Source organism: Halorubrum sp. FL23 (assembly GCF_052439115.2).
GTDB classification, from domain to species: Archaea; Halobacteriota; Halobacteria; order Halobacteriales; family Haloferacaceae; genus Halorubrum; species Halorubrum persicum.
Genome location: NZ_JBQVRO020000010.1, coordinates 57389 through 163217, shown reverse-complemented (window position 1 = coordinate 163217; position 105829 = coordinate 57389). Strand labels below are relative to the sequence as shown.

Sequence of the window (105829 nt, the reverse complement as noted above, 5' to 3'; positions counted from 1 at the left end):
GGCTAGAGAGCCGTTACCGTTAGAAAATTGAATATCATAAATCCGATGTTGCCGCTGTCTTGCGTTCAACACGGCATTTCGTGTCGTTCGTAACTTAACCCAGGCCCGCGGAAGATCACGGTTTCGGAGGATGTTTTCGGTGACATCGCGTTCCGGGAATCACGTGACTTCGAACACGCAGTGGGCCCGACAAAGTTCGCGATCACCAGGTACGGCGTCGCACTCACGGGGATGACACGGGCGGCGTGGGGACCCCTGTGTCCAGCGAAGAGTTGGCCCTCTCGGAGGCACTAACAGTGGTGTCGTCTGCAGGACGCACGAGGCCGCCACCGAGGTCGTAGTGGACGAGACAGAGAACGAGGTCAGCGAGCCACGACGCCCGCGGGCGGCAGTCGGAATCCGTGAACGCGACGACGCCGACGAAAAAGGCCCCGATGAAGAGAGACAGGTTGTTCACCACGTGCTTGCCATTGACCCCGGTCCTCTCGTTCTGCTTTCACAGCAATCCGTTCTCTATACCGGAACGTTTATTCAGGACATACACGATCGATCGATATGGATGCGAAAAATCCCGTGCGGACCACCGAGAAGACCCTAACGCTGATCGAGGAGCTGATGACCAAGGAGCCCTGCGGCGTGAGCGAACTGGCGAACGATCTCGAGATGGGAAAGAGCGCGGTTCATAACCACTTGAACACGCTGCGAACGCACGGCTACGTCCTGAAGGAGGGAGATGTCTACCGCCTCGGGCTGAAGTTCCTCGAAGTCGGGGGACACAGCCGGAAGTCGATGGAAATCTACCAGATTGCAGAGCCCGAGGTGAAGTCGCTCGCGGCCGAGACCGGCGAACTCGCGAACCTCCTCGTCGAAGAGCAAGGAATGGGCGTCTATCTGATGCGAGCCAAAGGCGACGAAGCCGTCGATCTGGACACGCACGCAGGGCTTCGAACGAGCTTACACACGACGGCGCTCGGGAAGGCGATCCTCGCAAACCTTTCCGAGGAACGCGTTGAGACGATACTCGACAGACACGGACTCGAACGGAAGACGTCGCGGACCGTCGGCACCCGCGAGGAGTTGTTCGACGTACTGGCGGAGATCCGCGAGCGGGGCTACGCGGTCGACGACGGCGAACGTCTCGAAGGACTCCGATGTGTCGCCTCAGCAATTACTTCTTCCAGCGGCGAGGTCCTCGGCGCGATCAGCGTCTCTGCACCCGCCAACCGCGTCAGCGATGAGGCCCTTCACGGTGCCCTCCCAGAACGCGTTCTCAGCGCGGCGAACGTGATCGAGTTGAACATCAACTACTGACGCGTTCTGAGAGTCGGAACGACGTTTCGACGCGGCTGTGGCGGCGTCGGATCGACGTGTACAGCTGGTTTATTGGTATTCTCGTCTATCAATTACGTTCGTAGTAGTGTAATGTTATAACAGCGCCCCGCCAACAAGGTGTTCCAAAATAGGGAACGAATATCCGCAGCGAGAGTCAGACGGCCACAACACCTCGGTCGCCCAACCCGTAGTGAGCGTTCGTGCTTCAGTAGCCGTCGTATACCGTCTTCTCGATGGTGTAGAACCGGAGGCCGGCGTCGCCCTGCTCGCGCCACGTCTCCGAGGAGGAGCGCTTGAAGCCGCCGAAAGGAACGTGAAGTTCGAGCCCGGTCGTCTTCTCGTTGACCTTCACCACGCCGGCGTCGATCGCATCGACGAAGCGATTCGCCTCCCCGTGGTCGTCGGTGACCACGCTCGCCGAGAGGCCGTACTCCACGTCGTTGGCGACCGCGATCCCCTCCTCGAAGTCGCTGACCTCGATGACGCCGACGACGGGCCCGAACACCTCTTCTTGGGCGATCCGCATGTCGGGCTCCACCTCGGTGAACACCGTCGGCTCGACGAAGTGACCGGTCTCGACCGCGTCGCCGTCTGGGACGCCGCCGCCCGCTGCGAGCGTCGCGCCCTCGTTCGAGGCGACATCGATGTAGTCGAGAGTGGACGACAGCTCCGCCTCGCTGACCTGCGGACCCATCTCGTGGTCGTGCCCTGGACCGACGTCGATCGACTCTGCGCGCTTGACCAACTCCGCGACGAACTCGTCGTGGACGGCCTCGTGGACCACGGCCCGCGAGCATGCGGTACACGATTGGCCAGTCGTGCCAAATCCGCCGGACGCGACGATGTCGGCTGCCTCGGCGGGGTCCGCCGACGACGTGACAAGGGTGGGGTTCTTCCCACCCATCTCGGTCTGGACGCGCTTGCCTTCGCCGGTGGCCTGCTCGTACACCATCTCGCCGACCTCACTGCTGCCGGTGAAGGAGACCAGGTCCGTCCCCTCACTCGTGATGAACTCGTCACCGACGGTGCTTCCCGGCCCGGTGACGACGTTGAGGACGCCGTCGGGGAGCCCCGCCTCATCGAGCGCCCGCGCGACCTCGATCACGACGCCTGGTGCGAGCGAAGCCGGCTTGAGGACTACCGTGTTTCCCGAAACGAGAGCCGGCGCGAGCTTCCAGGCGGGGATCGCGATCGGGTAATTCCATGGTGTGACGAGCGCTGCGACGCCGACCGGCTCCCGGCGAGTGTAGAGGTTCGTGTCGCGGCCGCTGGACGCCTTCCGGGTCCCCGCGAGGTCCGACGCCTTCCCGGCGAAGTAGTGGAAGATATCGATCGTACGCTGGACCTCGCCGGCCGCTTCTGGGCGGGCCTTCCCCTCCTCGGCCACGAGGATATCCGTGAGTTCCTCTTTCCGTCCGTCGAGTATCGTTCCCGCCTCCCGCAGGATCCGACCACGCTCCGGACCGGGAGTGTCCCGCCATGCCGCCTCGGCCGTGGCGGCGGCATCGACAGCCGCCGCGGCGTCCCGCTTGTCGGACCGCGGATACGTCGCGACGACCTCGTCCGGGTTCGCCGGGTTCCGGACCTCGATTGTCTCTCCCGTCTCCGAGCCTCGCCATTCGCCGTCCACGTAGTTCGTTGTGGGCTTCGACATCGATTCGCACTTCGACGGTCGCACACTCATGTCTTTTGGTCATCGGTCTGGGCTCGACCGCGACGTGATCCGTCGAGGGTACGCTAAGTTCCCATAGGCTTTTGTAGCGGGTCACCGGACATTTGGCCGTCATGGTCGATCACGCGAAGCTTCGCGACCCGAACGCGGAGTATACGATGCGGGACCTGTCGAGCAAGACGATGGATCTCACGAAGCCACGGGGCGGCGTCCGCGACGCGGAGATCACGGACGTCCAGACCACGATGGTCGACGGGAACTATCCGTGGATACTCGTACGCGTCTACACCGACGCGGGCGTCGTGGGCACCGGCGAGGCCTACTGGGGCGGCGGCGACACGGCGATAATCGAGCGGATGAAACCCTTCCTCGTTGGCGAGAACCCGCTCGACATCGACCGCCTCTACGAACACCTCATTCAGAAGATGTCTGGAGAGGGGTCGATCTCGGGGAAGGTGGTTTCGGCCATCTCGGGGATCGAGATCGCGCTCCACGACGCTGCCGGGAAGCTCCTTGACGTTCCAGCTTACCAGCTCGTCGGCGGAAAATATCGCGATGACGTCCGGATCTACTGCGATCTCCATACGGAGAACGAAGCAGACCCGGAGGCCTGTGCCGCCGAGGGCATCCGCGTCGTCGAAGAACTTGGCTACGACGCGATCAAGTTCGACCTCGACGTGCCCTCCGGCCACGAGAAAGACCGGGCGAACCGACATCTCCGCGAGCCCGAGATCGACCACAAAGTTGAGATCGTCGAGGCGGTCACGCAAGCTGTCGGCGACCGGGCCGACGTCGCCTTCGACTGCCACTGGTCGTACGCGGCCGGCAGCGCGAAGCGGCTCGCAGCGGCGGTCGAGGAGTACGACGTATGGTGGCTCGAAGACCCTGTCCCGCCGGAGAACCACGACGTCCAGCGACGGGTCACGGAGTCGACGACGACCCCCATCGCGGTCGGCGAGAACGTTTATCGGACGGCCGGCCAGCGGACCCTTCTCGAACCGGGGGCAGTCGACATTATCGCCCCGGACCTTCCACGGGTCGGCGGCATGCGCGAGACCCGCAAAATCGCCGACCTTGCGGACCTGTTCTACATTCCCGTGGCGATGCATAACGTCTCCTCGCCGATCGGGACAATGGCGTCCGCGCAGGTGGCCGCGGCCATTCCGAACTCCCTGGCCGTCGAGTACCACAGCTACGAGCTCGGCTGGTGGGAAGACCTCGTCGAGGAGGACGACCTGATCCGGAACGGACGGATGGAGATCCCCGAGAAGCCTGGGCTCGGACTCACGCTGAACCTCGACGCCGTCGAGGAGCATATGGTCAGCGGAGAGGAGTTGTTCGACGAGGCGTAAGTCGAAGTCAAGCGCGGAGATCTCCGAGGTCCGCCCATAGTTTTATTTTCTGACGGGGCGAGCGGGATAGCATGGACGTAGGAGTCCTAACAGTCGTACTCGGTGACGAACCGCTCGACGAAGCGCTCGAATATCTCTCCGGACTCGGCGTCGGTACGGTCGAACTCGGCTGCGGCGGATTCGTTGGGGATGACCACCTCGACCGGAAGGCGTATCTCGACGACGAGGCGGCACAGCGCGAGCTGCTGGAGCTGGTCGACGACCACGATCTCTCGATCAGCGCGCTCTCGACACACAACAACCCGCTCCATCCCGACGACGAGCGGGCCAAGCGCGCGACGACGGAGATCCGAGAAACGATCCGGCTCGCCGATCAGTTGGGCGTGGACACCGTCAACACCTTCTCCGGGCTGCCGGCGGGGGGACCAAGTGGAGAGGTCCCCAACTGGGTCACGGCCCCGTGGCCGCCCGAGCACGCCGAGGCGCTGGAATACCAGTGGGAAGAGGTCGCAATACCGACGTGGACCGCGCTGGCGGAGCACGCCGCCGAGCACGGCATCGACATCGGCATCGAGATGCACCCGAACATGCTCGTGTACGAGCCAACCGGCATGATGCGTCTTCGAGAGGCGACGAACAAGCATGTCGGCGCGAACTTCGACCCTTCACACCTCTACTGGCAGGGGATCGATGTCGCCGAGGCGATACGCTTCCTCGGTGAGCAGGACGCCATCCATCACGTCCACGCAAAGGACACGAAGGTGTACGAGTCGAACGCTCGCGTCAAGGGTGTCCTCGACACTGAACCGTATACGGCCGAGCCGGACCGCTCGTGGCTGTTCCGCTCGATCGGGTACGGCCACGGCGAGGCCCATTGGAAGGACATCGTCTCCACGCTCCGGATGGTCGGCTACGAAGGAGCGCTCTCGATCGAACACGAGGACTCGCTCACGTCGGGTCGAGAAGGGCTGGAAAAGGCCGTGGACGTGCTCTCGCGGGCTGTCTTCGAGACGCAGCCGGGCGACACCTACTGGGCCTGAACCATGAGCCTGACCGTTGGATTTCTCGGATACCGGTTCATGGGAAAGGCACACGCGAACGCGCTCGCGCGGCTCCCGATGTTCTTCCCCGACGCGCCGGATGTCGAGCGTGACGTCTTGATCGGGCGCGACGAAGAGGCGCTCTCGACGGCGATCGACCAGCTTGGATTCGATCGATACGCGACCGATTGGCGGGACACCGTCGACGACGTCGACGTGTTCTACAACCTTGGTCCGAACAATCTCCACCCGGATCCGTCGATCGCGGCGCTCAATGCGGGTACCCACGTGTTCTGTGAGAAGCCGCTCGCCCACGACCTCGACGCGGCCAAGCGGATGGCGAGCGCAGCCCGCGAGAGCGACATGTCCACCGCCACGGCGTTCAACTACCGCTTCGTCCCGGCGATCCAGTACGCCAGAGAGCTCGTCGAGAGCGGTGCGATCGGCGAAGTGTACCACGTTCGCGCACGGTACCTTCAGGACTGGCTGGTCGACCCGCAGGCCCCGTGGAGCTGGCGGAACTCGGCGGACATCGCGGGTTCGGGCGCGCTTGGTGACCTGGGCGCGCACTCGATCGACCTCGCGCAGTTCCTCCTCGGGTCACGGGTCGAGCGCGTCTCGGGGCACCTGCGGACGTTCGTCAATGACCGACCCGTTCCCGGAGCGGACGACAGCGATGCCCTCTCCGCAGCCGGGTCCGACAGCCGGGAGACCCGGCCGGTCACGGTTGACGACGCGTACTCCGCCCAGGCAGCGTTCGCGAACGGGGCCATGGGCGTCTTCGAGGCCTCGCGGTTCGCCACGGGACACAAGAACGGGAACACGATCGAGCTCAACGGGTCGGAGGGGGCGATCCGGTTCGATCTGGAGCGGCTCAACGAGCTGGAGGTCCTTCGAGGAGACGGTCGAGGCTTCGAGACGATCCACGTCACGGACGACGCGGATCCGTATGTGGATCGATGGTGGCCGGCGGGTCACAACATCGGCTGGGAGCACGCGCTCGTCCACGAGAACTACGAGTTCCTCTCCGCAATCGGGAACGGAGAGCCGTACGAGCCCGACTTCGAGACCGGGCTCGCCGTCCAGCGGGTCCTGGATGCGATCGAGCGGTCAGACGAGCGTGGCGAGTGGGTTGACGTGCGGACCTGATCCGGCCGCGGACGGGATTGTCCGAAATGGCCGGCAGGCGACTGGCCCTTAGACGGCTTCGACCGCGACGTCACCGCCGCGCTCAGCCGCGGCGTAGATGGCCTTCATCGTCCGCATGTCGACGAGCGCGTGGTCGCCGTCGGGGTAGGGGTCGGTCCCGGTCAACAGGCAGTATGCGAAGTAGTCGAACTCCTCGGTCATCTGGTTGACCCGATCGAAGTCGTAGTCCACGGACTGCGAGCCGATCGACAGGCGAAATCTCCGCTCCTGTCGGTTGTAGAACGCCGGATCAAGCGCGACCTCGCCCTCGGTTCCCGTCACGCGGAGGAAGCTCGACTGAGCGGCCGACTGGCTGGCGGTACACGCTGCGAGCGTTCCGTCATCGAAGTCGACGCCGAAACTGACGTGTTCGTCGCCGACCGCATCGAACGGTTCAGACTCGACAGTCGCCCGGGCCCGGACCTGGACTGGATCGGCGTCAAGGACGAATCGGGCGGTGTTCAGCGGATACAAGCCGATGTCCATGACCGTCGCGCCGCCCGACAGCTCGGGGTCGAGTCGCCACTGGTTCGGGTCGGGAACGACCTCGTCGAGGAGCCGTTGTGACATGTGCCCGTGGACCAGGACAGGATCGCCGATCGCGCCCGCATCGACGAGCTCTCTGGCCCGACGCACAGCCGGTTCGGTCTGCATCCGGTAGGCAACCATCAGGGGAACGGCTACGTCGTCGCACGCAGCGACGAGCCGTTCGGCGCGCTCGACCGATGCTTCGAGGGGCTTCTCACAGAGGACCGCCTTCCCGAGGTCGGCGGCCGTCTCGACGTACGGGAGGTGAGCCCCGTTCGGCGTGACGACGTACACGGCGTCATAGGCGTCCTCCGCGACCCCGTCGTGGAACTCCTCGTAAGTGATCCCGTGTTCGATCGAGTCCGCGAGGTCAGTCGCTGCTGCGACCTTTTGCGCGGAGCCGCTGACGACGGTAGTTGTCTCACAGAAGTCGGACGCCTCGACAGCGGGGATGGCCTGCTCGCGCGTCCACCAACCCATCCCGACCATCGCGAACCTAACCGTCCCGTTCGTCTCCCCTGACTGCCAGTCGCGGCGGGTGAACCCGTCGAGCGAGGGGACGACGTCGTCGGTCATACCGAGACCACGCCGTTCGAGAGCGTTCCGATCTCCTCAATGGTGATGTCGATCTGGTCACCCTCACGCAGGTCGAACGGCTCTTCGGGGACGAGCGAGGTGCCGGTCAGAAGCACCGACAGCTCCGGGACGGCGTTGTGTCGAGTGAAGTACGAGACGAGTTCCTCACAGGATCGGACCATCTGGTTCGTGTTCGTTGCGTCCTCGTACACGACTTCCCCGTCGCGCTCGATGGTCATCTCCATTTCGAGGTCGCGAGGGTCGTCCACGTGATCCTGCGTGACAACGCACGGACCGAGCGAACAGCTCCGGTCATACACCTTCGCCTGCGGCAGGTACAGCGGGTTATCGCCCTCGATCGATCGGCTGCTCACATCGTTGCCGATCGTGAAACCGACGATCTCGCCGCGGTATAGGACAATCCCCAGTTCCGGCTCGGGGACGTTCCACGCTGAATCCCCCCTGATCCCGACGGCCTCTCGATGACCGACCGTCCGCGACGGCGTGGACTTAAAGAATAGCTCCGGGCGTTCCGCGTCGTAGACATCAAGGTAGATGTCCGGCATCGAGCTTTCCTCCTCCCGAGCCTGTTCGCTGATCTCGTAGGTCACGCCAGCCGCCCAGACCTCTGAGGCGTTCACCGGAACCGTCGCATGTTCGTCCACCGTCGACCGTTCAATGGTCTCGGCCTCATCGAGCAGGCTGGTGGCGATCTGATCGATCGAATCTCCGTCAACACTCGCCACTCTCGCCACGTCCCCAAACGATCGGAGATCCGAATTAGCGCTCGTGAGATCGTACGTTTCGGATCGTCGAGTTACCGCTATACGTCTGTTTCCCGATAGGTTTAGCTGACTGTATCGCATCCGTCTACATCTCACTGTGGCCTGATATAAAAGTACGGCTCAAGAAGCCCGTCACGTTAACTTAGTGAATGAGGCGTTCGACTTCAGAGTTCTGAGACCAAAATCAAACGTCTCAGCGAACGTATCGTGTGTATCGGGTTGTCGTTTGTGGAGCGAGATCGTACGCTGCGCCGGGTGATTGAAAAGGGAATTCGCGGTCACTTATGCGGCATGTCGATCCGTGAGATAAGTAACTGTCTCGAAATATTTTGGAGCGGACGGAGACACGTCGCTATTCACAACTGGACTCAGAAAGTCGACCTCGACTGTCCCCGAGGATCAACTCGCGGTTGGCGAAAAGATGCTCTGCCTTTACCGTCAGAAATTCTGGCTGTACGGTGCGGTTGATCCATATATCAACGAGATCCTCCATATGGGCTTCTATCCAACCGTAAATAAGCAGGCAACGGGATGATTCATCATCAAACTTCATCGATGCTATCAGCTCGATAATGTCAAAATCATAGCCAATGACGCAGACTCTGTCGGACCAGTTCTTGCTGAAGATGGGTATCGATTGCGAGTGATTCGATCTGCAATGTCGCACTTGAGACAGCTCAAAACTAGCTCGAAGCGCCCGCAGTCTGCCATAATTCACGCCAAAGGTAACGCGATCGAAGCTTGGTATAATCTCAACACCCCTGACTGGCGACAGCACACACGTTCCGTTTCACCATCGGCCTGAATTGCTCGGTTCGGGTTCACATGTATTAACATCCTCCCCGCGCTGAAGCGCGAGGCTTTCTCCTTGATTCTCCGTAAACCAGCCGCGTATTCACATATAGTAATTAATCTTCGCTGTCAAGGCTCTATTCCCCAACAAATTACAACAATATATATACATATATAATAAAAACCGGTGTCAGAGTATGATGTGCGCATTATTAATAGTTAACATCACGAAAAATTTTCATTATGAGAATTTTCGCATGAGAACTCGTTTACTATTGACACTATCGAAAGTTGGCCTCCACTCAGACCACCAATTCGATCTCGTCGACGGCGTCGAATAGGTGGTCGGCGAACTCCCGTTCAAACCGCGTGATGCTGTTCTGATACTTCGGCCCGCCGACACTCACTCCGCCAATGATCTCCCCGCCTTCGTCATGGACCGGTGCCCCGATCGCGACAAGTCCGGGAGCGAACTCCTCATCGACGACGGCGTAGCCCTGCGATTCGTACGTTTCGAGCACGTCGAACAGATGATCGCGGTCCGTAATCGTCTCCTGCGACTCCCGTGGGAGACCCCAGTGATCCAGTATAGATTCGACCTCGTCCCGATCGAGTTCGGCGAGGATAGCCTTCCCCGCTGCGGTATTGTGAAGGTGATACTCGGAACGGTAACGGGCACTTTTCTCACTCGCATTATCGTCGCCTGATGAACCGTAGCAGGTGAGCAGTCGCCCGTGTTCGAGGATGGTGAAGTTCGCCTCTTGCTCTGTCGCGCGCGCCAAGCGATCAATAGCCGTTTCGATACCCTCGCCCGTTGGATACCGGTGTCTCGCTCGTTCACCCAAGAGGGCCACTCGAAAGCTGACTTTGTAGATTCCATCTTCCTTGACGAGATAGCGGCTCTCCAAGAGGGTATTGAGGTGACTGCAGATCGAGCTCTTCGAACTGTCGACCATCTTGTCCAATTCACTGAGAGTGAGCCCATCGTGTTCGAGGATGAGCCGCAGTATTTCCAGTGAAGCCTCGGTCGTTTTGAGCCGTCGCCCAGTCACGTTACCGATCATATTCGGCTTATAATCATGATCAATAATAACTGTTGTCATAATGTAAATGAACGATCTCCACAGAGCTATTCTCTCGGCCGACCTCTCCCAATCAGATCGCTCTCGATCGCTTCACCCATCCGATCCGCGTAATCGCTTCCGCACCGAGCTCGCCGAGGAGGCTCGCCGCCTCGAGATCGTGTTCCTCGAAGGCGTTGACAACAACGTCACCGGCGCTGAGAACCCCGTGGCTCCCGATCGGGACGTACAGCCCTGAGCGCAGGGCTCCTCGGCTGTGGTCGTCGCCGGTGTGTTCGTGGTCCTTATCGATGACGGGTGTTCCGGTCCGGTAGGTCTCCGCCGCCGGCGTGTCCTCTGTGACTGCGTAGCTCGGACGGTCGCCCGCACGCTCTAAACACTCTTCAGTCGCTTCGACGACCCGCAGGGTGTTTCGGTTCTCATCGACCAACCGCACGGTCGTGTTCACGAGCCCGAGGACGTTTTTCGCGGCGTCGGCGAGCAGCTCCGCGACCTCGTCCTTCGAACTGGCGTTCCTGAGATCCTGACTCGTCCGCCGAAGTATCTCGATGCGCTGTTCTTGGCGTTTCAGATCAGTCACGTCGCGGACGACCCCTTGCAGCAGAACGGTTCGGCCGTCTTCGACGACGGGTGCACAGCGGAGCCGCACCGTGCGCTTCGTCGTCCGTTTGCTGGCGTGTTCGACGTCAACCGAAAATGATTCGCCGCGCTCGACCGCTTCAGAGAGATGTTCGAGTACCTTCTGCTGATCCGCATCTTCGTACTGTTCGATTAGGTCTGGGACCGTCGGTGCCGAGTCGGTCCCGTGTATCTGCTTTGCTTCTTTGCTCCACCAGAGCTTCTCGTCATCGACGTTGTACGTCCAGACGCCGACCTCAGCGAGCTGTTGTAGTGTTGGGAGCCCCTCTGCCGCCTCTTTCTCGAACGCGGGCGGAACGGCGCTCGACACCTCGATTTGGTTCCAGTCTGGAGATTGAGCCATGGATAACGCTATGTAGCAAAGACACAATAATAAATCCTCAGGCAAGACCCACCGAGATAGGCGATCATTGCAACCCGAATGTTCATTATGGTCTACGGCGTCATTCGGCACGCCATGAGACAACAAAGCATGCATCGCGCGATGCCAGTGACACGGCCCAGTGCGGAATCGACGACCAGACATCAACACGACCGATCGACTTTCGGGGAGAGCCCCGCTCGACGCGGCCGGTCCACAGTGGGGCGACAATGAGCGTATACATTGTCGGCACTCTCGACACGAAAGGCGAAGAGATCGGATTCGCTCGTGACATTATCCAGGCGGAGGGCATCGATGTCACCCTCGTCGATGTCGGTGTGATGGGCGATCCCGAGATCGATCCGGACGTCGGCGCCGCCGAGGTGGCGGCAGCGGCCGATACGGATCTCGAGACCCTTCGCGAGGCTGGCGACCGTGGGAAGGCGGTCGAAGCTATGGGTGACGGTGCCGCCGCCATCGTAACGCGTGCTCACGAGGAAGGGCGTCTCGACGGCGTCCTCGGATTGGGAGGATCCGGAAACACGTCGATGGCAACCGCCGCAATGCGCGCACTTCCGGTCGGTGTGCCGAAGTTGATGGTCTCGACGGTGGCTTCGGGGGACACGGAGCCGTACGTCGGGTACGCCGACATCGCGATGATGTACTCCGTCGCCGACATTGAGGGTCTCAACCAGCTCTCGCGAACGGTCATCGCGAACGCGGCGCTCGCCATGGTCGGCATGGTCGATCGGGACCCCGACGTGGAGACGGCGGGGAAGCCGACCATCGGCCTCACGATGTTCGGCGTGACAACCCCATGTGTCCAGACGGCCCGCGAATGGCTCGAAGATCAGGGGTACGAGACCATCGTGTTCCACGCGACCGGGACCGGTGGACGTGCGATGGAGGCGTTGATCGAGGAGGGCGTCATCGACGGTGTCCTTGATGTCACGACAACGGAATGGGCGGACGAGCTCGTAGGTGGGGTTCTCTCTGCCGGCCCCGAACGGCTCGACGCGGCTGGTGAGGCGGGCATCCCGCAGGTGGTATCGACAGGTGCACTCGACATGGTCAACTTCGGTCCGAAATCCTCCGTCCCTGATGAGTTCGGTGACCGACTGTTTCATGTTCACAATCCGCAGGTGACGCTGATGCGGACCACCCCGGAGGAGAACGCCGAACTCGGGCGGATCATCGCAGAGAAGCTTAACGCAGCGACCGGCCCTACTACGCTTGCGCTTCCGCTTGCGGGCGTCTCGATGCTAGATACCCCCGGAGAACCGTTCCACGATCCGGAGGCCGATGCGGCATTGTTTGACGCGCTCCGCGAGCACGTCAACGAGAACGTTGAGGTAATGGAGATTGACGTGGGCATCAACGACGACGAGTTCGCGATTGCGCTCGCGAAACAGATGGACCGGTACATGGAAGAATCTACCGGGACGTGAGCGACACATTCGCTCTGGTACCACGGTGACGTGATATTCATTACTCTCATCGATCCACGGGCTGGTGTTTTCCGGAAGTTCGTGGTTCACACGGAGAATCGATTCGGTTGACGCCGTCCGTGACCGAAATTACCCAAAGATTTAATTATCTCTTCTTACCATGTCTCTACGACCGTTGCGAAAATCCATGACGAAAAAGCAAATGCAAACTGACAGCTCGAGGAGACAGTATTTGAAAGCTATCGGCGCGACCGGCCTTGCAGCCGGTATCGCCGGTTGTTCAGGGGGCGGTGACGGTGGTGACGGTGGCGACGGCAGTGACGGTGGCGACGGCGGTGACGGTGGCGACGGCTACGAGGCAATCGGAAACTTCCCGCCCGAGGGAGACACCGTGGCGATCGGATTCAACGGGCCGACCTCCGGTGCGCTGGGTCCGGACGGGCAGGATCAGGAGCGAGGGTACGATCTCGCGATCGATCACCTCAACAACGGCGGCGGGCTCGTCGATTTCTGGGATCGCCTGAGCGGCGACGGCATCATGGGCCACCAGGTCGAGCCCACGAAGGCCGACACGGCCGGCAGCGCCGACACCGCACAGGACAACATCGAACGGATGATCCAGCAGGATAACATCCAGTTCTGGACGGGCGGCATGTCGAGTACGGTGACGATGGCCATGCAGAATGTCGCTCAACGCGAGAAGGTTCCGTTCATGGGTGGCAACTCGACGTCGGCCGGGATCTCCGGAGAGAACTGCTCCCGGTACTACTTCCACCCGACGTTCCACGCGGAGATCATCGGGATGGCGATGGGCGAGGCGGCACCCTCGGTGTTGGGTGAGGACCGATCGCTGTTCCACATCTTCATGGACTACTCGTACGGGCAGTCGAACCGAGACGCCGCCCGAAAGTATCTCACCGAGCAGGGTCCGTGGGAGCACGCCGGCGAGGCCGCCATTGCGGAAGGGGAGTCCGACCACAGCTCGCAGATCCAAGCGCTCGAAGAGTCTGGCGCCGACACGCTGTACTTCTCCAGCTTCGGCAGCTTCGCCGCCAGCGGGCTCGCGCAGCTGCGCGACGCCGGTTTGACCGACGAGATCGACGTGATCATCCCGCACGTCAGCGCCTTCACTCTCGATCCGCTCGGGGCCGACGCGGAGGGCGTCCTCGGTATGGAGCCGTGGAATCCCGCCGCCGACAACGAGGCGAGCCAGGTGTTCGTCGAGGCGTACCAAGACGAGTACGGCGAGACGCCCAACCAAAGCTCGCTGCACACCTACGAATCGATGATGGTCTACGCCGCCGCCGTCGAGGAGGCGGGGACGTTCCACCCGCCGACGGTGGTCCGCACGCTCGAGGAGTTCGAGTGGAGCCTCGCGTGGGGTGATTCGGTCTTCCGCGAGGCTGACCATCAGGTCGAACGGCCGTGGTACCTCGTGCAGGGGGTCGGCGATGACCGCGCCGAAGAGCTCGGTATCCGCACTGAGGTCGTCGAGACGACCGATCCGTTGATCTACGGAACGGACTCGTTCCCGGCGACTGAATGCGCGATGGACGAGAACGAATACGGTGACGAGTAACTGCCACCGCGACGATTTTTGACTGAACAGTCTCATCGCCTGTTCCGTCTTCCAATTTTCGGCGATCCGTCGCGTCGGCGACCCTGAGGACCCACGTCAGAGCGCCGCAGTATCACGTGAAAAGTCACCGGATCACAAGATTAACGTACCGCAGAAATGATTGCTAGTCGTGCAAACCATGAGACGACTAATTCCGTCTGGTCCGAGGTGGCTGGGATGACTCTCGACGCGGCCGTCGGGTTCGTATTCATCGCACTGAGCGTTGCATCGCTGTATCTGCTGGTCGCCATCGGCCTGTCAATCGTGTTCGGGTCGCTTAAATATGTGAACATGGCCCACGGTGTTCTCTATCTCGGCGGCGCATACATCGGTCTCCTCATCGCGTCCAACGAGCAGTTTGGGGGTCTCCTCTCGGATTTTGGGGCGATCGGTCTCGGGTGGGGATTCGTGCCGGCGTTGATTCTGACGCCGGCCGTCATCTTCGTCCTGGGCGTGGCCATGGAACGACTGCTCGCGAAGCCGTTCTACGATCGCGATCTGCTTGAACAGCTGTTGGTCACGTTCGGCGTCTTGATAGCCGCCCAAGAGATATTTGCCATCGTCTTCGGTCGGACCGGAACGATCTATCCCCGCCCCGAGTGGCTCATGGGCGCGATTTCCTTCCCGCTGATCGGAACGCCGCCGGGGATGAGCGCCGCGTCGACGATACGGGTGCTCGTCGTGACGCTCACGCTGGTGCTCATCGGAGTCATCTTCGCGTTCTTCAAGTACACCGACTACGGCCTCGCGGTACGGGCCGGGACCGAGGACTCGGAGATGGCCGAAATGCTCGGCATTCGCGTCGGTCGACCCTTCCTGCTGATCTTCGCGATCGGTGCCGCGTACGCGGGGCTCGCCGGCGTTCTCGGGGGGTCACTCTTCAACGTTACCTCCGGAATCGGGATGGAGATTCTCATCCCATCACTGGTAATCGTGATCATGGGCGGCGTCGGGAGCCTCCGTGGAACGGTCATCGGCTCTCTCCTCGCTGGTTTCGTGTTCGCGTTGGCAACAGTGGTGGCACCGAGCATGACCCAAGCCAGCATTTATTTATTGGCTATCGTCGTGTTGACGATCAGACCGAGCGGTATCTTCCCCTCTGCGAAGATAGGACAATGAGTACTGATAACTTACAAACCGACGTCGAGGACGAATCGTCTCTGATCAGCGTGGACGCCTGGGACCGGATCAAACACACCGAGCGGTTCATCTTCATGGTCTCGGTCGCGTTCGTCCTCACGTTCTCCTACCTGTTCAGTCGAGCACCCGTCGTTTCGGACGTGACACAGGGGTACCACGGGCTCACAATAACCATCCTCATCTGGTCCATCTTCGCGCTCGGATTCAACCTCCTGTTGGGACAGACCGGCCTCCTCTCGTTCGGACACGCGATGTTCTTCGGGACCGCGAGCTACGCGACCGCGCTGTTCTCGATTCACGTGTTCAACGAGCCGCTGCTGATCGTCGTCGTCGGAGTGCTGTCCGCGCTCGCCCTCGGAGTGGTCGCGGCGGTTATCCTGCTCCGTCTCCACACGGTGTACTTCGCCATCGTGGCGCTGGCGATCGGCCAGTTCCTGTACTTCCTCGCGAGCAATCCCCTCGAAGGAATCACACAGGGGATAAACGGACTGGAGGTTGAGAGGACGCCTCTCCTCGGGATGGTCGACCTCGAACACGAGTACGGCGGTATCCTCGGTGAACTCGTCGTGAACAACCTGTACCTCTTCGTCGGCGCCTTCTTCGTCGGCGCCGTCGTGTTCATCACCCGGGTTCGCAAATCGCCCTACGGACTGATCTTCAAGGCCATCCGCGAGAACGAGACCCGCGCGTCTTTCGTCGGCCTCGACGTCTGGCGCTACAAGTTCGCCGCGTTCCTCCTCTCGGCGGGGATCACCGGTCTCGCGGGCGCGCTGCTGGCTGTCAATACCCAGTTTGCGGGCGTCGAGCGGCTCTACTGGTCGATCAGTGGTGACGTGGTCGTGATGGCGGTTCTCGGCGGCCTCGGTACGCTGGCCGGACCGGTTATCGGCACGTTCGTGTGGTTCTACTTCAAGGGAATCGTCAACGGGTATCCCATGCTCGGGAACTACTGGCTGCTCATGTTGGCGGTCTCGTTCACCGCCGTCGTGTGGGTCTATCCCGACGGCATCTGGGGAATGATCACCGATTTCACCGCGGAGCTCCGCGAGCCAAGGAATCTGGCCGAGAAGGTGAAAGGCCGGCTGACTGGCGGCTCAGCCGCCGAAGGGTCCGACGGGGGTGAGCGGTAATGGCGCTCCTCGAAACGAACGACTTGACGAAAGAATTCGGTGGCCTCACGGCCCTCAACGGCGTCGAAATCGCCGTCCAAGAGGGCGAACTAGTGTCACTTATCGGCCCCAACGGCGCCGGGAAGTCGACACTCATCAACACGATCACGGGACGGCTCACGCCGACCCGGGGGACGGTGACGTACGCCGGAAATGACCTCGTCGGCATGGAGCCCTTCGAGATCGCCCAGCTCGGCGTGGGCCGGACGTTCCAGACGGCGTCGATCCTTCCTGAGCTCTCCGTCCGCGAGAACGTTCAGGTTGCGGCGTTCGCTGCCGAGCACGGCTCCTTCCGGATTAACTTCCTCAGTCGCCGAGACTCCTTCGACGAGGTCCAGGAGCTGACGGACGACATCCTCGCCACCATCGGACTCGGTGAGAAGGCAGGAATGGAGGCCGCGTCGCTCCCTTACGGCGACAAGCGACGACTGGAGGTCGCCATCGGGCTTGCGACCGACCCGGACCTGCTTTTCATGGACGAGCCGACGGCGGGAATGTCGCCGACGGAGACCGAGATGACCGTCGATCTCATCGAGAATCTCCTATCGGAGTGGGGAATGACGATCTTCCTCGTCGAACACGATATGGACATCGTCTTCGATATCTCCGACCGAATCTTCACGCTCCACCAGGGCGAGTTAATCGCGAAGGGGACTCCCGACGAGATCAGGGACCACCCGGCGGTTCGCGAGGCCTACCTCGGAGGTGAGGGAGAATGACGCTCCTCGAACTCGACGGCGTCCACGCCCACTACGGTCCGAGCCACATCCTCAGGGGGGTCTCGATGTCCATCGACGAGGGTGAGGTCGTAACCCTCCTCGGACGGAACGGTGCCGGAAAGACGACGACGGTCCGCAGCATCGCTGGCACAGAGCCGCCGGAGATCCGTTCGGGATCGGTCCGGTTCGACGGCTCCGACATCACCGATTGGCCGGCCGACGACATCGCGATGGGCGGTATCGGCGTCGTTCCCGAAGGCCGGCGGCTGTTCACCGAACTGACCGTCGAGGAGAACCTCGAACTGTCGACCATCACGCGGAGCTGGTGGAACACCGTCCGCCGACGCGGGCTCGGTGGCGGAGAAAGCACCATGGAGATCGGTGAACTCTACGACCTATTCCCCCGTCTTGAGGAGCGCAAGGCCCAGCAGGCCGGGACGCTCTCGGGCGGCGAACAGCAGATGCTATCGATCGCGCGTACCCTTCGGCTGCCGGATCTGGATCTCCTCCTGTTGGACGAGCCCACCGAGGGGCTGGCCCCCCAGATCGTCACCGCCGTCGGCGACTCCATCGAGGAGATCGCAGATCAGGGGCTGACAGTGCTGCTCATCGAACAGAACGTCCACGAAGCGCTTCGCATCGCGGACCGAGGATATGTTCTCGATCAGGGAGACATCGTGTACCAGGGAACCACCGAGGAGCTGGAGAACGAGGACCTCGACGAGTACCTCGTCGTCTGAGCCACGGTCCAGATCCCCCATTTCGTACTCGATCGATCGGACACGTTCGCTGGTCGGCCTCGTGCCGGTAGTATTATTCCGCCGAAGCCATTACCACGGCTAGATGACGTACCGAAATCGGCGACAGTTCCTCGCTGCGCTCTCAGCGTCTGCTGTCACCGCCACCGCGGGCTGTCAGCGATCGCTGGGTTCCGCCTCACAGAGTCACCCGGTCTCGGAACCGATTTCCTCGTGGCCGACGTTTCGGGGAGAACAGCACAACACCGGCTACACGGGGGCCAATTCGGGGCTCGGCACGGAACCGACGGTCGCGTGGACGTACGAGGCGGAGGGACCGTTTTGGGGGAGTCCAGCGGTCGCGGACGGCACAGTGTTCATCGGCAGCGCCGACAACGCGCTGTACGCTGTTGACGCCGGGTCGGGCGAGGCGGTGTGGACGTTCTCGTCCGACCACCGGATCGAGGCGACGCCCGCGTACGACGATGGGACGGTGTACGTCGGGTCGTACGACAAACACCTGTATGCCGTCGACGCCGAGACGGGTGAGGAGCGCTGGTCCCGCTCGTTCAACGGCCTGATCCGAGGGAGTCCGACGCCGTGGAACGGCTCGATCCTTGTCGGCATCGGCTGTCACAACCTCGCGTGTGCGTGGTACGCGAACGACGCGGACGTGCCGGAGAACGGGTGGGTCTACTCGCTCGACGCAGAGTCGGGAGAGACGGAGTGGCGGGTCGAGATCGGCACGGAGGTCGTGAGCACGCCGGCCCTCACCGACGAAACGATGTACGTCGGCGCCTCCGATGGCGTGATGTACGCGCTGGACCCGAACACGGGGGACGAGCGGTGGACCTACGAGACCCGAGACATGATCTGGTCGAGTCCGGCCGTCGCGTACGGAACGGTGTACTTCGCCGACTGGAACGGGAATGTCCACGCGGTCGACGCGGAGACGGGTGAAGAGATGTGGTTCGCCGACACGGCTGGCCGGTACATCTCCGGTTCCGTCGCCGTCAGCGAGGACGCCGTGTACGTCGGAAACACTCCGTACAACTCGCTCGATGACCCGACCACGAACTACGGGAAGGTATTCCGGTTCGACCGGCAGACCGGCGAAGAGGTGTGGGACTACGAGACCTCCTCGCTCGAGGTCGGGAGTAGTCCGGTCGTCACGTCGGATCGACTCTACGTCGGCAGCCACCGACAGACGGAGGGCGGCAGTAGCACCGCGGGGATGCACGCGTTCACGCTGGATGGCGATCAAGAGTGGTTCCTGGAGATCGGCGGCCGAGGCGTGGGATCCAGTCCGGCGCTCGTCGACGGAACGCTCTACTTCGGGGGGACTGATTCAACGCTGTACGCCGTCGAGTGAAACTTCCGGCATGTTGGCGGTCACTTGCTCGAAATTTGTGGTCTGACGACCTCGCGGCGGCTCGGACCGCCATAGCGGATCTTGACGGCATCGAGACGATCATCACTGATACCGAGAAGTCGGCGTACAACCTCGACCATCCGAACGCGGGGGGCTGGTTCTGGTCGCGCCTTCTAACATCTGGTTCCAGTATTACTGGTGGTGCGACAGGGACAACATCCCGTACTACGCGACGGATATGGACATCCATGCCAAACCGAGATATGGCCCGTGCAAGCTGTTCTTCGGCGAAATAGGGCTGGCGTCGCTCAATCCGACGATGGTTGGCGGCTCGCACGTTGGGTGAATACCGGCGCATTCGGCTGCTACTGGCTTGGCTGGCCCGCCGACCCCAGCCACGACTTGGAACAGGTGACTGCCGAAGCCCGAGATGTTGTCCCCACGATCGCCGATCTCCTCGGTATCACCGGCATCTCACTGCGCTTCGACGGCTCATCGCTGCCGTAACAGCGAGGAATAGTAGACCGAGGCCACCTCGTGTGGTCCGTCCGACAGCGGTTCAATCGATGCGGGAAGCAAGTCATCCCCTGCCGATCCCGGACCGTACATCTGGCTCGCGCTCAGAAGTCGATCGACTTGAACTTGCGAGCCTGGTTCTCGATCGCGTCTTCGGTTGCGAGGCGTTCGATGCTCGACGCGCCGAAGAACCCGACGATCCCCTCGGTGTTATTCAGGACGTACTCTGCGTCATCAGGCCACGCGATGGGCCCGCCGTGACAGATGACGTGGACGTCGTCTCGGACGGATTTGGCGGCGTCGTGATGCGCCTGCACGCGCTTTGACGCCTCATCCAGATCGAGCGCCGTCTCCGCACCGATGTCGCCCGAGGTGGTCAGTCCCATATGCGAGACGATCACGTCAGCACCCGCTTCGGTCATCGCTTTCGCCTGCTCTTCCGTGAACACGTACGGACAGGTCAACATCTCCTGCTCGCTCGCCTCGCGGATCATTTCGACCTCCTTGTCGTACCCCATATTTGTCTCTTCAAGGTTCTGTCGGTACGTGCTGTCCTCGTCGATAAGGCCGACCGTGGGGAAGTTCTGTACTCCGGAGAAGCCTCGACGGCGGAGGTCCTCAATGAAGACGCTCATGTCCCGGAACGGGTCCGTCCCGTTGACGCCGGCAAGCACCGGTGTATCCTCTACAACCGGAATGACTTCGTGACCCATCTCGGTGACGATCTCGTTCGCGTCGCCGTACGGGAGGAGCCCCGCGAGGGACCCACGTCCGTTCATGCGGTATCGTCCCGAGTTGTAGATGATCAGGAGGTCGACACCCCCTCGCTCGGCAAACTTCGCTGAGATACCGGTTCCCGCACCGGCACCGATGATGGGCTCTCCTGCTTCGATAGTTGATTCTAGCCGGTTGAGTGATTCTGAGCGCGTGTACTTCATACAACTTGACGGGGCACCTCGCATCACTTTAATATTGTGGAAGAAACAAGAGAGTTAGCCTCACCTGAGAAGCGTTTACCCGTCTGAGAGAACGTCTCAGTCCCGTAAACGGCTGAAACAAGACTGCTCACGCTCACGGCCGCAGTACAACACAGTTCTCAGGGGTTCGTCACAACACAATTCCCCTGTCACGGGTGCGCGGTCAGGCGTCGGGGAACTCTCCTGGCGGGTAAACCGTCGCTTCCGCGAGCTCGCGGATCTCGTCCTCCGGACCGGGCGGACAGTACACTGCGAGGAACCTGAGCGGTTCCCACGAGGTGTTAATGGTACTGTGCTCGACCCCGCTCGGAATGTAGACCATCTCTCCCGTCGTGATCGTTCGCTCCTCGTCGGCGATGGTTTGCTTGCCTTCACCGCCGAGAATATACAGTATCTCTTCGCTGTCGGGATGGGTATGCCGCTCGTGTCCTTTGCCCGGTTCGAGCATCACAACACCCGCGCTGAATCCGGACGAACCGGTGACGTCCGGGGTGTTCATCCACTTGAGTGTTCCCCAGTCGAGTTTGATGGTCTCTACGTCTTCGGGACTGACGAATCGCTTTTCAGCTACCATAATACACGCTACCAATTAACGGACGCCAATAAATATCTTGGTGATTGTGAGTGGCGTACAGCCGCCGCTCATGGAAATTTCGACGACACGGGCCGATTATCCGCTTTGGCCACGATAGGTCACATATTGTAAACGCTGATCGCGCGGCAGAGATGTCGTTATTCGATCAGATCATATTATCATGTTTTTATTCTATATTTCCTGTGAATCGTTATGTGTTAACTACCACCACTCTAAGTGCGGGCATGATATCGCTGACATCACCCGAATCAAACCCTTTCCAGGGCGATCCATCCAGTTCGTCACGGCCGTCATCCGGGGATAAAATCCAGCAGATTTGACAAAACAAGCTGAGGACTCGAATCGCACATCTCAGTGTCTTAGCCGTTTCACATATCGTGAACAAATGGATCTGCCGATCAGTTAGTAAGCCCCTCTGCTCGCCAGTGGACTCCCACAGCGAGAGACTATCCCATCGTGGCACGTGCGCTACTGGAATACATTACAATAGTACGTCTGTAATGCACACTTCAACTCACCTTCGCCAACCGAGACCAGTACACGTGCGAACGGATTGCGTCCAACTTTCGTAAACGCTCTGTGCGGAATAGTAGTATATTTACAATATGTTAATACTGATGTCGGTGTCGATGCGATCGAAGAGATACAGATCGTCAAAAGAATGTGGCGGCGTGAAGCGCTGCGACGAGCACCGCGAGTACACCGATACTCGCAACGGTAGTCGTAAAGATGGCCGTACTGAGGTATTCTGGCGCCGTGATCCCGTCGACAACCACGTCGTCAGTGTACTCGATCGTAAGCGCGAGCGGGATGACCGCTGCCGGGGTTGCACACTCTAATACAAAGACCTTCGCGACGGTGGGATTGTTAAATCCGAGCGCGAGCGCGAGCGAGAGTCCGACAACCGGCGCGACGACGAGTTTCAGTGTCGATGGAAGTATGGACCGAGATATCGCTGATACGTCCGTCTCAGCCATCTGGATCCCGAGGATCAGAAGCATCACTGGGACCGAAGCATCGCCGACGAGCCCAACTGTCTCCATCGCCGCCGACTCGGGCGGGGGGACGAGGTTGAGCATCCGCATCGCGACGGCGGCCACGATGGCGTATATCAGTGGAAGTCGAAACACCTCAAGCACCGCGTCGAGCGGCCGGCTATCGGACCCACCGGACGCGATGTAGACACCGAGGGTGTACACCACAAGGTTCTGGATTGTGAGGTAGAGAACCGCAGTTGTTCGTCCGATCTCTCCGAAGGCAAATTCGGAGAGCGGAATTCCGACGAATCCCGAGTTCGGAAACGCCGCCGCCAGCATCAGCGCGCCGAGGAGGGGTCCGGACTCCCCGCTGAGGTACCCCACCCCCCACGCGATCGCAATCATGAGCAGAGCGTATCCAACGACGCCGACGCCGAGTTTCGCAACTTCTCCGCCGCCGAGGGTGGTCGTCGCGATACTGTGAAACGCGAGCGCGGGGATGAGAACGTACAGGCCAAGGGTGTTCACTGGATCAACATCGATCTCGGTTAACCGTGCCAACAGATACCCGACGACTGCCACTGAGAGGATCGGAAGAATTGCGTTCGTGAAGGCACCGGTCAGCGACATTCCCGTTCCCTCGCTGGTGGATTCTTCGATTTGGCGACCAGTTCCATCATGGTGGCCTGCCGTAGCTGTCGACTCACATTCGCCTCAAACACCCTCGGGTACAAATAGTGTCGGAGATTCCTCTGGTAGATCACTCTCGACGCCCGGCACCGTGGTTAGAACATCCGTACTCGCGCAGTTTCCCGTGGGTGCAGGTGACGTGTACGTTGGTGTGTGAAGGCGTTTCGTCTCCACGGAGCCTCGCTCCACACTCCGCTCATCTCGTATTCTCCCGGTCTCGGTCCAGAGAAAATATCCCCGCGTGAGATAGTTTTATCATAACGGCTGAGGGAAATTGAGATGAATTATGTCAGATGTTACTCTTCGACGAACGCAGCTTGCAACGCCCGCGAGCGACGAGAAGATGATGCACTCGGCGGCCGACAGCGACGCCGACGAGGTGTTCCTCGATCTCGAAGACTCCGTGGCGCCCAACGCGAAGCCCGACGCACGTGAGCCGCTGATCGAGGCGGCTCGCGAGGAGGACTGGAGCGATAAGGTCCTCAGCTTCCGAATGAACGGTATCGACACCAAGTGGTGGTACGACGACCTGATCACCGTCGTCAGCGAGGCCGGTGAGTTTATCGACGACATCATCGTGCCGAAGGTCAAGGCCGCCAGCGACATCCACACCGTCGAGAATCTGCTCGCGCAGGTCGAGGAGAACAACGGGCTGGAGGTCGGCGGGATCGGCCTCGAACCCCAGATCGAAGACGGCGAGGGGATCCACAACGTCCACGACATCGCTCACGCTTCCGAGCGGCTCTCCTCTATCATCTTCGGGCCGGGCGACTACTCCGCGGCGATGGGGACGCCCGGACTCGACATCGGGCAGTTCCCCGAGTACCCCGGTCACTACTGGCATCACGCCCTCTCCGAGTGCAACTCCGCGGCGAAGTCGGCGGGACTGCCGTGTCTCGACGGGCCGTACGCCGACATCGAGGACGCCGACGGGTTCCGCGAGTCCGCCGAGAACGCCAACATGATCGGCTGCGACGGGAAGTGGGCGATCCACCCCTCACAGATCGAGATCGGTAACGAAGTGTTCGCGCCCGACCCGGAAACGGCCGAGCGCGCCAAGCGCATCGTCGACGCCTACGCCGAGGCGATGGAGAAAGGCCAGGGCGCCGTGAGCGTCGACGGTCAGATGGTCGACGAGGCCACCAACAAGATGGCCCAAGACATCGTCGAGACCGCCGAAGCCGCCGGCATTCTGTAAGTTGCCAGCATCCCAATCTCGCTCGTTCGCTCGTTTTTTAGGCACTCGGGGAGGAGCCGCCGGTATTGACATCGTCGACCTTGACGTTATCTCGGAGCTATCGGCGTCGAAAAAGCGACTGCGACCGCGGTTTGTCGCCGATCAGAGCGATTCGATGAGTTCGACGGCGTGCCCGTCTGGGTCTTTCACGAACGCGGTGCGCGCGCCGGCCGCAGGTTGGTCGCCCGGTTCTTTCACGACGCCGTGGTGGTCGATCTCATCGAACGTCGCGTCAACATCGTCGACGCCGACGGCGACGTGGTCGTAGCGGTCGCCGTCGGCGCTCGGCTCCTCGCCGTCGGTGTCTGATAGCTGGAACTCGACGCCGGCGTCGTCGGCGACGTACACGTTCCGCGTGTCGCCGTCGGCGGTCGTGAACTCCCAGGAGCGCTCGAACCCGAGCTGCTCGACGTACCAGTCTGCGGTGCGATCCGCGTCCGCCACGTTCAGACACGTGTGGAGTATCTCCATATCACGCCTTGTCCCAGCACCCTAATAAATCCCGACAGAACCGGGCTCGCGGTGTTAAGTTAAGCAAGAGGCGGGGACGAGGATTCAGTGCTCTATGCCGAAAAACGCCCTCCTCAGCGAGGTACCGAGTGGATCGACTTGGGTTTGTGGAGCGAGAGCGGACACCCCGCGAGATCATTGAAAAGGGTATTCGGAACCACTTGCGGAATCATCGCTCTCGAATACAGTTACTCTTCTTGAGGATTTGGGTATCGATCGAAGTCGCGTTGCTGTTCACAGCTGGGTACAAAAAGCTGACCTACAGCCAGCTGGCGGTGAGAGCCCGGATCGCGTTGCGATCGGTCAGAAGGCGATTCAAGTCAACGATGAGCGGTACTGACTGTACGCTGCCGTCGATCCAGAAACGAACAGAATCCTTCATTTACGGCTGTTTCCGACGTACACGATTCCGATCGCACGAGAGTTTCTCAGTGAATTAGCCGAGAAACACGACGTTGAAGACGCGCTGTTTCTCGTCGATGACGCCGACGATCTGATCGGTGGACTCCGCCGCAAAAACTACAGTCACCGCGTCGAACAACACGGCTTCAGAGAGTCCGTCGAACGTGTCATTAGAGAATTAGGCCGACGAACTGCTTCGTTTTCAAACTGTTTCAGCCACGTCGATCCACCGACCGCGGAAACGCGGTTACAAGCCCACGCCGTCTGGGGTAGTGTTCAGATAAGCTGATTCCATGCGAAAGCGAACGATCTCAGCCACTCATGAGCAGTTTCTGCGTTCGCGTTGCTGAGACAGTTCGAAAAATAGATAGTTCTGCGTTTTATCTCACAAAATACACGTTCGACGCGGTTCCGATTTCCATGTCGTTCGTATCTGAAATCGAGGCCATGCTTTTCACAGGCTCGGTGAAGTGGAACCGCGCTATCAACGAGAACGGTCGCGTCATCTACGTCGTGTTTTTCGCGGAGTTCAGCGAAAAACTGATCTGCGATCACGTTTGTTCTTGTCGGCTCAAGCGTTGTATGTAGCAGATCGTTCGAGTCGGGACCGACGGCGGCGTACAGCCAATATTGTTCATCCTCAAGCTGAATCACCGTTTCATCAATCGCAACGTGATTCGGGTTCCGACCTGACTCTGGCTGTAGATCGACCTCATGAACCCAGTTATGAACGGTAGATCGAACCCGACCGACACCGAATTAGTCAAGAAACGATACAGTATTTAAAAGCGACAATCAGGATAAACGAAGCTGAATTTTGAGCTTCATCAACAGCCGCGGTGTTGCTTCTCGCTCCACAAACGCTAAGTTGATCTCGTCTAAACAGCCGCTGAGGCGGTCGTTTTCGGGCATGAATCGCGTTGAAAACGCACCGCCTCACGTTTCAATCCTTATCTGAACACTACCGCCGGAGGTAACCCGAACGAGCCGGCGCGGTGTTCCGTGTTTCGTCGTTCGGCGCTTCCTACCGTGACAGCGGCACCGCGAACCGGTCCACGAACGGGTGCGCGTACTCGACGTCGAGGCGGTCGTACACCGTCGAGGGGATCGAGAGATCGGCGAGGAGGAGATCGCCGCCGACCGCCCGGAGTCCCGTCTTCGGCAGCGCGAGCGTGACCGTGCAGTCCGGTTCGACCGCGACACCCGGTGTCTCTCCGGTCGTCGCGTTCGTGCCGGAGGGGACGTCGAGCGATACGACTGTTTTCGCCGCGCCGCAGACCGCCTCGATCAGCTCCGCGGTAGAGCCGCGGGGCGTCCCCGCCAGCCCGTAGCCGATCAGCGCGTCGACGACGACGCCCCCCCAGCGCCGCGTCGGCGTCGAGGTCGGAGTCGCCGTCGACCGATTCGACCGGCACGTCCATCGCTTCCAGTATCCGGAGCTGTTCCGCGGTGACGCCGTCGACGTTGGTCCGAGGCCGGTCGAGAACGACCTGAACGGAGAGGCTCCGATTCGCCGGATGCCGAGCGCACGCCAGCCCGCCGCCGCGTGAGAACTGTCCCGAGAAGGCACGGTCGACGACCTCGGAGAGCGCGGGATGAACCTGGACCGCGTCGCGGATGTCCGCCACCGTTCCCGAGCCGGCGGTCATCGCGACGACCTCCTCGATCAGGTTCGACGCCCCGGGACCGACGATGTGGCATCCCTCGATGTTGCCGTCGAGGTCGATGAGCACCTTCACGAACCCCTCGGCGTGCATCGCGCTCCCGCGGGCCGTCTCCTCGTACGCGTACGTGTTCGCGGCATACTCGCCGTCGCGACGCTTGACGGGGCCGGTGAAACGTGGTTCGCCTCTCGTGCGTGTTTCGACGACGCACGAACGACTCTCGTTTATAAATAACCGTCCCGTTTGTGGCGTATGACCCTCGCTCTCTCCGTCGAACTGGTGGCGACGATCGCCATCGTCGTCGGTGTAGCGGGCGCCGTCAACGGGGTCGCGGGATTCGGATTCGCCGTCGTCGGGACGATGGTACTCGCCGCGACGCTCGACCCCGCGACCGCCGTCGCGTTCATGATCATCCCGATGTTCGCCGTGAACGTCGCACTCGTCGGCGACCTCACTCGGGAGGAGCTTCGGACCTGTGGCACTCGATTCGCGCCGCTACTCGTCGCCGCCCTCGTCGGCACCATTCTGGGGATGGCGCTTCTCGACAGGCTTCCGGGGCCCCCGGTCCGGATCTTGCTCGGACTCGTCTCGCTCGGGTTCGTTGCGACGACCCAGCGCGTCGTCCCCCTGCCGTCCCCGTCGACCGCGACCGAGCGGGCGGTCGCCGACACGCCCCTCGTCATGGCGGCCGTCGGAGCCGTCTCCGGCGTCCTGTTCGGCGCGACGAACGTCGGGGTACAACTCGTCGCGTTCGTTCGCGGTTTCGACCTCTCACACGGGCTGTTCGTCGGCGTCGTCGCGCTCGTCTTCGTCGGGATCAACGGCCTCCGAGTCGTCGCAGCGGGCGCACTCGGCCTTTATCCCGACCTTGGGCTCGCCTTCGCCTCGGTCGCCGCTGCGGTCCCCGCGGTCGCTGGTGTCGCGGTTGGAAAGCGCCTCCGCGAGCGCGTGAGCGAGCGCCTCCGGCGCGGGGTCGTCCTCGGGCTATTGACGGTCATCGGTGTCCGGCTGATCCTCGGCGGCGCGGGAATCGCCTGAGCGCCGTCGGCGACGAGGGTGATGATCCGATCGCTGTCACGTGGTGTCCGATCTGTGGTAGTGGCGTGGTTTACGATGCGACTGTTAACGGCCAGCACCTCGCCTTCGGCGTCTCAGGAAAGCTAGCAGATGATGATCTCGTGTTGTACGACCATGAGACCGAATCCGAGTGGAACAGTCGACCGGTGAGTGTATCGCAGGCGAGCTCACCGGTGAGCAACCCCGGATCCGCTCCGAACCGATGACGACGTACGCTGCCTTCCGCGATCCTACCCTGACGGCGTGGTGTTTCAGCCTGAATCCAGTGGATCGGCCGCCGCAAGCGGGTACGACGATTCGGGGTAGAGGGTCTACGCGGAGCGAGAAGCGTTCGGCCTCCGAGGGATGCGGGGTGAGGGGCCGGAGCGTGAGTGGGACCACGGGGATCTTGACCCAAAGACTACCATTCTCGGAGTGACCCCAGCCGAGGGTGGGGCGCTCGGCTTCCCGCTGCCAGTCATCGAGGCAGCTGGTGGTGTAGTGGAAGAAACTGTCGGCGAAACCGACATTGTTGTTCGTGCGACCGCCGCTCTCACTCGAAACCACAGAATCATGAGCCTCCTCATCAGCCACCGTCCTCGTTGAGAAACTCGAGGAGCGGTACGGGATAACCACGCCGATCGAGACCTGTGTCCAAGAGCTCACGAATAGGTACTACTGGGGGCTCGAAGTCCTCCAAGCACTCGACGAGCCGATGACGGTCGATGAGTTGGCTGCCGAATTGGAGGTGGACACCGACGAGGTTTGCGACCGGGTCGCGTACCTCGTGACGTTCGACCGGGTCCACCGATACGGTGAAGTCACCCAACCGGCAGAATAGGCCGAGCGATGGTTGATGGTCTACATTGAGAACATAGAGCCACCGGAGTTCGGTAGTTGAACTAGAAACCCTAGTATTAAATTGGGGTTTAACATTAAACAGCGAAGGTTTTGACTGTGGAGAGGGTAGTCGTTGATATCAACACGTTGCGTGGCGCTATATTTGGATTCGAGATGAGTGTCCCCCTCCACATATGAGTTCCAATTCCAAGAGTGTCCTTGACCAGTCAACAATCGTCACCGTCGGCGACACGGCGTGGATAGCCGCGTATACTGACCAGCTCGAGGCTCAGTTTGACGCAACTGTACAGTCAGTCTCGACAGCCACGGCAGCCCAAGAGAGACTTCACGAAACCACCGTAGACTGTATTGTTACCGACTATTGTCTCCCTGAGACCACTGGCATCGATCTCGTCCGTAGGATTCGCGACACAACCACGACGCTTCCCGTACTACTGGGGACAGCTGAAGGAAGCGAAGTCATCGCTAGTGAGGCTATCGAAGCTGGTGTTTCCGATTACATCGCCGTTCGTGTGCCTCCCGAGGAAATCGTTCCCGATGCGCTGCAACGTACCGAACGGGCCCTTCGGGACGCCCAGCGAACGGCGACACAGCGCGAGCGCGCACGACAGTTCGATGCCACCTTCCACGACACTCGGTCGGCAACGTGGGTACTCGACACGGACGGAACGCTCACGCGCGTCAACCAGGCCGCTCGCGACATTATTAATGTCGACGCTGACGCCGTGGTCGGTGACCCATTCTGGACGCTCCCATGGTGGTCGAGTGACACACAGACCAGCGACGACATCCGCCGGCTTGTCGAAGCAGCGCAACGCGGCAAGTTCGGGCACGCCGTCGTCACGCAAGCATCGGTAACTAGTGAACGGGTGTTGGATCTCTCCGTCAAGCCGGTCACCGACGAACGTGGCGAGCTCGACTCCATCATCGTTGACAGCGTCGAAATCACCGAGCGTGTCGACCTCGAACGGGAACTTCGGCGGTCGGAGGAACTGCACCGCGTCACACTCAACAACATGACTGATACCGTCCTCATGACCGACGAGGACGGCGAGTACACGTACGTCTGCCCGAACGTCCACTTCATATTCGGGTATACTGCCGACGAAATCCGAGAGTTGGGTACGATCGAGGATCTCCTTGGCGAGGATCTCTTTGACCGCCACGAACTGGCCGAGACGGGGGTTTTGAAGAACATCGAGACGACGGCGATCGACAAAGCCGGCCGCGAACACACCTTACTGGTAAACGTCCGCGAAGTCTCTATCCAAGACGGTACGGTGCTGTACAGCTGTCGGGATATTACGAAGCGCAAACAGCGCGAACAGGCACTGGCGACGCTCCAAGAGACCGCTCGGGACTTCCTGTACGCCGAGACCCACCAGGAGATCGCCCAGCACGTCGTCGACGACACGCCCGACGTCCTCGGGCTCGACGCCAGCGCCGTCTACCTCTTCGACGCCGACGACAACCACCTCCAGCCGGCTGCCCACTCACAGGCACTGCGGGACGCTCACGGTCCGCTTCCCGCGGTTCACGCGGACGGCCACGACCTCACGAGCCACAGCTTCGTCGAGAACGAGGCCCTGTTCTTCGAAGACGTCCACGAGGCGGATCGTCTCACTAATCCCGCGACCGAAATCCGAAGTGCCGCCTATATTCCGCTCGGGAACCACGGCGTGTTTATAACCGGGTCGACAGAAATCGGCGCCTTCGACGACGTTACGCGGGAACTCGCCGACCTGCTGGCGGCGACCGCTGAAGCGGCCCTCGACCGTGTCAGCCGCGAGTCACAGCTGCGCGAACAGGATCGCGAACTACAACGCCAGAACGACCAGCTCACGACGTTAAACCGGATCAACGAGACTATCCGCGAAATTGACCAAGCACTCGTGGAAGCTGAAACTCGCGAGCAGATTGACCACACCGTCTGCGAGCAGCTCACTGCTGATGGCCGCTTCCAGTTCGCGTGGATTGGTACGCTCGACGACGCGGGGAAAACGGTGACGCCACAGGCATGGGCAGGGACCGATCAGGGATACCTCGATACCCAATCGTTCCACGTCTCCGAGGAGACGGCCGAGCCGGCTGGTCGAACGGCGACAACAGGCGAGGTGACACACATCTCGAACGTCGCGACTGACCTTCATGCGGCCTCGTGGCGCAAGGACGCGATTTCCCGTGACTTCCTATCCGTGTTGAGTGTTCCGTTGGTGTATAACGACCTCTCGTACGGGGTCTTGACTGTGTACGCGGAGACACCTGACGCGTTCGACGAAACCATTCAGACGGTGGTTTCGGAGCTCGGGGAAACGATTGCTGCCGCGATCAGCGCGACCGAGCGCAAGCAGGCGCTGCTCACGACGTCAATGACCCGGATCGAGTACGAGGTGAGCGACCCGTCGTTCGTGCTCACGCAACTGGCAGCAGCGGCCGACTGCACGCTGACTTACGAAGGTGGTGTCCAGCAGACCGCTACCGGGAACTTCGTGTTTGTCACCGTGGATGACGCATCACTTGAGAGAGTCGTCGACGCAACAGATGGTCTCACAGTCGTCAAAGACGTCCAGCAGATACGCGGCGGCGAGGCTGGCGGTGTGTTACGACTTCGGCTGACTGAACCCTTCCTCGCGACGGAGCTCGCTGGTCACGGGGCTGTCCTTCGGAGTGTGACAGCTACGGCCACAGGTACGACGCTAGTCGTCGATCTGCCAGCAAGTGGTGACGTTCGGCACGTAACGCAGTTGCTCACTGACCGGTTTGGTGATACTGCTCTGGTGTCGAAGCAGACCCGGAAACAGGCCTCGGAACACGGGTTCTACGCGTCCGTCCTCAATCGCCTGACGGACAGACAGCTCGAAGTCCTCGAGACGGCGTACTACAGTGGGTTCTTCGAATCACCACGGAAGGCCGACGGCGAGGCTGTCGCGGACTCGTTAGGTATCTCACCACAGGCGTTCTATCAACATATCAGATCCGCACAGCGAAAATTGTTCGCGGCGCTCGTCGACGACCATACACCGGTCGCTGTAGGACACACCGAATGACTCCTCCGCGTTTCTGGGCCGATTCTAGTCTTCGAGCCCATCTTGCAGCCTATCCACGTCAATATCGACTACCGCTTGAATAGTAAACACCTGCGCTGAACTACGGTTCAGTGTTCAACTACCGAGTATTCCCTTCTATCCTCATTATTGGCGAGTAGAGTACCCCGCCCGACGGTGCTGGGACTCGCGATTAGCCATGAGAGATGTCGATCAAAACTCGGCCGAGGAATCGCCATACGAGTGTTTCGAATGCGGGAATGTGGTCGTTGCAGAAGAGAACCCTGGCACGTGCCCGGACTGCGCAGGTGAGATGCGGAATCGACGGACGCCGTTCGAATAAAAATGGCTTCGATATCAACGACACCCGACGAGACGCCGGAGGAACCGACCGAGGAAGAGTCCGCTCTGGAGACGGCTCGCCGCCAGCTCCAACACGCCGCCGGCCACCTCGACATCGACCAGCACATCGTCGAGCGCCTCAAACATCCGAAGAAGGTCCACGAAGTCACCGTCCCGATCGAACGCGAGAACGGTGATGTCGAGGTCTACACCGGATACCGGGCCCAACACGATAGCGTCCGCGGCCCGTTCAAGGGCGGGCTCCGGTACCATCCCGAGGTCACGCGCGAGGAGTGCGTCGGACTCGGGATGTGGATGACCTGGAAGTGCGCGGTGATGGACATCCCGTTCGGCGGCGCGAAAGGCGGTATCGCCGTCAATCCTAAGGACCTCACCGCCGACGAGAAAGAGCAGTTGACGCGCCGGTTCACCGACGAGATTCGGTCCGTAATCGGGCCAACGAAAGACATTCCTGCCCCTGACATGGGGACGGACCCGCAGACGATGGCGTGGCTGATGGACGCCTACTCGATGCAGGAGGGCGAAACCATCCCCGGCGTTGTCACGGGGAAACCTCCGATCGTCGGCGGCAGCAAGGGACGTGATGGGGCGCCCGGGCGGAGCGTCGCCATCATCACGCGCGAGGTGATCGACTACTACGACAAGGATATCAAGGAGACTGATGTCGCCATCCAGGGGTACGGCAGCGTCGGGTCGAACGCCGCCCACCTCCTTGACGACTGGGGTGCGAACGTGGTTGCCGTCAGCGACGTCAACGGTGGCGTCTACGACACCAACGGCTTGGACACACACGCCATCCCCTCTCACCACGAGGAGCCCGAAGCGGTGATGGGCCACGAGGCGCCCGAGACCGTGAGTAACGAGGAGTTGCTGGAACTTGACGTCGACGTGGTGATTCCAGCGGCAATCGGAAACGTACTGACGGCGGACAACGCCAACGACGTCGCCGCGGACATCATCATCGAGGGCGCGAACGGTCCGACGACGACTGCGGCGAGCGAAATCTTCGCCGAGCTCGACATTCCGGTGATTCCGGACATCCTCGCGAACGCCGGCGGTGTGACCGTCAGCTACTTCGAGTGGCTCCAGGATATCAACCGGCGATCGTGGTCGCTGGAGCGCGTCAATGACGAACTGGAGACGGAGATGCTGGCGGCTTGGAGCGACGTGCGCGAGGAGTTCGATACACGAGACGTGACGTGGCGTGACGCTGCGTACATCGTCGCACTCTCTCGAATTGCCGAAGCTCACGAGACACGCGGGCTCTGGCCGTAGTCCCGACGATGGCCGATATTGAGGAGAAATCGGTGGCTTCTCTCCTCATCCCTGCTTTTCGGCGACAAAGACGACCCGTCCGAATGAGTCCTCGGTGTATATTCCGTTCAGCGATTGAAAATGACTGCCCCCATATCGATGCCAAATAGATGGTAGTAGACGCGGTCGACACGATTGTCAATCTCGGAACGACTGTCTTCGTCCTGTCGACGATGCTTGCTGTCGCACTCGACCTGTCTATTGAGAGGATTTGATCCGATCGCTACTGTTGTACGGAAATGACGGAAGTCGAGTTGTTTCAACTGTTTCCAGTAGCACTCTTCAGCGACCGGCTGTTTCATCTTGTGTAGTGTTCCAAGAAGGATATTTCAATAAGAAATCCGCTAATAGCTGAACGAAAATGGACGCTGACATCGCGATTCACGACGCATATGTCCTCACGGTCGATGACCGAAACCGGCTCTACGAGCGGGGGACGGTACTCATCGAGGATAGTCACATCACCGATGTGCGAGCGTCCCGTGACGACGATGCGGACATCGATGCGACTCGCGTCATCGACGGCGAGGGCAAGCTCGTGATGCCGGGGCTCGTCAACGCTCATACCCATCTCGAACTGACACCGCTGATCGGCGCGTTCAGCGACCTCGACCTGACGGAGATGATGAGCGGGATGACCGCCATCTTCGGCCACATCGCCGAGGGCGAATACGGCTACCTCACCGAGGCGGGGTACGAACTCGCGGCACTGAACTTCCTCGCGGGTGGCGTCACCACCGTCAACTCCATGGACGTCCGGCCGAGCGCGGGCGCGGAGACGTTCGGCGAGGCGGGCCTCCGCGGCTTCTTCGGAGTGGCGCTCTCCGATCTGTTCTGGGACATCCCTGTCGACGACCAGTTCGCCCGCGCCCGCGAGTTCATCGACGAGTACCAGGACACCTACGACGGACGAATACGAGCGACGATCAACCCCCACGACGACTGGTCGTGTACTCACGAGATGTGGGAGCGCACTGCTGGTCTCGCCGCCGAGTACCCCGACCTGCTCGTTCACACCCACCTGCTGGAACTCGAGGCGAGCAACAAGATGGCCCGGTCGAACGGCGCCGACGACTCGCTCGCCCTCCTCGACGACGTCGGCCTGCTGGACGACCGACTGGTAGCCGCGCACTTCCGGCTGGCCGACGGCGAGGATATCCGACGGACTGCCGAGGCTGACGCATCGGTCGCACACTGTCCGTCCATCTTCTGTTACTGGAACACGGACGGCGACGTGCAGTGGACGCCGGTGCCGGAACTTCGAGACGCGGGCGTCGACGTCGGTCTCGGTATCGACGACCACTACTGGCACGACTCCTACAACCTGTTCGGCGAGGCGCGGCAGGCACGGCTCGCGGCCAATCTCAAGCGGTCGACCGGCCAGTACCACTCGATGGAGCTGGTGCGGATGCTCACTATCGAGGGTGCAGAAGCCCTCGGCGTGGGCGACGAGATCGGCAGCATCGAGTCCGGCAAGCGCGCCGACGTCATCGTGCTCGACGTAGAGAAGCCGAAGTTCACGCCGCTGACCAATATCCCGGCGCAGGTCGCTAACAACGCGGCACCGGCGGACGTGGAGACGGTCATCGTCGACGGCAACGTGCTGATGCAGAATGGCGAGATCGAGACGATGGATGCCGAGGCGGTGCGCGAGCAGGTCGAATCCGCGGTCGACCGCTTCGCGTCGGAGACCGACTGGGAACTCGGGATCGGTGGCAGTGAGCCACCGAGCAAAGTGGATGTCGCTCGCGATCTGCCGAAGCGCGGCCCTGCTCAGTTGCTCGGGCGGCTCGCGTTTCAGTCGATCGAAGATAAATACCCGTTCTGAGACAAGTCGGTGGTGTCTGCCGGAAACGCCCACAACCTATGCACAGGTTCTGGCGTTCGCAACGAGAGGGAGTTCGGAGAAATTGAGACTACAGGGAGTGGCGGAGTACAGTATGAGAGGAGTTTTGCGACGCCCGTAGCACAAACAATTTCGGCCTTGGACAGGTTCATTGTCGGAACAAATGTAAGACAGGTTACGTGAGTTGAGAGACTCCCTTCATGTGAGCAAGCTCAGGCGACAATTTCCAGTGAGACATCGCTTCTCGGCGCCGGTGATGAGCAAGTGTTTGCACAAACAACCAACGGAACTCTATACGCCCTCACTCAGCCACCATAACCCGAGATACTACGGTAGCAGACAACAGCGTTAGCAAGCGTTCACCCCGGGGTCAAGCCGCGAGGCACCTGGTCTGCTCCGCCTGTAGATTCTGGTTAGTCTCGTATAGATCAGCTACTGCAACTCTTCGACGAGGGCAGCGACCGCCTCGTCGACGAGGTCGCTGTCAAGACGACCCTGCCAGAGGTCGATATCTTCGTGGTCGATCGATTGGACGCCCCATGGGACGATCCGACTCCCATCGGGCGTCCCACCACGAAGCCAACTCTCCCCCGGGATGTCGATGAGATCGTCCATCCAAGATTTCGACGTCAACGTCAGCACGATATACTGATCGCCGTGAAACGGCCGCCCCTTGTGATTCGAGAGAATGAGCCACGGCCGGGCGTCTTCCTCGCCTTTGAACGGATCATCCCCGTAGACGACGTCACCCCGCTCGAAAATCGGTGTCTCTTCGTCGGTCACTGTTCGTCCTTGACGCTCGGGTGTGTTTCCTGCGGTGCATGCTCGCGCCAAGAATCCTTGTCCTCCGCACCCAGCTGATCGTTGAACAGCGCCGTTGCTCGTTCGTACCCGCAGTATCCGTCGAGTCGTCCGGCGTCGTTGGTTACCGCCCAGTACGTCGCCTTGTGTTCGACCAGACCACGATCCTTCAGCCGCGAGAGTGCAGTGCTGACTGCACCCTCGTCGACGCCAATCTGGGAGGCGATTTCACGGGCCTTGAACGCCCGATCATCGTTAGCGGCGAGGAACCCAAGGACCTGATCCGGGACGGAAAGGTCCGCGAGCTCGTCCTCACTCGTGTTCTCGAAGGTCTCTCGGTCGATAGACATCGTTACGTAGGGATACGTCATCTGCTGTAAAGAGTGTTAGGAGTGAAAGCTCCGAAAATGGCGAAGAGACATCATTGCTGACCCCGAGGTAGCTCAAGAATCGTATCCATTGGGCCGACCGATCTCAACTACTGTCTGAGCGGAGAAGTTGAGACTACAGGGAAGTTGGCGGGGTTGTGAGTATTCACTTCAGAACTACTCCGGAACAATCTCCGTCATAAGGACACAGGGAAAGAAAGTGAGAGAACGTATCTTAGTGTTGGTCGGTCTTATTCGCCCCTGACCGTCCGGTTCGCTGGTGAGAGGTCGGTCCTGATGATCTCGTCCGATGAGACTGTCGCGCTGGTTCCGTCATCGTCTTCGACTTCAACGGTGAAGGAGCCGTTCTCGCCGCGTTCGATCGAGGTCTCGTTGATCTCTATCTGGGTGGCTTGGGCATCGGTGAGACGCGTGGCGTTCTCTTCACCGTTCGTGTCCTGACTCTGCTCCGTATCGTTGAGGTCGTAGTCGCTCGTGTTGATCGTGATAGCGTTGGACGCGTTGAGTTTCACCGGTTCATCGGTGGAGGTGACCTGTTTCCCGGGAAGATCGACATCTGCGATGACCCTTGTCTCGTCTGGCTCCTTGAGTGGAGCAATCTTGACGCGGATCGTGTCTTCGTCCAACCCGGAGGCCGAGGCTTCGAAATGGACGGCGGCACCCTCGTCGAAGTAACTCCGGACCGTATGGTTCATCCAAGCCGTCTCAATAGCCCGGTCAACCTCTTCATCGCTCACTTCTCCGGGGGTGATGACGTCGACGGTGTAGTTGGCTGGCAATGCATCATCCGATGCTGCGTCGGTCGTCGGTCCATCCATAGCGGCGACGGCACTACCAGTCCCAAGAGCGAGTAGTGCGGCGACCGCGAGGACGGCAAGTTTCGTGCGCATAGTGCGTCAATTCACCTTGTAGTGTGGAGACACCACCGAAGCCTCCAGACCCTGAAGGAGTGGTGCTCTCCACGTAGACCGTTAGATGAAAGACCTGAAAGTGATTGATTGGAAATGTGTTACGGAACCGGTTCACAACCCGTTTCACCCAGTAGTCAACCGAGAACTACGTAAGGACGACGACGTTGCCCATCCCGTTACGCTTCCGTTCGACCAAGTCCTTGCTTTCGAGGGTATCCAAGGTTCGGCTGACCGTGGCCTTGGACAACTCGGTCCCCTCGACGATATCTCGTTGTGGAAGTTTACCGTCGGCGTCGAGCACGACGGTATAAACTGTTTCCTCGTTGTTACGTAACCGGTCAGCCGTCTCCTCCCACCGCTCCTCAGGGTCCGGGGTGTCGTGCTGGACAGTGCCGCTACCGTGTCCGTCACTGATTGCTTGCCGTGTCGGTGGGCGTTCTCCGCCGTTTGCGATGGTGTTCGGTGTCGCTGTCTCGGTCGTCGGGACTGGGGTGGGATAGTCGTGGAGTAAGAGGTAGGTGCCGCTGGCACCGAGGAGGGAGGCCGCGACTGTGATGAGGGCGACATCGGTGTAGGTGAAGTACTGGCCGAGCTGGGTGGTTTGTGTGCTGCTGTCGCCGATAGAGACCATAACCGGTGAGGGAGTGATCAGTTGGACGGCAAGCACGAGGACCGCGGCAACGAACACGGCCGCCGCGATCAGGCGCTTACCGTGGAGGGCTGACAGGTCCATATGATCAGGGTTAGTGAGGACTCCGTCTAATGCGTATCGTTCTTTTGCTGTGAAACCGGGGTGAAACGCCTGTGAAACGCATTTCTAACCATTTCCCAACCAGTTTCGCGAAGCACTGATATGGTCTTTCACCCAACTTCTGGTCACGAATGACATCCGATCTGTGGTCCCGCCTCACCCTGTTGGTGGTCCTCGCCGCCCTCGGTGTCTCGCTGGCTGTCATCGGGAGCGCGGTCGGTGCGACGACTCCCCTCGCTGCCTCCGAACCGAGTGCAGCGTTTGTCGTGTCTGAGGACAACGTCACCTTCGAACGGGGCAATCAGCGGGCTACCCTCCTCAACAATACGACCGGGGTCGACAGTATCGAGATCGAACAACAAGGCAGTGGTACCTACCACGTGAACACGGAAGCCAAGAACCCACTGACGGACAGCGAACGCAACCAGGCCAAAGCAATCGCCCGAGGCAACGCCACCGTACAGCAGACAGTTCAGGACCTGGATCAGTACGAACTAACCGTTGAACCGATCCGCAAACTGACCGTTGACTCTGCTCAGACCACCTCCTTCACCGGCCTCACCAACACCTCGAGGGACGGCGAGAAAGTTGCGGAAGAGGAGACGTTCACCCTCACAGTCGAAGACAGTAACGAGACGGGCACAGTCACCATCGACCGTGAATCCGAATACGTCGAAAACGAGGCTGTCGTCAGGATTCGCGATTCCGCCACTGACGAGATCTGCTACTCCGCCACAGTCAACCTCGAAAACGAGACTGTCACCGACATCTCTGACTGGCACTCGGATTACCCCTAGTCGTCTCACCTCTGCTGAGGAAGGTAGTCGGGAAACTGAGTGGCATTCGATCGTCGAAGCTGTTCGCATGCATTGAGAAAGTCAGTTGCGACTTTTCTTCGTGTAGAGCCCTGCTTGCTAACCGCAGTCGCTCGCTTCGACTCTCTTGATTTAGCGGCCTACCTCGCTGTAGTATGGCGATTCAACACAACCCCGAAATGAAAGCGAATAGAGGAGAACGGTCTTAGGAGTGAGCAAGATTCAATTCAATTTCATTCACGATGCTACGGACGAGATTTGGGAGTTCCCGATCAAATCGGTCACCAGTAAGGCGGTGTGTCGGTCCCGCGACGGCTAATGCACCAAGTACGTCACCATCGGGCCCTGTTACAGGGGCTGCCACCGATCGAAGTCCTTCGGTGCTCTCTTCGCTGTTGAAAGCGACGCCACGATCCCTGATCTCTGCGAGCTCGTCGAACAATACCGTTTTTTCAGTGATAGTCTGTGGTGTCGCCGCTAGAAGTCCGTAGCGGTCAACGATTTCGCGAACCCACTGGTCGGAGTGTTGTGAGAGGATCGCTTTCCCCGCAGCAGTCTGATGTATCGGGAAGCGTCGACCTTCACGGCCACGTGAATAGACACCACTATGGCTAACATCGCGGTGAAGAACGACCGCATGACCGCGCTCTTCGACGGCAAACTGAGCGCTTTCTCCCGTCTCGGCCGCGAGGTCACGGAGTTTGTGTTTGATCTCTGCCGATCCCGGATACTCCGAGCGTACGTGCGCCCCCAAGTCGAGATACCGGAGGCCAAGTCGGTATTCCTCGTCTTCTTTTACGACACAGCCGTGTTTCATCAATGACCGGAGATGCTTGTGAGCTGAACTTTTTGAGAGGTCGGCCCTCTCAGCCAGTTCGGTCACGCCGGCGCCGTTCGTCTTCCGAAGGGCAGTAACGATAGCGAACGATGTGTCGATACTCTGTATCGTCGATCCATCTGCTTCAGGACTACTACCACCCGGTTTCCAGTCTTCCATTGAATAGAAGGAATCCGGGAAGTACAAAGTAATTTCCCCAATAAGAAATAGATAAGAATATTGTTTCTTATCGTTACAGCCACGTCCGATATACTCTCGGGATCTCGTTTTGAGGTCGAATCATCCGAACCAGAGCGTATCACCACCGCACTACTTTTTACAATATTCAATAGCAGAAAATAGAGAGGAAAAGTTAGTAAGACTGCTAAACTATGTTTTCTTCTCGTGAATCTACTTGGTGTATATATGTGTATTCGACCATGGGAGAAGTATGAGTTCGATAACGGACCAGCAGATACGGTCGATCGACGATCTGGAAGTTATTGTCGACACAGACTTTCACCTGACGGAGCGTCAGGAAGACATTTTTCCGTACCTCGAGAGTCCGTTCGACGAGTTACTAAATAGCCAACAAGGTGACGACTACGGCTATCTCGGTCGTGTCTATCCCGCACACGGGATGGTGTACTCAGTGACGATCGGGAAAGCTGACTCGGAAACCGTTCGTACCAAGGAGGACATCCAGAAGGGAAGAGACCTAGTCGAGTGGGATAAAGCGATCATCACGCCGACTCAGAACCTGTATCTCGGGGCCGTTCACCATGACGACCTCGCAGCCGCACTCGCGACGGCGTACAACAACTGGCTTCTCGATGAGATTGTCGATCCTGAAAACGGCCTATACGGGGCGGCAATCGTGGCCCCACAAAAGCCGCAGAAGGCGGCTGAAGAAGTCGAGCGCCGAGCCAACGAAGACGGAATTGCGGCGGTGATGATCCCGAGCGGGTCCGTCGACCCACTCCTCGGTCACGAGTCCTACTACCCGCTTTATGACGCGTGCGAACGGGCAGGGCTGCCAATTAAGATGCACAACGCCGCCGGAACGATGATGACGCGGTTCCCGTCCACGTGGCAGGCGATGAATCGAGCACTTCCAGTTCATGCGACATCACATAACATGATGCACCAGACGAATCTGGCGGACATGCTGACTCGGGGCGTCCCCGAACGGTTCCCCGATCTCAACTTCGTCATCCAAGAATCCGGTCTCGGCTGGTATCCGTACTTCATGCGGCGGTTCGATCACGATTATATGGGGGCAAAATGGGACGCACCGATGCTCGATAAGCGACCGAGCGAATATCTCAAAGATCAATTCTACGTAACGAGTCAACCGGTCGAGGGGTTAGATGATCCGCAGTATCTCACTGAGACGATTCGTCACTTCGAGGGAGAGAACAGCCTGATGTTCTCCTCCGATTACCCGCACTTCGACTTCGATAATACCGGTGAGCTACTGAAGATACTTCGCTCGGAGTTCACCAGCGAAGAGATCCAGAACATCTACGGAAAGACCGCAGAGCGAGTGTACGCCTTCGACTAACCATGAGTGAGTCCACACAACCAGATCCGGACCAGAGTAACATACATCACGTCATCGCAGCAGACGACATATCTGACGGTGAGCGCATCATCGTAGATATTACGGGCCGGGAGATTGCTGTCTTCCACTCGAACGGAGAGTTTTATGCACTGTCGAACTACTGTACGCATCAGGGCGGTCCAGCCTGCGAAGGGTTGTTGAGTGGAACCCTCGACGTCGATAAGGACGATGAACTCGTGTGGGCGTGTGATGACGAAATTGTCGCGTGTCCCTGGCACGGGTGGGAGTTCGATATCACTGACGGCACTCACACGGCAAGCGACGATTACCGGTTGCCGACGTACGACGTCCACATCCTAGACGGAGAGCTGTACGTCGAGTTGTAGCCTGAAATCGGGTATCCGCTTCGAGCAGAAATTCAATTTCCCCACATGGTACACAGCGATCGGGTACGCTCAGTACTGGAAGATGCCAAACCACCGGACTGGCTCGACGGCGATGACCCATATGCAGACATCGATATCGAGCAGCTCCCTGACTGGTGGCACGACGCTATCGTAGAGTTCAGGGAACACAATCTCTCTCCGTATCGACCACCGCGGTTTACAGACGACGTGCTCGTGCCGCCGTTAATCTTCCAGATAGAGACAGCGTACGATATCGAAATCAAATTGGTGGGAGTCAACGTAGATCATGGAGATACATGGGAAATTTGTGTTGACGGTGAAGTTGCATCCACTGTCAAGCGGGAGCGGCTGTCGGACGGATACACACTGTACAAGATGACGAGTGAGAAGTTCTTGGACATCGTGCAGACACAGCTGTGACTGCGATCGGCCCCGTATTCTTCGAGAAGCTCACTTACTCCGTATGATACCACCGATCGGTCTTCCACCCGTCTCCGTTAGTGCCCCAGCTATCGAACATCGCCTCGTCGCTCCCGTAGCCGACGGTCACGCCATCGATCGGTGTCCGTCTGCTGGGAGGTGGTCCACCTCGCCTTCGAGCACCCGAAGAACGGTGTATCGGAGGTGCTCGTGAGTTCGGTTGTCTGTCGTACGAGCGATCTGATTGTCCTGCTTGGCAACGTGCTCGGCTTCCTTGGGAGCCGTCTGAGATCGGGTTCAGTCATTTATTCAACAGAGGCCAGAACGCGCCTCCGCCTCTCTTAGGCGCTGAAAACTTAACCAACAGAGTAGAAGAAATCCATCGCCACGTTGGTTAATTGAGTCCGCTCTGATGTAGAAACGCGGAGAGCCGCAGTAGAGTGGCTGTTAGTGTGTTTTCTCGCTGGAGTGAATTCTGCCGAGGCTAGCCGTCAAACAGTTCTTCAACTACATACCTCTCATCGGCGATCGACCGTTTTCCGCAACTCTACACAAGAGCGTATCTGATTAACCAACAAATGTATGGCGCTACACGCTTTGTTGGTTAACACGGTCGCTTATGTCCTACGAGCCACCGACGCCGCCGGCGGATCTCTCGACAGATACCGTCGATACGCTCAACGACTACTCCCCAGACCAGCTCCAACACGTCGCGCGCTACGCCGAGGAACTGGCGGAGCACAAGGCTCGTGAGGCGCGCCTCGAGGAGGAATCAGGTGACAACGAGAAAGACAAGCGACCAGACGACCTCCCGGCCGACGTTCCTGCTAAAGCAGCGATCACGATCAAGGAGATCAACGACAATCGCTACTACTACTGGCAGTGGAGAGATGGCGAAAAAATCCGTTCTCAATATAAAGGGCCCGTCAGCTCAGACGAATAGCAGACTCAGAGGGGTTGTTTAGCGGTGGCATGTACAATCTAGCACGTACACATCGATAGAGGTGTGTATCCAGTCAACAGACACTCGTACACATCGATAGAGGGGTGTCGGCTAGGCATCGAACTGGCTGCAGGTCATTGGAAGGATAGCTAATCCTACTCAGTCGTGTTAACATTAGACACCTATAATTCGACTGTTCAAGCCTTCTAAACGCACATCACACATCGATAAAGGGGTGTGGACGAGGAATGGTCAATAAATGCATTTGGTGGAAAATGTGAATTTTCAGTAATTGTGATTTGCTACCAGACGGGTTGTACACATCGATAGAGGGGTGTCTCGTAAACCCAGAGTTTACTATTCCATTGTCAACTGGAGTTACGTCTGGTTTCTGATTTGTGCTTTGACGACAGAATTAACCTCGCCTTCGGATACAGCTTCAATACGGGAATCCTCTCGAAGCGTCTCGAGAATTGTTTCTGGACGTTCACCAAACCGGAATTCGAGAAACATCCCAGAGCTGGGGCCATGGCTCCGCCGTTCAAAGTCAACAAGCGAGTACGTTGTGAGCTCTTTCATCTTGTTGACGTAGGTTTCTTGATGATACTGATCAGCACCGATTGCGTCGGTGAGATACTGATACACCCGATACCCCGTTGTACTCCGCGCTGTCCCATCTATCGTTTGGGATGCGACCGCCGCCGTGGCATAGAGACACAGTTTCTTCTGTGTACTGATACCGCGAACAACCTCCAACACACGATTCTTTTCGACCTTTGCCTGGGCGGCCCGGACGTGTTCTTCGCGCACGCGAGCATCCCCTTCTCGTTCAGCGAGTTCGCCAGCGACTCGCATGAGATCGATCGCTTTCCGCGCATCACCGTGTGTTTGCGCTGCGAACGCTGCTGCAAGTGGGATCACGTCATCATCGAGGACATCGTCGTGAAATGCGTCGTGGCGTCGACGAAGAATAGACTTGAGCTGATCCGCATCGTAGTCGTCAAAGTGGACGTCTTCCGGTGTGAATGAGCTCACTGCGCGGCTCCCCACAGCCTCCATCATCTTCGTGTCGTTTGAGATAGCAACGACAGAGATGTACGCGTCAAGTTCGTCGTTCGCCCCCGCTCGAGAAAGCTGATACAGCAGTCGTGAAAATGCGGGTTCTTGTTTATCGCGCCGTCCGACAAGCATGTCGAGCTCATCAAGGACGAACACGACCGAATCGAAATGCGTGTTGACGATGCGGAAGAGCTCATCCCACTTTTCTTTCGTTGCAACTCCGTGTTTCGGCACTTGGACCTCGATACCGGCTTCATCAGCAGCCTGTTGTGCGAGTTCATACACGGCAACACCGAGTGTGTCGAGATCTTGGCAGTTGACTTCGATCGTGCCGAACCGTATATCTCGAGACACACAGATCCGGCTGATGTTGTTACAGACGGCTTTCGTGATGAGCGATTTTCCCGTTCCAGACGGACCGTACAGAAACAGATTCGGTGGTCGGTTGTCACCGAGCGCGACGCGAAGCATCTTCGTTACTTCTTGGAGCTGTGCGTCACGGCCCACAATACGGTCTTCTTCAACCACATAGTTCGGGTCGAGCAGTGACCGATCACGGATAAGTCCCTGCTGCTCGTCGAACTCTAACAGCATATCCTCAATCGATTGCGACGAATGTTCAGAAGAATCACCGGCTGATCGATCCTCGCTCGCTTCTTGGGACGGTGATGAAGATGCTGGCGTTTCCGCTGTGGCGTCTGAGAGGTTGGTTTGGCCCGCCGTCTCATCCTCCAGCAATCCCGGATCGGGATCGTCGGAGTCGTCTGTACCCATGCCCCAGACGATATTGGCTAGTAACAAAAAGGTTGGCACCTCTATCGAAGTGTGATTAACCGTTTTAGGCGCTTCTACCGTTTGATTAGGTCCATGTCTGCTCTCACAGCCAAAGCACGTCCTGCGGCGTGTAACGATGTGTTCTCCCACGGGCACCGACAGACACACCCCTCTATCGATGTGTTCGGCGTCCTCGAGCGGGGAGTGATCTACACGAATGTCTGAGCGAGCGTCCACAAAGACTCGGTAGTAAGACGCTAGCAACGCACGATTTGACTTCTCCAAACTTCTAAGCCAGTCGTTTTGTGGCCATTTCCATCTCTTCTTCTTTCTTATTTCTTCTTTCTTATTAACACAACACACACACCCCTCTATCGATGTGTTCGATGTGTTCAGACAAGACGCATTTTGTCGCCTTCATCCTGACAAATATCTAATTGGCGTATCTGCTCTATTGTCGCCGTATCAGGCCTCTACGCCGGTATTTACTCAATATCCGAAATCCGATCGTATTCGAACCGATGGCAGAACCGGCTACACCTGTCTGGAACACATCGATAGAGGGGTGTATGTCTTCGACCCTCGAGTAAGAGACGAATGAGTTCCACCACTTGCTCAGAAGCAGGTTTCGTCTGCAGCATCACGTTAGATGCAATACATTAAGAACACATCGATAGAGGGGTGTCCGATTTACAATCCTTGGAACTCGTTCTACTTTGTTCTCTACTTCAGCTGTATTATCTGACTTCGCTCGTCGACAACGGCCCGAGGATGTGACGCGTCAGGTGATAGGGTTATAAGCGCATACCCCCGTCTTTAGGCGGGGGTCAAGCGGACAATAGCGTACATTTCCGCTGACGACGCCACGGCTGGATCTCTCACCAATTCACCGCCAGTATTAACCTCCGCGACCACATAGTGTGTATCACGGATGAAGACCACACGGCACGCGACCTACAACCTCAACTACCACATAGTGTGGGTGCCGAAGTACCGCAACTCGGTACTCAAAGGCGAGGTCGCAGACCGTGTGCGAACCATCCTCCACGAAATAGCTGACGACAAGGGCCTCAAAATACTCGACCTCACCGTTCAACCCGATCACGTCCACCTATTCGTCAGTAGCCCACCCAAACACGCACCATCCCTTCTCGCTAACTGGTTCAAAGGTATCAGCTCTCGGAAGTACAACCACCGCTACGCCGACCACGACGGCGAGAAAATCGGATGGGCGAGAGGCTACTACGCAGGGACAGCAGGGCAGGTATCGAGCGAGACGGTCAAGAACTACATCCAGCGTCACGAGGAAGACGGGTCGTGACTGAACTCACGAAGACGCTGGAACTGAAACTGGTTCAGCCGAACGCACACAAGCGGCGGAAACTCCGTGAGACGCGCGAGGCGTACCAGCGGGCGCTTCACGACGCCTTTGACGCTGGCTGTACCACGCAAACCGAAGCGAACGACGTGGTGGTCAGTTACGACCTGACCGGATACGCGAAGAACGCGCTCAAGAAGTACGTCCCGCAACTCACAACGACGTACAACGCGGGAGAGCTTCACGACGACCACCCTGTTCGGTTCACCAACGAAGGACTACGGCTTGACCACAAGTCCGAGAACGCGATCGAGTGGTACGTCAAAATCCCGCACCACGAGGACTACCACCTCTGGATGCCAGCACAACCGAACCCCGAACAGCGAGACTGGTTGGAAGCGTTGAACGCGGGAGATGCGGAAATGGGCGAGAGTCGGCTGTTCGAGCGGGGCGGAACGTGGTATCTCCACGTCACCGCCACCCGCGACGTGGAGGGAGGTTCCGAGGTGTCCGGCGAAGAACGGACACCCATCGGTGTCGATATTGGGGAAGCGTCACTCGTCACGGTGTGTCACCGCGACGACCACGGTTCTCCGACCGCTCCTGAACTATGGGCCGACGAAGGGAAGTCGGTTCGTCAGCTCCGGAAGACCTACTTTACCGCCACGAAACGGCTCCAGACGCGCGGAAGCGAACGTATCGCGGAGTCCTTCGGGAACGACCTGTGGAACCAGATAGACGATGTATTCCATCGCGTCACCCGCGAAGTCGTGGAGTATGCTGAGTCCGTCGAGAATCCCGTTCTCGTTCTAGAAGACCTGACGTACATCCGGGAGTCGATGGACTACGGCGTGTATATGAACCGCCGTCTCCACGGCTGGGGGTTCGCCAAACTCCACGCGCAGATACGCTACAAGGCCGTCGAAAAAGGGATTCCTGTCGAGACGGTGAATCCGCGCAACACGTCGAAGGAGTGCCATGCGTGCGGTGAGGTGGGGTATCGTCCGAAGCAGGCAACTTTCACCTGTACGAACGACGCTTGCTGGATGGGCGAGTACCAAGCGGACGTGAACGGCGCGATAAACATCGCAGACCGCTACCTCAGCGGAGAGAGTCGGTCCAGAGAATACGAGACCGACGATGACTCGGCTGAGGATGGGGCGCGTTTGACCGCGCCACAAGACAGCCAAGCCGATGCTGAGACCCAGCAGGCGACGCTTGGAACGTATGCGTCTTGAAACCGTAGGGTTGGGCGAACGCTCAGCCTGAAATCCCGTGGTGGGATTCCCGCGTCTTCAGGCGCGGGAGGAGGTCAATAGCTACATCCGCTCTTACGCACCCTGTCCATCGTTCCCGTTTCACTGGCCCAGCGCGGCGTTCGATCTCGGTTATAAGCACTCTGAAGTCGAACGCCTCATTCCCTAACTCAACGCGACCCGATTTGGGTCGGGTCTTTTGATGGGCGAAAGGGAAAGCACACGATATGACCGCTGATCCAGCGGCTGTCGGGGAGACGCCACTGCTAGAACTCGATATCGATGTCTCCCCAACCGTGTACGCAAAAGTCGAGTGGTTCAACCAGATTGGGGCCGGGTACGGTGGTGGCTCGATCAAGACTCGTATCGGGAAGGCCATGGTCGACGCGGCGGTCGCGGCGCCCGAACCGGTCGCGGACCGGACGCTCCTTGAGGCATCGAGCGGCAACACCGGGACCGCAGTTGCTCGATTCGGTGCGGAACGGGGGTTCGATGTCGAGATCGTCGTTCCCGACGATGCTGGCGCTGGGAAGATCGCGGCGATCGAGGCCGCCGGTGCCGAGACGACGTTCGTCGACAGCGATCGGGGCTATGACGCCTACGTCGAGGACTGTCGAGATCTGGTCCGCGAAGCACCCGACGCGTATTGCTACTTGAACCAGTACGAGAACGCTGCGAATCCGGCGGTCCACGCGGCAACGACCGGCGTCGAGATCTGGGACCAGACAGACGGCGCCGTGACACACTTCGTGGCTGGTGCCGGAACCGGCGGTACGCTCGTCGGTGTCAGCAACGCACTCGATGACCGCGGCGTCGACGTCTACGGGTTCGAGCCGGCGACCGACGAACACGACATCGCGGGGTTGAAACACAGTCACTCGACCGACCACTACGTGCCGGGAACCTACGAGCCGGCGGCCGTCGAGACGTTGTCCTTTCTTCCCACTGACCGTGCGTACGAGTACGCCCGCTGGTTACACGCTCGCTACGCCGACCGATCCCCCATCATCGCCGATCCCGGACAATGGGATCGACAGTTCGTCCGCGAGCATCTCCGAGTCGACGGTGAGCTCCTCGTCGGTCCGTCGAGCGGGGCCTGTGTGGCGATGGTCGACCGGCTGGCGTCGATGGGCGTCCTCGACAGCGAGGACGTGGTCGTCATCCCGTTCCCGGACAGGGGTGACCGGTATCCCGAACGGAATCTGCGCGGGGCGTCCAGCGAGACCCATTCGGCGACGAAGTCGACACCAGCGGCTTCGTCGGCACGGCCCAACAGCGGGTGAATGGTCCCGAGCGGGCGGCGAACTGGCTGGTACTCGTGGGACGGCGCGGTCGGTTCCAGCGTTGCCATCACGCTCAGGACGAATGAGCAGTTCGTCCTCGGCGTCGAGACCGGCCATCGGTTTTACTGACCCCAGCCGAACTCGTCTGAAGAACGCCCCCTAATTCGTCACAGATCGCCCCTGCGCTGAGCCGACTCACTCGACTGACCGCGGTTCGAGGTGATCGCTGAACCACGCCGCCGCCTCGACGACGCTGGTCAGTGGTTCCGGAGCCAAGACACGACGAAGGACACGACCAGCAGGGAACCGCCGAGCGCCGCCGGGAGCGGCGACGAGAGGCGTTCGAGGTCACGTGGACCGTCGACGGCGTGGGCGTACCTGTTTACCGACTGGACGGCACGGTCGATCTCCGCGGGATTGCGAACGGATCCGCGTGAGTCGAGTTGTGACATCGATTACCCCTCCCGGCGCGTGGGGTACTTGTGGTCCGGGTCCGCGAGACACTCCGTTTCCGCGAGGATCGTCTCGACGTGCTCGGAACGGGGCTTCTCGTGGTCGACGGGGACGGTGTCGTCTAGTTGCTGTCGGACAAGAGCCCGATTGTCCGCGAAACGCTTGTTGGGCGCTCGGGCACCTCTGTGCGGAAGACGCGGTCCCACCGTTGCAAGACCGAGCACGCTCTGACGACAACGCCGATGTCCGCACGAGGGCATCGTGGGCGCTCGCCGAGATTAACGGGTGACCTTACGAGTTCACGCGGTGGCCACCCGTTTGACATCCTCCACGAGCTGTTCGATGTCCGTCTTCGGGCCACGTGGATACGCGCGCTCGACGATCCCCTGCTTGTTTGCGAGAAGAATCAATCCGTAGTGCGGGAACTGGTACTCAAGATTGTCGTACTGATCGGCCGGCGCCTTCTCGATCAGGAGCCCAAAGTTCTCGTCTAACAGTTCCTGTCCCCGTTCGTAGCTGTCCGGGCGAAGAAAGTGCCAGTTGCCCGCATCGAGGTTCACTCCCTGCTGGTTCGCGTATTCACGAAGCACAGCAGCCGTGTCACGCTCGGGGTCGAACGTAAGAGCGAGGAACGAGATGTCGTCGCCGTATCCGTCTTCGGCGGCAGCCTCCTGTGCGCGACGGAGTCTGAGAATCAGCGCCGGACACACTCCATCCGGGCAGTTCGTGTAGAACGATGTCCACACAACGGCTTGTTCCCCCTCGTACTCCTCGATCGATACTGTCTCATCGGTAATCGGATCCGGAGCAGTGAACGCTGGCATTTCATCACCGTAACTCGGATGAGCGGCCTCACTCAAGTCCTGGTCGGGAGGATTGAGGACGGTCTTTTTGGACCCACCGGAACCAAGTGCGCCCATACAACCCGCGGTTCCAACGGTCGCTCCAAGCGCCCCGACTGAGCTACAAAAGCGTCGACGATCCATACCTCATGATACCGATTTTGATCGCTTGAAGTATCTGGTGCGGTTCTCGAACGCGCGCGGGAGCGGACGCCGTCTGTCGAGGATCGCACCAGACGACACAAGCCGGGGAGCAACGAACTCCACGTATGATCGAGTCGCTCCTCCGACTTGATGTCGCACTGTTCGTTCTCATCGGCGTGTTCGGTGGCGCACACTGCATCGGGATGTGCGGTCCGCTCGTGACGATGTACTCGAAGCAGATGACGCCGCATCCAGACGGTGGCACAACGACCGTCGGCGACGGACGGTCGGGGCATCTCACGACCTACGAGGTCCGACAACACGTCCTGTTCAACGTCGGGCGGGCGACGACGTATGCCGCTCTTGGAGCACTCTTCGGTGCGCTCGGGAGCGTCGTGTTCGTTACCGCCGATCAGCTGACGCCGATCGCCGATGTCTTGCGAGGGACTGTCGGCCTCGCGGTCGGCGGGTTCATCGTGCTGACTGGGGTTCGGTACGTGATCGGCGGCAGCGGCGGCGATATTCGAATCCCTGGCGTTCAACGCGTCACGTCGTGGCTCGCAGCGCGAGTCCATCGCCACGTGAACAGCCCGAGTATCGTCGGCCTCGGCGCCGTTCACGCGTTCCTGCCGTGTCCAATGCTGTATCCCGCGTACCTGTTTGCCTTTGCGAGCGGCTCCCCGACGACCGGCGCGATCGCCCTCGGTGCGCTCGGCCTCGGCACGATTCCGGCCGTCTTCCTCTATGGGACCATCATCCAGTCGATCGATGTTGCGCACCGGCGTCGCATCCACCGGCTGCTCGGCGTCGTGTTCGTCGTACTGGGGTACATGCTCTTCGCGCACGGACTGATGGCGCTCGGCGTCCACCTCCCCCACCCGATGCTCCCGCACTATCAGCCACTCGGCGGCATGGGCCACTGACGCGTTCAGCGAAACGCCTGCCTCAGTTGAAACTCCATTCTTCGGACAGGTTCTCACCTGAAAAACAGCCGGTCGCTGAGCGGTTCGAATAGGCCGCTGTCGGTCCTTTCCGATCTCGCTGCCATTCAGAAGGGCGTGCTGAATACAGTGCGCACAGTCAGCAACGTCCCCATCACTGTTTCAATCGACGCTGAGATTTATGACCATTCTCGATGTAGTGTGTCGTATGGTCGCTCTCTTGGCACGAAGCCGCTCCTCCACTCCCGCTGCAGCGCTCAGCGGTATTCTCGTTGGTCTCGCCGTGGTCTCTCTGTACTTCGGTGCCGGCTTACTCATCGCAGGCTGGAGCGTTAGTGAGTTCCTCGCTCATCTCTCGATCGACGCTCTCGGGTATCTTCTGGCCATGATTGCCCTCGCCATCGCCTTCGTCGGACTCCCCATCGCCATCTTCCTCCGGTTTGACCTACTCACACCTCTCGTGGTTCTCGTGGTCGTGATTCTCGGGTGGCTCACCGTCGGTGCCGTACAGGGTATCCTCTCACTCCAGACAATTTTCGGCCTCGCCCTCTACGCAGTTTACCTTTCGCCAATCCCTCTCGTTCTCTACGCCATCCTTGGCGGGGGCGAGTATCTATTCCGAATCAGGACAAACGGTCGGTAGGGTCCATCTGAACTCGGTTCAGTATACACTCTCTGTATCCCGCACGGCACTACTCACAGACTATGGGAATCTCATCGTCTGGGACTGTTATCTGAGTCTTCTGTACTGAGTGATTCGTGGGCCTCCTGCAGTGACCGCAACCGGGTCATGACTGTCTCCTTAAGAAGATTTCAACAGCGCCTCCTCGTCTGCACACTCCCCCACCAGAAGGGCTAACTATTGAGTTTGAGTATCCCGACCCATGGCCCTCCATGCAGTCGAAAACGTTGAGGAAGCGTTCGACGTTACCCGGGAGTTTCTGACTCCCGTTACCGTGCGTCGCTGGCTGAAGCTTGCGATCGTTGTGTTTTTCGTTGGGAGCGGCGTGAGTTTCCCGACGGCACAGTCCAACACGTCGACGCCGCCGGGAGACGTCTCTCCCGGTGAGATCCCGTTCAATCTCCCGGTCGACGCGGTAACGCTTGCTGTCGCGGTCGTCGCCGTCGGACTCCTCTTCGTCGGGATATTCGCGTTGATCGGAGCGATCATGGAGTTCGTGCTGATCGAGTCGCTTCGCACCGGTGAGGTGTCGCTCCGACGCTACTGGCGTCAGCGTTGGCGGCAGGGGCTCCGCCTGTTCGGGTTCCGACTCGCAATCGGGCTCCCGATGATCGCGCTGTTCGCCGGCTGGCTTGCACTGCTCATCGTTCCGATCCTGACCGGACGCGATCCCACAATCCCCGCCACGGCGTTCCTTGTCGGGATCCCGGTGGTGTTTCTCATCGGCGTCGTGTACGCGTTAGTGTCGGGGCTCACGACCGTGTTCGTCGTGCCGCTTATGATTCAGGCAGACTCGGGTGTCCTTGCGGCATGGCGTCGCCTCTGGCGGTCGATCAAGACCGCGTGGAAACAGTATCTGGCGTACATCGTGATCGCATTCCTGCTGACGATCGCGGCCGGGATCATCACCGCGATCGTGGTCGGGGTCGTCGCAATCGTCCTTCTCATCCCTGTCCTCATCGCGGCCGCGATCACGCACGTGACGGTCTCGTTGACGTCGACGGTCGGGGTTGTCGTCATCGTTGCACTCGCGATTCTGTTCGGACTGTCCATGCTCGTTGTCGGGACGCTCTCACAGGTTCCCGTCGTGACGTATTTTCGGTACTATGCGTTGCTCGTGCTCGGCGATATCGAGGAGTCGTTCGACATCCTCGGCGATCGACGACCGTCGATAGAAGACCCGTGAACGATCCCCCTACGTGTGAGTTGGCCACTACCGTGCCGTGACGATGTCCACCTCACCTCGGATTACTGTTTAACGGCTCTGTTGAAATACCATTCTTCAGACATAAGTTGGAATGAAACAGCCAGTCGATGAGAGCTGCGAATCACTCGCCTTGGGGCGCATTCTCGATCGCCTCTCCAGCAAGACCGTATATCAGACCAACAAGACCGATAAGGAGTCCGAGATGGAGTGAACCAGGTGAGGCATACATATCAGGGGAGAGCATCGCAATCCCTCGGTGTACGGTCAGGAGTACCGCAAACACCTCGATGAGGACTGCTTTCTGGAGGGACATCCATCCGGATTCAGCGCTTGTTTTAAGTAAATCTCACGGTAGATAAGTTCCCTGTACTGACCACCTCCAGTCAGAATATATCATTTCCTGAGGATTTCAACAGAGCCTGTTTAACAGAACTGCGACGCCTGTGACTGATATGGACACCCCAAGGAGGATTAAACCGAGGTACGCAACAGCTAGTCAACTACCCCACCCTAAGCGCCTTCGGCGCTTTGAGGGTGGGGCTTGTCCGTGGACTCGGCGTCAAACCCTTCCGGATGGGCGGTAAATCCGCCACTCGGCGTCACAGTTCCAGACTTTAGGGCAAGTTGACTGTTGCCCGTCCGCCGAGACGACTGTTGGCCCCGACGAACATACCGCATCCCGATGTTCTTCGCTGCGTTGTAGTCCGCGTTCGCTTCTGACTCGCACTTCACACATCGGAAGTCGGTGCGAGTCGGGCGATTCTCGTCAGCCGTAAATCCGCACTCGGCGCACCGCTTCGATGTGTACGCCGAACCCACTTGCTTCACCGAGATACCTTCCACTTCGGCCTTATACTCCACCTGTTCGTACAGCGTTCGGAACGCCCACTTGTGACCCCACGACGTTCCCGTCCGGTCGCGGATATGGGTTAAGTCCTCGAACGCTATCACGTCGCACTCGTATCGGAGTGCTTCATCCACAATCGCGTTGGACGCTTGGTGGAGTACGTCACGGATGTATCGAAGCTCGCGGGCACTCGACTGTTCGAGTGTCCGATGGGCGCTTCGCGTCCCGGTCTGTTGGAGTCCGGCGCGTACCTTCTCAAACTCGCGGAGGTCGTGTGTTAACTCTCGCCCGCTGACAAAGGAGGCGGTGCTTGTGACGGCGAGGTTTTCGATACCGAGGTCAACCCCGAGGACCGTTCCGTCCTCGGCGGTGTTCCGCTCGGTGTCGGTTTTGGGTCGGCGGAAGCCGATATGCAAGAAGTAGTCGCCATCACGGGCGGTGAGCGTACTTTCGGTGACGCTCCACGTGTCCGAGTCGAGGTACTGCCGTTGGTAGCCATCGTCAGCGTCGGGCAGAGCAAGTTCACACCGGACACGACTCTCCGTGGTGGAGAGAGAAACTGTGCCGTCGTCGAACAGCGTCATGGTCCGAGTGTCGTACTTCACCGTGGGTGCGGTGAACGTGGGCTTGCTGACTTTCTTGCCTTTAGATCGGCGTTCGATACAGCTGGTAATGGCTTGTGCGGCTTGGTGGATGGCGAGAATCGCGTGCTGACTACCGAGGTCGGTGTGTTCGCGCACGTCGTCGTAGGCGAGGGGCTGAACGTCGCTTTTTGTGTTACAGTTGCCCCACGCCATGTCCGTGGCGATTTGGCAACCACGCTTCCACTCGGAGATAGTTACCTCAAGCAACTCCCGTTGCTCACCGTCTACCGAGAGGCGGGTGATTGCCGTCCGACGCACGTAGTCGTCTGCCACACATTCAATGTAAGTAGTAGGCTGGTTATAAGCTGGTGTTTGTGTCCTATACAAACGCGCTCCTCCCCTCCCTACTCACTCGCTTCGCTCGTTCCTTGAGGGAGGGGACTCCGCGCTACCGCATCAGTTGAATCCATGTCTTGGATAGCTGAGTGATACTCGTTGGCCGTATGTAGGAACAGTAACAGAGTGCCTCCGAAACTAACAAGAAGTTCGACGACGTTACTCGATATTCCTATCTTTGTCATGCCGTCGCCTCATTTGTATCGCTTCAAAGTAATTTTCGATCGGCAGTTCACACGTTTGAGACGCCTGCGGGCGCGGGCAACGCCACCTATTCTTCGAGAGAGCTGCGAATCGCTCGAATCTCGTCACGAATTTGCTGCCACTGCGTCAGATCTCCGGGGATAACGGAGTCACGCTGACCGTCCCCACCGATACCATCGCTGTTCGATGCTGTTCGATCGACGAGTGCTCGGATTGCACGAGGGTCTTCGATCGCCTGGAACGAGAGGTCGTCCCCACCAGCGATTTCGAACGTAACTGAGCCGTATCCGAAGATCGACCCCGTGATGTCCTGCCCGAAAGAGCTGTTCTGGACGGTTTCGAGGTTTGCTTGTGTGACAGACCGGGTCAAAACGCCGCGTTTCACGTAGAGTGCTTGGTCCGTTATCACGTACTGTACGCCTTGGAGAGCGAAGTACTTCCAGATCGGGATCGCCACTCCGAGTGGAACGACTGTGAGGAAGAGCGGAGTCTCCCTAGTAACACTGACGACGATTGCGGAGCTGAGGAGGAGTGCCCCAATCACGACTGCCGGAAGGATGGTCGTGAGTCGCGGGCGGCCGGACCATTCGACCGATTCGCTGGTGCCGAGTGGGATAGCCGGGTCGATCGAATCCGTCATGGACGGCTACCGCTCATCAGTCGACTCTTGGTCGGCAGTAGCGTTCTCGGCTCTCGGGTCGCTACTCACGACTTCACTACGGCTGGTGGTTTCTTCATCAGCCGATTGCTCGTCCGCCGCATTGCCGGTGTTTGACATCGTGTCTGCTGTGTTTGTTGTAGCCCCCTGTTGTGCTTCGAGAGTAGCGCGGATATCTCTGAGTTCGACGAGGATCTCGTCAAGTACGTCCCCCTTCGTTTCACCCGATTCCGTCGTCGGGTCACCACGACTGCCCTTCACACGTTTGTTGATGAGCTCTTGAATCTCGCGCGGTTCGGGGACTGACCGGAACTGCATCTCGATGCCGGAGCCCCCAGCGGTCGAGATGTCGACGTTTCCGTAGCCGAACCGAGAGCCAAAGAATCCCTGGCTGTAGGAGGTGTTTTGAACCTTCCCGAAATCGATGCGTTGGACGTCACGTGACAGGACTCCCCTCTTCTTGTATAGCCCGTCGGTCGTCACGACGAACTGAGTATTCTCGCGCTGGAGATAGGCCCCGGCAATGATGAATAATCCAATGAGAATGAGAGAGAGGGGCAATCCGACGACAAGCGCTGGGATCAAACTGCTCTCGTGGGGTTTCCCGGACCAGACGATCTCCTCATCTTCGTCGAGGGTTAACCAGTCGGCAGTTTCGGGGTCGATCGTAGATGACGCAGCCATACGAGGCACTTTGTCAGATGGCTGTATTAAAATCCCGACACGCTAAGTGCGATTTTGCAGGTCAGGCGTCCGTGACTCGACTCGTCTGTAGCTGAGGAGGTCGTGACGAGCATCCAGCGCACGTGGTGACGACTCCGATATGGGATGGCGTAGTACAACAACAGAGCTTCAACTGAAGCGGTAGTGCGGAGTCCCCTTCCTCAACGCACGAGCGAAGCGGGTGAGGGGGGAAGCGCGTTCGGATACCTCGGGAGACCGATACGGCGAGAAACCCACTCGCCCTCAGAATAGCGACTCCAACTCCCCGTCACTATCCAACAATTCCGCAAAGCGGTCCTCGCTCTCGTCAGTGATCTCCCCGCGATTCTGTTGCGCTTCGATCGCGACCTGCTGGAGCTCTTTCACCCGTGGAACGTTCGTCACACCGCCGAGCAACACGAGCGCTGCGACCGTCCCGCTCCCGCGGCGTGGATAGTCACCACCGCGGACTTCCATCGATCCGGTCTGTTCTTCGAGCCACTTGCGGCCGTGTTCGATCCCCTTCCGGTTGAGAAGCTCCGGCGGACCGGCGACGACGAGCAGCGCCCGCTCCGTCCCGCTCACCTCACAAGGCAACGTGAGTCGACCGAGCGTCGCCTTTCGGACGAGACTCGTGATTCGGTTCGTGGCCGCTGTGCTGTCGATCTCGGCGTCCGAGTCCCCGCGGAGTCGCGAGAGTAACCCCGCCCGCTCCGGTTCGTCAACCGCGGCGTCCGCATACCCCAGCGTGGAGATGCCGCCGCCTTTGAGCGTATTGATGATCTCCGAGGAGTCGACGACACTCTCAGCGATATCGCTTCCCTCCGTTACCTCGCCGGCACTGAAGAGCACGCCAAACCGGTTGACGAGCTCTTCGTTAATCGCGTCAAATCCGTCTTCGACCGATTCGCCCGATCGACGCCACGCGTCGTTGTCAAACAGCATGAGGTTGTCCACCTCATCGACGAACGTCTTGAGCGACCGGGCGGCGTTCAGCGTGTAGATCCCGCCTTCATCGCTCCCGGGGAGAATCCCCAACCCGTACACGGGCTCGGTGTAGATCCGTTTGAGGTTCTTGGCGATGACGGGCGCCCCTCCCGACCCCGTTCCACCGCCGAGCCCTGCAACGACGAGGAACGCGTCGATCTCGTGGACCGGTACCGAGTCGAGCGCTCCGTGGATCTCGCCGATGTCCTCGTCGGCAACCTCCGCGCCGAGTTCGTTATCGGCGCCAACGCCATGCCCTTTCACTCGCGACTGCCCGATCAGGATCCGACGATCGTTCGAGAGCCGATCGATTCCTTGGAGATCCGCTTTCGCCGTGTTGACGGCGAGAGCCCCACGGACGATGTCCGCACCGGTTCGCGCGTCGTAGGCGAGGAACTCGTCGACCACCTTCCCACCTGCCTGTCCGACTCCGATCAATGCGAGTTTCATGTGAACACACCACGTGTTGATACGCGGGTCGGGGTGATAAAGGGTGGAAGTCCAATAGCGGTGTCGAGTCACACCATCAAGAACCAGCTGTAGGGCCGCTCCAAACCGTCGCTGCGATGTGCTCCTCCGTATTCCGCTGTTTTTATATAATTTGGATGAAATCCCTTGATCGTATGGCCCTCCAACTCAGCCATGCGGTTAGCGACGGTATTCGGCGTACACTCACTCGAACTGGGGGAATCCTCTTTCTTGGGTTCCTGGTAATTCAGCTCGGGATTCAAACAGCGGTCAACAGCGCTGTACTCGGGTATCTCCCACCCGAAGCCGCAGCACAGTTCAGTAGCAACGCGGGCCTCACGCTTCCGATATCTGGAAGGGTCGGACTCGTTCTCTTCGGTGTCCTCACCGTCCTGAGCTCGGCGTACTTTGTGATCCTTTCACGAACGTTTGCCCAGCCACTCAGCGAGGCATCCACGTTCCCCGCCACGTCGACGCAGCGACTCGGACGCGCAACGGCGACCGCATTCGTCGGTGGGGTCATCGTGAGTGTCACGGTGCTGATCGGCTTCGTGTTGCTGTTCTTCCCTGGGCTGTTCTTCGCCGCCTCGTTCTTGTTCTTCATTTTCGCAGTTGCCGTCGAAGATCGTGGACTTATCAGTAGCCTCAAGCGGAGTTGGGGCCTCGCCCGCGGGTCCCGGCTCAAGCTCAGCGTCCTCGTCGTTGTCTCTGGCCTGTTCGGCGGTGGCATCGGCGCCGTGTCACCGCTGCTGGATCTCGCCGGCGTGCCGGTCGTCGCTGACATCGCAACGATCGTCCTCACGACAGTGTTTTTCCTTCCGTACTACGCGATCATCGCGTCAGCGTATCTCCAACTACGGGACGGGCACGACACTCTGGATGGATCGACACCGAATCCCGTCGATGCCTCGCAGACGCAGAAACTCTAGCTGACGCAGAATTGACGGGGATGGCGTGCTGAATACAGAGTGTGTCTTCGTCCGGGTGGGCGGTCACGGCTGCTGTTCGAAACCCCGTGAATTTTCAGGTCGTCTCCATCTTTCTAGCATTATGGTCCGTCTGACCCGCCGGAAGACCCTCCAAACAGGCGGAAGCGTGATCGTAGCTGGCCTCGCAGGGTGTAGTGCCTTCGACCGTGACGCTTCCCCCGCGCTAACGCTTGGCGAGATCGAAGTGGCGAACCGCGACTTCCGGCCCCACACCGTATCGGTAGCAATACTCGATGACGAAGAGCCGGTGTACTGGGCGGAGATGGACATCTCGGCAGCTGAACCGGAAACGGACGATTCCTCGAGCGTGGCGACGGCTGGCGATGGCTCTTTCGAGGGGTTCCCAGCCGAGGTCGGGCAGTCCCTGCTCTATGCGTGGCGCGATAACCAATCGACTTCGAAGTGGGAGATGCTCGACTTCGGCGAGGTAGACGCATCATGCATCGGACTGGAAATCCAGATCGGAGACATCGAACAGTCCCGCACCGGTGACGTATCCATCTGGTATACGACGGATCCCCACGCCTGCGAGAACGCTGACAATCGCGATTGACGGATGTAACCTCAGTATTCAGCAAAACGCCTCAAAAATATAAGTACCTATATGTTTCAACAGAGCCCCCCTCTCCGCCGCTCTAACCGATTAGTTAAGCCGAAATCAATTCCGGTGTGGAAAATTTGATCAATCCGATACACAGTCCCGCTTTTCAGCAGGGGGACCGCTGACGAATTCGTGCTGTGTATTCAGTGTGATATCCCAATCAATCCTATGGGTTCGAGACTTTTCATACTGGATCGGCTGTTTGTCAGAACTACGCACAGAAACTCACAGAAGCCATATAAATGAGTAGTACAGTCCTGTGAATATGGCTCGTTCTGCAGTCCGCACCGCCGTCTGTCTACTAACCGGAATCTGTATAGGGTTTATACAGACTAGAAGGCGAATACACCCGTCTTTAGGCGGGTGATGAAGCCGACATGGTGGGAAGCAATCCACTAGCCGAACGTCTGAACCGAGTTTCACATACCGAGGTTTAATTGACAGGCCACTCTATGCGAAGGTAGGAATTGGTCGGAACGGAGCGGATTCCGAACCGTCCTTCGGAGGCGGCCTGTCCGCCCACGTAACGAGGCAGTATCCGAAAGATCAGTCGGTGAACGCCACATTCTTGAAGGGTGTGTCTCTGCCGACTGCTCAAAGCTCGCACTGCGATACCCCCAACTCCGCTGATGCCTGCCAGCGTCCCTGTGGCAAAAACAACACTGGGACGCCGTACACGGTCGAGGATAGGGGTAACGGCGGCTTGGCACCGCCAGCAGTCCACCACATCGACGCTGTGGGACTATCCGTGCCCGAAAGGTGTGGTAGTCCGGTGATTGGACTGTAAACCTGAAACTCCCACCGCTCGGGATTCCTCCGCGTGAACGCGGAGGAGGATGTCAATATCGGCCCTCTGTTTGTGCCTGACCCTACAGGAGTTTTCGCCGCTGTCTTGACAATCATTGTTGCAGTATCTGTTAGTCTATTTCTCTACCGCTCTGACTGGCTGCGTGGACAGAAGTTGATTGCGCAGTAGGACGCCTAGATTTAATGTTAGTGGCTCTGTTGAAATCCTATTCTTCAGATATATTCTCTCCTGAAACAGGAGTCGCTGAAGAGGGCGAATTGAATGACCATGCCACCGACATCTATATCGGTATGAAAAAAGTATGAATAGAAATGTCCGAATACAAACGGAAAGTCGGAGATCGGGGGCAGGTGACGATTCCGAAGGAACTGCGGGAACGTCATGGCATCGAAGGGGGTGACGAAGTTGAATTCGTCGAAGTGAATGATGAGCTCATAATCAAACCGCCGACAGATGAGGAACGGCTTGCTGAAGGATACCGAAAGAGAGCCGAGCGGTCTCGTGAGTTGACCGAAGAAATGAAAGAAGCATCCTCAGAAGCAACCGGGCATCTCGGTGACGCACCCGGCTGGAGCGAGTGAATTCTGGAGTCAAGTGTGCAGGTACGCCGCGGCGACATTGTCATCGTTGAACTGTATCCCACGAAAGGGAGTGAGCAGCAAGGAAAGGGCCGGCCTTGTGTTGTCATCCAGAATGATGTTGGGAATCAGTACTCACCGGCAACTATCATTGCTCCATTCACAACGCAGTACACGTCTGGAGACACGTACCCGTTCGAGGTGGAAGTACTAGCTTCGGATAGTGCCCTCGATCACGACTCAGTGGCAGATCTAAGTCAAGTCCGGGTTGTCGACATCGACGAACGTGTGAAAAAGAACATTGGATCTGTCCCGTCATCAGACATGGTGAAGATCGACTCGGCAATCAAAGATAGCCTCGGTATTTGAGATTCGATCGTACCCTCGTTTTATATTGGGCTCTCGCGGTTACATTGGGTATGGCCCTCCTCGAGCCCTTCCGAGAAGCCCCAAGCCTCGCACGTGAGCAACCGATACTGTCCGCCCCAATAACGATCGGTGGCATTTTCCAAACTTCACCGTTTGCGAGACTCGCTCTGGTGATCTCTCCCGCGGAGACATGTGAGGAATCGTCCCACTCTGATACAACGATGGCCGACCGTTGTCCCAATCGGTTCGACTTCTCACACTTCTCCCAATAATGCTGTACACGGCCGCCGGGATCGGCTTCATCGCTTTCGGTCTCGCGATCGGCTGGTACGGAATCCGGTCACTCGTGAGGGTTCCGAACATCCTCCGTACCAACGTTCAAGCCCCCAGCGAGGTGACGGACAGCGGATCCTTCGTCGTGTGCTGCGGCGTTGCAAGCGAATCGGGCGACATCCTTACGGCTCCGTTTACGGAATCTCGGTGTCTCGGGTTCGAGTTTGAGGTCACCGAACGGCAACCGTTCGGAATCGCGGTTCCGTGGTTTCAGGCCTATCTCGACGATGGCGTGGCGACGCGCCCGTTCACCCTCGACGGTCCGAGTGGGACTCTTGATGTCGTCCCGTCCGCTAAACGGTTCGCACTCGATACGGAATCGACGATCATCACTGTCCGTGCCAATGAAACGCCACCCGAGCGTATCCAACGGTTCGTTGACGTACGAGACGAGCTCAACCCCGTCGCGAGATGGATGCGAATTGTTCCGGGACTCGGCACGCGGCGATACGTCGAACGACGGATCGATCCTGGTGAGGAGTATCTCATTGCAGGCCGCACAGAACACCAACAGAACGAGACCATGCTTACCGGCGATCTCACCATTACCGACCGCTCTCCGAGGCAGTTCGCACTTACACGCCTCTGGAAGGCGTCAGTTCCGATGGTGATCGCGCTGATTTTCGTCGTTGTCGGGCTCGGAGGTATCGCCCTATGAAAGACCACAGTACCAAACCAACTACTCCACCCTTACGATGACACCAGACACAGACGCCATCGAGACGCGAAGCCTGACGAAACGATTTGGGACTAAAAGTGCTGTCGACGGGCTTGATCTCACCGTTGATCACGGTACAGTGTACGGCTTTCTCGGACCGAACGGCGCTGGAAAGACAACCACGATGCGGATGTTGACATCACTGACGCAGCCGACCGACGGTGAAGCGTGGATCGACGGAAACCCTGTCTCGGATCGGGATGCGATCCGGGCATCGATCGGCTACCTTCCCGAGGAACCCCCGGTCTTTGATGAACTCACCGGCCGTGAACAGCTCGAATATTTCGGTCGGCTTCGCGACCTTCCAGCCGAAGAGATGGACACTCGGATTACAGACTGGTTCGACCGGTTCGATCTCACCGACGACGCCGACAAGCGGATCGACGACTACTCCAAGGGGATGCGTCAGAAGGTCGGTCTGATTCAGGCGTTGTTACACCAACCCGATCTCGTATTTCTCGACGAGCCGACCAGCGGGTTGGACCCGCGAGCGGCCCGGACCGTCCTCGATGTCATTGATGAATTGACCGACGATGGCCATACGGTGTTCCTTTCGACGCATATTCTCTCGGTCGTTGAGGAGCTCGCGGATGTGGTTGGCGTCCTCTACGAAGGTGACCTCGTTACCGAGGGGTCCCCCGCGGAACTGACCGCACGGATGGAATCGGAGGCGGGGACGACACTGGAGGATGTATTCCTCTCGGTCACCGCCGAACGTGGGCCGGCCGCCACCGAATCACAGGACGGACGGTTCGAAGACAGATGACACGGGCGAACCGTCCACGACTCATCGCTAGGGCTGAACTACGCCGTCGGTGGCGGACGATGAAAGCGAACACGACGCAGCTGTTGGCGATGGCGTTCGTGGTCGTTATGCTGCTTCCGTTCTCAATCGGCGGGGTGTTCGGAGCGTACCTTGCCGGAGGGTTCGTCGCCGGGAGCGAAACCGAACCGCTCATCGAATGGGTTCGGATGGCGTTTGTTTACGGGTGGATTTTCGTCGTCGGATTCGGTGGATATCGTGCCTACGCAGTCGCGCTTCGTCCCGACAATCTCGACGGCTTATTGACGACGGTGTCACACCGGGCGGTGATCGGCGGCCTCGTCCTCACCGAGCTCGTGCTTTGGTCTGCGTTCTTCCTCACGGTTGGGAGCGCCGCCACAGTCGCGTTTGCCGTCGGTGCCGGCTCACTACTCACTATCCCTGCCCTGTTGCTCACACTGTTTCTCCTTCTCATCACCGGGATTCCGGCCGGGTTCATCCTCGCGCTGGGGATACGCAACGCCGGCGTTCGATCGCAACTGCTCAGCCGGCTCCGAGCGCTGTTTCTCATCCTCCTCGGGATCGGGTACTTCGCGGTAATATTCACGAACGCGTTCGCGTCGGTGCTTGAACCGATCTATCGCGTGCTCGCACCGACGCCGATCGACTGGTTTGGCGATCTGGCCGCGATGGGACTCAGTATCGGAGCGTCACCGATCCGAGCGATCGGCGCAATACTATTCACGGCTGTATTCGTCGCCACAGCGGTCGTATCGCTGTTTCGACTCGCGGAGTGGCTCTGGTACGCCGACGGGGTTCACATCTCTCATGAGGTTGAGCGGTCGGCCGACAGCTCCGCTTGGTTCGGCGGCCTCTCACGAGTGCTCTCACAACCGGTTTTCAGCGTTGTCGCAGTCGATTGGAAACGCGCCCGCCGGTCGCCGCTCTCGCTGTCTTTCGCGTTGTACCCGCTGATCGTCCTTGCCGGACCAATCGTCACTGCTGTCCAGACTGGTGAGATTGGAACGAGCCTCCCACTGTGGGTACTACTTAGTGGGACCTGGATCGCTGGATCGTTGTTCGCGCTTAACGTGGTCGGTCAAGAAGGTGCGGCATTGCCCATCACCCTGCTCTCAGAATCGCCTGAACGCTCGCTGGTCACCGGACACGTTGTCTCCGGTGCTCTCCTGATCGCGCCGGTGACCGTCGTGGCGACCGTAACCACAGGGCTTCTGAGTCCGCATTCGGTACCGGTCGTCGCGAGCCTTGGCGTGTCGGCACTCGTCCTGTCGGTCGTGTCGGGTGCGATTGCGACTGGGATCGGCGTCGGGTTCCCCCGCTTTGAGGCCGTGAGCGTCTCTCGGAGCAGCAAGGCGATTGTTCCGAGCATCTTCGCCTTCGTGATCTATTCAGTCGTGGTGCTTATGATTGCACTCCCGGCTGTTATCGCCCATTCTAGTATTGCCGGGCATGCGATTGCCTCGTTTGTTGATGTTGAGCGATTTGTGGTCGGTTTCAGTGGGACGGTCGCTTCGGCCACACTCGCGTGTCTCGCCGGGGCCACTTCGATGTATGTTGCACGATATCGCGTGAGCAAGTATCACATGAATTAACCGTTCTGGCAACCCTGATTATCCTCACGGCCTCGCGATCAACGAAGAACTGGAGGGGTATTGCGAAAACAGCCCCACCATGGTCAATCGTCTCCAATGGCGGCGTCTGCATCGTCCGGTCCGGAGTCGCCGGGACTCGACATCCCACGAACGTCGCCGCCACGCCAGGTGCCGCGTCGGAACCACAGCCACGCGATGACTGCCCCGGTGACGTTCGAGGCGAAGAACGCGATCCAGATGCCGCGAACATCGGGCTGTCCGAGGAACCACAGATCCGTTGGTAGCACGCCCTGTGAGGCGACGTATGCGATCGGGAGTCGGATGACGGCAAGCGTGGTGACGGAGATGACGGCGGCTATCAGTGTCTTGCCAGCGCCGCGGAACCCACCCGTGAACGCCCGTTGGATCCCGATGAACCCGAACGACAGTGCGACGTACCGCAGGAACTCCGCTCCGACATCGAGGACGGCCGGGTCGTTTGTGAAGACCGAAACGATGGGCGTCGGGACGAAGAAGATGGCGACGCCGACGACGCCGAGAATGCCAAACAAGCCTTTTGCGGCGACGTAGTTCGCGTCCTGTGCGCGATCGTACTTGCCGGCCCCGACGTTCTGCCCGGTCATCGTCTCAACACCCCGCGCGACGGCAATCGCCGGCAGGAAGATGACGGAGAAGACTCGCGTCCCGATGCCGAACGCGGCGACCACCGACGTGGAGAACAGCCCAACAACAATCAACAGCGCGTTGATCGAGAGCGCACGTCCGGTTCCCTCGATCGACGCCGGAACGCCGATTCGCAGGATCTTCTGAAGATACTCGAGGTCCGGTTTCATGTCGGCGAGGTTGATCTGAATCCCCCGTGTTCCCGACAGCATGATCGCGACTCCGACGATCATCGCCAGCCCCCGCGAAAAGACCGTGGCGATAGCCGCTCCTTGTATGCCGAGCTCGGGGAACGCGAGTGGGCCGACCGACCAGCCGTTAATCAGGAACGGGTCGAGGATCACGTTGATGACGACCGTCCCGAACATGACGAGCATCGGCGTGATGGTGTCGCCCGCGCCGCGCATCAGCGAGATAAATACGAAGAACCCGAACATGAACGGCAAGCCCAGCGCAACCACCTGCATATACGCGGTGGCTCCCGGGAGGACCTCTGGCGACGCACCCAGGAACGCGAGGAACTCTCGAACCAACTGATAACCGATCGCCCCGAGGATGACTGAGGCGATGAACGCGAACGAGACCGTCTGTGAGGCCGCATACTCGGCCTGTTCGGTCTCCTCGGCACCGGTGTGTTGAGCAACGAGCACGCTTCCCGCCACTGAGAGCCCCATTCCGAGCGAGATGAGCAGGAACACCATCGGGAACGCGAAGCTGATCGCCGCCAGTGCCTCCGTCGAGTACTGGCCGAGCCAGAACGTGTCCGCCAAATTGTAGGCGGTCTGCAGCAGGTTCGTAACGACGATGGGCAGCGAGAGGAACAGCAGGGGTTTGACGATGCCACCTTCTGTCAGGTTGAGTTCTTCTTGACCCTTGAAGAAGCTCACGCGACCACCTCCGATCCAGGCTGCCATCCGAGGTGTAGTTCCAGCGTGTTTTCGAGGACGTGACGCGTCTCGTCGAGCGGCTCCCCGAGTGCCACTTTCCGTGTGTGTGCGCCGTTGATCGTCGTTGTGACGAGCCTGGCGACTTCGTCCGGATCAGTCTGCTTGAAGTGGCCCTCGTCGATGCCGTCCGCGACGATATCCGCAACGACCTCGCGCATCACCTCATCGAGGTCGAGAAACCGTTCTCGGAAGAGATCGTGGAAGGGTGCCTGCGCTTTCAACTCCATAATCGCCACGGGGAAGCCGTCCGAGTCGGGAGTTGTCGGTGTGAAGACTCCATCGAGGAACGCTGTGAGCCGTTTGCGCGGGTCGGTCGCTTCGGAGGAGATTTTCGCTTTGAACCGCTCGATCAGGATATCAAGGAAAGCGTTCAGTAACTCCTCTTTCGTGTCGAAATGGTAGTGGATCGCTGCGGTGGTCATCGCCGACTCGTCAGCGATTTTCTGCATCGTGAGCCCGGCATACCCGTGTTCGCAGAGTACCCGGTTCGTCGCATTGATGATCTCGGATTTTGTCTCCGATTCCATTCTCTATCTTCACTTACTAACCGGTTAGTCAAAAGGATTCTGACTGGTTAGTAACTCTACGGTCTGTCACTTCTATTCCATCGTTACCGCCGACAGCGGCTGCCAGTTTCCGGTCTTACTATATCCCTATGTCCGCGTATCTGAAATCGCTCGGCGGCAGCATCGCCGACACAGCCATTGCGGGCGTCGCACTATTGATCACTGGCGGGGTTTCGCTCCTCGGGATCATCACCGCCGAGGCATATCATCCCGACTATGCTACGACCCAGGAAATCAGCGATCTAGGCTCAACAGCGCCGCCGAATCCAGTCAGCTACGAGCCGACCGCGACGATCTTCAACGGCACCATGCTGACCAGCGGTGCGCTGGTTCTCGTAGCTTCCTCTATCGGGTGGGGCGACCGCGCGTACTCTGGCTCCCGCTCGGCATCTTTGGGTTCGGCGTCTTCGGTGTCGGTGTGTTTCCCGGAGATATGGCGCCCTGGCACGGCCTTTTTGCACTCCTGACGTTCACGAGCGGCGGCATCGCGGCGGTGCTGGCCGCACGAGCGACCCCGACCCGTTCTCTTCCGTCAGTGTGCTCCTCGGAGGGTTCTCGCTGGCGTCGCTGGCGTCTGCGCTGGCGATTGGAACCTCTGGGCCGCTTGCCGGGCTGGAGTTCGGCGGTATCGAACGCTGGGTAGTGTACCCGTTGCTGGTCTGGGTGACGGGTCTGGGCGGGTTTCTGTTGGGAGAAGACAGCGTGACGTCCTCCCCGCCGTGAACGGCGGGGCTTCCCGTACCGTCGGGATAGTTGGCGGTGTACGACACGACTCGTTCTCGCGGGGCGAACACTCAGTCTTTGCGCCGGACGGCTCTGTAGTTTCGGCACACTGCGGTTGATCTCACGGATATCTCACGCTCCGGCGGCGATCGCTTTCAGCAGCACCTCACGGAACTCCACCCATACGTCTCCGAGCGCGTATGCTCGCTCGCGTGGCCGGCCATGGTCGAGATCGACACGCAGCATATACGTCTGCGAGCCTGACTGGTAGTAGACGCGGTGGGATCCACGACCCGCGCTGCGACGACTCTCTAGGCTGGTAACCCCAATGACGCTCACACAGACACAAATACGCGAGTACGACCGCCGTGCGATGGATACTGCGGAGACTGCCACGGCGACGTTCGGAATTGGTTGTTTCTGGGGCCCCGACGCCCAGTTCGGTGCGATCGACGGCGTCGTTCGCACCCGTGTCGGCTACGCTGGCGGAACAACACTCGATCCGACGTATCACGATTTGGGTGACCACACGGAAGTGGTCCAAGTCGAGTTCGACCCTGACACGGTCACGTACCGAGACCTCCTGAGTCGAATCTTCAACTCACACAACCCACAGCACCAGACCAGAACGACACAGTACCAGAACATCGTGTTCGCCGGGACGGAAGACCAGCGAGCAGTCCTCGATGAGTTTCTTTCGACACGGGGACTCACTGCCGATGGAATCGGAACGCGCATCGAACAGCTCTCGCGCTTCTACCCCGCTGAGGAGTATCACCAGAAGTACAAGCTCCGGTCTGTCTCCTCGTTCATGGACGCGTTTGCGGCGGCCGGATACGGCGACGACGAGTTGCGTGAGTCGCCGATCGCCGCCAAACTGAACGGGTACGCCGCCGGGCACGACGTTGCTGTCGCCGAGGACCTTTCGGCGCCCGATCGCGGGACGGCATAGACGAGATGCGTGTTGACGACGGACAGCGTCGTCGACGAGGGCCGGCCAAGCAGCGGTCGCGGATCCCCGACCCGACAATTTTCACGCGGTCACGCTTGTACCGCCTGATCGAGACTGGCCCGCACGATTGGTACATACGTCCCCGGAGTGGAACGTCGTCCACTGCAGGAAGCCACTCTGGGTCGACGAATCCGTAGGCTTTCACCCGTCACGCACCAACGAACCAGTGTGTCTCAGGACCAGTCCCGTCCATCTGCTCCCGGCCTCGATGTACTCATCTCTGGCGGGTCGATGGGTGGTCTCTTTACCGGGATTGCGCTCGCGCGGTCGGGCCACAGCCCGACGATCTATGAGCGGTCGGCAGGCGCGCTCAAAAGCCGCGGCGGCGGTATCGTCGCCCAACAGAACATCCGCCGTTTTCTCAGCGATCACGACATCGTTGCCCCGGAAGCGATCACGACGCGGTCCCACGAACGTCGATTTCTCACGGAGAGCGGGGATGTCGGACGCGCCGTGTCCGAGACGATGGTGTTCACGTCGTGGGACGCGCTCTATCGACAGCTCCGGGACGCCTTCCCCGACGAGCAGTACCGAACCGGAGCAACAGTCACGACCGTGTCGCCCGAGACGGCCACCGCCACGATCGCGAACGAAACGGAACGGACGGCAGACTTGATCGTCGCTGCCGAGGGCGGCCAGTCGACGACGCGCGCGCAACTGTACCCCGACGTGGAACCGGCGTTCGCCTCCTACGTCGCGTGGCGTGGCGTTGTCGACGAAGCGGACCTCTCGGCTGCGTGTGTCGAGGCGTTCGACGGAACGTTCACGTTCTATCAGGGGACCGATCAGCTCATTCTGGCGTACTTCATCCCAGGCGCAGACGGCGAGACAGCTCCCGGCTCGCGCCGACTGAACTGGGTGTGGTACGACACGCTCGACGGGCGCGATCGGGGTGCGGTATTCACGGACGCGAGCGGTACCGAACGACGGTTCTCCGTCTCACCGGGCCGGTTGCGCGATCCGGTTCGCCAGCGACAGCGTGAGCGCGCAGCGACGCTCCCGCCCGTGTTCGAGACGCTCGTCGGCGACACACCGGACCTCTTCGTCCAGGCGATTCATGACCTGACGGTGCCGTCGATGGTCACCGATCGGGTGTGTCTCTTGGGTGACGGCGCGTTTGTTGCCCGCCCGCACACGGCAGCCGGGACGGCGAAGGCGGCGGGCGATGCGACCGCGCTCGCCGACGCCCTCGAAAATCACGGATCGGTCACCGATGCGCTCGCGGCATGGGACCAAACACGCACCGCGTACGGCACTTCGCTCGTCGCCCGTGGGAAGGAGATGGGTGACGTGCGGCTGAATCTGAGCTAACCGGGCCCAGCGTGATCGCCTGACCGAGTGTCGCGTGGTACGATCGTCACACGGGATAACACACGGTAGCAACTACGATACCGATTTATCGGTCTCTGAACTCCACCGTGTAGCCGTTGTTGCGGAGTGCCTCAACAAGATCATCTCCACGCTCGATTTTGAACTCGTGGAATGAGTTGGTCGGACTATCTGCCGAATACAGCTCTGAGTCGATATTGTCCGGAATCTCGTTTTGATGGGTGTCTTCCTGGACAACAACCGGCTGACTGGGGACGTGGGAAGAACTGCTATCCTCTGTCATTTGAACATCTACTGTTAGACCTATTCGGGTATTTGAATTCCGATCCCGGTTCCTGCTGAACGGGAGCGCAACCCCCAGTCACGAACCCTCCGTCCGCTCAGCAGACGCGATCGGATCGCGTGACCCGGCGGTCCGGCATGCTTCAAGCCCGACCGCCTAGGCATCGCACGGTGTGTTCCAGCCGATACCGATTCAACCAACCGCTACGGTCTCCTTTGAACTCAGTTGACGTCGATGATCTCGATGTCGAACGTCAGCGTTTCGCCGGCGAGACGCGGATTGAAATCCACTCGGACAACCTCGTCGTCGACGTGGACAACCTCTCCCTGACTCCCATTCTGGGCCTCGAGGTACGAACCTTCTTCAGGCGTCTGGCCGCCGAGCATCTCTCGGAGCTCCTCAGTTTCGAACTCCTGGATGTTCTCGTCGCTGGGCTCGCCGTAGGCCTTCTCCGGCGGGATCGTCAGGGTTTCTGTCTCTCCAGCTTCTAAGCCGATCAGCCCCTCTTCCATTCCTTCGATGATCTGTTCGTCACCGATCTCGACCGTCAACGGGGTGTACTCTCGGTCGGGCTGGGCCTCGGCAAGCCCCGTCTCCTCGGCGACGGCCTTCCGGGAGGTGTCGAATACCGTTTCATCATCAAGTCGGCCCGTATACTCAAGCGTCACAGAATCGCCAGTAGCTATCGTCATACGATCGCAAGTAGTGCCGCACGGAAAGTCTATGGCATTGAGAGATTTCCCGCGTACAGGATCGAGACGGTCTCTCAGGGCTGTTGGTTCGGGAAGACCATTACCGGCACGTCTGCCTCGCGAATGAGCCGATTCCCAGGGTCGCCCGCGAGCGTCTGCTTCCACGTGTCGATGTCGCGCGGCGTGAAGGCGACGAGTGTCGCCTCAGTCATCCCGACTGCGTCGACGAGTGCCTCCGTGACCTCGCGCGCCTCGAGGGTCACCCACTCGAACTGGAGGTCACGACGGTAGAGGATGTCTGAAAACGTCTCGTAGGTCTCTCCGGCGAACTGGTCTCGCCCGGTCTTGATCGTCGTCTCGGCACCCGTCCCCTGCGTGACGTGTGTCACGATGAGCGTGGTCCCCGCGTCGAGATGTGGGCGAATCGCACGCGCCGTCGCCTCTGCGTCTTCGGGACTCGCGATCGGGATGAGAATGCGTTCGAACAGCTCGTCGTTCATACCAGCAACAGTCCTCTGGGCGAGTATAAGTCGCAGGGGCCGTTCCCAACATGCGGCGAAACGCCTATGCGAATGGGACATTTGAGGGGTTCCACGACGCAGAGAACCCACCGTCACTTCCAATTGTGAAGCGCGTCCAGGAACACCTCTTCGACATCATCTTTTGTCACGGGTCGCGGATTACACCGCAGAAGTCGCTGTTGACTCTCGACGGTGCTCTCCGCAAGTTCTCCAACATCGTCGGTGGTGATTCCAGCGAGTTCATTGAGTCCACTCGGCAGAACGTTGAGGTCACGCTGGAGATTGACGAACTCCTCGCGGGCCTTATTCGCAGCTTCGTGTGTACTCATCCCGGAGGTGTCAGCGCCGAGCATCTCCGCAACTTCTGCAAATCGCGGCGGATCACTGGCGACGTTGTAGCCCAGCGTGCTCGCGGGCGTGAGTGCTGCGATTGTCTCGCCGTGGTTGGTGTGATAGTTGTTTCCAACCGGATAAGCCATCGCGTGTGCGAGGCTCGCACCTGCCGTAAGCCCGGCGATTGCCCCGAATAGCGCTCCTTTCAACATTGCGCCCCGCGCCTCGATATCATCGCCGTTGTTGACAACGCGGCGAACGTTCGAAGAGAGCAATTCGATCGCCTTCTCGCTGAACATCTCTGTGAATCCCGTCCGTCCGGCGTAAACGGGGCGGTCAGCCGGATCTTCGGCTCGTAGCAGATTGTCATAGCGATGCGTTGTGTATCCCTCAATCGCGTGGCCGAGAGCGTCCATCGCGGTCTTCGCCGTGAGATCCGGAGGGAGAGTCGTCGTGAGTGTCGGATCGAGTACCGCCGCATCAGCGCGGACATGGGGGCTCGAAATCCCCTCCTTAATGTTCTTTTCGGGGACTGAGAGGATGGCGACGGGAGATATCTCCGACCCGGTCCCCGCCGTTGTCGGCAGCAGAATCAGCGGCGCTCCAGAGTCTGTGAGTGTTTCGCCAGCACCCGTCGGTGCTGCCACGTAGTCGAGTACGTCCCCCCCGTTAGCGACGACCGCTCGGGTCGCCTTTGCGGTGTCCATACAACTGCCCCCACCGAGCCCGAGATAGAAGTCGTATCCACCTTCACCCATCTCTTCACGGACGAAGTTGATACACGCTTCCACAGCACTAATACTGGGCTCCCGCTCAACACCGTCAAACACATCGACGTCAAAGCCATCAGATTCAAGTTCGTCGACGATCCGGCCAACGTGGCCTACCGAAACCAGGTTCTCGTCGGTGACGATTAGCCCCCGCTGATCGCCGGTCGTTCCGATCTGATCAAGTTGATAGCCGAGTTCGTCAGCCGCGCCGGCACCGACGCGAATTGCGGGCATCTGTACTTCCCAGACGGTTTCCGGCGAGAGCTCATGAGGATCAGCTGAGACGGAACGATTGTAGCTCACAGCCCCCACCCCGGTTGTATCGCTTCAAACTGCTCCGGATCATGCCCGAAGACGACCTCCGCATCGTGGCGTCTCTCTAACTCGTGAATTTGATCCATACTCTCGGCCCATTCTGTTTTGCCCCAGATGAGGGGTCCGCCGAGAGGTGTCCCGTTGTTGTAGTTTTCGTCCATGTACGCTTGGTCACCGGTGAACACGATTGTCCCGTCGTCGTCAAGGTGGACCACAGAGCCGGTCAGCCCTGGCGTGTGACCCGGGAACCGGACGAACTCCAGGTCGGTGAAGTGCTCCTCGCGGTCACGGTGCAGTACGTGCCAATTGAGGTCGTGATCGAAGTCTTCGAGGACGTACGCGGCGCTGCCTTCATCTGTCTTTGCGCTGTAGTACGCGAATTTCAGCTCCTCTTCGTGGACATACACTGGCGTGTCGGTACCAGCAAAGAATTCCAGCCCACCGGCGTGGTCAAGATGAAGGTGACTCTGGAACACCGCGTCGATGTCACTGATCGAATATCCCGCCGCCTCTAGGTCGTCGTCAAGTCGGTGTTCACTGGCATCATGCGGGTAGAATGCCTGAACGAGTCCTTCAGGCCAATGACCGTCGGCCGCCTTGTGGTGGGAGCCGGTGTCCCACAGAATTGTTGCTTCGGGATGGTCAATGACAAGGCTCCACACCGGGATCTCCTCGTATTCAGTGTCCGGATTCGGCTCCTCATGTGAGCCGATCGTGTTGGCCTCCATCATATAATTCATATCGCAGTACAACCCACCGCGGTCGATGACGTGTATCTCAGCGTCTACCATGCCTCGGCTTTTCTTGTTAATATACTAAAAATTAATGTCGTTTCGGGAACGGTGTTCAGACCAAGTTAGAAAGATACAGTCGAGCTCTTCGTAGTATCCGACTTCCCGCTGGACACGCAACGACGTGGAGGCATCCTCTTTTTTGCGCCCACCGCTGGCGTGTTTCTTTTCGGGAGATTACGATCAATACTGTCAGGGTCGACCTTCTCAGTGCTCACTGGCTGTCGATTGAAGCGGCTCCGAACGGCCAATTTTGATCGGGGTCAATGCGGTGGGCGGATTCACGAACTTCCGGGAGACGGCGACGAAGACGAACTCGCCCATCTTGGCCGTCGGTCCATCGGCGTCGTTCCGTCGAACGAGTTCCCGTCCACGGAAACTGAACCGGAGACGGCTGGTCACCCGCCGAGGAACTGTTGCCGGACCTCCTCGTCGTTGAGTAGCGCGTCGCCGTCATCTTCGTACCGGTTCTCACCGTTGGCGAGGACGTAGCCGCGATCGCAGCGTCGAAGTGCCTCCTTGGCGTTCTGTTCGACCATCAGCACGGTCGTTCCCGCGTCGTTAATCGTGTCGATACGGTCGAACATGTCACCGACGAGGTCAGGCGCGAGCCCCGCGCTCGGCTCGTCCAACAACAGCACGTCGGGATCAAGCATCAACGCACATCCCATCGCAAGCATCTGTTGCTGGCCGCCTGAGAGGGATCCGGCCTTCTCGTCGGTACGGTCCGCAAGGACTGGGAATCGGTCGTATACCGCCTGTTTTTGCTCTTCTGGAACCGTCTCCAGCACGTACGCCCCAATCCGAAGATTTTCTTCAACGGTCAGTGTCGGAAAGACGTTGTTCGACTGAGGAACGTAGCCGATCCCCTCGTGAACGATCTCCTCAGGTGCCATCCCGGCAATATCGGTGCCTCGGAATGTGACCGTTCCGCTGAGACAGCTTGCGATTCCGACGATCGCCTTCATCACGGTCGATTTGCCCGCACCGTTGGGTCCGACGATGGTAACGTACTCTCCGTCCTCGACGTGGAGATGTATTCCGGACAGCACCTTGATGTCGCCGTATCCGGCGTCAAGGTCGTCGATATCAAGCAGACTCACACTCCACCCCCAAGGTACGCCTCGATGACGCGATCGTCCGACAACACGTCTTCCGGCTGTCCGTCGACGAGGACTCGTCCCTGTTGGAGCACGACCAGTCGGTCGACCAGTTCGGTCAGCGTCTCGAGCTCGTGTTCGATAATGACGACCGTCATGCCGTTCTCGTTGAGTTCGCGTATGTGTTCGGCGATCTCATCTGTCAGCGTCGGATTCACACCAGCGAACGGCTCGTCAAGCATGAGCACGCTGGGGTCTAACATCAGCGCCCGAGCGAGTTCCAGAAGCTTCCGCTGGCCGCCGGAGAGGTTCGCGCTGTACTCGTCGGCGAGATGATCGAGTTCGAACGTCTCAAGCAACTCGTCCGCTCGAGTTCGCACGGACTGCTCCACGGTTTGCATCGACTCGGTTCGAACCAGCGCAGGGACAGTCTGTTCGCCGGGCTGGTCGGGAGCAGCGAGCCGAACGTTGTCACGAACGGTCATCGTCTCGAGCTCTCTCGTGGCCTGAAACGTTCGAACCAGCCCGCGCCTGGCAAGCGCCTCCGGCGGGTCGCCGGTCACCTCCGTCCCGTCGTACGTAACAACCCCCTCGTCCGGCGTGACGACGCCGCTGATACAGTTAAACAAGGTCGATTTCCCCGCGCCGTTCGGGCCGATCACGCCGACGAGTTCACCCGCATCGACCGACACTGAAAGCCCGTCTACGGCTCGCAGGCCCCCGAACTCCTTCACGAGTGCATCGGCAGACAGGAGACTCATCGGTCCACCCCCAGTTCCTGAGCATCGCCCCAGATACCAGCCGGCCGGTACCGGATCACGGTGACGAGGATGAGCCCGACCACGATAAGCCGAATCGAGGCGAACACGTCAGAGGGAACCGGCGTCACGTCGAGCGCGAACCGCGAGATGAGCCGCAACCCCATGATTATCGCCAACCCGGCCAGCACAGCCCGATGGTTCGCGGCGCCGCCGAGCAACATCCCGATCCACACCGTAACCGTCACTTGGATCGTGAAGAACCCTGGCGCGACCGCGCCGTTGTAGAGCGCGAACAGTCCACCAGCGAGCCCCGCGAGGGCCGCCCCGTAGACGAACGCTTGGGTCTTGTAGGTGACTGTGGACTTGCCGACCGACCGGGTGACGAGCTCGTCCGCCCGGATCGCCCGGAGCACGCGACCGTACGGAGCGCTTGTGAGTCGGGTGACACCGGCAAGTGCCACCAACGTGATGCCGCCGATAACGAGTAGCGTCGCGATCAGCCGCGTATCGGCGTCGCCGGCGAGCGCAGCGATCGGGCGCGGAACGCCGAGGATTCCGACGTTGCCTCCGAATATCCCCTCGAAGTTGACAAATACTGAGTGGAGTATCTCGGCGGCGGCGAGAGTCACGATGGCGAGGAAATCCCCTCGGAGCCGGATCGAGGTGGCGCTGACGGCGAGTCCGACCAGCGCAGCAGCGGCGACGCCCACGCCGAGGGCGAGGGGCCAAGGGTATCCAAGCCCGATGCCAGCGAAGGTGTCCTGTGCAGAGAGCATCGCCGTCCCGTACGCGCCAACCGCGAAGAACGCCACGTGACCGAAGTTGACGAGGCCGGTGTGACCGTACTGGAGGTCAAGTCCGAGCACGAGTAGCCCGTAGATAACGAACAGGATCCCGACCTCCACGAAGACGTACAGCGCGCTGGGAAGCTGCGCCCGAAGCGGCGTCAACGCGAACAGGCCGCCGATGAGCACACAACAGACCCCCGCAAGGAGGGCCAGGTCACCGTTGCCTGTCGGGACCCGATCGAGGAGGCTCATGCCTCACGCACCTCCGCTCCCGCGATCCCGCTCGGTTTAACGAGCAACACGAGGATCAGAATGCCGAACGCGATCGCAGAGGAGAGGCCGCTCATCCCCGACGGGAGAAACGCCGTCGACAGCGCCAACACGATTCCGATGAGATACGCTCCGACGATCGCGCCGTAGGGGCTCCCCGCACCGCCGAGGATGGCCGCCGAGAGGATCTGGAGGATCTGACTGAACCCCGTCGTCGCGCTCACATTCGTCTGAATGGCCAAGAGCACGCCCGAGAGCCCGGCGAGGATGCCAGCGAGCACCCAAACACTGTCACGGATCAGTTGGGTATCGATTCCCCGAACCCGCGCGAGGCTCTCGTCGTCGCCCATCGCTCGCATCGCGATCCCCACGTCCGTCCGCGTTAGCAGTCCGTAAATCGCGACGAAGACGGTGACTGCAGACGCGACAACGATCAGTTGTTTTGAGGTAACGAAGAATCCCCCGAGGAGATCCACGGAGCCGACCGAGAGGTCCGGAACCGCATCGAATCGGAACGTCGTTGTCTCGGTGTCGTAGTACCGGGCCTCACGCCCCGCGACGAGGCGGATGGCATTTCGAAGGGCGATCCCGAGACCGATCGACGTCAGCAGCAACGGAACCGGCCCGGTCTGATTTATCGGCGTGAAGAACGCGCGTGCGAGTACGATACTCACCAGTCCGCCGCCGGCCATCGCGACGAGCACGGCGACCGGGAGCGGGATCGGCAACGCGGTCGCCGCGAACAACCCGATGAATGCACCGAGGGTCAGGTATTCGCCGTACGCGAAGTTGATCATGTTCACGATTCCGTAGATCAGATTGAAGCCGATCGCCGCGATCGCGATGTACGAGCCCGTTATCACCCCGAAAATAATGTTTTGAAGTAGCCCCATCGAGATCAGTACTGGCCTTCCTCGACGAAACTCCGGACGTCCGCGGCGGAGACCTCACTCGTCTGAGTGAACTCGCCGTCCTGTGCCGTGTTGATGCTGACCGTTCCGAACACATTGCCGTGTTGGGTGAAGTTGACCGGGGTTGCGGCGCCTTGGTAGGTGATCTCTTCGCCGTTCGCGAGCGCCTCTTTCCCCTCGGCGAACGTGCTGACCGCTGTCCCCTCGCCTCTGCTGACCGGACCGAGATTTCGTTGGATCGCTTCCGGCGTGGCCTCGCCCGCTCGCTCGATCGCGAGCGCAGCCACTTGCACCGCGTCCCAAGCCGGTGGCGTCCAAGCGTTGATATCCGCATCACCCGCCTCGGTGTAGATCTCTTCGAACGTGTCGTAATTCGGCCCGGATTGACCGGGCGTGGCTCCCCAGGCACCGTTGAGATCGCTGCCAACCTGATCGAGCACCGCCTGCGATGTCAGCGTGTCCGAAAGGATCGGCTGTCGACCGTATCCGCCGTCGGACCAATCGCTCAGTGCAGTGATCGCCGACTCCTGTGGGAGGCTCATGAGGAACGCGTCGAACTCAGCCTCGAACAAGCGGCTAAGCGCTGATTGGTAGCTTGAGGCACCGAGCTCGACCTCTACCCGTTCGGCGACCGTCCCTCCGTTGGCTTCGTAGGCAGAGACGAATCCCTCGACGTAGCTCCGCTCTCCCTCGGTGGTGCCGTTGATTACACCCAAGGTGTTGAGTCCTTCCTCGATCGCGAAGGCGGCGCTCCCGCTCGTGTGGACCGTGTCGCCGACGACGGTTCGCCACACCCATTCGTCGTCACTCATGTCCTCCGGGGTGCCCTTATCGCCGCCGCGAGTATCGAGGAATGTCGATCCAGGCCACGGAGTGATGACTGGCGTCGAGAGATCCTGAAGGAAATCCCAGAGCGGATTGATCTCACTCGAGAACAGACCGACGATCGCCGCGACATCGTCGTTCTCGACCAACTGTGTCGCCACGGTCCGCGCCTCCTGTGGATCGACCGCGGTATCGCGGCGGGCGACTTCGAGTTCCGCGTCGAGTGGGCCGCCCGCCTCGTTGATATGGTTGACGGCGGCGTCAGTCGCCTGTGAGATGCCAGGCTGGAGGAAATCCCACTGGCCGCTAAGCGACGCCGGCTGTCCGAGCGTGATCGTCTCGGGGACGTCGGTATCGCCCGTTCCACCGTCGGTGCCGTCGGTGTCGTCGGTGCCGTCTCCGCCGTTGCTCCCTCCGTCGTCTCCGTCGCCTCCGTCGCCGTTCCCCCCGAACCCGACACAGCCGGAGAGACCCGCGATACCGCCGACCCCGGTGATGGTGACAACCGCGCGACGACTTGCATGTGTATTGTTATTAGATAACATCTGTACTAGAACACCTGAATGTGATTAAATAAAACTTGTGTCAGGAAACAGACAGTGGTTAGACACGCTGATCCATGCGAAGGCGAACGCTTGTAACCAATTCTCAGCGGTGGCTGGTTCGCAACGGCTAAACGTATTTGGAAATTTATCTGTTTACCGTTTTACTTCACGAAAGACATGTTCGACGGCATTCCGATCCCCCTGTGTGACGTGTTGGACTCGGAGCCCGTGACGATGACAGGTCGCCTGCAACCACGGGGCACCGCCGACGGGAAGTATCCGGTCCTCAATCTGACGTTTCTCACGTAATCCAGCGAGAAACGGTGAGGAAACCGCAGTATCGCTCGTCGACTACAGTCGGAGATAGAGCAGGCGGTTCATGTCGGAATCGACAGCAGCGTCCAGCCAACATCGCGCAGGATTGAGCTGGACCATCGGTTCATCGACCGCGACATGATTCGGATCGACACCGTCTGTCGGCTGTAGATCGGTTTCTTGCGCCCGCCGATGGACGGAGGCTCGATGGTGACCGACACCCGGCTGTCCAAACATACACTGTACGCAAAAGTGATAGTTCAGCTAGATAGAGTTGGATACCGAACTTCATCGCCGACTCGGGCGTCGTCGCTCGTCCCAGAAAATTTGATTCGATACAACCGCTATTCCGGCTGCGGCGCTCGAACCTGTGCATAGCGCACTCGATCTTTTGACCGCCTGGCTTTGTTGACATCCTTAGGAAATGATCTCTTCTGACCGGGTGTGGTCAGTACAGGCTACGAACCGACAGACACCCGGGCAAATGCACTGCGGCTTTCTCCGAGGTAGCCGCGTATGTTACTGGATGAATTGTTATAATATTTATAATGCGTCGTCGAGTGTATAGAACTCCGTGATGATTTATTAAGTCGGGCTGTTATGTAATCTTATGAGAATTTCAGATGCCCTTCAAGGCGAGATGACAATGAAACAAATGGGAGTAATAATGATCCTCTACATGGCGGCTCTGGTAGTTTTTGGAGCACTGGCAGTTATCGTGATACACCGTCTTGGATGGCAATGGCTATAGAGAATTGCCGTAAGGCGGCGGGGTACCTCGGCACATCAGAAAACTGAAGCTGGAAATCAGCGATACCCTATGTCGAAGCGACTTCGATCAATAAGCACTCTTCAGCGACCGGGTGTCTCAGACGACACTGTCTCTGTAGCATAGACTCTCAACAGAGTCGACCGTCTCATCCCTTACGGCAACGCTACCGAGACCAGCGCCGATCGCCGCTTCGAAAGTACGTCCGACTGAGCATCGATCGCTGCACACACCCGCGGAGACTCTCCCGTTATTCGGGCGGAGCGTCCCACTCTGCCCCGTTGTCTTGGGGTTCGTATCCCAGACGGTCCCGCGTGTACGTGAGATCGACCCAGGTCCCATCGTTGCCGCTGACGCCCCAGAAGATGTCGAACCCGGGCTCGTCGTGTCCGAGCAGGCAGTCGACGAGCTGGCCGAGGTCGCGGTGCGAGAGCCACGTGCACTTCAGCCGGTCCGCCATGTATCCGTACTCCTCGCTGTCGCGCTCCCACCACCCTTCGTCGACGCCCATCTCCGCGAGCCCGTACGGGTGGTCGTACTCCTCACCGAGCACGGTCTTGATGCGAAGCGCGTAGAAGCTCGTCGGGTACTCTCGCGTGTTCGTCACGTACGTCGGGTGGAGGTCGCCGAGCGGGTTCTCCTGACTCTCGACGAATAGCCGTCCCACGCCCTCCCCAAACACTTTTGAGAGGCCGTAGAAGGAGTCGGGCCGGACCGGGTCTTCGTGCGTGACCGTCAGATCGTACTCCGGGTCGTAGATCTCCGGTGAGAGTTCAACCTCGTACATTCCCACCGTGTGGATGGATGACGCGAAGACGAACTTCTCCACCTCGGCTTCCGCGGCCGCCTGGAGGACATTGTACGTTCCGATGATGTTATTCTGGAGAATTTTCTCCCACGATCCACTGAGGTCGACGGCGGCAGCGAGATGGATGACGGCGTCTACGTCATCGAAGTGGCCACGGAGGTCGTCTCGATCCGTAATGTCCGCGACGACGGTCTCTCGGTCGGGGTGGTCCTCGACGTCGAGACACGTGAACTCGTACTCGTCCGTCGCTCCGAGCTGATCGATAATCGCACTGCCGACTGTGCCATTCGCCCCCGTGATGAGGATGTGCATACGGCGAAAGGAGGTGAATCTATTATTAAATACCTTCGGGCAGCGGAGCAAAAACACGCCGTCGAGAGGGCGCTTCTCCGACTCCCCACCGAGGACCCGCCTGCCGGCGTCCGCATCTTCGCTGCCGTTCACCCGACGACCGACCCGTGAGCCACGTCGTTCGTCTAGGCGTCTTCTGCGGTCGAAGCCGTACGGGCATCGACGACGTGGGACGGAAGCGGTCCACGTCAGCCGAGCGTGAAGGGATCCTCGACCTCCCCGGCGAGGTCGACCCAGACGCTCTTCGTCTGCATATACTCCTCCAACCCCTCGTGACCGTTCTCGCGGCCGAGACCGCTGTCCTTGTACCCACCAAACGGGGAGTTGTAGGTGAGCGTACGGTACTCGTTGATCCAGATGGTTCCCGCTTCGAGGGCTTCGGCGACGCGCTGGGCTTTCCGGAAATCTTCGGTCCAGATGCCCGCGGCGAGCCCGAAGTCCGTGTCGTTCGCCCGTTCGACGAGGTCATCCTCGTCGTCGAACGTGAGCACGCTCGCGACGGGACCGAAGATCTCCTCCTGGGCGACGGTCATGTCGTTCTCCACGTCGGTGAGGATGGTCGGTTCGAGGAAGCACTCGCCGGGGAGGTCGTCAGGCTGATCACCGCCGAACCGGAGGGTTGCGCCCTCTTCAACTGCGGTCCTGATGTACTCCCGATCGGTCTCCCACTGTCCGCGAAACGCGACCGGCCCCATCTCGGTCTCAGGATCACGTGGGTCGCCGAGGGTGATGTCGCGGGCGCGCTCGGTGATCCGATCGACGAACTCGTCGGCGATGTCCTCGTGGAGGAACACGCGCGAACCCGCGAGGCAGGTCTGTCCGGTCGCGGCGAAGATACCCTTGATGACGCCGTTGATTGCATTGTCGAGGTTCGCGTCGGCGAAGACGATGTTCGGGCTCTTCCCGCCGAGTTCGAGGGAGGCGGGGATGAGGTTCTCGCCCGCGGTCTTCCCGATGTGGCGGCCGACGCTGGTGCTGCCGGTGAAGGAGGCTTTGTCGACGCCGTCGTGATTGACGAGCGCGTCGCCGACGGTACTGCCGCTGCCGGTGACGACGTTGTAGACGCCGGCGGGGAGTCCGGCCTCTTCGCTGAGGAGTTCGGCGAGACGGAGCGCGCTCACGGGCGTCTGCGTGCTGGGTTTGTGGACGAACGTACAGCCGGCGGCGAGCGCGGGCGCGAGCTTGAACGCGGTGAGGAGGAGCGGGGAGTTCCACGGGGTGATGGCGCCGACGACGCCATACGGCTCGCTGACAACGTAATTAAACATCTCGCCGTTCTTGCTTTCGACGGGGATGGTGTCGCCCTCACGGGTCTCGCACTGACTGGCGTAGTAACGGAACCAATCGCCGAGCGAGTTCATCTGTCCGCTCATCTCGCGGATGAGTTTTCCGTTCTGTCGGGTTTCGAGTTCCGCGAGTTCGTCCGCATGCTCGTCGATGACCGCGGCGACCTCTCGGAGCAGGCCGGCGCGTTCGCTCAGTTGGAGGCCGCCCCAGTCGTCACGGTCGAAGGCATCCCGTGCGGCGGCGACGGCGCGGTCGACATCGCCGGGGGTTCCGAGCGGAACGGTCGCCCATGGTTCGCCGTCGTACGGGAACTTGACTTCGGCGCGGTCATCGCTCTCCGAGGAGACGAACTCGCCGTCGATGAACTGGTCGTAGCTCTCGATGTCAGTCATACAGGCATGTGATAACAGGTCACAATAACTCTTTCTGCGACAAGACTGTCCGCAAACTCCGCGGACGGCAGGGTGCGCGGACTGGTTCACCGAAAACGGTGTCCTTGGTGATCCAACGAAGGCAACTACCGATGCAGGAGAACTGACCAACGATTGTGTTGGAGCTCCGTCTGTGCCATCGTCGCCGGTTGAATACTGTTGGCCGGCTTCCTCCCCGCGATTAAGCGCGGGGCTTTCGCCTCGGATTTTCCGCGACCCACCCACACGTTTATTCCGTCTGGTATGGGAGGAGGTGGTATGGTAGATACTGGCGACCTCGAAATTTTCAGACACTCACTGAAGAGTGTCGTCGAGGAAATGGGCGTCACGCTCCAACGAACCGCGTACTCGACGAACATCAAGATTCGTCGCGACCACACGTGTGCACTGTTCGACGCCGACCTCAGGCATATCGCTCAACACGACATCGCCCCCCAACACATCGGGTCCCTCGTCTCCGTCGTCCCGCGGAACGTTCCCGACTGGGAGGACGACCTCGAACCGGGCGATGGCATTCTTATCAACGACCCGTACAAGGGCGCCGTCCACCTTCCGGATGTGATGCTCATTTCGCCGCTGTTCCACGACGACGAAATCATCGGCTACGCCGCGAACTCAGCACATCATGTCGATATCGGCGGGGGCACCCCTGGCGGTATCCCCAACGACAGCACGGAACTCTACGGCGAGGGCCTGATCATCCCCGGCGTTCACGCAGTAGAAGACTGGGAGTACGACGAGGACACCCTCTCGTTCATCCTGCGGAACGTCCGCGAGCCAAAGATGCGACGCGGCGACTATCAGGCACAACTCGGGGCGAACCGGATCGGCGAACAGCGGTTCGCAGAACTCCACGAGGAAAACGGCCGCGAGCGCGTCGAGACCTACCTGGATGAACTGCTCGACTACACGGAACGCCGAGTCCGCGCAGCTATCGAAGAGCTCCCGGACGGCGAATATTCGGCGAGCGATGAGATGGACGGCGACGGTATCGTTGACGAACCCGTGACGCTCGTGCTCACGCTGACGGTCGATGGCGACGAGATGCGTATCGACTTCACCGGGACCGCAGCGGAAAACGAAGGGCCACTGAACTGTACACCCGCAATGGCGTTCGCGGGAACGATGGCCGTCATCATGGCGTTCATCGGTGAGGATCTGCCGAAGAACGACGGGTTCTACCGGCCGTTCGAGACGATAACCCCTGAGGGAACGATGGTGAACCCCTCCTACAACCGCCCGGTGGCGGGCGGCTGGGAGATCCCGATGCGCGCGGGCGATCTCGTGACGAAGGCGCTCGCGGATGCCGTCCCCGAGCAGACCATCGGCGCGACGAAAGGAATGGTGTGTAACGTCGCGTACGGCGGGACCGATCCTCGGGACGACGACGACTACGTCTACTACGAGACCGTCGCGGGCGGCTACGGCGGACGATTGGAGAAAGACGGGATGGACGCGGTACAGACGCACTTCCAGAACACTGCGAACAGCCCTATCGAGGAACTGGAGGACGAACTGCCCGTCTACGTCCGCCGGTATGAACTGATTCAGGACTCGGAAGGCGCGGGTCGCCAGCGTGGCGGGCTCGGCGTCCGCCGCGACCTCCAGTTCTACGATCACGAGGCGTCGTTTTCGCTGCTCACGGACCGGACACGCTCCAAGCCGTGGGGGATCTTCGGCGGGCACTCTGCTCGGCCCTCCCGGTTCTATCGGAACCCGGGAACGGCGGATGAGGAGGTGTTGGCGTCGAAGTCGACGACCAAGCTCGATGCTGACGATGTCGCGAGCGTTCAGACGCCCGGCGGTGGCGGGTATGGGGACCCCCTGGAGCGAGACCCGACCGACGTCCTCGACGACGTTCTCGACGAGAAGGTCTCCCCGGAGAAAGCCCGCGAGGAGTATGGCGTCGTCATCGAAGACGAGAGTATCGACGAGGAAGCGACCGCGGAGCGGCGTCGAGAGCTCCGTGACGTGGCCGCGAACAGGACGGGTGAGAACGCATGAGCGTGCGCATCGGTGTCGACACCGGTGGGACGTTCACCGATGTCGTCCTCTACGACGTGGACGCGAACGAGGTGTACATCACGAAGACGCCGTCCACCCCCCCGGACTTCGACCGCGGCGTGTTGAACGGCATCGACAAGATCCTGGAAGAGACCGACACCGACCCGGACCGCGTCGAGTTCCTGAGCCACGGGACGACGGTGGGAACCAACGCTGTCCTCGAAAACGAGATACCGGACCTCGGACTTATCACGAACGAGGGGTTGCGTGATGTCCTGGAGATCGGGGACCAGACCCGTCCTGAGCTTTACAACTTACAGGCGGACAAACCACCCGCGCTCGTGGACAGGCGTCACCGACTCGGCGTCCCCGGTCGTATCGACTCGGAGGGGGACGTCGTCGACGAGCTCGACGAGGACGCCGTTCGTGCGGCCGTTGACAAACTCGCGGACTCGGGTGTCGATTCGGTCGTCGTCTCGATGCTGTTCTCCTACCTGAACGACGACCACGAGCGCCGGGTCGGCGAACTCATCGCGGAAGAAACCGACCTCAGCTACGCACTTTCCTCCGCCGTCTACCCGGAGACCCGCGAGTACGACCGAACCGTCACCACGGTGCTGAACGAGGCGGTGAAGGTCACGATCCAAGACTACCTCGGTCGCCTCGACGTCGGGATCGCGGAGCGCGGTATCGACGTGCCGCTGAACGTGATGCACTCCGGCGGCGGTATCTTCGGGACGGAGCAGGCGACGGATTTCGCACTTCGGACCGTCCTCTCCGGACCGGCCGCGGGAGCGGTCGCCTGCCGTGACGTTAGCCGGACGGAAGGCCTCGAACACGCTATCGGACTCGACATGGGTGGCACGAGCGCGGACGTGAGCGTCGTCGAGGACGGCGACCTCGTTCGGTCCACGGAGGGCGAGATCAACGACCTGCCGATCAACACCCCGCTCGTCGACATCAACACCGTGGGAGCAGGCGGTGGGAGTATCGCGTGGATCGACGCTGGTGGCGGGCTTCGTGTCGGCCCGAAATCCGCCGGCGCAGATCCCGGACCGATCTGTTACGGCCGCGGTGGGACCGACCCCACGGTGACGGACGCGAATCTCGTGCTTGGTCGCATCGACCCGAGCGCCTTCCTCGACGGCGACGTACAACCGGCCATCGAGAAGGCGAGGGAGGTGTTTGCTGACGAGATCGCGGAACCACTCGGGCTCAGCCTCGAGGAGGCGGCGATGAACGTGGTCAAAGTCGCAAATGCGAAGATGGCTCGCGAGCTGCGCCGCGTTACCGTCGAGCGCGGCCGCGATCCCGGCGAGTTCTCGCTCGTCGCGTTCGGTGGCGCCGGCCCGCTCCAGGCCGCTGAAGTCGCCCAGAACATGGACATGAACTCGCTCGTGATCCCCCGGAGCCCGGGCGTGTTCTCCGCACGTGGCCTCCTGCTCGCCGACGTTCGCATGGACGAGTCGCGCGCGTACACTGGCGACGGGCTCGATGCACAGCAGGCGGGCGTAGAGTTCGAAACGCTCGAAGAATCGCTCACCGAACGGTTCACCGATCAGGGATTCGACGCTGGGGACGTGCTGGTGACCCGGCAACTCGATCTCCGGTACGCGGGCCAAGCGTACGAGCTGACCGTCGCGCTCCCTGGAGAGACGTTCACGGCGGCGAACTTCGAGGCGGGAATCGAGCGGTTCCACGACCAACACCGTCAGCTCTACGGGTACGCGATGGAGGACGAGCCGGTGAAGCTCGTCACACTCCGTGCCACCGGGACGGTCGAGACGCTGCCGGTCGAGGATGAGGTGCCCGTTGCGGGCGGCGAACAGACCCACCGTGAACGCGAGGTGTACTTCGCGGATCGGGGGTTCGTGGCAACGCCAATCGTCGACCGACACGCGCTCGCCGTCGGTGAGGCGGTCGATGGTCCCGCAATCCTCGAGGAATCGGGGTGTACGAGTCTCCTGCCGCCGGAGATCACGGCAGAAGTCTCTGAGGACGGGAACCTCCGAATCGACCTTTAGTACGGTGGAAATCCGGGGCGAGCGATATCCGGATTCGTGCGCACGTCGAGGACGAGCGGAACATCGGGCTTGTCCGTGAGGAACTCGTCGAGGACGCCCAGATCATCAGTCGACCGTATCGTTGCGGCGCGCGCGCCGAGACCCCGAGCGACCTGCTCGAACGCTGGGCTCTCGTAATCGGCGGCGGTCACACGGTCGAATTCGAGGTCTTGGCGGTGGCGGATGATCCCGTAGCTCTCGTCGTTCAAGACGACGAAGACGACCGGGAGATCGAGACGAACCGCAGTTTCGACGTCCTGAACGACCTGCATGAACGCGCCGTCGCCCATGTAGCAGACGACATCTCGGTCGCGATCGGCGTACTGCGCGCCGAGCGCGGCGGGGAGTGCGTACCCCATCGTTCCGAAGTTCCCGTTCACGAGCATCTGGCCGCCGGCGTCGAGTTCGTGGAAGACCGCCGGGAACCCCGTGTTGTTACCCGAGTCGACGGCGACGACGGCGTCGCCGTCGGTGCGGTCGGAAACGGCGAGCGTGAGCGCACGCGGGTCCACGCATGGCCCGTCCGACTGCTCGTCGAACGGGATGACGTGACCCGTTTCCGCGATCGTCTCCTCGATCCTGTTGACGCGTTCGGGGTTCGTCCCGATGCGGTCTCCGAGCGCGGCGACCGTCGCGCGGGCGTCTCCGAGCACCCCGATCGTGGGGTCGCGGTATCGTCCGAGTGCGTCGGGAGAGAGGTCAACCTGAACGATGTCAGCGTCCGCGTAGAGCGCGCCATAGCGGGTGGATTTCCCCGACAGTTGTGCGCCGACGGTGAGCACTGCGTCGGCGTCCCAGAGCAACGCGTCGTTGGCGGGCGTCATGAACGTGCCCGCGATCCCCGAGTGGAGCGGGTGATCGTGATCAAAGAGCCCCTTCGCGAAGTACGTCGTCGCGATGGGTGCGCCGAGTCGTTCTGCGAGCGCGGTGAGGGCGTCAGCGGCGGCGGACGCACGAGCGCCGCCGCCAGCGAGGATGACAGGATGGTCCGCGCTGTTGAGGACGGCGGCCGCGGCGTCGACTGTTTCGGGGTCGGCGTGGACGCGCTGGGCCGTGGACGACTGTGGATCGTAGGTATCGTCGGGGACCGGGTCTTTCTGGATGTCTCCGGGGAGTTCGACGATGGCGGGACCACGTTCGGTTCGCGCTTCCGAGAACGCACGACGGAGCGTTTCGCCGATCGTGTCTGACGTCTCCGCCCGTGTCTGATAGACGGAGATCGGATCGGTGAACGTGATGTGGTCGAGATACTGGAGGGATGTCTCCCGGCCACTGAACCCCGTGTCTCCGACGAGAACCACGAGTGGCACGTTATCGCGGTCCGCGGCGGCGATACCGGTTGCGCCGTTCGTCACGCCCGGGCCGTGGGTGAGTGTACAGACGCCGACTTCGCCGGTGGTGCGGGCGTAGCCGTCCGCCATCGAGACGGCCACCTGCTCGTGACGCGCGTACCGGAACGCGATGTCGTGGTCGTTCGTCGCGTCGATGAGGTGTGCGTTCCCTTCCCCGATGAGGCCGAAGAGTGTCGTGACGCCTTCGGCAGTCAGTGCGTCGAGTATGAACGTGCTCCCTGTCTCGGTCATTGGTATTGTTAACTCCGGAGTGTGGCCCCGTTTCGCTGAGAGAACCGACAGAGTGTGGCGATATAAGCGTTGTTCCACCCCGACTCGGTAATCGCCCCACCGGCCGCCCGAACATTGAATATGGCTTCGTCGAAGGTTGCGGTATGCGAGCAACCACACGCGACAGGACCCATCCTCACTCTCCCGTCGGCGACGCGTCGATGTCCCGGCCCGACAGCTCGACCCCACCGGCAGGTGATTCACGAGTGACCCGCGGATCCCATTTCGTCGATGACTTGGAGTAAGGACGCCGCGGAGGCGCTGGCAGACGCCGGCGTCGATCTGATCGCGTATCTCCCGGACTCGAAGATGGACGCCCTCATCGATGAGGTCGTTGATGACAGCCGGTTCGAGACCGTGCTGGTCAGCCGTGAAGAGGAGGCTATCGGCGTACTCGTGGGCGCCTGGGTCGGTGGCGACCGTGGCGCACTACTCTGTCAGTCGAGCGGTCTCGCGAACACGTTCAACGCCATCGGATCGCTCAGTGTCCCGGCGCGCGTCCCCTTCCTCGGGGTCGTGACGCGCCGCGGTAACCTGGGCGAGTTCAACATCGCGCAGGTGCCCGCGGGGTACAACATGGACAAGCTCCTCGACGATGTCGGTGTCCGCAACTCCGTCGTCACTGATTCGGAGGACCTCCGGGAAACCGTAGCACTCGCGGGCGAGACAGCGTTCTCCACGCAGTCCCCATACGTCGTCCTGTTGGAGCAGACCGTCACCGGGCGGAAGTCGGAGGCTACAGAATGACGGATGCACGTGCGGACCAATACGCTTGTACGGAGTCCGTCCTTGACATCACTCCGGACGCGGCCGTCGTTTCGAATCTCGGCGTCGCGTCCTACGTTCTCGCGAGCGTCTCAGACTCCGAACGCGCCAGAAACTTCTACCAATGGGGAAGCATGGGCGTGACCACGGCAGTCGGCCTCGGTCTCGCCATCAGCACCGACGAACCCGTCACCGTCCTCGACGGTGATGGGTCGTTGTTGATGTCGCTTGGCACGCTCACGACTGTCGCGCGATACGACCCTGACAACCTGACGGTCGTCGTCTGGGCGAACGATGTCTACGGAACGACGGGCGGTCAGTCGCTTCAAGCCAGCCAGACCGACTTCGCCGGGATCGCTGAAAATAGCGGTCTCGACGCGGTCACCGTTCGAAATACCGAGGCGTTCGCGGACGCCTACCGAGACGCCACCGAATCCGCGAGCGTCACCGTCATCGTTTGCCACGTCGACCCCGTCGATCCCGACGCACGGCCGCCGTTCGATTTCCCGTACATCGCCCGGCGTGCCCGCGATTCGCTCTCGACCGACACGATGTAGTCCGCATGTCGATCTCACCGGAATCGTATCCGCGTGCGACTATCCCATAGCTACCGGCATTCGACCGCAGTTCACGCCGCTTTGTTCGTCGAGTGAGGAACCGCATTCAAATCGCCGGCGGCGAGCATGGGGACATCGACGACATCAGTGTCACCGTCGACAATCAACTCGGCGACGATCTGTGATCTGTTTCCCCTGTTGGTCTCGGGAGCTGGATCTCGATGGTCGTCCCGCGATCGGAGTTGATGACGTCGATTTCACCGTTCAACGTCGTGATGATCCAGTAACTCAACCAGAGTCCGAGTCCCTGCCCGTGGACGAGCGGTGTCTCTGCGCCGGTCTGTAAAATACTTCGTTCCGTATTCGGAAGCCCCGGCCCGCTATCGCTCACCCTACAGGTAATCAGTCGCTCGGACACGCTCACATCGACCACGACGGATTCGGGATCGCCGCCGTGTTTTACGGCGTTGTCTACGAGTTCGAACAGCGCCACTTCGAAGCGTGGAAGCGTCTCCGCAATCGCTTCTTCCGGCGTATCAACCGTTATCGAGGCGTTTGGATAGCGTGTTTCACATTCAGTGACGGTGCGGTTGATCAGCGGGATGATGTCCGTGGGCTCTAACTCGGGCGAGACTTCGCGATTTTGTTCGATCTTCTGTGCGGCCTCAGTCAAATCGAGCAATCGCGTTGCCGCCGCACTGATGACCGTTGCTTTGTTCGCCCGCTCCGCATCTAGATCCGCTGCGAGCATCTCCGCCCAGCCACGGTTGACATCCTCCTCCGCCTTCAGGCGGAGGAATCCCGACCGCGTTTGGGATATTAGGGTTCGCAGTCTACCACTTGTTCCTGCGGTTGGAATCCGCTGGACAAGTCGTGAAGGTAGACTCCGGGCTGTGCCAACCAGCCGGTACTCCTATCTCCACCCAAATCAGGTGCAGACTCGGAGTTACTTTCGCCGGTAATGCCGAGACGGATGTTTTCCGCCCCATTTACATCTGCATTGAATGCAGCGTCGCAGTTATCACACACATACAAACCGCGCTCAACGCGCTGACTCTTGTCTTTAGTGCCGCATATTGAACACGTCTTGCTCGTATTGCGCTCAGATACTTCGACGACCTCGATCCCCTCCACTTTCGCCTTGTACTCAAGGATCGAGGTGAAGCGGTCGAACGCCCAGCCGTGAAGATCGAGATTCCCGTGCCTGCCCCAGTTTTTCGAGCTGCCGTTCTCATCTTCACGGACGCCTTCAAGATCTCCGATGTTGATCTGACCGACCTCGTTCTCGACACACCGTTCTACGATGTGTTTAGCGAGACCGTGGAAGAAGTGCGTGCGGCGTTCTGACCACGTGTGGTGCAACTGAGTGGCCCGATCGCCGTCTGAGTCGTCGCATTTGGCGATTTCTTTGGGGAAGTAGTAGCCGTCTTGTTTCAGACGGGTGCCGGGGTACAGGTCGGCGTCCTCGGTACTGTATGCGACCGCGGCAAAGTTGCAGATGCCGAGATCGACGCCAGCTGTCTCGGTGCCGGGCGCGTCGGGTGTTTCCACCTCATGTGTGCAGACGAGATGGAGTTCCCAGCGGTTGTTCGCGTTGTCGTAGACGGCCCTGACTTGTTGCAGGTTCTCAACCTCAACGCCGGGGCGCGTTTCATACTCGACAAGGATGTACTCCCACGCTTTTGGGTGTTCTTTGTGATTCGCGCCCTTCGAGAGGCGAACACGATTGTTCGTGGTATCGTGTTTGATGCCGTTTTGCTTCCACGTCACCGTACTGCGGGGGTGTTCTTCGTGGACGCGGCGGCCGTGATCGTCGTAGTAGTTTTCTTTGCGGTAGCCGGGTGGATTGTCTCGGTCGTCATCAGACTCATACCACGAGGTGAAGGCTTCAGCGAGCTCTTCCAGAACGCGCTGACTGGACTGTGAGTGGAGTCCGTTGTAGTTGGTGTGTGTCTTCAACTCGTCTTTGAGCCTGCCGTGATCGGGTATTTCACCCGTTTCATCCCACACTTGGCGGGCGTAGTAGTTCGCGACGTTCCAGAGTTTACTGGCCGACCACCCGTGTCGGTCGAGTGAATCCCCTACCTGTCCGTGGTTGCAGATTGTCGCCCGATGGGTTCTGTGGACTGTCAACATCTGAAACGCTGTATAATACCTTATATTCGAATCTCTTGGAAAGTTTGGATTGAGGGTGTAGAATATCCAGCCGTGCTATCGGCGGTGGACTGTGGAGAGGGTTGTCGGATTCATCCCGCGCCTAAAGGCGCGGGTATTCTCCTTGCTCTTTATAAAAGAAGCCTAGGCACGCTGACTGGGCTCCCAGCAAGTCTCACCCAGAGTGCAACAGGGAGCGAAGAACACTCACAAGATCTTAGAGAACGTTTCAGTCTATGGATCTCCTGTACTGCCACAGCAGGCCCAACTCTGACACTTGCTGAGGATTTCGACAGAGCCAATTCACACATTAGTCCGACCCGCGGGTAGACGAGGTGCCGATATCATATTACTCACCGCCCCCACCGAGCCCTCCAACCCGTTCACTGCTAGAAAATCCATCACTATTGACGCCAGTAACTTCGAAGCGAGCACCGCCGGCCTCACTCTCAGTAAGGTGGATAGTCCACCCGTGAGCACTGACGGCTCGGTCAACGATGCTCAACCCAAACCCAGTCCCCTCGTCAGCTGTCGAATACCCCGCTTCGAAGACCCGACTGCGGTCCTCCGCGGGAATTCCGGGTCCATTATCCTCAATATACAAACCGTCATCCAGTTCACCGACCGTCACCGTGACATGCGGCCCACCGTGTTGGACCGCATTTCGCATCAAGTTCTCGAGCACCTGCTTCAGCCGACTCGTATCCGCTCGAATCGAGGTTGTACTGTCGATTTCGACCGCGAGCGATGCGGTCGTCGTTTCGACAGTGGCCCAGCACTGCTCGACCAGTCCCGTAAGCTCAACCGACTCGAAGTCAGTGACAGTTTCTCCCTGTCGAGCAAGGCTCAGTAGATCGTCGATCAGCACCTCCATTCGAGTGAGTGCGCCCTCGACATGCGACAACTCCTCGCTTTCACATTCGTCTTGGGCAAGCTGAAGCCATCCTTCAGCCACATTAAGTGGATTACGAAGGTCGTGGGAGACGACGGTGGCGAACTCATCAAGACGGTCGTTCTGGCGCTGCAGCTCCTGAATACGTTCTTTTTGGTCAGTAACGTCTCGCTGCATGCCAAGATACCGGATGAGGTTGTCATCGGCGTCGTACACCGGTGCGACGCTCAGTTCGTTCCAGAATTGAGTGCCGTCCTTGCGGTAGTTGCGGAGTTCAACGGTGATCGGCTCTTCGTTATCGATCGCTTCCCGCAACCGAGCTACGGTTTCGGGGTCGGTACTGTCTCCCTGCAGAAATCGACAGTTCCGTCCAAGAGCCTCCGCTTCTGTATACCCGGTGAGATCTTCAAACGCCTCGTTGACGTATACCATTGGGTTGTTGTCTTTGTGTGGATCAGTCAAGGTGAGTGGCGCGTGAGCGTTGTCGATCGCTGTCTGGTGAATCTCTAGTTCGCGCTCGGCAGCTCGTTGCTCCGTGATGTCGGTATTGACCGCAACAAAGTGCGTGGTCTCGCCCGACTCGTCGGTCACCGGAGCGATCGTCTGGTCGACGACGAACTGTTTGCCATCTTTGTGTTCGTTAATCACCTCGTCGTCCCAGACATCGCCGTCGAGAATAGTTTCCCACAGGTTTTCGTAAAACGCTTCGTCGTGTTCGCCCGACTGGAGGATAGCTGGGTTCTCTCCGATTGCTTCCTCGGCTGTGTATCCCGTTATTTCCTCGAAGGCTGGGTTGACGTAGTCGATAACACCGTCAGGCTTCGTACAATAAATCGCATGACCCGAGGATTCGACGGCACGCTGGAACTTCTGGAGTTGCTGTTCGCGTTCTTTGCGCTCGGTGATCTCTGTTATGAAGCCGACGATGCGGATAACTTCGCCGTTGTCATTTCGGATCGGCTTCCCCTGAACGTATACCCAGCGTTGGTAGTCTTCGCTTTTATTGACCCGGTGTTCAATTTCAACGGTTTGTCCGCTCCGTAACTGTTCGACTGCCTGCGCCACCTGCTGTCGATCTTCGGGATGGGTTGCGTCGAGAAAGGCTAATGGATCGTCGCGGAGACGGTCTATTGGGATGCCGTAGAGGTCATCGAAAGCGGAGTTGATGAATATGACATCGTCCATGTCCGCTGAGAAGATCCAGAGGATGTTTGTGGTCTCCTCGGCGAGTTCTATGAGCCAGCGTTCGATCTTGCTGGCACGTTGTTCCGACCGACGCTGAGCAACGGCATTATCGATCCGGTTAGCCAGAAGTTCGTACTGTTCCGAACCCATTCCCTTTTGTAAGTAGTCGGTCACCCCTTTCGAGATAGCCCTACTTGCGATTTCTTCGGACCCTTTGCCAGTGTATAGAATAAACGGGATATCAGGATGCGTCTTACGTACCCGTTCGAGAAACTCGATACCGTTGAGGCCGGGCATATCGTAGTCAGAGACAATACAATCAATCTCGCTCGTTTCGAGGTACTCGAGCGCTTCGTTGACATCGAGTTTGCTGTGAATCGATAACAGATCGTGATTCTCTTCGAGAAACGCGGCAGACAGATCTAAGATACTCTCGTCGTCATCAACATGGAGGACTTCGATTGGCTTGGACATAGTACTTTGACTCGTGTTCAAGACGAGGTCGAAATCGTCGCGTTGGACCATCGGTGGCTGTCGGTGATGCGATGATGATCTTTCTGAACCCTCCATCTCTGTTAATTATTCAGTAGTCAGTTGCTGAACTGTCTCGCTGATCTGGCCGACATTTTCTGCCTGCTGTTCGTTTGCCACAGCAATACTTTCGACCTCGCCGGCGACTGCATCTGCCTGCTCGACCAATTCGTCGACCATACTCGCAACTTCCTCGGCGCTGGCGGCTTGGTCGTCGGTCGCATCGGACACCTCGCGGATACCGTGAGACGCATCTTGAACCGATTCAGCGATATCTTGGAGTGTATCCATCGCAGTGGTAACCTGATCGATACCTCGGTCGATTTGCTTAGTGGTTTCTTCTAGGCTGGCGACTGTCTCTGCGGTGTCTTCTTTGATATCCGATACTAATTGTTCGATTGTCCCCGCGTGGTCTTGAGATTCTTCGGCGAGATTTTTCACTTCGCTTGCAACGACCGCGAATCCGTCCCCTGCCTCGCCCGCACGAGCAGCCTCTATCGAGGCGTTCAACGCGAGCAAGTTCGTCTGTTCGGAGATATTGTTCATCACCTCGACTATTTCATCAATTTCGTCGATTCGCTCTTGGAGTTGTTTGACATCGCTCGCGACAGTCGATGCAGAGTCATCAACTCGCTTCATCACTTCGATGGCATCGGTTGCAGCCCCTCGACCTTCTTGAGCGAGTTCTTCAGCCTTCTCGCTCATCGTAGCCACTTCATCGGCAGTCGATGCGATTTCCTCGACAGTGGCAGACATGTCCCCGACTTCGCTTGCGACTTGGTTCATCGACTCTGCTTGGTCGTGGGCTTGTTCACTGAGTCTATCCGTACTCGTCGTAATGTTCTCAGCTGACTGTGTGGCCTGTGCCACCTGCTCGTCAACGTCGGTTATGACCTGTTTTTGTTGGTCCAGTTCGGCCTCGAGTTGTGCACTGTACGAATGGATGTAGGTATCCATAGCCACCTGCTGGTCGAGATTCATTAGCTTCAGCATCGATCGCGTTCGATCGGCAAGTGTATCGAGCGCCTTCTCCGGCGTGAGTGTGCAACCTTCTTGTACCGGGTCGCCGTCACCCGCCTGTGCGAGATCTGCTTTCAGATCATCAACGACGGCGTCGATTAGGTGTCGGTAGAAGACGCTGTAGGCACCGAGATAGATCTTCGGTCCGAGATCCAGCATATCATGAATCTTGCCTATCCGAGCACGGCTCTCGAAGTGTTCCTGTCCGTACTGGCCGTCGAATAGGTCTCGTAAGTACTCACGCTGGTTCCCTTTGAGTGCTTCAATCCCCTTGCTTGATCGCCCGAAGATTTCGGTGGTTTCATCGTATGATTCCAAGTGGTCGTAAAACCCCTCGACTGCGTCGTCAATAGCCGGTTCAACAACGCTACCGAGATCTTCGAGCCGTTGCTCATCTGCCTGCTCAAAGTTCGTGAAATCCTTTCGCCAGTCGATCTGTTTCTGGTCGATTTTTATCTCGTCTACTAACTGTGCACCGTCTACTTGCTTTCGATTAGCAGCGGTTATTTGATTTCTCACAATCACTGCATGTGATTCATATGCATATCAAATAGTGGCAGAATATCTGAGGTAGAGTTGGTGGCTAAACCTTATATGTGGGGTAGCCTCTTAAGCGAGATTGAAATTAATCATCTGAATATACACAACATTTAGATTTTATCAAATGTGTGTAGATTTTATGTCGCTCTCATAAAGAGCAAGGAGCATATCCGCGCTTTCAGGCAGAGGAGGTGGCGATTGCAGGGTTCGATTTAATCAGATTTACGTGACGAGTGAATTGTTAGCGTCCTCAATGAGGTTCTCAAACAGTGTCTGTTCTGCTTTTCGGATGTGCTCATGAAAAGTAGAGTTGGAAAAGTCGAACATGTCTGCAAGTTCTTTCCCACTTGCACCCCGAGGAGAATCAAAGTACCCGGACCGGTAGGCTGTCTCCACGACTTCGCGTTGGCGGGGAGTGAGGGCCTCTATCGCAGTGTTAAGAGACTTCTTTCTCGAATCAGACAAAGAATCAGACTCTCGTTTGGCGAGCAATTGCGCGTTTTCGTAGTGCGACGTAACTATGTTGACAGCCTGCCGGATACTGAACGCCTCCGGAACTTCGACTGTCAACCGACAGCGAGCACCATCAGCGACTAGTTGTTGTAGAATTACACTTCTGTTGGAAAGAACCGATCCTATACACGGTGTGGCGATCCGTAACTGGATAAACGTCTCATTTGGACGCTCGATTAGATGTCCCTCCTCAATTCCATCCAGCCGTTTGGCCCCGTTGAGTACTTCTTCGGGGGTGCCATTAGCTACTCTGACGAAGGCAAGTGTAGACTCCTTTCCCTGGGACACAATTTTCTCGATCTCGATTTTACAGTCAAGTACAGCAGCCAATCGACAGAATAAGACACTTTCATCTCGAGTCTCAAACTCCAGTTCCGCTGTCTGCTTCGTGTGCAAGGCCGCTTTTTGTTCGATCGCAGCACTCGCATGGGCGGTCAAATTGCAGAGTTCTTTCAAGACAGATGTTAGTGCATCCGAAAATCCTGATGTCGAGCGTGAGTACACGGTGAGCGCACCGTAGAGTCCTTCCCTGTAGATAAGCGGGACACTTAGAACAGACCGGAACTCCCGTTCGATTGCTCTACTTCGCCAGTCGCCATGTTGGATGTTAGTCGCGATATTCGAACTGCTGCACGCGCCTCGTGACTGCAACGCCTCTACTGACGGTTCTGGGTCGTTAGTCCCATTTAACGTGAGAGATATACTGTCCAGATAGTCACTGCCTGCTCCAGCCTGCGTCTGGGGAATCACCTCTTTTTCTTCGAGATCGACAGTACCAATCCAGGCGAACTCGATTGCATCTGACGCGATCAATTGTTCACAAATCGATTGTTCAAGCTCTGTGCGTGTGTCCGCCTGAACGATTGTATGAGTGATATCGCGGATCTGCTGGTTCAACGACTCGATTTCCTGCAGTTCTTGGCGCTGTTTTCGGAGCTCTTGTTCCCGTTTGGTATAGCCGAGTGCTGCCTCAGTCGTGGCACCTAATGTCTCCACAAGATTCGCCGTCCAATCGTCGAACATGCCCGGGCGCGTATCGCCCACGAAAAGGACCCCCCGATCACCGATTGGAACGGCCAATTCACTCCGAACCGTTCTGTCGAACTCGTAGTCCGTCTCCTGGGTCTGGAAGTCATCGACAATCGTTGTCTGCTCGTCGGAAAATGCACGCCACTCCACACCAACTCCTGGTTCGAATACAGGGACGTCCCCAATTTCTTCAGCTTCTTCGCTCGAGGTCACGTGAACAGCCGGCCTGAGTTCCCACTCGTCTTCGTCGAACGAATAAAACGCGACAGTAGAGACATCGAGAACATCTGCCAGCACCTCGACTGCCGTTCGGGTAACCTCGTGTTCAGTCCCGGCATCGAACAACTCCTGTGTTACCTCATTGAATGTATCCAACCGGTGTTGGTATTCGAGTTGGTCGCTGATATCTTGCAAAACTCCGTAGACGATGTCTTCGCCTTCCAGTTCAACCTTTTTCCCAGTGATTTCGACTGGGATCTTCTCACCCTGTTCTGTGACAATCTGGGTTGGAGATCCATCGGGCAACTGTCGCCACGTTCCCCCCCGTTCTATGATATTCCTAAATATCGTGTCATAGCCGTCGCTTTTTTCAGTGGGATGGAAGGAAGCCCGTGTTCGGCCGATGAGATCAGATGTTGAACAGCCGATGAGTTCTCCAGCAGCGTCGTTCGTTTCGATGACCTCCTCCGTGGCAGGATCGACAGCGACAATTGGGACTGGAGCCAGTTCTAGCAGTTTCTGGTAACGTTTTTCTGCTCGCTGTCGGGCCTGCTCTCGCTTTTTCCGTTCGGTGATATCTCGGAAGTAGACGGAAATTCCACCGTCGTCGTTGGGATACGCCTGTACGTCGAACCAGCTGTCGAGCCCCGAGTAATACTCCACGAAGGAAGTTGATTCCCGTGTCTCCATCACCTCGGAGTACCGTTTTTCGAAGGCAGTGTCACGTGCGTCTTCAAACTCGTCCCAGATGTACTGACCGACAAGTTCCGCTTCGGACGTGTCCAGTAATGCTTCGGCCTCCTCGCTGACAAATATAAACCGCAAGTCAGCGTCTGTCTCAAAGATCCCGTCAGTCACCCGATCGATCACCTGTTTCCGTTTGCGCTCCTGTTTATTGCGCTCGGTGACATCCTCTTGTGTCCCCAAAAATCGAACAAGTTCACCATCAGTGTCGTACACCGGAGAGACGGTGACTCTGTTCCAGAACTCCGTTCCATCTCTCTGATAGTTACGGAGTTCTACTGTCACCTGCTCCTCGTTATCGATAGCTTCTGAGAGTTCCGCGACTGGCTCCTGTTGAGTGTTTTCTCCCTGAAGAATACGACAATCTTGTCCAATCAGTTCTGATTCTGTATACCCAGTTAGATGTTCGAAGGCTTCGTTCACGTACACGATGGGGTTATCATCTCCTCCCGGTTCCGTCATTAGAAGGGGAGAGTTTGCCTTCTCGATTGCTTGCCAGAGGATGTCTTTTTCCCGTTGCTCTTCTTTACGGTCGGCGATCTCTCTCGTTGTGATGACGATACCTTCGGCCCGTGAAGTATCGCACAGCACGTGAGAACGGCTCTCGACCCAGATCCACGTTCCATCTTTTGTCCGAGTACGGTATTCTACTGATTGAGGAGTACCCATCCCCGCAACATGGTTCTGGAATCGTTCGCCAATTCGTTCACGGTCCTCGGGATGGATGTAGGTAAAGGCTGAATCGCCGACTCGCTCATTGCGGTCGTAATCAAGCGTCGCAGTGATATTCGGGCTGTCGTATTGGATGGTCCCATCCTCATCGACGACAGTGATAAGATCTGAGACGCTTTCGAGATACACTTTCTGTCGCTCTAGTTCCTCTTCACGCTCCTTGCGTTCAGTGATGTCTGTCGCCGTGCCGAACCACCGGACGAGCTCGCCATCCTCCAATATCGGTACTGCCCTCGAACGCGCCCACCCGACGGTTCCATCGGCACGTTTAATGCGGTGTTCCAACTCAAACGGACTCTGTGTCTCAATCGCCTCGTCGATTGCCTGCCCGACACGCTTGTGTTTCCCTTCCGGAATATACTCTTTCCACGTGGTAGGGTGGTCGTCAGATCGAAATCCACTTCCAGCGATTTGATATATTTCAGACCAATCAGGACTTATTCGATAGATCCCATCTGTGGTGGCTTCCAACAACGCTTCGAGCCGTTGTTCACCCTCTTCTACCGCGTTGTCGATATGGTTTCTCTTGGAGATATCCTCAAATAGGATGGCAACGGTCTGATCAGTAGGGTCACCAATCCGGAATGCATTAATCTCGTACTGCCGTTCGTCAAGATGTTCTACATACCCAGTAAACTGAACGGGCTCACCAGTCTGTGCGACAGCACCGTATTTTTCGAACCACCGGTTTTCGGAGTCTGGTCCCAACTCGCATATCCGTTTGCCCTCTGGGTCTCGTAAGTCCGTGAGCTCGTCAAACGCAGGGTTTGTTTCGAGGAATCGATAGTCGACTGCCCGGTCTTCACCATCGAACACCACCTCGACAATACAGAATCCCTTCTCGATGGATTCGAACACTCTCCGGTACTTTTCATCCGTCTCTTGATCAGTCACTCTGTGCTCTTCTATCGGCCGCCACCAGACACGACCGCGAGCTCCCACTTTCTTTGTCTTCAATACGTTATCTTCAACGAGCGTCTCAAGTCGGTTGTAGATTGTTCGGTCGGAACAGTCGAATGTCGTGGCTACCTCTGACGTCGTAAACGGTGTGCCAGGCGGTCCAAGTACCTCAATCGCGTCCCGAACCTGCGCGAGGGGCGGAGCCGAACTCATACATTGCTCTGTTCGTGAAGGCACATAGTATTTCTCTTGACCGAAAGGAGGTGACCTTCCCAGTACGTGGTCCACGCTACCGGCTAAGTGAAGTGTGTCGAACGTGGTGTTGGCACGCTCGCGGTGAGTTGGCCTGCAGATGTGCGGGAGTCGGACTGGTGCAAGACCGGCAACAAGAAGTTGCACTCGAGGGCATAAATCGGACACAGCGGGAGCCCACGCTGAAAGCCACGGCTTTAGCCGTGGGGTAGCTTACGACCGCGCATGCTCTCGGGATGGGATTGAAACGTGATCGGGGACCCGTTCAAATTGCCGTGTTGAATAGCGGCCTCTGAGTCACGAGGCAACGATATCGATCCGGAGACCATAGTATCAACCGGTCACAAGCCGATTCAAATCCCGATTGCCTCGGCCAACACTGCTATTCAACAGAGCAAATCAATCCAATCCTGAACTGACCTTTAGGGTTCCGAGTAGCAAAGATCTTACCCCGACCTACCCCACTCTAGCAGGCGCTGTGTGACCGGTACACGAATGACACTCAAAATGACACTATTGGCTACCCAAATGCAGACTAACTAATTATACCCATCAAAAAGGCTACTTTTGCTCCTTGTTAAGCGGTCTCAATCGGTTTGAGAACGGACAACTGCTCGCATTTATCGTAATAGTTTATATCTCAGATACTGATATGTGTATCCGAATATGGCTCCCGACACGCAGGTGAATTCTGTCACTATCGTGGGAGCGCTGAGCCTCGCCACAATAGGAGTGATGAGCGTACTCGCAGATGTTGATCTGGAAGTACTCTTACTCCAAGCTGCGGTTCCGACGGCCATCGGGATCAGCTTGATTGGCTACGGCTGGTTCCGCGCAGACAGTGTCGTCGCGGCGAAACACCGGACAGTGTTGAAATGGACTACTTCGGGGTTTCTCTCATTTGTGATTCTTGGATTCTGGTTCGGGGAGATGGCATCGCGAGCAGATACGTCGATTTTGCTCTCGATCGCCGGATCGTTAATTGTCGGTGCGGCACTCGGCACGGTGATCGGCGTGTACGCAGCTCGGATTAACCGGACCAATGAACTGCTCGCAGAGACCGTCTCTGAACTTGAGGAGGCGAACAACCGCCTCGCGATGAAGAACGAACAGCTGGACCAGTTCGTTGATGTTGCCAGTCATGACCTCCGAAACCCGGTGAACGTCGCGAAGGGGCGGATTGAGCTTGCCCGTGAGAACTCCGACGGCGAGCACCTTGCAAAGGCGGATGCTGCGCTCGAACGCATGGATACGCTGATCACCGATCTCGTATCGTTAACGAAGGCCGGCGACCAGATTGACGAGGTTGCGCCGGTGAATCTCGACGCGGTGAGTCAGTCAGCGTGGGGCAATGTCGATACGAAGGACGCATCGCTACACGTTGAGACAGAGTTAGAGATCTCCGCCGATGAGAGCCGAACTCAACAAATTTTGGAAAATCTATTCCGCAACTCGATCGAGCACGGCGGCGAGGATGTGACCGTCCGGGTTGGGGCACTCCCGGACGGATTCTACGTCGAAGATACCGGCGCAGGTATTTCAGACGACCTTCGCGGGCAGGTGTTTGAAGACGGTGTCACCACCGGCGGTGTGGGCGCGGGTCTTGGACTCACCATCACCGAGCAGATCTCTACTGCTCACGGATGGGAGGTTGACGTTGAGCAAAGCGCCGAGGGAGGCGCTCGCTTCGAGTTCACTGATGTGGAGTTTCCAGAGAAATAGCTCTGTTGAAATCCTCAGGAAGAGACCTATTCCGATCGGCGATGGTCAGTACGGGTCGCTCACGAATCACTCAGCACGGTATGGCGATTCAACAGGTGGGAGCGATCTCTACTGGTCGATTGACCGGCGAGAAGAAGCCGCTGTGAACTGATCTGAACTCGTTTGACACGGCTCTCAACCGCTTTGAGCGGACCCGATTCAATCGTCAGCCGGTGTGACTCCAGTCGCCTCGCCACCGATTCCCGACGAATCTTGCGTTAGGGTTGCATAGAGCATGATTAGCATGGACACGATGAGGCAGATTCCCCAGAGGAACGCGGTCGGCATCAGGAAGGGGAGCCCCGCCCCTTCGCCGATCCACACGACACCTGGTATCCCCCACTGTCCGGCGATAAACATGCCTGTCACCGCTGTCCGGAGTCGTCCCGTAACGCCGATTACGGGGACAGCGAATCCCATCACAATAGCAAGAATTGAGATCACACCCAAGTGGGCGTGACCGCCGATCATCCAGCCGGGGACTGCATTACCGCCAGCCAACAAGGTGAACTGGTAGAGACCGACGACCATCATCGTTGCAAGACCAAGGAAACCGCTTGCTTTCAGTGGTTTTGTCATGCACCAGCCACGATATGCTTGACTCAATTAAATGTCTGTGTTTGCCGATGTATTGTCTGGTACCTACGAGAGAGTACCCCCTTGACATCCTCCCCATGCTAAAGCGCGAGGCTTTCTCTTCGATTCTCCGTAACGAAAGTTATTCGAACCGCTCCGCGACCTCGCGAACCTCGTCGCGGTCCGTCTCGTCAGCAGCTTCAACCGCACTCCGCATCTCGCTCACTTGGTCCTCGTTAAACACACCGCGGGGATCCCGGAGCGCTCGTCCACCGATGAGTCGCTCCACGGCGTCACTGAGCGATTCACTATCCCGCTCGTTCGCCTTGATGCGCTCGTACACGTCGTCTTCAAGTCGTACCTGATGCGACATTCTTGTTGATAGCGTTGACGCTCTACAAGAATGATGATTGGGGCGTACCCACGCCCTATTGCCTATCCTCAACAGAGCGGGACTCCGGCGCACAGGGGAGCCGGTTGTGCTGGCACCACTGACAGTGTTCGTCTGTAGTGTACCGGCTAAACGAGAACTCAGTGATACGGTTCATCGACTCCGTCACGTCGTCTTTGACTGATTCCAGTTCGGCTTCGCCGAACGTCCGCGATTCGACCTGTGGCCCGATCTCACCCACGTACGCGTACCCCGCTTGTGCGATCGGCTCATCATACAGGTCACGACAGGCCAAAAGATAGATCGGGAGTTGCTTGTCTTTCTGCAGGTCACGGTGGCGTTCAGTTGCTTTGTAATCGATGACGACCAATTCTCCGCTAGGTGTCCGGTAGACAGCGTCAATGTATCCGCCGAGCTCGTGCCCATCGACATCGAGCTCGAACTCACGTTCGGCGTCAATAATCTCGTACTCGGAAAGGTCCAGCTCGAAGTACCGGTCGATACACTGTTCTGCTGCCGGGAGCGCGTCCTCGGCGCGGCGCTGACTGGCGAGTCGCTCGCAGATGTCGTACCACCCCTCACGCCGATCAACGTCGTGTTTCGCAGCTTGCTCGGCAGTGTCGTGAAACAGTACCCCGATCTCACGCTGTGACACACTGCTCTCGGATGTGCTTGCGGGTTCTTTGTAATCGGGGAACGCGTTGACGACGTAATCGAGGTAGTGGCTGCGCGGGCATTCTTCGTAGGCCGCTAGCGACGTGTAACTGTGCGAGAGCGCTGGCGCTGGCGGAGTTGGCTCAGTCAGTGACTGCACCTGAATGGTTTCCCGCTCGGCTCTTGGGGAACGCTCTCCGTTGAGAGTGGCTGTTGCGAGGTTTAACACGCGCTCGCGCGCAGCTTGGACCGTGAGTTCTTCACCGTCGTGATTGACGGTCCCACCAACGTGCCCGACAGTCCCGCTCGCCAGCGTGTCAGTCCAATCCGCTGCGTCATCCGGGAGACACTCCTCAACGTCGGTCCACAGGGGGAGTTCCCCGCGCTCTGGCTGCCACGGGACGCTGGGAGGGAGCATCTCGTCAACGACCTCCGAAACAGGGTGTACATCGGCAGCGTCGTCGTCCTCGCTGCCACCCTGAAGAACGAGGACGTCTTCGGCACGCGTAATGCCGACATGGAACACCCGACGTGTTTCACGGGCGTCACGTTCGACGAAGTCCTCGGCGAACGCCGCCTCAGCGCCGTCCGAAAGGTTGGTTTCGAGCGCATCGTAGGTGCGTGAGCTCGGTGCCCACTCGTCGGCTGTGACTTGCGGGATGAGGACGACGGGGAAGTCCAGCCCCTTACTTTTGTGGATGGTCATCACGTTGACCGCGTCGTCGGCGACGTCCGGCTGACTCGTCGGCGAGGAGCCGCTCTCGTCGAACAAGGAGTCGTAATGTTCGAGCGAGTCGATGAACTCCGGCGTGAGCGGAGGTCGAACCGCGCTGTCCCCGTACCGTTCGATGACATCCTCCAGCTGGGCGAGATCACGGCGCTCCTGCTCACTGAGATACCACTCGATGTTCGTACAGTCCGTGAGTTCGCGGTACAGGTGGCTAAGCGACGCCGAGTCCCGGATGTCGAGGAGTTCCGTGGTGTGTTCGCGGGCTTCCGCGACGCGGTCGGGCTCTTCGAACTCATTGAGCGGCGTCTCGCGGAGCGTGTCCACGAGCGGGTCGTCGTCCGCGTTGAGGGTGCGAAGGTCGGCGTCGCAAAGCCGGTACCGCATCAAGAGCACGCGATTCCAACTGACCTCGTCGTCGGGTCGCGCGAGTGCCTTCAGGTACGCAGTCACGGTGCCGACGCCGACGGACTCCGTAGCCAGATCGCCAGCAACCTGGTACGGGATGCCAGCGTCTTCGAACTCCTCGATGACGGGCGTCGCGTGATCGGTCTTCCGGACAAGTAACGCGATGTCGCCCGGGTCGTACGCCTCGTCGAGATTCGCTGCACCACCGCTCAGCAGATTCTGCACGACGGTTCGAAGTTGGGAAGCACCATCCGCATCGTCCTCGTCCGGCAGTTCAACGGTAGCGACAGTGTCCCCGTCGTACGCGGGTTCGTCGACGCGTTTCAGCGTCTTGTGTCGTTCACGGTGATCGAGCTTCTGAATCGCCTCGTTCGCCAGGTCGAGAATCGGCTGTCGGGAGCGGAAATTCTCCTCTAACGGTTCGTCTTCGAGCGCGCTGAATGCGCGGTCGAGTTCATCGGTGATGTTGGCGACGCGTGCGCCACGC

General features: G+C 59.2%; 92 protein-coding genes and 8 pseudogenes (1 of these 100 only partly in view). 50 read left to right on the top strand and 50 right to left on the bottom strand.

Annotation, left to right across the window (positions count from 1 at the left end; translation table 11 throughout):
* The first annotated feature begins 340 nt into the window (after window positions 1–340).
* Window positions 341–598 (top strand): hypothetical protein, encoded by a 258-nt coding sequence (locus tag ACT4MF_RS13405; RefSeq protein WP_144050454.1) that lies wholly within the window; start codon window positions 341–343, stop codon window positions 596–598.
* Window positions 556–1311 carry an HTH-type transcriptional regulator XacR gene (gene xacR / locus ACT4MF_RS13400; RefSeq protein ID WP_099256113.1) on the top strand — a complete coding sequence of 252 codons (756 nt, stop codon included), beginning with the start codon at window positions 556–558 and terminating at the stop codon, window positions 1309–1311. The genes ACT4MF_RS13405 and xacR overlap by 43 nt, the downstream gene beginning before the upstream one ends.
* Window positions 1312–1537: 226 nt before the next feature.
* Here xacR and xacF read toward each other — a convergent pair whose 3' ends face one another.
* A complete protein-coding gene (xacF, locus tag ACT4MF_RS13395; RefSeq protein ID WP_099256114.1) occupies window positions 1538–2986 on the bottom strand; it encodes a 2,5-dioxovalerate dehydrogenase in 1449 nt (482 codons plus the stop codon).
* Between the two features lie 131 nt (window positions 2987–3117).
* Between xacF and ACT4MF_RS13390 the strand changes: the two genes are divergently transcribed.
* From ACT4MF_RS13390 to ACT4MF_RS13380, 3 genes are all read left to right on the top strand, one after another.
* Window positions 3118–4356, top strand: coding sequence for a mandelate racemase/muconate lactonizing enzyme family protein (locus tag ACT4MF_RS13390; protein WP_099256115.1), 1239 nt, complete (start codon window positions 3118–3120; stop codon window positions 4354–4356).
* Window positions 4357–4427: 71 nt separating this feature from the next.
* The gene (locus ACT4MF_RS13385) at window positions 4428–5396 is read left to right on the top strand and encodes a sugar phosphate isomerase/epimerase family protein (RefSeq protein ID WP_444682975.1); all 969 of its coding nucleotides are present in this window, start codon (window positions 4428–4430) and stop codon (window positions 5394–5396) included.
* Between the two features lie 3 nt (window positions 5397–5399).
* Window positions 5400–6545, top strand: coding sequence for a Gfo/Idh/MocA family protein (locus tag ACT4MF_RS13380; protein WP_444682974.1), 1146 nt, complete (start codon window positions 5400–5402; stop codon window positions 6543–6545).
* A gap of 48 nt (window positions 6546–6593) precedes the next feature.
* On the opposite strand, the gene gfo6 is transcribed toward ACT4MF_RS13380, so the two are convergent.
* Entirely contained in the window at window positions 6594–7688 is a 1095-nt protein-coding gene (gfo6, locus tag ACT4MF_RS13375; RefSeq protein WP_444682973.1) for a D-xylose 1-dehydrogenase Gfo6, read from the bottom strand.
* A complete protein-coding gene (locus tag ACT4MF_RS13370; protein ID WP_099256119.1) occupies window positions 7685–8554 on the bottom strand; it encodes a fumarylacetoacetate hydrolase family protein in 870 nt (289 codons plus the stop codon). Before ACT4MF_RS13370 ends, gfo6 begins: the two co-directional genes overlap by 4 nt.
* Before the next feature lie 102 nt (window positions 8555–8656).
* Between ACT4MF_RS13370 and ACT4MF_RS13365 the strand changes: the two are divergent.
* A pseudogene (locus ACT4MF_RS13365) lies at window positions 8657–9160 on the top strand (transposase family protein).
* A gap of 407 nt (window positions 9161–9567) precedes the next feature.
* Here ACT4MF_RS13365 and ACT4MF_RS13360 read toward each other — a convergent pair.
* The gene (locus tag ACT4MF_RS13360) at window positions 9568–10329 is read right to left on the bottom strand and encodes an IclR family transcriptional regulator (RefSeq protein ID WP_099254221.1); all 762 of its coding nucleotides are present in this window, start codon (window positions 10327–10329) and stop codon (window positions 9568–9570) included.
* Between the two features lie 91 nt (window positions 10330–10420).
* The gene (locus ACT4MF_RS13355; RefSeq protein WP_444682980.1) at window positions 10421–11296 is read right to left on the bottom strand and encodes a GAF domain-containing protein; all 876 of its coding nucleotides are present in this window, start codon (window positions 11294–11296) and stop codon (window positions 10421–10423) included.
* Window positions 11297–11577: 281 nt separating this feature from the next.
* Here ACT4MF_RS13355 and ACT4MF_RS13350 point away from each other — a divergent pair, with 281 nt between their 5' ends.
* The 7 genes from ACT4MF_RS13350 to ACT4MF_RS13320 all read left to right on the top strand — a co-directional run bounded on the left by ACT4MF_RS13350 (window position 11578) and on the right by ACT4MF_RS13320 (window position 19550).
* The gene (locus tag ACT4MF_RS13350; RefSeq protein ID WP_444682972.1) at window positions 11578–12795 is read left to right on the top strand and encodes a Tm-1-like ATP-binding domain-containing protein; all 1218 of its coding nucleotides are present in this window, start codon (window positions 11578–11580) and stop codon (window positions 12793–12795) included.
* Between the two features lie 187 nt (window positions 12796–12982).
* Window positions 12983–14374: an ABC transporter substrate-binding protein gene (locus tag ACT4MF_RS13345; protein ID WP_444682971.1), complete on the top strand. Its 1392-nt coding sequence runs from the start codon at window positions 12983–12985 to the stop codon at window positions 14372–14374.
* 216 nt (window positions 14375–14590) lie between these two features.
* Window positions 14591–15532: a branched-chain amino acid ABC transporter permease gene (locus ACT4MF_RS13340; protein WP_099254224.1), complete on the top strand. Its 942-nt coding sequence runs from the start codon at window positions 14591–14593 to the stop codon at window positions 15530–15532.
* Complete coding sequence (locus ACT4MF_RS13335; protein ID WP_099254225.1) at window positions 15529–16683, top strand: branched-chain amino acid ABC transporter permease; 1155 nt, start codon at window positions 15529–15531, stop codon at window positions 16681–16683. Before ACT4MF_RS13340 ends, ACT4MF_RS13335 begins: the two co-directional genes overlap by 4 nt.
* The gene (locus ACT4MF_RS13330) at window positions 16683–17441 is read left to right on the top strand and encodes an ABC transporter ATP-binding protein (protein ID WP_099254226.1); all 759 of its coding nucleotides are present in this window, start codon (window positions 16683–16685) and stop codon (window positions 17439–17441) included. The genes ACT4MF_RS13335 and ACT4MF_RS13330 overlap by 1 nt, the downstream gene beginning before the upstream one ends.
* Window positions 17438–18181 carry an ABC transporter ATP-binding protein gene (locus ACT4MF_RS13325; RefSeq protein WP_099254227.1) on the top strand — a complete coding sequence of 248 codons (744 nt, stop codon included), beginning with the start codon at window positions 17438–17440 and terminating at the stop codon, window positions 18179–18181. The genes ACT4MF_RS13330 and ACT4MF_RS13325 overlap by 4 nt, the downstream gene beginning before the upstream one ends.
* A gap of 103 nt (window positions 18182–18284) precedes the next feature.
* Window positions 18285–19550, top strand: coding sequence for a BamB-related PQQ repeat family beta-propellar protein (locus ACT4MF_RS13320; RefSeq protein WP_444682970.1), 1266 nt, complete (start codon window positions 18285–18287; stop codon window positions 19548–19550).
* A gap of 620 nt (window positions 19551–20170) precedes the next feature.
* Here the strand turns inward: ACT4MF_RS13320 and ACT4MF_RS13315 are convergent.
* The 3 genes from ACT4MF_RS13315 to ACT4MF_RS13305 all read right to left on the bottom strand — a co-directional run bounded on the left by ACT4MF_RS13315 (window position 20171) and on the right by ACT4MF_RS13305 (window position 23245).
* On the bottom strand, window positions 20171–21004 hold the full coding sequence (locus ACT4MF_RS13315; RefSeq protein WP_099254230.1) for a phosphoenolpyruvate hydrolase family protein: 834 nt from the start codon (window positions 21002–21004) through the stop codon (window positions 20171–20173).
* A 202-nt stretch (window positions 21005–21206) separates the two neighbouring features.
* Entirely contained in the window at window positions 21207–21617 is a 411-nt protein-coding gene (locus tag ACT4MF_RS13310; protein WP_444682968.1) for a cupin domain-containing protein, read from the bottom strand.
* Between the two features lie 674 nt (window positions 21618–22291).
* The gene (locus ACT4MF_RS13305) at window positions 22292–23245 is read right to left on the bottom strand and encodes an AEC family transporter (protein WP_444682967.1); all 954 of its coding nucleotides are present in this window, start codon (window positions 23243–23245) and stop codon (window positions 22292–22294) included.
* Window positions 23246–23591: 346 nt separating this feature from the next.
* Between ACT4MF_RS13305 and ACT4MF_RS13300 the strand changes: the two genes are divergently transcribed.
* Entirely contained in the window at window positions 23592–24503 is a 912-nt protein-coding gene (locus ACT4MF_RS13300; RefSeq protein ID WP_444682966.1) for an HpcH/HpaI aldolase/citrate lyase family protein, read from the top strand.
* Between the two features lie 141 nt (window positions 24504–24644).
* Here the strand turns inward: ACT4MF_RS13300 and ACT4MF_RS13295 are convergent, their stop codons facing one another.
* Entirely contained in the window at window positions 24645–25013 is a 369-nt protein-coding gene (locus tag ACT4MF_RS13295) for a VOC family protein (protein WP_444682965.1), read from the bottom strand.
* A 94-nt stretch (window positions 25014–25107) separates the two neighbouring features.
* Between ACT4MF_RS13295 and ACT4MF_RS13290 the strand changes: the two are divergent.
* Window positions 25108–25743: pseudogene (locus ACT4MF_RS13290) on the top strand (IS6 family transposase).
* Here ACT4MF_RS13290 and ACT4MF_RS13285 read toward each other — a convergent pair.
* The 3 genes and pseudogenes from ACT4MF_RS13285 to ACT4MF_RS13275 form a co-directional block, all read right to left on the bottom strand.
* Window positions 25731–26366 (bottom strand): annotated as a pseudogene (locus ACT4MF_RS13285) (IS6 family transposase). The pseudogenes ACT4MF_RS13290 and ACT4MF_RS13285 overlap by 13 nt on opposite strands.
* A 112-nt stretch (window positions 26367–26478) precedes the next feature.
* Complete coding sequence (locus tag ACT4MF_RS13280; RefSeq protein ID WP_180271858.1) at window positions 26479–27024, bottom strand: NAD(P)H-hydrate epimerase; 546 nt, start codon at window positions 27022–27024, stop codon at window positions 26479–26481.
* A pseudogene (locus ACT4MF_RS13275) lies at window positions 26990–27268 on the bottom strand (oxidoreductase dimerization domain-containing protein); the annotation flags it as partial. The pseudogene ACT4MF_RS13275 and the gene ACT4MF_RS13280, both read right to left, overlap by 35 nt.
* Window positions 27269–27370: 102 nt before the next feature.
* Between ACT4MF_RS13275 and ACT4MF_RS13270 the strand changes: the two are divergent.
* The 7 genes and pseudogenes from ACT4MF_RS13270 to ACT4MF_RS13240 all read left to right on the top strand — a co-directional run bounded on the left by ACT4MF_RS13270 (window position 27371) and on the right by ACT4MF_RS13240 (window position 35584).
* Entirely contained in the window at window positions 27371–28156 is a 786-nt protein-coding gene (locus ACT4MF_RS13270; RefSeq protein ID WP_444682964.1) for a TSUP family transporter, read from the top strand.
* Between the two features lie 65 nt (window positions 28157–28221).
* Window positions 28222–28401 (top strand): DUF3179 domain-containing (seleno)protein, encoded by a 180-nt coding sequence (locus tag ACT4MF_RS13265; RefSeq protein ID WP_444682963.1) that lies wholly within the window; start codon window positions 28222–28224, stop codon window positions 28399–28401.
* A 368-nt stretch (window positions 28402–28769) separates the two neighbouring features.
* Window positions 28770–29015 (top strand): annotated as a pseudogene (locus ACT4MF_RS13260) (hypothetical protein); the annotation flags it as partial.
* Between the two features lie 193 nt (window positions 29016–29208).
* A complete protein-coding gene (locus ACT4MF_RS13255; RefSeq protein ID WP_444682962.1) occupies window positions 29209–32082 on the top strand; it encodes a bacterio-opsin activator domain-containing protein in 2874 nt (957 codons plus the stop codon).
* A 196-nt stretch (window positions 32083–32278) separates the two neighbouring features.
* Window positions 32279–32422 carry a rubrerythrin-like domain-containing protein gene (locus ACT4MF_RS13250; protein ID WP_144050469.1) on the top strand — a complete coding sequence of 48 codons (144 nt, stop codon included), beginning with the start codon at window positions 32279–32281 and terminating at the stop codon, window positions 32420–32422.
* A 2-nt stretch (window positions 32423–32424) separates the two neighbouring features.
* Window positions 32425–33717 carry a glutamate dehydrogenase GdhB gene (gene gdhB / locus ACT4MF_RS13245; protein ID WP_444682961.1) on the top strand — a complete coding sequence of 431 codons (1293 nt, stop codon included), beginning with the start codon at window positions 32425–32427 and terminating at the stop codon, window positions 33715–33717.
* Between the two features lie 400 nt (window positions 33718–34117).
* Window positions 34118–35584, top strand: coding sequence for an amidohydrolase family protein (locus ACT4MF_RS13240; RefSeq protein WP_444682960.1), 1467 nt, complete (start codon window positions 34118–34120; stop codon window positions 35582–35584).
* A gap of 450 nt (window positions 35585–36034) precedes the next feature.
* Here the strand turns inward: ACT4MF_RS13240 and ACT4MF_RS13235 are convergent, their stop codons facing one another.
* From ACT4MF_RS13235 to ACT4MF_RS13220, 4 genes are all read right to left on the bottom strand, one after another.
* Window positions 36035–36385: a type II toxin-antitoxin system PemK/MazF family toxin gene (locus tag ACT4MF_RS13235; RefSeq protein WP_444682959.1), complete on the bottom strand. Its 351-nt coding sequence runs from the start codon at window positions 36383–36385 to the stop codon at window positions 36035–36037.
* Window positions 36382–36753: a MarR family transcriptional regulator gene (locus tag ACT4MF_RS13230; RefSeq protein WP_444682979.1), complete on the bottom strand. Its 372-nt coding sequence runs from the start codon at window positions 36751–36753 to the stop codon at window positions 36382–36384. Before ACT4MF_RS13230 ends, ACT4MF_RS13235 begins: the two co-directional genes overlap by 4 nt.
* A 269-nt stretch (window positions 36754–37022) precedes the next feature.
* Entirely contained in the window at window positions 37023–37682 is a 660-nt protein-coding gene (locus ACT4MF_RS13225; protein WP_444682958.1) for a hypothetical protein, read from the bottom strand.
* A gap of 166 nt (window positions 37683–37848) precedes the next feature.
* Window positions 37849–38436: a helix-turn-helix transcriptional regulator gene (locus ACT4MF_RS13220; RefSeq protein WP_444682957.1), complete on the bottom strand. Its 588-nt coding sequence runs from the start codon at window positions 38434–38436 to the stop codon at window positions 37849–37851.
* Between the two features lie 149 nt (window positions 38437–38585).
* On the opposite strand from ACT4MF_RS13220, the gene ACT4MF_RS13215 reads away from it, so the two are divergent.
* Window positions 38586–39251: a hypothetical protein gene (locus ACT4MF_RS13215; protein WP_444682956.1), complete on the top strand. Its 666-nt coding sequence runs from the start codon at window positions 38586–38588 to the stop codon at window positions 39249–39251.
* A 223-nt stretch (window positions 39252–39474) separates the two neighbouring features.
* Here ACT4MF_RS13215 and ACT4MF_RS13210 read toward each other — a convergent pair whose 3' ends face one another.
* On the bottom strand, window positions 39475–40266 hold the full coding sequence (locus tag ACT4MF_RS13210) for an IclR family transcriptional regulator (protein ID WP_444682955.1): 792 nt from the start codon (window positions 40264–40266) through the stop codon (window positions 39475–39477).
* A 271-nt stretch (window positions 40267–40537) separates the two neighbouring features.
* On the opposite strand from ACT4MF_RS13210, the gene ACT4MF_RS13205 reads away from it, so the two are divergent.
* The 3 genes from ACT4MF_RS13205 to ACT4MF_RS13195 are packed head-to-tail and all read left to right on the top strand — an operon-like array spanning window position 40538 to window position 42477.
* On the top strand, window positions 40538–41650 hold the full coding sequence (locus ACT4MF_RS13205) for an amidohydrolase family protein (RefSeq protein WP_444682954.1): 1113 nt from the start codon (window positions 40538–40540) through the stop codon (window positions 41648–41650).
* Between the two features lie 2 nt (window positions 41651–41652).
* A complete protein-coding gene (locus ACT4MF_RS13200; protein ID WP_444682953.1) occupies window positions 41653–42036 on the top strand; it encodes a Rieske (2Fe-2S) protein in 384 nt (127 codons plus the stop codon).
* 45 nt (window positions 42037–42081) lie between these two features.
* Window positions 42082–42477, top strand: a complete 396-nt coding sequence (locus ACT4MF_RS13195) for a hypothetical protein (RefSeq protein WP_444682952.1) — start codon at window positions 42082–42084, stop codon at window positions 42475–42477.
* 58 nt (window positions 42478–42535) lie between these two features.
* On the opposite strand, the pseudogene ACT4MF_RS13190 reads toward ACT4MF_RS13195, so the two are convergent.
* Window positions 42536–42782 (bottom strand): annotated as a pseudogene (locus tag ACT4MF_RS13190) (hypothetical protein); the annotation flags it as partial.
* A gap of 314 nt (window positions 42783–43096) precedes the next feature.
* Here ACT4MF_RS13190 and ACT4MF_RS13185 point away from each other — a divergent pair.
* Complete coding sequence (locus ACT4MF_RS13185) at window positions 43097–43420, top strand: DUF6788 family protein (RefSeq protein ID WP_444682951.1); 324 nt, start codon at window positions 43097–43099, stop codon at window positions 43418–43420.
* Window positions 43421–43798: 378 nt separating this feature from the next.
* Here ACT4MF_RS13185 and ACT4MF_RS13180 read toward each other — a convergent pair whose 3' ends face one another.
* Window positions 43799–45253 carry an orc1/cdc6 family replication initiation protein gene (locus tag ACT4MF_RS13180; RefSeq protein ID WP_444682950.1) on the bottom strand — a complete coding sequence of 485 codons (1455 nt, stop codon included), beginning with the start codon at window positions 45251–45253 and terminating at the stop codon, window positions 43799–43801.
* Window positions 45254–46184: 931 nt separating this feature from the next.
* Here ACT4MF_RS13180 and tnpA point away from each other — a divergent pair.
* The 3 genes from tnpA to ACT4MF_RS13165 all read left to right on the top strand — a co-directional run bounded on the left by tnpA (window position 46185) and on the right by ACT4MF_RS13165 (window position 49110).
* Window positions 46185–46574, top strand: a complete 390-nt coding sequence (tnpA, locus tag ACT4MF_RS13175; RefSeq protein WP_444682949.1) for an IS200/IS605 family transposase — start codon at window positions 46185–46187, stop codon at window positions 46572–46574.
* Window positions 46571–47809 carry an RNA-guided endonuclease InsQ/TnpB family protein gene (locus ACT4MF_RS13170; protein WP_444682948.1) on the top strand — a complete coding sequence of 413 codons (1239 nt, stop codon included), beginning with the start codon at window positions 46571–46573 and terminating at the stop codon, window positions 47807–47809. The genes tnpA and ACT4MF_RS13170 overlap by 4 nt, the downstream gene beginning before the upstream one ends.
* 245 nt (window positions 47810–48054) lie before the next feature.
* The gene (locus ACT4MF_RS13165) at window positions 48055–49110 is read left to right on the top strand and encodes a PLP-dependent cysteine synthase family protein (RefSeq protein ID WP_444682947.1); all 1056 of its coding nucleotides are present in this window, start codon (window positions 48055–48057) and stop codon (window positions 49108–49110) included.
* 257 nt (window positions 49111–49367) lie between these two features.
* Here ACT4MF_RS13165 and ACT4MF_RS13160 read toward each other — a convergent pair whose 3' ends face one another.
* On the bottom strand, window positions 49368–49562 hold the full coding sequence (locus tag ACT4MF_RS13160) for a hypothetical protein (RefSeq protein ID WP_444682946.1): 195 nt from the start codon (window positions 49560–49562) through the stop codon (window positions 49368–49370).
* Here ACT4MF_RS13160 and ACT4MF_RS13155 point away from each other — a divergent pair.
* Complete coding sequence (locus ACT4MF_RS13155; protein WP_444682945.1) at window positions 49544–49852, top strand: HEAT repeat domain-containing protein; 309 nt, start codon at window positions 49544–49546, stop codon at window positions 49850–49852. The two genes, ACT4MF_RS13160 and ACT4MF_RS13155, sit on opposite strands and share 19 nt — an antisense overlap.
* Window positions 49853–49862: 10 nt before the next feature.
* Here ACT4MF_RS13155 and ACT4MF_RS13150 read toward each other — a convergent pair whose 3' ends face one another.
* Window positions 49863–50549 carry an SCO family protein gene (locus ACT4MF_RS13150; protein ID WP_444682944.1) on the bottom strand — a complete coding sequence of 229 codons (687 nt, stop codon included), beginning with the start codon at window positions 50547–50549 and terminating at the stop codon, window positions 49863–49865.
* Between the two features lie 125 nt (window positions 50550–50674).
* Between ACT4MF_RS13150 and ACT4MF_RS13145 the strand changes: the two genes are divergently transcribed.
* From ACT4MF_RS13145 to ACT4MF_RS13135, 3 genes are all read left to right on the top strand, one after another.
* Window positions 50675–51472 (top strand): sulfite exporter TauE/SafE family protein, encoded by a 798-nt coding sequence (locus ACT4MF_RS13145; RefSeq protein WP_444682943.1) that lies wholly within the window; start codon window positions 50675–50677, stop codon window positions 51470–51472.
* 226 nt (window positions 51473–51698) lie between these two features.
* Window positions 51699–52133 carry a hypothetical protein gene (locus ACT4MF_RS13140; protein WP_444682942.1) on the top strand — a complete coding sequence of 145 codons (435 nt, stop codon included), beginning with the start codon at window positions 51699–51701 and terminating at the stop codon, window positions 52131–52133.
* A gap of 241 nt (window positions 52134–52374) precedes the next feature.
* On the top strand, window positions 52375–53358 hold the full coding sequence (locus tag ACT4MF_RS13135; protein ID WP_444682941.1) for a DUF7544 domain-containing protein: 984 nt from the start codon (window positions 52375–52377) through the stop codon (window positions 53356–53358).
* A gap of 142 nt (window positions 53359–53500) precedes the next feature.
* On the opposite strand, the gene ACT4MF_RS13130 is transcribed toward ACT4MF_RS13135, so the two are convergent.
* The 5 genes from ACT4MF_RS13130 to ACT4MF_RS13110 form a co-directional block, all read right to left on the bottom strand.
* Window positions 53501–53692, bottom strand: coding sequence for a hypothetical protein (locus ACT4MF_RS13130; RefSeq protein WP_444682836.1), 192 nt, complete (start codon window positions 53690–53692; stop codon window positions 53501–53503).
* Between the two features lie 197 nt (window positions 53693–53889).
* The gene (locus ACT4MF_RS13125; protein ID WP_444682940.1) at window positions 53890–55143 is read right to left on the bottom strand and encodes an RNA-guided endonuclease InsQ/TnpB family protein; all 1254 of its coding nucleotides are present in this window, start codon (window positions 55141–55143) and stop codon (window positions 53890–53892) included.
* Between the two features lie 334 nt (window positions 55144–55477).
* Window positions 55478–56050 carry a PH domain-containing protein gene (locus ACT4MF_RS13120; protein WP_099255846.1) on the bottom strand — a complete coding sequence of 191 codons (573 nt, stop codon included), beginning with the start codon at window positions 56048–56050 and terminating at the stop codon, window positions 55478–55480.
* A 6-nt stretch (window positions 56051–56056) separates the two neighbouring features.
* Window positions 56057–56752: a PH domain-containing protein gene (locus ACT4MF_RS13115; RefSeq protein WP_444682939.1), complete on the bottom strand. Its 696-nt coding sequence runs from the start codon at window positions 56750–56752 to the stop codon at window positions 56057–56059.
* A gap of 282 nt (window positions 56753–57034) precedes the next feature.
* Complete coding sequence (locus ACT4MF_RS13110; RefSeq protein ID WP_099255844.1) at window positions 57035–58207, bottom strand: tubulin/FtsZ family protein; 1173 nt, start codon at window positions 58205–58207, stop codon at window positions 57035–57037.
* Window positions 58208–58380: 173 nt separating this feature from the next.
* Between ACT4MF_RS13110 and ACT4MF_RS13105 the strand changes: the two genes are divergently transcribed.
* From ACT4MF_RS13105 to ACT4MF_RS13075, 7 genes are all read left to right on the top strand, one after another.
* The gene (locus tag ACT4MF_RS13105; RefSeq protein WP_099255849.1) at window positions 58381–59154 is read left to right on the top strand and encodes a DUF7847 domain-containing protein; all 774 of its coding nucleotides are present in this window, start codon (window positions 58381–58383) and stop codon (window positions 59152–59154) included.
* 121 nt (window positions 59155–59275) lie between these two features.
* Window positions 59276–59767 (top strand): hypothetical protein, encoded by a 492-nt coding sequence (locus ACT4MF_RS13100; protein WP_444682938.1) that lies wholly within the window; start codon window positions 59276–59278, stop codon window positions 59765–59767.
* A gap of 1167 nt (window positions 59768–60934) precedes the next feature.
* A complete protein-coding gene (locus ACT4MF_RS13095; RefSeq protein WP_444682937.1) occupies window positions 60935–61204 on the top strand; it encodes an AbrB/MazE/SpoVT family DNA-binding domain-containing protein in 270 nt (89 codons plus the stop codon).
* A gap of 15 nt (window positions 61205–61219) precedes the next feature.
* On the top strand, window positions 61220–61570 hold the full coding sequence (locus ACT4MF_RS13090) for a type II toxin-antitoxin system PemK/MazF family toxin (protein ID WP_444682936.1): 351 nt from the start codon (window positions 61220–61222) through the stop codon (window positions 61568–61570).
* A 271-nt stretch (window positions 61571–61841) separates the two neighbouring features.
* Window positions 61842–62561: a hypothetical protein gene (locus ACT4MF_RS13085; RefSeq protein ID WP_444682935.1), complete on the top strand. Its 720-nt coding sequence runs from the start codon at window positions 61842–61844 to the stop codon at window positions 62559–62561.
* A gap of 37 nt (window positions 62562–62598) precedes the next feature.
* Window positions 62599–63387 carry an ABC transporter ATP-binding protein gene (locus ACT4MF_RS13080; protein WP_444682978.1) on the top strand — a complete coding sequence of 263 codons (789 nt, stop codon included), beginning with the start codon at window positions 62599–62601 and terminating at the stop codon, window positions 63385–63387.
* Between the two features lie 59 nt (window positions 63388–63446).
* Window positions 63447–64997: a hypothetical protein gene (locus ACT4MF_RS13075; protein ID WP_444682934.1), complete on the top strand. Its 1551-nt coding sequence runs from the start codon at window positions 63447–63449 to the stop codon at window positions 64995–64997.
* A gap of 83 nt (window positions 64998–65080) precedes the next feature.
* Here ACT4MF_RS13075 and ACT4MF_RS13070 read toward each other — a convergent pair whose 3' ends face one another.
* A complete protein-coding gene (locus ACT4MF_RS13070; protein WP_444682933.1) occupies window positions 65081–66547 on the bottom strand; it encodes an MATE family efflux transporter in 1467 nt (488 codons plus the stop codon).
* Window positions 66544–67134: a TetR/AcrR family transcriptional regulator gene (locus ACT4MF_RS13065; protein WP_099255837.1), complete on the bottom strand. Its 591-nt coding sequence runs from the start codon at window positions 67132–67134 to the stop codon at window positions 66544–66546. The genes ACT4MF_RS13070 and ACT4MF_RS13065 overlap by 4 nt, the downstream gene beginning before the upstream one ends.
* Window positions 67135–67262: 128 nt before the next feature.
* On the opposite strand from ACT4MF_RS13065, the gene ACT4MF_RS13060 reads away from it, so the two are divergent.
* From ACT4MF_RS13060 to ACT4MF_RS13050, 3 genes are all read left to right on the top strand, one after another.
* Window positions 67263–67640 (top strand): hypothetical protein, encoded by a 378-nt coding sequence (locus ACT4MF_RS13060; protein ID WP_444682932.1) that lies wholly within the window; start codon window positions 67263–67265, stop codon window positions 67638–67640.
* Between the two features lie 584 nt (window positions 67641–68224).
* Entirely contained in the window at window positions 68225–68848 is a 624-nt protein-coding gene (gene msrA, locus ACT4MF_RS13055; protein ID WP_099255836.1) for a peptide-methionine (S)-S-oxide reductase MsrA, read from the top strand.
* 228 nt (window positions 68849–69076) lie between these two features.
* Window positions 69077–70219 (top strand): FAD binding domain-containing protein, encoded by a 1143-nt coding sequence (locus ACT4MF_RS13050; protein WP_444682931.1) that lies wholly within the window; start codon window positions 69077–69079, stop codon window positions 70217–70219.
* 85 nt (window positions 70220–70304) lie between these two features.
* Here the strand turns inward: ACT4MF_RS13050 and ACT4MF_RS13045 are convergent, their stop codons facing one another.
* From ACT4MF_RS13045 to ACT4MF_RS12985, 13 genes and pseudogenes are all read right to left on the bottom strand, one after another.
* On the bottom strand, window positions 70305–70520 hold the full coding sequence (locus tag ACT4MF_RS13045; RefSeq protein WP_099255834.1) for a hypothetical protein: 216 nt from the start codon (window positions 70518–70520) through the stop codon (window positions 70305–70307).
* 221 nt (window positions 70521–70741) lie between these two features.
* The gene (locus tag ACT4MF_RS13040; RefSeq protein ID WP_245851715.1) at window positions 70742–71188 is read right to left on the bottom strand and encodes an FKBP-type peptidyl-prolyl cis-trans isomerase; all 447 of its coding nucleotides are present in this window, start codon (window positions 71186–71188) and stop codon (window positions 70742–70744) included.
* Between the two features lie 98 nt (window positions 71189–71286).
* On the bottom strand, window positions 71287–71712 hold the full coding sequence (locus tag ACT4MF_RS13035; RefSeq protein WP_099256291.1) for a universal stress protein: 426 nt from the start codon (window positions 71710–71712) through the stop codon (window positions 71287–71289).
* 113 nt (window positions 71713–71825) lie between these two features.
* Complete coding sequence (locus tag ACT4MF_RS13030) at window positions 71826–73139, bottom strand: hydroxyacid-oxoacid transhydrogenase (protein ID WP_444682930.1); 1314 nt, start codon at window positions 73137–73139, stop codon at window positions 71826–71828.
* Window positions 73136–73942: an N-acyl homoserine lactonase family protein gene (locus ACT4MF_RS13025; protein WP_444682929.1), complete on the bottom strand. Its 807-nt coding sequence runs from the start codon at window positions 73940–73942 to the stop codon at window positions 73136–73138. Before ACT4MF_RS13025 ends, ACT4MF_RS13030 begins: the two co-directional genes overlap by 4 nt.
* A 398-nt stretch (window positions 73943–74340) precedes the next feature.
* Window positions 74341–75045 (bottom strand): ABC transporter ATP-binding protein, encoded by a 705-nt coding sequence (locus ACT4MF_RS13020; RefSeq protein WP_444682928.1) that lies wholly within the window; start codon window positions 75043–75045, stop codon window positions 74341–74343.
* Window positions 75042–75803, bottom strand: coding sequence for an ABC transporter ATP-binding protein (locus ACT4MF_RS13015; RefSeq protein WP_444682927.1), 762 nt, complete (start codon window positions 75801–75803; stop codon window positions 75042–75044). Before ACT4MF_RS13015 ends, ACT4MF_RS13020 begins: the two co-directional genes overlap by 4 nt.
* Window positions 75800–76843, bottom strand: a complete 1044-nt coding sequence (locus ACT4MF_RS13010) for a branched-chain amino acid ABC transporter permease (RefSeq protein WP_444682926.1) — start codon at window positions 76841–76843, stop codon at window positions 75800–75802. The genes ACT4MF_RS13015 and ACT4MF_RS13010 overlap by 4 nt, the downstream gene beginning before the upstream one ends.
* Window positions 76840–77754 carry a branched-chain amino acid ABC transporter permease gene (locus tag ACT4MF_RS13005; RefSeq protein ID WP_444682925.1) on the bottom strand — a complete coding sequence of 305 codons (915 nt, stop codon included), beginning with the start codon at window positions 77752–77754 and terminating at the stop codon, window positions 76840–76842. Before ACT4MF_RS13005 ends, ACT4MF_RS13010 begins: the two co-directional genes overlap by 4 nt.
* A 5-nt stretch (window positions 77755–77759) precedes the next feature.
* Complete coding sequence (locus ACT4MF_RS13000; RefSeq protein ID WP_444682924.1) at window positions 77760–79142, bottom strand: ABC transporter substrate-binding protein; 1383 nt, start codon at window positions 79140–79142, stop codon at window positions 77760–77762.
* Between the two features lie 24 nt (window positions 79143–79166).
* Window positions 79167–79833, bottom strand: a pseudogene (locus tag ACT4MF_RS12995) (transposase domain-containing protein).
* Window positions 79834–80476: 643 nt separating this feature from the next.
* Entirely contained in the window at window positions 80477–81346 is an 870-nt protein-coding gene (locus ACT4MF_RS12990; protein ID WP_444682923.1) for an NAD-dependent epimerase/dehydratase family protein, read from the bottom strand.
* A gap of 227 nt (window positions 81347–81573) precedes the next feature.
* Window positions 81574–83064, bottom strand: coding sequence for an aldehyde dehydrogenase (locus tag ACT4MF_RS12985; RefSeq protein ID WP_444682922.1), 1491 nt, complete (start codon window positions 83062–83064; stop codon window positions 81574–81576).
* 297 nt (window positions 83065–83361) lie between these two features.
* Between ACT4MF_RS12985 and ACT4MF_RS12980 the strand changes: the two genes are divergently transcribed.
* The gene (locus ACT4MF_RS12980) at window positions 83362–85107 is read left to right on the top strand and encodes a hydantoinase B/oxoprolinase family protein (RefSeq protein WP_444682921.1); all 1746 of its coding nucleotides are present in this window, start codon (window positions 83362–83364) and stop codon (window positions 85105–85107) included.
* Window positions 85104–87131, top strand: coding sequence for a hydantoinase/oxoprolinase family protein (locus ACT4MF_RS12975; RefSeq protein ID WP_444682920.1), 2028 nt, complete (start codon window positions 85104–85106; stop codon window positions 87129–87131). Before ACT4MF_RS12980 ends, ACT4MF_RS12975 begins: the two co-directional genes overlap by 4 nt.
* Here the strand turns inward: ACT4MF_RS12975 and ACT4MF_RS12970 are convergent.
* Window positions 87128–88753 (bottom strand): thiamine pyrophosphate-binding protein, encoded by a 1626-nt coding sequence (locus tag ACT4MF_RS12970; protein ID WP_444682919.1) that lies wholly within the window; start codon window positions 88751–88753, stop codon window positions 87128–87130. The two genes, ACT4MF_RS12975 and ACT4MF_RS12970, sit on opposite strands and share 4 nt — an antisense overlap.
* Window positions 88754–89023: 270 nt before the next feature.
* Between ACT4MF_RS12970 and ACT4MF_RS12965 the strand changes: the two genes are divergently transcribed.
* Both ACT4MF_RS12965 and ACT4MF_RS12960 read left to right on the top strand, forming a co-directional pair.
* On the top strand, window positions 89024–89539 hold the full coding sequence (locus ACT4MF_RS12965; RefSeq protein ID WP_444682918.1) for a hypothetical protein: 516 nt from the start codon (window positions 89024–89026) through the stop codon (window positions 89537–89539).
* Window positions 89536–90114: a thiamine pyrophosphate-dependent enzyme gene (locus ACT4MF_RS12960; RefSeq protein ID WP_099255318.1), complete on the top strand. Its 579-nt coding sequence runs from the start codon at window positions 89536–89538 to the stop codon at window positions 90112–90114. Before ACT4MF_RS12965 ends, ACT4MF_RS12960 begins: the two co-directional genes overlap by 4 nt.
* 163 nt (window positions 90115–90277) lie before the next feature.
* On the opposite strand, the gene ACT4MF_RS12955 is transcribed toward ACT4MF_RS12960, so the two are convergent.
* The 5 genes from ACT4MF_RS12955 to ACT4MF_RS12935 all read right to left on the bottom strand — a co-directional run bounded on the left by ACT4MF_RS12955 (window position 90278) and on the right by ACT4MF_RS12935 (window position 100786).
* Window positions 90278–90865 carry a sensor histidine kinase gene (locus tag ACT4MF_RS12955; protein ID WP_444682917.1) on the bottom strand — a complete coding sequence of 196 codons (588 nt, stop codon included), beginning with the start codon at window positions 90863–90865 and terminating at the stop codon, window positions 90278–90280.
* Between the two features lie 68 nt (window positions 90866–90933).
* The gene (locus ACT4MF_RS12950; protein ID WP_444682916.1) at window positions 90934–92250 is read right to left on the bottom strand and encodes an RNA-guided endonuclease InsQ/TnpB family protein; all 1317 of its coding nucleotides are present in this window, start codon (window positions 92248–92250) and stop codon (window positions 90934–90936) included.
* A 367-nt stretch (window positions 92251–92617) separates the two neighbouring features.
* Window positions 92618–94819, bottom strand: a complete 2202-nt coding sequence (locus tag ACT4MF_RS12945) for a PAS domain S-box protein (RefSeq protein WP_444682915.1) — start codon at window positions 94817–94819, stop codon at window positions 92618–92620.
* 105 nt (window positions 94820–94924) lie between these two features.
* Complete coding sequence (locus ACT4MF_RS12940; RefSeq protein ID WP_444682914.1) at window positions 94925–96421, bottom strand: globin-coupled sensor protein; 1497 nt, start codon at window positions 96419–96421, stop codon at window positions 94925–94927.
* A 237-nt stretch (window positions 96422–96658) separates the two neighbouring features.
* Complete coding sequence (locus ACT4MF_RS12935; protein ID WP_444682913.1) at window positions 96659–100786, bottom strand: PAS domain S-box protein; 4128 nt, start codon at window positions 100784–100786, stop codon at window positions 96659–96661.
* Between the two features lie 90 nt (window positions 100787–100876).
* Between ACT4MF_RS12935 and ACT4MF_RS12930 the strand changes: the two are divergent.
* Window positions 100877–100981, top strand: a pseudogene (locus tag ACT4MF_RS12930) (RNA-guided endonuclease TnpB family protein); the annotation flags it as partial.
* Between the two features lie 510 nt (window positions 100982–101491).
* The gene (locus tag ACT4MF_RS12925) at window positions 101492–102547 is read left to right on the top strand and encodes a sensor histidine kinase (RefSeq protein ID WP_444682912.1); all 1056 of its coding nucleotides are present in this window, start codon (window positions 101492–101494) and stop codon (window positions 102545–102547) included.
* 198 nt (window positions 102548–102745) lie between these two features.
* Here ACT4MF_RS12925 and ACT4MF_RS12920 read toward each other — a convergent pair whose 3' ends face one another.
* The 3 genes from ACT4MF_RS12920 to ACT4MF_RS12910 form a co-directional block, all read right to left on the bottom strand.
* Complete coding sequence (locus ACT4MF_RS12920; protein ID WP_444682911.1) at window positions 102746–103165, bottom strand: DUF8059 family membrane protein; 420 nt, start codon at window positions 103163–103165, stop codon at window positions 102746–102748.
* Between the two features lie 139 nt (window positions 103166–103304).
* Window positions 103305–103535, bottom strand: a complete 231-nt coding sequence (locus ACT4MF_RS12915) for an antitoxin VapB family protein (RefSeq protein ID WP_099255314.1) — start codon at window positions 103533–103535, stop codon at window positions 103305–103307.
* Between the two features lie 55 nt (window positions 103536–103590).
* Window positions 103591–105829 carry the 3' portion of an ATP-dependent helicase gene (locus tag ACT4MF_RS12910; protein ID WP_444682910.1) on the bottom strand. Its footprint extends 1202 nt past the window's final position, so 2239 of the gene's 3441 nt are visible here — the last part of the coding sequence; its start codon lies off the right edge, out of view; its stop codon occupies window positions 103591–103593.

Bases quoted from the DNA above. Each gene is read 5' to 3' on its own strand.
- ACT4MF_RS12950 (WP_444682916.1), bottom strand. From the start codon at position 92,250: ATGTTGACAGTCCACAGAACCCATCGGGCGACAATCTGCAACCACGGA.
- ACT4MF_RS12945 (WP_444682915.1), bottom strand. From the start codon at position 94,819: ATGTCCAAGCCAATCGAAGTCCTCCATGTTGATGACGACGAGAGTATC.
- ACT4MF_RS13295 (WP_444682965.1), bottom strand. From the start codon at position 25,013: ATGGAGATACTCCACACGTGTCTGAACGTGGCGGACGCGGATCGCACC.
- ACT4MF_RS12920 (WP_444682911.1), bottom strand. From the start codon at position 103,165: ATGACAAAACCACTGAAAGCAAGCGGTTTCCTTGGTCTTGCAACGATG.
- ACT4MF_RS13330 (WP_099254226.1), top strand. From the start codon at position 16,683: ATGGCGCTCCTCGAAACGAACGACTTGACGAAAGAATTCGGTGGCCTC.
- ACT4MF_RS13220 (WP_444682957.1), bottom strand. From the start codon at position 38,436: ATGGACCTGTCAGCCCTCCACGGTAAGCGCCTGATCGCGGCGGCCGTG.
- ACT4MF_RS13240 (WP_444682960.1), top strand. From the start codon at position 34,118: ATGGACGCTGACATCGCGATTCACGACGCATATGTCCTCACGGTCGAT.
- ACT4MF_RS13035 (WP_099256291.1), bottom strand. From the start codon at position 71,712: ATGAACGACGAGCTGTTCGAACGCATTCTCATCCCGATCGCGAGTCCC.
- ACT4MF_RS13360 (WP_099254221.1), bottom strand. From the start codon at position 10,329: ATGATCGGTAACGTGACTGGGCGACGGCTCAAAACGACCGAGGCTTCA.
- ACT4MF_RS13270 (WP_444682964.1), top strand. From the start codon at position 27,371: ATGACCCTCGCTCTCTCCGTCGAACTGGTGGCGACGATCGCCATCGTC.
- ACT4MF_RS13345 (WP_444682971.1), top strand. From the start codon at position 12,983: ATGACGAAAAAGCAAATGCAAACTGACAGCTCGAGGAGACAGTATTTG.
- gdhB (WP_444682961.1), top strand. From the start codon at position 32,425: ATGGCTTCGATATCAACGACACCCGACGAGACGCCGGAGGAACCGACC.
- ACT4MF_RS13300 (WP_444682966.1), top strand. From the start codon at position 23,592: ATGTCAGATGTTACTCTTCGACGAACGCAGCTTGCAACGCCCGCGAGC.
- ACT4MF_RS13225 (WP_444682958.1), bottom strand. From the start codon at position 37,682: ATGCGCACGAAACTTGCCGTCCTCGCGGTCGCCGCACTACTCGCTCTT.
- ACT4MF_RS13200 (WP_444682953.1), top strand. From the start codon at position 41,653: ATGAGTGAGTCCACACAACCAGATCCGGACCAGAGTAACATACATCAC.
- ACT4MF_RS13060 (WP_444682932.1), top strand. From the start codon at position 67,263: ATGTCCGCGTATCTGAAATCGCTCGGCGGCAGCATCGCCGACACAGCC.
- ACT4MF_RS13165 (WP_444682947.1), top strand. From the start codon at position 48,055: ATGACCGCTGATCCAGCGGCTGTCGGGGAGACGCCACTGCTAGAACTC.
- xacF (WP_099256114.1), bottom strand. From the start codon at position 2,986: ATGTCGAAGCCCACAACGAACTACGTGGACGGCGAATGGCGAGGCTCG.
- ACT4MF_RS13145 (WP_444682943.1), top strand. From the start codon at position 50,675: ATGATCGAGTCGCTCCTCCGACTTGATGTCGCACTGTTCGTTCTCATC.
- ACT4MF_RS13230 (WP_444682979.1), bottom strand. From the start codon at position 36,753: ATGTCTATCGACCGAGAGACCTTCGAGAACACGAGTGAGGACGAGCTC.
- ACT4MF_RS13045 (WP_099255834.1), bottom strand. From the start codon at position 70,520: ATGACAGAGGATAGCAGTTCTTCCCACGTCCCCAGTCAGCCGGTTGTT.
- ACT4MF_RS13135 (WP_444682941.1), top strand. From the start codon at position 52,375: ATGGCCCTCCATGCAGTCGAAAACGTTGAGGAAGCGTTCGACGTTACC.
- ACT4MF_RS13110 (WP_099255844.1), bottom strand. From the start codon at position 58,207: ATGAAACTCGCATTGATCGGAGTCGGACAGGCAGGTGGGAAGGTGGTC.
- ACT4MF_RS13160 (WP_444682946.1), bottom strand. From the start codon at position 49,562: ATGTCACAACTCGACTCACGCGGATCCGTTCGCAATCCCGCGGAGATC.
- ACT4MF_RS13305 (WP_444682967.1), bottom strand. From the start codon at position 23,245: ATGTCGCTGACCGGTGCCTTCACGAACGCAATTCTTCCGATCCTCTCA.
- ACT4MF_RS12935 (WP_444682913.1), bottom strand. From the start codon at position 100,786: ATGAGTTCGGCTCCGCCCCTCGCGCAGGTTCGGGACGCGATTGAGGTA.
- gfo6 (WP_444682973.1), bottom strand. From the start codon at position 7,688: ATGACCGACGACGTCGTCCCCTCGCTCGACGGGTTCACCCGCCGCGAC.
- ACT4MF_RS12955 (WP_444682917.1), bottom strand. From the start codon at position 90,865: ATGCTCGCAGCGGATCTAGATGCGGAGCGGGCGAACAAAGCAACGGTC.
- ACT4MF_RS13075 (WP_444682934.1), top strand. From the start codon at position 63,447: ATGAAAGCGAACACGACGCAGCTGTTGGCGATGGCGTTCGTGGTCGTT.
- ACT4MF_RS13310 (WP_444682968.1), bottom strand. From the start codon at position 21,617: ATGGTAGCTGAAAAGCGATTCGTCAGTCCCGAAGACGTAGAGACCATC.
- ACT4MF_RS12990 (WP_444682923.1), bottom strand. From the start codon at position 81,346: ATGCACATCCTCATCACGGGGGCGAATGGCACAGTCGGCAGTGCGATT.
- xacR (WP_099256113.1), top strand. From the start codon at position 556: ATGGATGCGAAAAATCCCGTGCGGACCACCGAGAAGACCCTAACGCTG.
- ACT4MF_RS13105 (WP_099255849.1), top strand. From the start codon at position 58,381: ATGGCCCTCCAACTCAGCCATGCGGTTAGCGACGGTATTCGGCGTACA.
- ACT4MF_RS13140 (WP_444682942.1), top strand. From the start codon at position 51,699: ATGGTCGCTCTCTTGGCACGAAGCCGCTCCTCCACTCCCGCTGCAGCG.
- ACT4MF_RS13010 (WP_444682926.1), bottom strand. From the start codon at position 76,843: ATGAGCCTCCTCGATCGGGTCCCGACAGGCAACGGTGACCTGGCCCTC.
- ACT4MF_RS13150 (WP_444682944.1), bottom strand. From the start codon at position 50,549: ATGGATCGTCGACGCTTTTGTAGCTCAGTCGGGGCGCTTGGAGCGACC.
- ACT4MF_RS13180 (WP_444682950.1), bottom strand. From the start codon at position 45,253: ATGGGTACAGACGACTCCGACGATCCCGATCCGGGATTGCTGGAGGAT.
- ACT4MF_RS13210 (WP_444682955.1), bottom strand. From the start codon at position 40,266: ATGGAAGACTGGAAACCGGGTGGTAGTAGTCCTGAAGCAGATGGATCG.
- ACT4MF_RS13255 (WP_444682962.1), top strand. From the start codon at position 29,209: ATGAGTTCCAATTCCAAGAGTGTCCTTGACCAGTCAACAATCGTCACC.
- ACT4MF_RS13250 (WP_144050469.1), top strand. From the start codon at position 32,279: ATGAGAGATGTCGATCAAAACTCGGCCGAGGAATCGCCATACGAGTGT.
- ACT4MF_RS13195 (WP_444682952.1), top strand. From the start codon at position 42,082: ATGGTACACAGCGATCGGGTACGCTCAGTACTGGAAGATGCCAAACCA.
- ACT4MF_RS13320 (WP_444682970.1), top strand. From the start codon at position 18,285: ATGACGTACCGAAATCGGCGACAGTTCCTCGCTGCGCTCTCAGCGTCT.
- ACT4MF_RS12960 (WP_099255318.1), top strand. From the start codon at position 89,536: ATGACGGATGCACGTGCGGACCAATACGCTTGTACGGAGTCCGTCCTT.
- ACT4MF_RS13335 (WP_099254225.1), top strand. From the start codon at position 15,529: ATGAGTACTGATAACTTACAAACCGACGTCGAGGACGAATCGTCTCTG.
- ACT4MF_RS12985 (WP_444682922.1), bottom strand. From the start codon at position 83,064: ATGACTGACATCGAGAGCTACGACCAGTTCATCGACGGCGAGTTCGTC.
- ACT4MF_RS13215 (WP_444682956.1), top strand. From the start codon at position 38,586: ATGACATCCGATCTGTGGTCCCGCCTCACCCTGTTGGTGGTCCTCGCC.
- ACT4MF_RS13340 (WP_099254224.1), top strand. From the start codon at position 14,591: ATGACTCTCGACGCGGCCGTCGGGTTCGTATTCATCGCACTGAGCGTT.
- ACT4MF_RS13185 (WP_444682951.1), top strand. From the start codon at position 43,097: ATGTCCTACGAGCCACCGACGCCGCCGGCGGATCTCTCGACAGATACC.
- ACT4MF_RS13350 (WP_444682972.1), top strand. From the start codon at position 11,578: ATGAGCGTATACATTGTCGGCACTCTCGACACGAAAGGCGAAGAGATC.
- ACT4MF_RS13005 (WP_444682925.1), bottom strand. From the start codon at position 77,754: ATGGGGCTACTTCAAAACATTATTTTCGGGGTGATAACGGGCTCGTAC.
- tnpA (WP_444682949.1), top strand. From the start codon at position 46,185: ATGAAGACCACACGGCACGCGACCTACAACCTCAACTACCACATAGTG.
- ACT4MF_RS13115 (WP_444682939.1), bottom strand. From the start codon at position 56,752: ATGGCTGCGTCATCTACGATCGACCCCGAAACTGCCGACTGGTTAACC.
- ACT4MF_RS13100 (WP_444682938.1), top strand. From the start codon at position 59,276: ATGGTCCGTCTGACCCGCCGGAAGACCCTCCAAACAGGCGGAAGCGTG.
- ACT4MF_RS13080 (WP_444682978.1), top strand. From the start codon at position 62,599: ATGACACCAGACACAGACGCCATCGAGACGCGAAGCCTGACGAAACGA.
- ACT4MF_RS13025 (WP_444682929.1), bottom strand. From the start codon at position 73,942: ATGGTAGACGCTGAGATACACGTCATCGACCGCGGTGGGTTGTACTGC.
- msrA (WP_099255836.1), top strand. From the start codon at position 68,225: ATGACGCTCACACAGACACAAATACGCGAGTACGACCGCCGTGCGATG.
- ACT4MF_RS12965 (WP_444682918.1), top strand. From the start codon at position 89,024: ATGACTTGGAGTAAGGACGCCGCGGAGGCGCTGGCAGACGCCGGCGTC.
- ACT4MF_RS13015 (WP_444682927.1), bottom strand. From the start codon at position 75,803: ATGAGTCTCCTGTCTGCCGATGCACTCGTGAAGGAGTTCGGGGGCCTG.
- ACT4MF_RS13065 (WP_099255837.1), bottom strand. From the start codon at position 67,134: ATGGAATCGGAGACAAAATCCGAGATCATCAATGCGACGAACCGGGTA.
- ACT4MF_RS13130 (WP_444682836.1), bottom strand. From the start codon at position 53,692: ATGTCCCTCCAGAAAGCAGTCCTCATCGAGGTGTTTGCGGTACTCCTG.
- ACT4MF_RS13120 (WP_099255846.1), bottom strand. From the start codon at position 56,050: ATGACGGATTCGATCGACCCGGCTATCCCACTCGGCACCAGCGAATCG.
- ACT4MF_RS12925 (WP_444682912.1), top strand. From the start codon at position 101,492: ATGGCTCCCGACACGCAGGTGAATTCTGTCACTATCGTGGGAGCGCTG.
- ACT4MF_RS13085 (WP_444682935.1), top strand. From the start codon at position 61,842: ATGCTGTACACGGCCGCCGGGATCGGCTTCATCGCTTTCGGTCTCGCG.
- ACT4MF_RS13095 (WP_444682937.1), top strand. From the start codon at position 60,935: ATGTCCGAATACAAACGGAAAGTCGGAGATCGGGGGCAGGTGACGATT.
- ACT4MF_RS12970 (WP_444682919.1), bottom strand. From the start codon at position 88,753: ATGACCGAGACAGGGAGCACGTTCATACTCGACGCACTGACTGCCGAA.
- ACT4MF_RS12975 (WP_444682920.1), top strand. From the start codon at position 85,104: ATGAGCGTGCGCATCGGTGTCGACACCGGTGGGACGTTCACCGATGTC.
- ACT4MF_RS13325 (WP_099254227.1), top strand. From the start codon at position 17,438: ATGACGCTCCTCGAACTCGACGGCGTCCACGCCCACTACGGTCCGAGC.
- ACT4MF_RS13370 (WP_099256119.1), bottom strand. From the start codon at position 8,554: ATGCGATACAGTCAGCTAAACCTATCGGGAAACAGACGTATAGCGGTA.
- ACT4MF_RS13380 (WP_444682974.1), top strand. From the start codon at position 5,400: ATGAGCCTGACCGTTGGATTTCTCGGATACCGGTTCATGGGAAAGGCA.
- ACT4MF_RS13315 (WP_099254230.1), bottom strand. From the start codon at position 21,004: ATGAAGTACACGCGCTCAGAATCACTCAACCGGCTAGAATCAACTATC.
- ACT4MF_RS13385 (WP_444682975.1), top strand. From the start codon at position 4,428: ATGGACGTAGGAGTCCTAACAGTCGTACTCGGTGACGAACCGCTCGAC.
- ACT4MF_RS13000 (WP_444682924.1), bottom strand. From the start codon at position 79,142: ATGTTATCTAATAACAATACACATGCAAGTCGTCGCGCGGTTGTCACC.
- ACT4MF_RS12915 (WP_099255314.1), bottom strand. From the start codon at position 103,535: ATGTCGCATCAGGTACGACTTGAAGACGACGTGTACGAGCGCATCAAG.
- ACT4MF_RS12980 (WP_444682921.1), top strand. From the start codon at position 83,362: ATGGTAGATACTGGCGACCTCGAAATTTTCAGACACTCACTGAAGAGT.
- ACT4MF_RS13390 (WP_099256115.1), top strand. From the start codon at position 3,118: ATGGTCGATCACGCGAAGCTTCGCGACCCGAACGCGGAGTATACGATG.
- ACT4MF_RS13205 (WP_444682954.1), top strand. From the start codon at position 40,538: ATGAGTTCGATAACGGACCAGCAGATACGGTCGATCGACGATCTGGAA.